The 115,343-nt window shown below is 40.1% G+C and carries 103 protein-coding genes, 1 other RNA gene, 13 pseudogenes and 1 riboswitch (2 of these 118 cut by a window edge); of the genes and pseudogenes, 87 read left to right on the top strand and 30 right to left on the bottom strand.

The genetic code is table 11. The features are described 5' to 3' along the window. Both AT689_RS00850 and AT689_RS00845 read left to right on the top strand, forming a co-directional pair. A protein-coding gene (locus AT689_RS00850) for an alginate lyase family protein (RefSeq protein WP_000657081.1) crosses the window boundary here: on the top strand, positions 1-1,105 show its 3' portion. Its footprint begins 797 nt before the window's first position; 1,105 of the gene's 1,902 nt are visible here — the last part of the coding sequence; its start codon lies beyond the left edge, outside the window; the stop codon is at positions 1,103-1,105. 59 nt (positions 1,106-1,164) lie between these two features. Next, on the top strand, positions 1,165-2,166 hold the full coding sequence (locus AT689_RS00845) for a LacI family DNA-binding transcriptional regulator (protein WP_000412452.1): 1,002 nt from the start codon (positions 1,165-1,167) through the stop codon (positions 2,164-2,166). Between the two features lie 109 nt (positions 2,167-2,275). On the opposite strand, the gene AT689_RS00840 is transcribed toward AT689_RS00845, so the two are convergent. Genes AT689_RS00840 through AT689_RS00825 form a run of 4 tightly spaced genes read right to left on the bottom strand, consistent with a single transcriptional unit; the run spans position 2,276 to position 3,627 of the window. After that, the gene (locus tag AT689_RS00840; protein WP_000838117.1) at positions 2,276-2,611 is read right to left on the bottom strand and encodes a hypothetical protein; all 336 of its coding nucleotides are present in this window, start codon (positions 2,609-2,611) and stop codon (positions 2,276-2,278) included. A gap of 10 nt (positions 2,612-2,621) precedes the next feature. Continuing rightward, positions 2,622-2,864: a hypothetical protein gene (locus AT689_RS00835; RefSeq protein ID WP_000711739.1), complete on the bottom strand. Its 243-nt coding sequence runs from the start codon at positions 2,862-2,864 to the stop codon at positions 2,622-2,624. Positions 2,865-2,874: 10 nt separating this feature from the next. Then, positions 2,875-3,417, bottom strand: a complete 543-nt coding sequence (locus tag AT689_RS00830) for a DUF3278 domain-containing protein (RefSeq protein ID WP_000712382.1) — start codon at positions 3,415-3,417, stop codon at positions 2,875-2,877. A gap of 15 nt (positions 3,418-3,432) precedes the next feature. Further along, positions 3,433-3,627: a helix-turn-helix transcriptional regulator gene (locus AT689_RS00825; RefSeq protein ID WP_001082474.1), complete on the bottom strand. Its 195-nt coding sequence runs from the start codon at positions 3,625-3,627 to the stop codon at positions 3,433-3,435. A 165-nt stretch (positions 3,628-3,792) separates the two neighbouring features. Between AT689_RS00825 and rsmH the strand changes: the two genes are divergently transcribed. The 6 genes and pseudogenes from rsmH to AT689_RS00795 form a co-directional block, all read left to right on the top strand. After that, complete coding sequence (rsmH, locus tag AT689_RS00820; RefSeq protein ID WP_000159408.1) at positions 3,793-4,743, top strand: 16S rRNA (cytosine(1402)-N(4))-methyltransferase RsmH; 951 nt, start codon at positions 3,793-3,795, stop codon at positions 4,741-4,743. An 11-nt stretch (positions 4,744-4,754) separates the two neighbouring features. Then, a complete protein-coding gene (gene ftsL / locus AT689_RS00815) occupies positions 4,755-5,072 on the top strand; it encodes a cell division protein FtsL (RefSeq protein WP_000818547.1) in 318 nt (105 codons plus the stop codon). Positions 5,073-5,075: 3 nt separating this feature from the next. Continuing rightward, on the top strand, positions 5,076-7,328 hold the full coding sequence (gene pbp2X / locus AT689_RS00810; RefSeq protein WP_000872269.1) for a penicillin-binding protein PBP2X: 2,253 nt from the start codon (positions 5,076-5,078) through the stop codon (positions 7,326-7,328). A 1-nt stretch (position 7,329) separates the two neighbouring features. Then, entirely contained in the window at positions 7,330-8,310 is a 981-nt protein-coding gene (mraY, locus tag AT689_RS00805) for a phospho-N-acetylmuramoyl-pentapeptide-transferase (protein WP_000470829.1), read from the top strand. Between the two features lie 608 nt (positions 8,311-8,918). Further along, the gene (locus AT689_RS00800; protein ID WP_001063454.1) at positions 8,919-11,024 is read left to right on the top strand and encodes an AAA family ATPase; all 2,106 of its coding nucleotides are present in this window, start codon (positions 8,919-8,921) and stop codon (positions 11,022-11,024) included. Between the two features lie 459 nt (positions 11,025-11,483). Beyond that, a pseudogene (locus AT689_RS00795) lies at positions 11,484-11,819 on the top strand (group II intron maturase-specific domain-containing protein); the annotation flags it as partial. A gap of 66 nt (positions 11,820-11,885) precedes the next feature. Here AT689_RS00795 and AT689_RS00790 read toward each other — a convergent pair. Both AT689_RS00790 and AT689_RS00785 read right to left on the bottom strand, forming a co-directional pair. Then, positions 11,886-12,368: an S-ribosylhomocysteine lyase gene (locus tag AT689_RS00790; protein ID WP_000032550.1), complete on the bottom strand. Its 483-nt coding sequence runs from the start codon at positions 12,366-12,368 to the stop codon at positions 11,886-11,888. 94 nt (positions 12,369-12,462) lie between these two features. Then, positions 12,463-13,947: a DUF1846 domain-containing protein gene (locus AT689_RS00785; RefSeq protein ID WP_000743576.1), complete on the bottom strand. Its 1,485-nt coding sequence runs from the start codon at positions 13,945-13,947 to the stop codon at positions 12,463-12,465. 152 nt (positions 13,948-14,099) lie between these two features. Here AT689_RS00785 and AT689_RS00780 point away from each other — a divergent pair, with 152 nt between their 5' ends. Both AT689_RS00780 and AT689_RS00775 read left to right on the top strand, forming a co-directional pair. Further along, a complete protein-coding gene (locus tag AT689_RS00780; protein WP_001156799.1) occupies positions 14,100-15,707 on the top strand; it encodes a glycoside hydrolase family 13 protein in 1,608 nt (535 codons plus the stop codon). 158 nt (positions 15,708-15,865) lie between these two features. Continuing rightward, positions 15,866-16,039 (top strand): hypothetical protein, encoded by a 174-nt coding sequence (locus AT689_RS00775; RefSeq protein WP_001022232.1) that lies wholly within the window; start codon positions 15,866-15,868, stop codon positions 16,037-16,039. On the opposite strand, the pseudogene AT689_RS11265 reads toward AT689_RS00775, so the two are convergent. From AT689_RS11265 to AT689_RS12310, 3 pseudogenes are all read right to left on the bottom strand, one after another. Beyond that, positions 16,032-16,175: pseudogene (locus AT689_RS11265) on the bottom strand (transposase); the annotation flags it as partial. The gene AT689_RS00775 and the pseudogene AT689_RS11265 sit on opposite strands and share 8 nt — an antisense overlap. 34 nt (positions 16,176-16,209) lie before the next feature. Next, positions 16,210-17,516 (bottom strand): annotated as a pseudogene (locus tag AT689_RS11260) (transposase). A gap of 125 nt (positions 17,517-17,641) precedes the next feature. Next, positions 17,642-18,353 (bottom strand): annotated as a pseudogene (locus tag AT689_RS12310) (IS630 transposase-related protein); the annotation flags it as partial. 252 nt (positions 18,354-18,605) lie between these two features. Here AT689_RS12310 and cpsA point away from each other — a divergent pair. From cpsA to AT689_RS00695, 12 genes are all read left to right on the top strand, one after another. After that, positions 18,606-20,051, top strand: coding sequence for an LCP family glycopolymer transferase CpsA (gene cpsA / locus AT689_RS00750; protein ID WP_000091069.1), 1,446 nt, complete (start codon positions 18,606-18,608; stop codon positions 20,049-20,051). 1 nt (position 20,052) lies between these two features. Next, positions 20,053-20,784 (top strand): capsular polysaccharide biosynthesis protein Cps4B, encoded by a 732-nt coding sequence (gene cps4B, locus AT689_RS00745; protein WP_000565348.1) that lies wholly within the window; start codon positions 20,053-20,055, stop codon positions 20,782-20,784. 8 nt (positions 20,785-20,792) lie between these two features. Next, entirely contained in the window at positions 20,793-21,485 is a 693-nt protein-coding gene (gene cpsC / locus AT689_RS00740; RefSeq protein WP_000664173.1) for a capsular polysaccharide biosynthesis protein CpsC, read from the top strand. 9 nt (positions 21,486-21,494) lie between these two features. Then, on the top strand, positions 21,495-22,160 hold the full coding sequence (gene cpsD, locus AT689_RS00735; protein ID WP_001142516.1) for a polysaccharide biosynthesis tyrosine autokinase CpsD: 666 nt from the start codon (positions 21,495-21,497) through the stop codon (positions 22,158-22,160). Between the two features lie 140 nt (positions 22,161-22,300). Next, positions 22,301-23,437, top strand: coding sequence for a glycosyltransferase family 4 protein (locus AT689_RS00730; protein WP_001053205.1), 1,137 nt, complete (start codon positions 22,301-22,303; stop codon positions 23,435-23,437). Then, positions 23,430-23,981 (top strand): acyltransferase, encoded by a 552-nt coding sequence (locus AT689_RS00725; protein ID WP_001079795.1) that lies wholly within the window; start codon positions 23,430-23,432, stop codon positions 23,979-23,981. The genes AT689_RS00730 and AT689_RS00725 overlap by 8 nt, the downstream gene beginning before the upstream one ends. Then, complete coding sequence (locus tag AT689_RS00720; RefSeq protein WP_000862350.1) at positions 23,978-25,132, top strand: glycosyltransferase; 1,155 nt, start codon at positions 23,978-23,980, stop codon at positions 25,130-25,132. The genes AT689_RS00725 and AT689_RS00720 overlap by 4 nt, the downstream gene beginning before the upstream one ends. 116 nt (positions 25,133-25,248) lie before the next feature. Continuing rightward, positions 25,249-26,553 (top strand): O-antigen polymerase, encoded by a 1,305-nt coding sequence (locus tag AT689_RS00715; RefSeq protein ID WP_000672721.1) that lies wholly within the window; start codon positions 25,249-25,251, stop codon positions 26,551-26,553. A 185-nt stretch (positions 26,554-26,738) separates the two neighbouring features. Continuing rightward, positions 26,739-27,908 carry an oligosaccharide flippase family protein gene (locus AT689_RS00710; RefSeq protein WP_001818726.1) on the top strand — a complete coding sequence of 390 codons (1,170 nt, stop codon included), beginning with the start codon at positions 26,739-26,741 and terminating at the stop codon, positions 27,906-27,908. Between the two features lie 67 nt (positions 27,909-27,975). Beyond that, the gene (gla, locus tag AT689_RS00705; RefSeq protein WP_001214397.1) at positions 27,976-29,046 is read left to right on the top strand and encodes a UDP-glucuronate 4-epimerase Gla; all 1,071 of its coding nucleotides are present in this window, start codon (positions 27,976-27,978) and stop codon (positions 29,044-29,046) included. A 28-nt stretch (positions 29,047-29,074) separates the two neighbouring features. After that, positions 29,075-30,307, top strand: a complete 1,233-nt coding sequence (locus AT689_RS00700) for a nucleotide sugar dehydrogenase (protein ID WP_000685088.1) — start codon at positions 29,075-29,077, stop codon at positions 30,305-30,307. 215 nt (positions 30,308-30,522) lie between these two features. Beyond that, complete coding sequence (locus tag AT689_RS00695) at positions 30,523-30,705, top strand: hypothetical protein (RefSeq protein WP_000268343.1); 183 nt, start codon at positions 30,523-30,525, stop codon at positions 30,703-30,705. Between the two features lie 287 nt (positions 30,706-30,992). On the opposite strand, the pseudogene AT689_RS11250 reads toward AT689_RS00695, so the two are convergent. Next, positions 30,993-32,299, bottom strand: a pseudogene (locus AT689_RS11250) (transposase). Positions 32,300-32,512: 213 nt separating this feature from the next. Between AT689_RS11250 and rfbA the strand changes: the two are divergent. From rfbA to AT689_RS00645, 7 genes and pseudogenes are all read left to right on the top strand, one after another. Next, positions 32,513-33,370: a glucose-1-phosphate thymidylyltransferase RfbA gene (rfbA, locus tag AT689_RS00680; protein WP_000676139.1), complete on the top strand. Its 858-nt coding sequence runs from the start codon at positions 32,513-32,515 to the stop codon at positions 33,368-33,370. Next, complete coding sequence (locus AT689_RS00675) at positions 33,371-33,967, top strand: dTDP-4-dehydrorhamnose 3,5-epimerase family protein (RefSeq protein WP_000131462.1); 597 nt, start codon at positions 33,371-33,373, stop codon at positions 33,965-33,967. Positions 33,968-33,976: 9 nt separating this feature from the next. Next, a complete protein-coding gene (rfbB, locus tag AT689_RS00670) occupies positions 33,977-35,026 on the top strand; it encodes a dTDP-glucose 4,6-dehydratase (protein ID WP_000141505.1) in 1,050 nt (349 codons plus the stop codon). A 65-nt stretch (positions 35,027-35,091) separates the two neighbouring features. After that, positions 35,092-35,942: pseudogene (rfbD, locus tag AT689_RS00665) on the top strand (dTDP-4-dehydrorhamnose reductase). Positions 35,943-36,038: 96 nt separating this feature from the next. After that, a pseudogene (locus AT689_RS13770) lies at positions 36,039-37,171 on the top strand (IS66 family transposase); the annotation flags it as partial. Positions 37,172-37,369: 198 nt separating this feature from the next. Further along, positions 37,370-39,352 carry a peptide ABC transporter substrate-binding protein gene (locus AT689_RS00650; RefSeq protein ID WP_000842588.1) on the top strand — a complete coding sequence of 661 codons (1,983 nt, stop codon included), beginning with the start codon at positions 37,370-37,372 and terminating at the stop codon, positions 39,350-39,352. Between the two features lie 300 nt (positions 39,353-39,652). After that, on the top strand, positions 39,653-44,956 hold the full coding sequence (locus tag AT689_RS00645) for a SpGH101 family endo-alpha-N-acetylgalactosaminidase (RefSeq protein ID WP_001032504.1): 5,304 nt from the start codon (positions 39,653-39,655) through the stop codon (positions 44,954-44,956). A gap of 166 nt (positions 44,957-45,122) precedes the next feature. On the opposite strand, the gene pbp1a is transcribed toward AT689_RS00645, so the two are convergent. Then, positions 45,123-47,282 carry a penicillin-binding protein PBP1A gene (pbp1a, locus tag AT689_RS00640; protein WP_001040015.1) on the bottom strand — a complete coding sequence of 720 codons (2,160 nt, stop codon included), beginning with the start codon at positions 47,280-47,282 and terminating at the stop codon, positions 45,123-45,125. Further along, positions 47,279-47,875 (bottom strand): Holliday junction resolvase RecU, encoded by a 597-nt coding sequence (gene recU / locus AT689_RS00635; protein WP_000248787.1) that lies wholly within the window; start codon positions 47,873-47,875, stop codon positions 47,279-47,281. The genes pbp1a and recU overlap by 4 nt, the downstream gene beginning before the upstream one ends. 65 nt (positions 47,876-47,940) lie before the next feature. Here recU and AT689_RS00630 point away from each other — a divergent pair, with 65 nt between their 5' ends. The 8 genes and pseudogenes from AT689_RS00630 to cbpC all read left to right on the top strand — a co-directional run bounded on the left by AT689_RS00630 (position 47,941) and on the right by cbpC (position 55,158). After that, positions 47,941-48,468, top strand: a complete 528-nt coding sequence (locus AT689_RS00630) for a DUF1273 domain-containing protein (protein WP_000179549.1) — start codon at positions 47,941-47,943, stop codon at positions 48,466-48,468. 69 nt (positions 48,469-48,537) lie between these two features. After that, positions 48,538-48,867 (top strand): cell division regulator GpsB, encoded by a 330-nt coding sequence (gene gpsB, locus AT689_RS00625; protein WP_000146522.1) that lies wholly within the window; start codon positions 48,538-48,540, stop codon positions 48,865-48,867. 20 nt (positions 48,868-48,887) lie between these two features. Next, positions 48,888-49,268, top strand: an RNA gene (rnpB, locus tag AT689_RS00620) — RNase P RNA component class B. An 84-nt stretch (positions 49,269-49,352) separates the two neighbouring features. Continuing rightward, positions 49,353-50,510, top strand: a complete 1,158-nt coding sequence (locus AT689_RS00615; RefSeq protein ID WP_000711387.1) for a THUMP domain-containing class I SAM-dependent RNA methyltransferase — start codon at positions 49,353-49,355, stop codon at positions 50,508-50,510. 12 nt (positions 50,511-50,522) lie between these two features. After that, positions 50,523-51,917, top strand: a complete 1,395-nt coding sequence (mapZ, locus tag AT689_RS00610; protein ID WP_000039300.1) for a cell division site-positioning protein MapZ — start codon at positions 50,523-50,525, stop codon at positions 51,915-51,917. Positions 51,918-51,992: 75 nt separating this feature from the next. Next, positions 51,993-53,417: an NADP-dependent phosphogluconate dehydrogenase gene (gndA, locus tag AT689_RS00605; RefSeq protein ID WP_000158788.1), complete on the top strand. Its 1,425-nt coding sequence runs from the start codon at positions 51,993-51,995 to the stop codon at positions 53,415-53,417. Between the two features lie 11 nt (positions 53,418-53,428). Then, the gene (locus tag AT689_RS00600; protein ID WP_000518012.1) at positions 53,429-54,118 is read left to right on the top strand and encodes a response regulator transcription factor; all 690 of its coding nucleotides are present in this window, start codon (positions 53,429-53,431) and stop codon (positions 54,116-54,118) included. Between the two features lie 97 nt (positions 54,119-54,215). Then, positions 54,216-55,158, top strand: a pseudogene (gene cbpC / locus AT689_RS00595) (choline-binding protein CbpC). Between the two features lie 117 nt (positions 55,159-55,275). Here the strand turns inward: cbpC and AT689_RS00590 are convergent. The 3 genes from AT689_RS00590 to AT689_RS12295 form a co-directional block, all read right to left on the bottom strand. Then, positions 55,276-56,508 (bottom strand): MFS transporter, encoded by a 1,233-nt coding sequence (locus AT689_RS00590; protein WP_000765695.1) that lies wholly within the window; start codon positions 56,506-56,508, stop codon positions 55,276-55,278. A 158-nt stretch (positions 56,509-56,666) separates the two neighbouring features. After that, entirely contained in the window at positions 56,667-57,137 is a 471-nt protein-coding gene (locus AT689_RS12300) for a lanthionine synthetase LanC family protein (RefSeq protein ID WP_001809487.1), read from the bottom strand. Continuing rightward, complete coding sequence (locus tag AT689_RS12295; RefSeq protein ID WP_001820155.1) at positions 57,037-57,375, bottom strand: lanthionine synthetase LanC family protein; 339 nt, start codon at positions 57,373-57,375, stop codon at positions 57,037-57,039. The genes AT689_RS12300 and AT689_RS12295 overlap by 101 nt, the downstream gene beginning before the upstream one ends. Before the next feature lie 662 nt (positions 57,376-58,037). Between AT689_RS12295 and AT689_RS13185 the strand changes: the two are divergent. From AT689_RS13185 to tig, 14 genes and pseudogenes are all read left to right on the top strand, one after another. After that, positions 58,038-58,205, top strand: a pseudogene (locus AT689_RS13185) (transposase); the annotation flags it as partial. 39 nt (positions 58,206-58,244) lie between these two features. Further along, positions 58,245-58,367 (top strand): annotated as a pseudogene (locus AT689_RS13180) (N-acetylmuramoyl-L-alanine amidase family protein); the annotation flags it as partial. A gap of 121 nt (positions 58,368-58,488) precedes the next feature. Next, positions 58,489-59,367: a mevalonate kinase gene (mvk, locus tag AT689_RS00575; protein WP_000163315.1), complete on the top strand. Its 879-nt coding sequence runs from the start codon at positions 58,489-58,491 to the stop codon at positions 59,365-59,367. Then, positions 59,349-60,302, top strand: coding sequence for a diphosphomevalonate decarboxylase (gene mvaD / locus AT689_RS00570; protein WP_000373458.1), 954 nt, complete (start codon positions 59,349-59,351; stop codon positions 60,300-60,302). The genes mvk and mvaD overlap by 19 nt, the downstream gene beginning before the upstream one ends. Next, positions 60,289-61,296, top strand: coding sequence for a phosphomevalonate kinase (locus AT689_RS00565; RefSeq protein WP_000562381.1), 1,008 nt, complete (start codon positions 60,289-60,291; stop codon positions 61,294-61,296). The genes mvaD and AT689_RS00565 overlap by 14 nt, the downstream gene beginning before the upstream one ends. Next, entirely contained in the window at positions 61,280-62,290 is a 1,011-nt protein-coding gene (gene fni, locus AT689_RS00560) for a type 2 isopentenyl-diphosphate Delta-isomerase (RefSeq protein ID WP_000210619.1), read from the top strand. Before AT689_RS00565 ends, fni begins: the two co-directional genes overlap by 17 nt. Before the next feature lie 77 nt (positions 62,291-62,367). Continuing rightward, positions 62,368-63,066, top strand: a complete 699-nt coding sequence (gene liaF / locus AT689_RS00555; protein ID WP_001224638.1) for a cell wall-active antibiotics response protein LiaF — start codon at positions 62,368-62,370, stop codon at positions 63,064-63,066. Then, entirely contained in the window at positions 63,063-64,058 is a 996-nt protein-coding gene (locus tag AT689_RS00550) for a sensor histidine kinase (protein WP_000743677.1), read from the top strand. The genes liaF and AT689_RS00550 overlap by 4 nt, the downstream gene beginning before the upstream one ends. Before the next feature lie 13 nt (positions 64,059-64,071). Beyond that, positions 64,072-64,704, top strand: coding sequence for a response regulator transcription factor (locus tag AT689_RS00545; RefSeq protein WP_000698443.1), 633 nt, complete (start codon positions 64,072-64,074; stop codon positions 64,702-64,704). A 62-nt stretch (positions 64,705-64,766) separates the two neighbouring features. Continuing rightward, a pseudogene (locus AT689_RS13175) lies at positions 64,767-65,473 on the top strand (DNA alkylation repair protein). A 149-nt stretch (positions 65,474-65,622) separates the two neighbouring features. Next, positions 65,623-65,862: a hypothetical protein gene (locus tag AT689_RS00525; protein WP_000754501.1), complete on the top strand. Its 240-nt coding sequence runs from the start codon at positions 65,623-65,625 to the stop codon at positions 65,860-65,862. A gap of 80 nt (positions 65,863-65,942) precedes the next feature. Further along, a pseudogene (gene cbpG, locus AT689_RS00520) lies at positions 65,943-66,532 on the top strand (choline-binding protein CbpG); the annotation flags it as partial. A gap of 355 nt (positions 66,533-66,887) precedes the next feature. Next, on the top strand, positions 66,888-67,226 hold the full coding sequence (locus tag AT689_RS00515) for a tyrosine-type recombinase/integrase (protein ID WP_001812733.1): 339 nt from the start codon (positions 66,888-66,890) through the stop codon (positions 67,224-67,226). Between the two features lie 160 nt (positions 67,227-67,386). Then, positions 67,387-68,670 carry a trigger factor gene (gene tig, locus AT689_RS00510; protein WP_000116461.1) on the top strand — a complete coding sequence of 428 codons (1,284 nt, stop codon included), beginning with the start codon at positions 67,387-67,389 and terminating at the stop codon, positions 68,668-68,670. 47 nt (positions 68,671-68,717) lie between these two features. On the opposite strand, the gene recD2 is transcribed toward tig, so the two are convergent. The 3 genes from recD2 to rnhC form a co-directional block, all read right to left on the bottom strand. Continuing rightward, positions 68,718-71,084 (bottom strand): SF1B family DNA helicase RecD2, encoded by a 2,367-nt coding sequence (recD2, locus tag AT689_RS00505; protein ID WP_000454478.1) that lies wholly within the window; start codon positions 71,082-71,084, stop codon positions 68,718-68,720. A 127-nt stretch (positions 71,085-71,211) separates the two neighbouring features. Then, positions 71,212-71,826 (bottom strand): signal peptidase I, encoded by a 615-nt coding sequence (lepB, locus tag AT689_RS00500; RefSeq protein WP_001083986.1) that lies wholly within the window; start codon positions 71,824-71,826, stop codon positions 71,212-71,214. Positions 71,827-71,829: 3 nt separating this feature from the next. After that, positions 71,830-72,711 carry a ribonuclease HIII gene (gene rnhC, locus AT689_RS00495; protein ID WP_000146855.1) on the bottom strand — a complete coding sequence of 294 codons (882 nt, stop codon included), beginning with the start codon at positions 72,709-72,711 and terminating at the stop codon, positions 71,830-71,832. An 86-nt stretch (positions 72,712-72,797) separates the two neighbouring features. Here rnhC and zapA point away from each other — a divergent pair, with 86 nt between their 5' ends. From zapA to AT689_RS00465, 6 genes are all read left to right on the top strand, one after another. Next, positions 72,798-73,100: a cell division protein ZapA gene (gene zapA / locus AT689_RS00490; protein WP_000002019.1), complete on the top strand. Its 303-nt coding sequence runs from the start codon at positions 72,798-72,800 to the stop codon at positions 73,098-73,100. After that, complete coding sequence (locus tag AT689_RS00485; protein WP_000622953.1) at positions 73,097-73,645, top strand: CvpA family protein; 549 nt, start codon at positions 73,097-73,099, stop codon at positions 73,643-73,645. The genes zapA and AT689_RS00485 overlap by 4 nt, the downstream gene beginning before the upstream one ends. 103 nt (positions 73,646-73,748) lie before the next feature. Then, positions 73,749-76,085, top strand: coding sequence for an endonuclease MutS2 (locus tag AT689_RS00480; protein ID WP_001035012.1), 2,337 nt, complete (start codon positions 73,749-73,751; stop codon positions 76,083-76,085). Positions 76,086-76,248: 163 nt separating this feature from the next. Continuing rightward, positions 76,249-76,337: riboswitch (glycine riboswitch) on the top strand. A 90-nt stretch (positions 76,338-76,427) separates the two neighbouring features. Continuing rightward, a complete protein-coding gene (locus AT689_RS00475) occupies positions 76,428-77,750 on the top strand; it encodes an alanine/glycine:cation symporter family protein (RefSeq protein WP_000891498.1) in 1,323 nt (440 codons plus the stop codon). Positions 77,751-77,967: 217 nt separating this feature from the next. Further along, positions 77,968-78,516, top strand: a complete 549-nt coding sequence (locus AT689_RS00470; RefSeq protein ID WP_000206761.1) for a carboxymuconolactone decarboxylase family protein — start codon at positions 77,968-77,970, stop codon at positions 78,514-78,516. A gap of 109 nt (positions 78,517-78,625) precedes the next feature. Next, positions 78,626-79,525, top strand: a complete 900-nt coding sequence (locus tag AT689_RS00465; RefSeq protein WP_000735957.1) for a TDT family transporter — start codon at positions 78,626-78,628, stop codon at positions 79,523-79,525. A 24-nt stretch (positions 79,526-79,549) separates the two neighbouring features. Here AT689_RS00465 and serS read toward each other — a convergent pair whose 3' ends face one another. The 3 genes from serS to AT689_RS00450 form a co-directional block, all read right to left on the bottom strand. Next, positions 79,550-80,824 (bottom strand): serine--tRNA ligase, encoded by a 1,275-nt coding sequence (serS, locus tag AT689_RS00460; protein WP_000884249.1) that lies wholly within the window; start codon positions 80,822-80,824, stop codon positions 79,550-79,552. A 213-nt stretch (positions 80,825-81,037) separates the two neighbouring features. Continuing rightward, positions 81,038-81,409 carry a DUF956 family protein gene (locus AT689_RS00455; protein WP_000079354.1) on the bottom strand — a complete coding sequence of 124 codons (372 nt, stop codon included), beginning with the start codon at positions 81,407-81,409 and terminating at the stop codon, positions 81,038-81,040. Between the two features lie 2 nt (positions 81,410-81,411). Then, positions 81,412-82,776, bottom strand: coding sequence for an aspartate kinase (locus AT689_RS00450; protein ID WP_000869675.1), 1,365 nt, complete (start codon positions 82,774-82,776; stop codon positions 81,412-81,414). Positions 82,777-83,100: 324 nt separating this feature from the next. On the opposite strand from AT689_RS00450, the gene AT689_RS00445 reads away from it, so the two are divergent. The 16 genes from AT689_RS00445 (at position 83,101) to AT689_RS11215 (ending at position 94,737) form a co-directional block, all read left to right on the top strand. Continuing rightward, complete coding sequence (locus AT689_RS00445; RefSeq protein ID WP_000400073.1) at positions 83,101-83,886, top strand: enoyl-CoA hydratase; 786 nt, start codon at positions 83,101-83,103, stop codon at positions 83,884-83,886. A 93-nt stretch (positions 83,887-83,979) separates the two neighbouring features. Continuing rightward, on the top strand, positions 83,980-84,414 hold the full coding sequence (gene fabT, locus AT689_RS00440) for a fatty acid biosynthesis transcriptional regulator FabT (protein WP_000386347.1): 435 nt from the start codon (positions 83,980-83,982) through the stop codon (positions 84,412-84,414). Further along, complete coding sequence (locus AT689_RS00435; protein WP_000852956.1) at positions 84,414-85,388, top strand: beta-ketoacyl-ACP synthase III; 975 nt, start codon at positions 84,414-84,416, stop codon at positions 85,386-85,388. Before fabT ends, AT689_RS00435 begins: the two co-directional genes overlap by 1 nt. 59 nt (positions 85,389-85,447) lie before the next feature. Beyond that, on the top strand, positions 85,448-85,672 hold the full coding sequence (locus tag AT689_RS00430; protein WP_000257841.1) for an acyl carrier protein: 225 nt from the start codon (positions 85,448-85,450) through the stop codon (positions 85,670-85,672). A gap of 118 nt (positions 85,673-85,790) precedes the next feature. After that, a complete protein-coding gene (gene fabK / locus AT689_RS00425; RefSeq protein WP_000857426.1) occupies positions 85,791-86,765 on the top strand; it encodes an enoyl-[acyl-carrier-protein] reductase FabK in 975 nt (324 codons plus the stop codon). After that, positions 86,758-87,678 (top strand): ACP S-malonyltransferase, encoded by a 921-nt coding sequence (gene fabD / locus AT689_RS00420; protein WP_000167622.1) that lies wholly within the window; start codon positions 86,758-86,760, stop codon positions 87,676-87,678. The genes fabK and fabD overlap by 8 nt, the downstream gene beginning before the upstream one ends. A 33-nt stretch (positions 87,679-87,711) precedes the next feature. Continuing rightward, a complete protein-coding gene (gene fabG, locus AT689_RS00415; RefSeq protein WP_000763053.1) occupies positions 87,712-88,443 on the top strand; it encodes a 3-oxoacyl-[acyl-carrier-protein] reductase in 732 nt (243 codons plus the stop codon). A gap of 21 nt (positions 88,444-88,464) precedes the next feature. Further along, positions 88,465-89,700 (top strand): beta-ketoacyl-ACP synthase II, encoded by a 1,236-nt coding sequence (gene fabF / locus AT689_RS00410; protein ID WP_000774063.1) that lies wholly within the window; start codon positions 88,465-88,467, stop codon positions 89,698-89,700. Between the two features lie 2 nt (positions 89,701-89,702). Continuing rightward, the gene (gene accB, locus AT689_RS00405; protein WP_001052243.1) at positions 89,703-90,188 is read left to right on the top strand and encodes an acetyl-CoA carboxylase biotin carboxyl carrier protein; all 486 of its coding nucleotides are present in this window, start codon (positions 89,703-89,705) and stop codon (positions 90,186-90,188) included. Beyond that, the gene (fabZ, locus tag AT689_RS00400) at positions 90,185-90,607 is read left to right on the top strand and encodes a 3-hydroxyacyl-ACP dehydratase FabZ (protein ID WP_000565514.1); all 423 of its coding nucleotides are present in this window, start codon (positions 90,185-90,187) and stop codon (positions 90,605-90,607) included. Before accB ends, fabZ begins: the two co-directional genes overlap by 4 nt. An 11-nt stretch (positions 90,608-90,618) precedes the next feature. Continuing rightward, complete coding sequence (accC, locus tag AT689_RS00395) at positions 90,619-91,986, top strand: acetyl-CoA carboxylase biotin carboxylase subunit (RefSeq protein WP_000488675.1); 1,368 nt, start codon at positions 90,619-90,621, stop codon at positions 91,984-91,986. 36 nt (positions 91,987-92,022) lie between these two features. Continuing rightward, positions 92,023-92,889: an acetyl-CoA carboxylase, carboxyltransferase subunit beta gene (accD, locus tag AT689_RS00390; protein ID WP_001173354.1), complete on the top strand. Its 867-nt coding sequence runs from the start codon at positions 92,023-92,025 to the stop codon at positions 92,887-92,889. Next, positions 92,886-93,653: an acetyl-CoA carboxylase carboxyl transferase subunit alpha gene (locus tag AT689_RS00385; protein WP_001017398.1), complete on the top strand. Its 768-nt coding sequence runs from the start codon at positions 92,886-92,888 to the stop codon at positions 93,651-93,653. The genes accD and AT689_RS00385 overlap by 4 nt, the downstream gene beginning before the upstream one ends. Positions 93,654-93,811: 158 nt before the next feature. Then, positions 93,812-93,997: a biofilm-regulating peptide BriC gene (gene briC / locus AT689_RS00380; protein ID WP_000148169.1), complete on the top strand. Its 186-nt coding sequence runs from the start codon at positions 93,812-93,814 to the stop codon at positions 93,995-93,997. A gap of 17 nt (positions 93,998-94,014) precedes the next feature. Then, complete coding sequence (locus tag AT689_RS00375) at positions 94,015-94,488, top strand: hypothetical protein (protein WP_001246429.1); 474 nt, start codon at positions 94,015-94,017, stop codon at positions 94,486-94,488. Between the two features lie 12 nt (positions 94,489-94,500). Next, entirely contained in the window at positions 94,501-94,737 is a 237-nt protein-coding gene (locus tag AT689_RS11215; protein ID WP_001810355.1) for a CPBP family intramembrane glutamic endopeptidase, read from the top strand. A 49-nt stretch (positions 94,738-94,786) separates the two neighbouring features. Here the strand turns inward: AT689_RS11215 and nusB are convergent, their stop codons facing one another. The 3 genes from nusB to efp are packed head-to-tail and all read right to left on the bottom strand — an operon-like array spanning position 94,787 to position 96,173. Beyond that, positions 94,787-95,209, bottom strand: a complete 423-nt coding sequence (gene nusB / locus AT689_RS00370; protein ID WP_000203654.1) for a transcription antitermination factor NusB — start codon at positions 95,207-95,209, stop codon at positions 94,787-94,789. Continuing rightward, a complete protein-coding gene (locus AT689_RS00365; protein ID WP_000510591.1) occupies positions 95,202-95,591 on the bottom strand; it encodes an Asp23/Gls24 family envelope stress response protein in 390 nt (129 codons plus the stop codon). Before AT689_RS00365 ends, nusB begins: the two co-directional genes overlap by 8 nt. 21 nt (positions 95,592-95,612) lie before the next feature. Then, on the bottom strand, positions 95,613-96,173 hold the full coding sequence (efp, locus tag AT689_RS00360) for an elongation factor P (protein ID WP_000568640.1): 561 nt from the start codon (positions 96,171-96,173) through the stop codon (positions 95,613-95,615). A 167-nt stretch (positions 96,174-96,340) separates the two neighbouring features. On the opposite strand from efp, the gene AT689_RS13170 reads away from it, so the two are divergent. Further along, positions 96,341-96,526 carry a hypothetical protein gene (locus tag AT689_RS13170; protein ID WP_000403098.1) on the top strand — a complete coding sequence of 62 codons (186 nt, stop codon included), beginning with the start codon at positions 96,341-96,343 and terminating at the stop codon, positions 96,524-96,526. A gap of 24 nt (positions 96,527-96,550) precedes the next feature. On the opposite strand, the gene AT689_RS00350 is transcribed toward AT689_RS13170, so the two are convergent. The 4 genes from AT689_RS00350 to gatC all read right to left on the bottom strand — a co-directional run bounded on the left by AT689_RS00350 (position 96,551) and on the right by gatC (position 100,928). Continuing rightward, a complete protein-coding gene (locus AT689_RS00350; RefSeq protein ID WP_000224423.1) occupies positions 96,551-97,594 on the bottom strand; it encodes a 2,3-butanediol dehydrogenase in 1,044 nt (347 codons plus the stop codon). 123 nt (positions 97,595-97,717) lie between these two features. Further along, positions 97,718-99,160 (bottom strand): Asp-tRNA(Asn)/Glu-tRNA(Gln) amidotransferase subunit GatB, encoded by a 1,443-nt coding sequence (gene gatB / locus AT689_RS00345; protein ID WP_001008677.1) that lies wholly within the window; start codon positions 99,158-99,160, stop codon positions 97,718-97,720. Next, entirely contained in the window at positions 99,160-100,626 is a 1,467-nt protein-coding gene (gene gatA / locus AT689_RS00340; RefSeq protein ID WP_000143740.1) for an Asp-tRNA(Asn)/Glu-tRNA(Gln) amidotransferase subunit GatA, read from the bottom strand. Before gatA ends, gatB begins: the two co-directional genes overlap by 1 nt. After that, positions 100,626-100,928 (bottom strand): Asp-tRNA(Asn)/Glu-tRNA(Gln) amidotransferase subunit GatC, encoded by a 303-nt coding sequence (gatC, locus tag AT689_RS00335; protein WP_000705433.1) that lies wholly within the window; start codon positions 100,926-100,928, stop codon positions 100,626-100,628. The genes gatA and gatC overlap by 1 nt, the downstream gene beginning before the upstream one ends. Positions 100,929-101,140: 212 nt before the next feature. On the opposite strand from gatC, the gene AT689_RS00330 reads away from it, so the two are divergent. The 12 genes and pseudogenes from AT689_RS00330 to AT689_RS00275 all read left to right on the top strand — a co-directional run bounded on the left by AT689_RS00330 (position 101,141) and on the right by AT689_RS00275 (position 112,716). Next, positions 101,141-102,685 (top strand): peptide chain release factor 3, encoded by a 1,545-nt coding sequence (locus tag AT689_RS00330; protein ID WP_001025408.1) that lies wholly within the window; start codon positions 101,141-101,143, stop codon positions 102,683-102,685. 316 nt (positions 102,686-103,001) lie between these two features. Continuing rightward, positions 103,002-103,436 (top strand): annotated as a pseudogene (locus AT689_RS00325) (glycosyltransferase); the annotation flags it as partial. Between the two features lie 118 nt (positions 103,437-103,554). Further along, a complete protein-coding gene (gene rpmB / locus AT689_RS00320; protein ID WP_001140948.1) occupies positions 103,555-103,743 on the top strand; it encodes a 50S ribosomal protein L28 in 189 nt (62 codons plus the stop codon). Between the two features lie 156 nt (positions 103,744-103,899). Continuing rightward, a complete protein-coding gene (locus AT689_RS00315) occupies positions 103,900-104,265 on the top strand; it encodes an Asp23/Gls24 family envelope stress response protein (protein ID WP_000216436.1) in 366 nt (121 codons plus the stop codon). 2 nt (positions 104,266-104,267) lie between these two features. Continuing rightward, positions 104,268-105,935 carry a DAK2 domain-containing protein gene (locus tag AT689_RS00310; protein ID WP_000036661.1) on the top strand — a complete coding sequence of 556 codons (1,668 nt, stop codon included), beginning with the start codon at positions 104,268-104,270 and terminating at the stop codon, positions 105,933-105,935. Between the two features lie 200 nt (positions 105,936-106,135). Beyond that, positions 106,136-107,836, top strand: coding sequence for an acetolactate synthase large subunit (locus AT689_RS00305; protein WP_000411763.1), 1,701 nt, complete (start codon positions 106,136-106,138; stop codon positions 107,834-107,836). Further along, positions 107,829-108,305, top strand: a complete 477-nt coding sequence (gene ilvN / locus AT689_RS00300; RefSeq protein WP_001253803.1) for an acetolactate synthase small subunit — start codon at positions 107,829-107,831, stop codon at positions 108,303-108,305. The genes AT689_RS00305 and ilvN overlap by 8 nt, the downstream gene beginning before the upstream one ends. A gap of 65 nt (positions 108,306-108,370) precedes the next feature. Further along, positions 108,371-109,393, top strand: a complete 1,023-nt coding sequence (ilvC, locus tag AT689_RS00295) for a ketol-acid reductoisomerase (RefSeq protein WP_000218054.1) — start codon at positions 108,371-108,373, stop codon at positions 109,391-109,393. A gap of 106 nt (positions 109,394-109,499) precedes the next feature. Next, positions 109,500-109,736, top strand: coding sequence for a hypothetical protein (locus AT689_RS00290; RefSeq protein ID WP_001846568.1), 237 nt, complete (start codon positions 109,500-109,502; stop codon positions 109,734-109,736). A gap of 237 nt (positions 109,737-109,973) precedes the next feature. Next, the gene (locus AT689_RS00285; protein WP_001027901.1) at positions 109,974-110,330 is read left to right on the top strand and encodes a hypothetical protein; all 357 of its coding nucleotides are present in this window, start codon (positions 109,974-109,976) and stop codon (positions 110,328-110,330) included. Positions 110,331-110,379: 49 nt separating this feature from the next. Further along, positions 110,380-111,630, top strand: coding sequence for a threonine ammonia-lyase IlvA (ilvA, locus tag AT689_RS00280; RefSeq protein ID WP_000952972.1), 1,251 nt, complete (start codon positions 110,380-110,382; stop codon positions 111,628-111,630). An 870-nt stretch (positions 111,631-112,500) separates the two neighbouring features. After that, positions 112,501-112,716 (top strand): capsule biosynthesis transcriptional regulator, encoded by a 216-nt coding sequence (locus AT689_RS00275; RefSeq protein ID WP_001130038.1) that lies wholly within the window; start codon positions 112,501-112,503, stop codon positions 112,714-112,716. A 108-nt stretch (positions 112,717-112,824) separates the two neighbouring features. Here the strand turns inward: AT689_RS00275 and AT689_RS00270 are convergent, their stop codons facing one another. Then, positions 112,825-113,565, bottom strand: coding sequence for an amino acid ABC transporter ATP-binding protein (locus tag AT689_RS00270; protein ID WP_000189477.1), 741 nt, complete (start codon positions 113,563-113,565; stop codon positions 112,825-112,827). Then, the gene (locus tag AT689_RS00265; protein WP_001227315.1) at positions 113,565-115,130 is read right to left on the bottom strand and encodes an ABC transporter substrate-binding protein/permease; all 1,566 of its coding nucleotides are present in this window, start codon (positions 115,128-115,130) and stop codon (positions 113,565-113,567) included. The genes AT689_RS00270 and AT689_RS00265 overlap by 1 nt, the downstream gene beginning before the upstream one ends. Positions 115,131-115,267: 137 nt before the next feature. Here AT689_RS00265 and AT689_RS00260 point away from each other — a divergent pair, with 137 nt between their 5' ends. Continuing rightward, on the top strand, positions 115,268-115,343 hold the 5' end (the start) of the coding sequence (locus AT689_RS00260) for a DUF2207 domain-containing protein (RefSeq protein WP_000750634.1). Its footprint extends 1,814 nt past the window's final position; only the first 76 of its 1,890 coding nucleotides appear in the window; the start codon lies at positions 115,268-115,270; its stop codon lies off the right edge, out of view.

Here is a 115,343-nt window from a genome sequence, read left to right as displayed (position 1 = left end):
GACCTATATTCAAATGATGACAGGCTTAGATGGACGAACTTTGGCTTTTGGTGATAGCGATTCTACAGAAACGACAGAAATGTTGAGCCTGTCTGCTGTGGTTTTGAACAAGGAAGACCTTCTTAACGGTCTGGATGTTAAAGTCGATTTGCTTAGCCTCTTGTTCCTGGGGCGAGAAAAGGTCAAGCGACTGCAGGAATTTGAAAGGAGAGCTTGGCAGCCTAAGTCCATGATCTTTGAAGACTCTGGACATGTCTGCATTAAGGATGAACATCGTTATCTATTTTTCAAAAATGGTCCGCTAGGAAGTGCCCATAGCCATAGTGACGAGAATAGTTTTTGCTTACAGTATCAAGACCAACCTATTTTCATAGATGCTGGGCGTTATTCTTATCGGGAGATATATGAACGTTATCTCTTAAAGAGTGCTTGGAGTCATTCGACCTGCATTGTAGATGGGAAAGCTCCGGAAAGAATCACAGGATCCTGGGAATATGAATACTATCCTCACTCCCTGTTTTGTCACCATAAAGAAAGGGAGGGAGTGCATTATATTGAGGGGGCTTATTGGTCAGCAGAACCTGATTTGCCTTATCTTCACAAGAGAAAAATCCTCATGTTGGTAGAGGATGTCTGGCTCTTGGTAGATGACATCAGGTGTCAAGGTCAGCATGAGGCGTTGACTCAGTTTATCCTTGACAAGGATGTGACCTATCAAGATGGGAAAATCAATCAGTTGAGACTATGGAGTGAAGTTGATTTTGATTTGGAAGATACCATCATTTCTCCTAAATACAATGAGCTTGAAAGAAGTAGCAAACTCACCAAGCGCCAATTCTTTGAGAATCAGATGCTGGATTATACCATCATTGCGCATGAGAGTTTTGAAATCATCCGTCATTCTGTCTACCAGACAGATGATCGTGAAGTGGAAAATGCTCTGGCTTTTGAAGTGAAAAATGACGAAACAGACAAGCTGATTCTGTTATTAAGCGAGGATATTGGTGTAGGTGAAAAATTGTGCCTCGTTGACGGAACAAAAATGCGTGGAAAATGTCTAGTATATGATAAAATAAATGAGAGAATGATTCGCTTGCAGTGCTAGAAATAGGCATTTTGAATAGTGAATATGTTATAATAAGTATTAGTAGGAGGTGTTTTAGATTGGAGAAGAAACTGACCATAAAAGACATTGCGGAAATGGCTCAGACCTCGAAAACAACCGTGTCATTTTACCTAAACGGGAAATATGAAAAAATGTCCCAAGAGACACGTGAAAAGATTGAAAAAGTTATTCATGAAACAAATTACAAACCGAGCATTGTTGCGCGTAGCTTAAACTCCAAACGAACAAAATTAATCGGTGTTTTGATCGGTGATATTACCAACAGTTTCTCAAACCAAATTGTTAAGGGGATTGAGGATATCGCCAGCCAGAATGGCTACCAGGTAATGATAGGAAATAGTAATTACAGCCAAGAGAGTGAGGACCGGTATATTGAAAGCATGCTTCTCTTGGGAGTAGACGGCTTTATTATTCAGCCGACCTCTAATTTCCGAAAATATTCTCGTATCATCGATGAGAAAAAGAAGAAAATGGTCTTTTTTGATAGTCAGCTCTATGAACACCGGACTAGCTGGGTTAAAACCAATAACTATGATGCCGTTTATGACATGACCCAGTCCTGTATCGAAAAAGGTTATGAGCATTTTCTCTTGATTACAGCGGATACGAGTCGTTTGAGTACTCGGATTGAGCGGGCAAGTGGTTTTGTGGATGCTTTAACAGATGCTAATATGCGTCACGCCAGTCTAACCATTGAAGATAAGCATACGAATTTGGAAGAAATTAAGGAATTTTTACAAAAAGAAATCGATCCCGATGAAAAAACTCTGGTATTTATCCCTAACTGTTGGGCCCTACCTCTAGTCTTTACCGTTATCAAAGAGTTGAATTATAACTTGCCACAAGTTGGGTTGATTGGTTTTGACAATACGGAGTGGACTTGCTTTTCTTCTCCAAGTGTTTCGACGCTGGTTCAGCCCTCCTTTGAGGAAGGACAACAGGCTACAAAGATTTTGATTGACCAGATTGAAGGCCGCAATCAAGAAGAAAGGCAACAAGTCTTGGATTGTAGTGTGAATTGGAAAGAGTCGACTTTCTAAAATGAAGGAAAATGACTTGCAATCTCTGTTAAGAAATAAAATAATCCCACCTAGAACAAGCTAGGTGGGATTATTTGCCTATGAAATGAGAAATTATGGGAGCAAGCTCCTAAATCAACTGTTTTTGATCTACTTCTTTAACTACTTGATAAAAGTTATAGAAGTAGGCCAAACTTGAAATGATGGTTACGACTAGGAATATTGAAAATTTCCATTGGACAGGGTTGGTTAAAAGTTGTGGAAAGGATATGAGGAGAAAGAAGAGGGCTGCGTTGAGGACAGGTATCCGTTTTGACTGTATTTTCTCAAGTCCTTTATTGAGCGCAGGAAGAAAGAGGAGTAGGAGTAGTAAAACTGTATGAGAAACAGCTCCTGAAATAAGGGCGAAGAAAAGGAAAATACTGATAAAAACATGAATGATCAGTAGTCTAGCTAGTGATTTCATAAGGCACCTCCTAATCCTGGTCTTTTTTAGCTCTTGCAATACGAAGTGAGTCGACAATATGTATCATCACTCCGAAAAAGAAAGCTCCCAGTATAGTTTTAAAAATATGTTTTGTATTTAGAAGAGAACTGATAAAATTTGGATTTTCACTTGTTAGGGTATCAATGAGTGGAATTATAAAAAATATCACTGTTCCATAAATCGAACCTGCTTTCAGACCAGGATAACGTAACTGTTTCTTTTCTTTTTTCATGAGTTTCCTCCTAATCCTCATCTTGATTTTTCTTAGTTTTTGCAATGCGACGGGAGATGAGGAACTGTATGCTCGCTCCGAAGAAAATAGAACCGAGAATACTTGATACACCATTTCTTATAGTGAGAAGAGAATGAAAATAGTCCTGACCTTCATCTATGAGTATACTGAGAAGAGGAGTTATAAAAAACATCCATAGACCAAAGAACAAACCTGCTTTCAGACCTGGGTAGTGTAGTTGCTTGCTTTCTTTCTCATTCAGCATATCTGGTTCAATGACTGTGATGCCTGTTTTTTTCATTTGGTAGGTGACATAGCCAGAAGCGATGAGGGCAATCACTAAAATCAGAGGAGGATAGATTAGAGCCACTTCTTGAGGGTATTTATAGGCCAGAAGGAGTGGAATAAGATTTCCGAAAATCATCAGATAAAAGAGGACGATAAAGACTTGGTTCCCAATACTATCGGCCTCACGCCGTTTGTATTCGTCAAGGGGACCAGAAATACCGTATGTGCGTTTGATCAGTTTTTCAGTGAAGGTTTCTTTTTTCATGAGTTTGCTCCTTTTTTAAAAATCTTCCTTCCAAAAGAGACTGTTGAGGTCAGTTTGGAGGCTGCGGGCGAGATTGAGACAGAGTTCCAGAGTTGGATTGTACTTGTCGTTTTCAATCATATTGATAGTCTGTCTCGAGACACCGATATCCTTGGCGAGCTCGAGCTGGGAAATGCCCAGTTCCTTGCGAAATTCTTTCACACGATTCATCTGGTCTCCTTTCTGATTTATGTCGTATATATTTGACTTTATTATAGTCTTTTAAACATAAAGTGTCAAGTATTTTTGACATATTTTTTGAAGAAATAGTAGTCTCCTTGTCCTATTTGTCTGACAAGTGCAAGCTGGTCGGATTTGTGGTAAAATAGATAAGATATGACAAAAGAATTTCATCATGTAACGGTCTTACTCCACGAAACGATTGATATGCTTGACGTAAAACCTGACGGTATCTACGTTGATGCGACTTTGGGTGGAGCAGGCCATAGCGAGTATTTATTAAGTAAATTAAGTGAAAAAGGCCATCTCTATGCCTTTGACCAGGATCAGAATGCCATTGACAATGCGCAAAAACGCTTGGCACCTTACATTGAGAAGGGAATGGTGACCTTTATCAAGGACAACTTCCGTCATTTACAGGCACGTTTGCGCGAAGCTGGTGTTCAGGAAATTGATGGAATTTGTTATGACTTGGGAGTGTCTAGTCCTCAATTAGACCAGCGTGAGCGTGGTTTTTCTTATAAAAAGGATGCGCCACTGGACATGCGGATGAATCAGGATGCTAGCCTGACAGCCTATGAAGTGGTGAACAATTATGACTATCATGACTTGGTTCGTATTTTCTTCAAGTATGGAGAGGACAAATTCTCTAAACAGATTGCGCGTAAGATTGAGCAAGCGCGTGAAGTGAAGCCGATTGAGACAACGACTGAGTTAGCAGAGATTATCAAGTTGGTCAAACCTGCCAAGGAACTCAAGAAGAAGGGGCATCCTGCTAAGCAGATTTTCCAGGCTATTCGAATTGAAGTCAATGATGAACTGGGGGCGGCAGATGAGTCCATCCAGCAGGCTATGGATATGTTGGCTCTGGATGGTAGAATTTCAGTGATTACCTTTCATTCCTTAGAAGACCGCTTGACCAAGCAATTGTTCAAGGAAGCTTCAACAGTTGAAGTTCCAAAAGGCTTGCCTTTCATCCCAGATGATCTCAAGCCCAAGATGGAATTGGTGTCCCGTAAGCCAATCTTGCCAAGTGCGGAAGAGTTAGAAGCCAATAACCGCTCGCACTCAGCCAAGTTGCGCGTGGCCAGAAAAATTCACAAGTAAGAGGGAAAAAGATGGCAGAAAAAATGGAAAAAACAGGTCAAATACTACAGATGCAACTTAAACGGTTTTCGCGTGTGGAAAAAGCTTTTTACTTTTCCATTGCTGTAACCACTCTTATTGTAGCGATTAGTATTATTTTTATGCAGACCAAGCTCTTGCAAGTGCAGAATGATTTGACAAAAATCAATGCGCAGATAGAGGAAAAGAAGACCGAATTGGACGATGCCAAGCAAGAGGTCAATGAACTATTACGTGCAGAACGTTTGAAAGAAATTGCCAATTCACACGATTTGCAATTAAACAATGAAAATATTAGAATAGCGGAGTAAGATATGAAGTGGACAAAAAGAGTAATCCGTTATGCGACCAAAAATCGGAAATCGCCGGCTGAAAACAGACGCAGAGTTGGAAAAAGTCTGAGTTTATTATCTGTCTTTGTTTTTGCCATTTTTTTAGTCAATTTTGCGGTCATTATTGGGACAGGCACTCGCTTTGGAACAGATTTAGCGAAGGAAGCTAAGAAGGTTCATCAAACCACCCGTACAGTTCCTGCCAAACGTGGGACTATTTATGACCGAAATGGAGTCCCGATTGCTGAGGATGCAACCTCCTATAATGTCTATGCGGTCATTGATGAGAACTATAAGTCAGCAACGGGTAAGATTCTTTACGTAGAAAAAACACAATTTAACAAGGTTGCAGAGGTCTTTCATAAGTATCTGGACATGGAAGAATCCTATGTAAGAGAGCAACTCTCGCAACCTAATCTCAAGCAAGTTTCCTTTGGAGCAAAGGGAAATGGGATTACCTATGCCAATATGATGTCTATCAAAAAAGAATTGGAAGCTGCAGAGGTCAAGGGGATTGATTTTACAACCAGTCCCAATCGTAGTTACCCAAACGGACAATTTGCTTCTAGTTTTATCGGTCTAGCTCAGCTCCATGAAAATGAAGATGGAAGCAAGAGCTTGCTGGGAACCTCTGGAATGGAGAGTTCCTTGAACAGTATTCTTGCAGGGACAGACGGCATTATTACCTATGAAAAGGATCGTCTGGGTAATATTGTACCCGGAACAGAACAAGTTTCCCAACGAACGATGGACGGTAAGGATGTTTATACAACCATTTCCAGCCCCCTCCAGTCCTTTATGGAAACCCAGATGGATGCTTTTCAAGAGAAGGTAAAAGGAAAGTACATGACAGCGACTTTGGTCAGTGCTAAAACAGGGGAAATTCTGGCAACAACGCAACGACCGACCTTTGATGCAGATACAAAAGAAGGCATTACAGAGGACTTTGTTTGGCGTGATATCCTTTACCAAAGTAACTATGAGCCAGGTTCCACTATGAAAGTGATGATGTTGGCTGCTGCTATTGATAATAATACCTTTCCAGGAGGAGAAGTCTTTAATAGTAGTGAGTTAAAAATTGCAGATGCCACGATTCGAGATTGGGACGTTAATGAAGGATTGACTGGTGGCAGAATGATGACTTTTTCTCAAGGTTTTGCACACTCAAGTAACGTTGGGATGACTCTCCTTGAGCAAAAGATGGGAGATGCTACCTGGCTTGATTATCTTAATCGTTTTAAATTTGGAGTTCCGACCCGTTTCGGTTTGACGGATGAGTATGCTGGTCAGCTTCCTGCGGATAATATTGTCAACATTGCGCAAAGCTCATTTGGACAAGGGATTTCAGTGACCCAGACACAAATGATTCGTGCCTTTACAGCTATTGCTAATGACGGTGTCATGCTGGAGCCTAAATTTATTAGTGCCATTTATGATCCAAATGATCAAACTGCTCGGAAATCTCAAAAAGAAATTGTGGGAAATCCTGTTTCTAAAGATGCAGCTAGTCTAACTCGGACTAACATGGTTTTGGTAGGGACGGATCCGGTTTATGGAACCATGTATAACCACAGCACAGGCAAGCCAACTGTAACTGTTCCTGGGCAAAATGTAGCCCTCAAGTCTGGTACGGCTCAGATTGCTGACGAGAAAAATGGTGGTTATCTAGTCGGGGTAACCGACTATATTTTCTCGGCTGTATCGATGAGTCCGGCTGAAAATCCTGATTTTATCTTGTATGTGACGGTCCAACAACCTGAACATTATTCAGGTATTCAGTTGGGAGAATTTGCCAATCCTATCTTGGAGCGGGCTTCAGCTATGAAAGACTCTCTCAATCTTCAAACAACAGCTAAAGCTTTGGAGCAAGTAAGTCAACAAAGTCCTTATCCTATGCCTAGTGTCAAGGATATTTCACCTGGTGATTTAGCAGAAGAATTGCGTCGCAATCTTGTACAACCCATCGTTGTGGGAACAGGAACGAAGATTAAAAACAGTTCTGCTGAAGAAGGGAAGAATCTTGCCCCGAACCAGCAAGTCCTTATCTTATCTGATAAAGCAGAGGAAGTTCCAGATATGTATGGTTGGACAAAGGAGACTGCTGAGACCTTTGCTAAGTGGCTCAATATAGAACTTGAATTTCAAGGTTCGGGCTCTACTGTGCAGAAGCAAGATGTTCGTGCTAACACAGCTATCAAGGACATTAAAAAAATTACATTAACTTTAGGAGACTAATATGTTTATTTCCATCAGTGCTGGAATTGTGACATTTTTACTAACTTTAGTAGGAATTCCGGCCTTTATCCAATTTTATAGAAAGGCGCAAATTACAGGCCAGCAGATGCATGAAGATGTCAAACAGCATCAGGCAAAAGCTGGGACTCCTACAATGGGAGGTTTGGTTTTCTTGATTACTTCTGTTTTGGTTGCTTTCTTTTTCGCCCTATTTAGTAGCCAATTCAGCAATAATGTGGGAATGATTTTGTTCATATTAGTCTTGTATGGCTTGGTCGGATTTTTAGATGACTTTCTCAAGGTCTTTCGTAAAATCAATGAGGGGCTTAATCCTAAGCAAAAATTAGCTCTTCAGCTTCTAGGTGGAATTATCTTCTATCTTTTCTATGAGCGTGGGGGCGATATCCTGTCTGTCTTTGGTTATCCAGTTCATTTGGGATTTTTCTATATTTTCTTCGCTCTTTTCTGGCTAGTCGGTTTTTCAAACGCAGTAAACTTGACAGACGGTGTTGACGGTTTAGCTAGTATTTCCGTTGTGATTAGTTTGTCTGCCTATGGAGTTATTGCCTATGTGCAAGGTCAGATGGATATTCTTCTAGTGATTCTTGCCATGATTGGTGGTTTGCTCGGTTTCTTCATCTTTAACCATAAGCCTGCCAAGGTCTTTATGGGTGATGTGGGAAGTTTGGCCCTAGGTGGGATGCTGGCAGCTATCTCTATGGCTCTCCACCAAGAATGGACTCTCTTGATTATCGGAATTGTATATGTTTTTGAAACAACTTCTGTTATGATGCAAGTCAGTTATTTCAAACTGACAGGTGGTAAACGTATTTTCCGTATGACGCCTGTACATCACCATTTTGAGCTTGGGGGATTGTCTGGTAAAGGAAATCCTTGGAGCGAGTGGAAGGTTGACTTCTTCTTTTGGGGAGTGGGACTTCTAGCAAGTCTCCTGACCCTAGCAATTTTGTATTTAATGTAAGAATGGCATCCTGATGTTTCAGGGTGTTTTTGTATTTAAATACACAATGAAAATCAAAGAACAAACTAGAAAGCTAACTTTAGGCTGCTCAAAATATAGTAGATTGAAACTAGAATAGTACACATCTACTTCTAAAATATTGTTAGAAATCGATTTGACTGTCCTGATCGATTTGTCCTGTTCTTATTTCATTTTAATATATAGTTTTGAGATGGTTGATAGAACTGACGAAGTCAGCTCAAAACATGGTTTTGAGGTTGTAGATAAGGAGAAGCTGATGTGGTTTGAAGAGGTTTTCGAAGAGTGTAAAAAAATATTGGTCAGTTAAAGCCAAAACTCTTGACCTTTTCTGACCAATGTAGTATATTATGAACGTAAGGTAAATGAAAGCCTTACTAGAACACTTATTTAAAGTAAAATAGAAAGAGGTGGGTCTATGTTTCATCTAGAAATCTTCAGAAGTAAAGATGGTCTACTCCTGCTTGAAAAAGAAAAACCAGAAATAGTACGTAGGGTAGCGGTTTAACTAGTCTAAATTTTTTAAAACAATGGTCAAAGATAGTCAATATCAGTAATCATAACTAAGTAAACAAAAAGAGGTAAAGAATATGAATAACAACTTTAATAATTTTAATAACATGGATGATTTATTTAACCAATTGATGGGTGGTATGCGAGGATATAGTTCTGAAAATCGCCGTTACTTAATTAATGGACGCGAAGTCACATCTGAGGAATTTGCTCACTATCGTGCGACTGGTCAATTACCAGGAAATGCAGAAACTGATGTGCAAATGCCACAACAGGCATCAGGTATGAAACAAGACGGTGTCCTTGCAAAACTAGGTCGAAACTTGACAGCAGAAGCGCGTGAGGGCAAGTTGGATCCTGTTATCGGACGAAACAAGGAAATTCAAGAAACATCTGAAATCCTCTCACGCCGCACCAAGAACAATCCTGTTTTGGTCGGAGATGCAGGTGTTGGTAAGACAGCAGTTGTCGAAGGTCTAGCGCAAGCCATTGTGAACGGAGATGTTCCTGCTGCTATCAAGAACAAGGAAATTATTTCTATTGATATCTCAGGTCTTGAGGCTGGTACTCAATACCGTGGTAGCTTTGAAGAAAATGTCCAAAACTTAGTCAATGAAGTGAAAGAAGCAGGGAATATTATCCTCTTCTTTGATGAAATTCACCAAATTCTTGGTGCTGGTAGCACTGGTGGAGACAGTGGTTCTAAAGGACTTGCGGATATTCTCAAGCCAGCTCTCTCTCGTGGAGAATTGACAGTGATTGGGGCAACAACTCAAGACGAATACCGTAACACCATCTTGAAGAATGCTGCTCTTGCTCGTCGTTTCAACGAAGTGAAGGTCAATGCTCCTTCAGCAGAGAATACTTTTAAAATTCTTCAAGGCATTCGTGACCTCTATCAACAACATCACAATGTCATCTTGCCAGACGAAGTCTTGAAAGCAGCGGTGGATTATTCTGTTCAATACATTCCTCAACGTAGCTTGCCAGATAAGGCTATTGACCTTGTCGATGTAACAGCTGCTCACTTGGCGGCTCAACATCCAGTAACAGATGTGCATGCTGTTGAACGAGAAATCGAAACGGAAAAAGACAAGCAAGAAAAAGCAGTTGAAGCAGAAGATTTTGAAGCAGCTCTAAACTATAAAACACGCATTGCAGAATTGGAAAAGAAAATCGAAAACCACACAGAAGATATGAAAGTGACTGCAAGTGTCAACGATGTGGCTGAATCTGTGGAACGAATGACAGGTATCCCAGTATCGCAAATGGGAGCTTCAGATATCGAACGTTTGAAAGATATGGCTCATCGCTTGCAAGACAAGGTGATTGGTCAAGATAAGGCCGTAGAAGCTGTAGCTCGTGCTATCCGTCGTAACCGTGCTGGTTTTGATGAAGGAAATCGCCCAATCGGCAGCTTCCTCTTTGTAGGGTCTACTGGGGTTGGTAAGACGGAGCTTGCTAAGCAATTGGCACTCGATATGTTTGGAACCCAGGATGCGATTATCCGTTTGGATATGTCTGAATACAGTGACCGCACAGCTGTTTCTAAGCTAATTGGTACAACAGCAGGCTATGTGGGTTATGATGACAATAGCAATACCTTAACAGAACGTGTTCGTCGCAATCCATACTCTATCATTCTCTTGGATGAAATTGAAAAGGCTGTTCCTCAAGTTATTACCCTTCTCCTCCAAGTTCTAGATGATGGTCGTTTGACAGATGGTCAAGGAAATACAGTAAACTTCAAGAACACTGTCATTATTGCGACCTCAAATGCTGGATTTGGCTATGAAGCCAACTTGACAGAAGATGCGGATAAACCAGAATTGATGGACCGTTTGAAACCCTTCTTCCGTCCAGAATTCCTCAACCGCTTTAATGCAGTCATCGAGTTCTCACAATTGACTAAGGAAGACCTTTCTAAGATTGTAGATTTGATGTTGGCTGAAGTTAACCAAACCTTGGCTAAGAAAGACATTGACTTGGTAGTCAGTCAAGCGGCTAAAGATTATATCACAGAAGAAGGTTACGACGAAGTCATGGGGGTTCGTCCTCTCCGTCGCGTGGTTGAACAAGAAATTCGTGATAAGGTGACAGACTTCCACTTGGATCATTTAGATGCTAAACATCTGGAAGCAGATATGAAAGATGGCGTTTTGGTTATTCGTGAGAAAGCCTAAGACAGAATTTTGAGGATAAAAAAGAAGGAGCCAGCTGAAAAAACTGGTTCCTTTTGAGGTACGACGGGCATGTCGTATAGTAGGTTGAAACTAGAATAGTACACATCTACTTCTAAAACATTGTTAGAAATCGATTTGACTGTCCTGAACGATTTGTCCTGTTCTTATTTCATTTTACTATATATCTGAATATCTGAGGTGTAAGTCCTCGGTGGGCACCCACTACCGGTGAACCCAATAGCGATTCCCAAGCCTGACTATCGTGAGGTAGTGGATTAAAACGGTCTGGGGATAGACCGTTTTAAGTCTGACGCTGGAAATAAGAATCGTCAGAGGAAGGGATAGCGAAATCGTGGCTTTACGAACAGGAACGTGATAGTAAGGCGTATATAGCGGATAAGGGGGTCTCAAACTCTAAAGTTCAAAAAGGTAGTCGTAACCTATATGCGTAAATCACGAGAGCAACTGAATTTATTCATTCGAGGATGGATAAACTATTTCTCATTGGGAAATATGAAAAGTATAGTCGCCAGCATAGATGAGCGCTTGCGTACTCGCCTACGAGTGATTATCTGGAAGCAATGGAAGAAGAAATCGAGACGATTATGGGGATTGCTTAAGTTAGGAGTTCCTAAATGGATAGCAGATAAGGTATCTGGCTGGGGCGACCATTATCAATTAGTAGCTCAGAAGTCGGTACTTAAACGTGCTATATCAAAACCAGTCCTTGAAAAACGTGGACTGGTTTCGTGTTTGGATTATTACCTTGAACGACATGCGTTAAAAGTTAGTTGAACCGCCGTATGCCGAACGGCACGTACGGTGGTGTGAGAGGGGCTAGAGATTATCCCCTACTCGATTTTAAATCACATGACGTTCAAAGGCATCATCTGAAATCCCTTGTTCCAAGATGAGTTTTGCCCATTCTTTAGCAGAGAAGAGGCTGTGGTCCTTGTAGTTTCCGCAAGATTCGATGGTTGTCCCTGGGACATCTTCCCAAGTAGTAGTTTCAGCGATTTCCTTGAGCGAATCCTTGATAACAGCTGCGATTTTAGCACTGGTGTGACGTCCCCACATAATCATGTGGAAGCCTGTGCGGCAACCAAATGGTGAACAGTCAATCATGCCGTCAATGCGGGTACGGATGAGTTTGGCTAAGAGGTGCTCGATAGTGTGAAGGCCGGCAGTAGGGATAGAGTCTTCGTTTGGTTGCACCAAGCGAATATCATAATTGGAGATGATGTCTCCTTTTGGTCCTGTTTCTTCCCCAATCAAGCGAACATAGGGTGCTTTGACAATGGTGTGGTCAAGTTCAAAACTTTCGACAATAACTTCTTTTGACATGGTAAATCCTTTCAGTTTTCTTCTCTCATTATATCATAAAGGTTGCTCCTGAGACAGAGAGAAAACCTCTCCGAGGCTGGAGAGGTTGAAATCTTTACTTACGATATAAGCGGTCGTATTGGTAGTATGGGTCAAAGGTTACGTTGATACCCAGTTTACGAAGGACATTCTTGTCTTCATCAGTCAAGATGATGGTTGAGTGGGCTTCGCTTCCTTTGAGGTTGCCGAGTTCTTCCATAGCGCGGGCAGCATCAGGATTTTCTGTAGCTGTGATAGCAAGTGCAATCAGGATTTCATTTGAATGAAGGCGTGGATTGCAGCTACCGAGATGATCGATTTTAAGACCTTGGATTGGCTTAACAACTTCAGGCTCGATTAGTTTTACTTCTTTAGCGATGTCAGCTGATTTTTTGATGGCGTTGATCAAGGCAGCGGCTGTAGGCCCAAAGAGTTCTGAGTTCTTACCAGTGACGATTTCCCCATTTGGCAATTCAAAGGCTAGGGCTGGTCCACCAGTTTCTTCTGCTTTTTGGCGCGCAACGACAGCAACCTTACGGTCTGCAGGTGAGATACCGAGGTCGTTCATGAGCAACTCAATTTTCTTGACGGCAGCTTCGCCAACTTTTTCAGCTTTGAAGTCAAGAACTGTTTGATAGTAACGGCGGATGATTTCTTGTTTAGAAGCTTCGACAGCAGCCTCGTCATCTGTAATAGCGAAACCAACCATGTTGACACCCATATCTGTCGGTGAAGCGTATGGTGATTTTCCGAGAATACGTTCCAACATGCGCTTGAGCACTGGGAAGATTTCGATATCACGGTTGTAGTTGACAGTGGTTTCTCCATAGGTTTGAAGATGGAAGGGGTCAATCATGTTGACATCATCAAGGTCAGCTGTGGCAGCTTCATAAGCCAAGTTAACTGGATGATGAAGGGGAAGATTCCAAACAGGGAAGGTTTCAAATTTAGCGTAGCCAGACTTGATGCCATTGATTTGGTCGTGGTACATATTGGACATACACGTTGCCAATTTTCCAGAACCGGGTCCAGGAGCGGTTACGACAATCAAGTTGCGACTGGTTTTGATGTAGTCGTTTTTGCCCATGCCTTCTGGGGAAATGATGTGATCCATATCCGTCGGATATCCTTTGATTGGATAATGAAGATAAGAATCAATTCCGTTTTTCTCAAGTTGGTTGAGGAAGGCATCTGCAGCGGGTTGGCCAGCGTATTGTGTAATGACAACGGAACCAACAAAAATCCCTAATTCATTGAATTTGTCAATCAAACGAAGAACTTCTTGGTCATAAGAAATGCCCAAGTCGCCACGTGCTTTGGAATGTTCAATGTTGCTAGCATTAATGGCAATCACAACCTCAACCTGCTCTTTCAATTCTTGCAAGAGCTTGATTTTGTTGTCAGGTTCATAACCAGGAAGGACACGAGCAGCGTGGAAATCTTCTAACATTTTACCGCCAAACTCTAAGTAGAGCTTGCCGTCAAATTGGTTAATGCGCTCCAAAATATGGTCGCGTTGTAAATTCAAATACTGTTCAGAACTAAAAGCTTGTTTTTTCATTTTTTTACCTCTGGACTCTATTATAATAAAAAATTGGAAGTTAGGAAACTACGGAGCTAAAAAAGAAATTAAAAAGATTAAGCAAACGCTTGCACAAAATTTTAAAAAGTGCTATCATAGACTATAGATTATGAAAATAATGAGGTAAACAGATGCAAGAAAAATGGTGGCATAATGCCGTAGTCTATCAAGTCTATCCAAAGAGTTTTATGGATAGTAATGGAGATGGAATTGGCGATTTGCCAGGAATTACCAGTAAGTTGGACTATCTAGCCAAGCTAGGAATCACAGCAATTTGGCTTTCTCCCGTTTATGACAGCCCTATGGATGATAATGGCTACGATATTGCTGATTATCAAGCGATTGCGGCTATTTTTGGAACCATGGAGGACATGGATCAGCTGATTGCAGAAGCTAAGAAGCGTGATATCCGTATCATCATGGACTTGGTGGTCAATCATACCTCGGATGAGCATGCCTGGTTTGTAGAGGCCTGTGAAAATCCTAATAGCCCTGAGCGAGACTACTATATCTGGCGGGATGAGCCTAACGATTTAGATTCTATCTTTAGTGGGTCTGCTTGGGAATACGATGAAAAGTCAGGTCAATACTATCTCCACTTTTTCAGCAAGAAACAGCCGGATCTCAACTGGGAAAATGAAAAACTTCGCCAGAAAATTTATGAGATGATGAACTTCTGGATTGATAAGGGTATTGGTGGTTTCCGTATGGATGTTATTGACATGATTGGCAAAATTCCTGACGAGAAGGTAGTCAATAATGGTCCTATGCTCCATCCCTATCTCAAGGAAATGAATCAGGCGACCTTTGGAGATAAGGATCTCTTGACAGTAGGGGAGACTTGGGGAGCAACGCCAGAGATTGCCAAGCTCTACTCTGATCCAAAGGGGCAAGAATTGTCTATGGTCTTCCAGTTTGAACATATCGGTCTTCAGTATCAGGAAGGTCAGCCTAAATGGCACTATCAAAAAGAGCTGAATATCGCTAAGTTAAAAGAAATCTTCAACAAATGGCAGACAGAGTTAGGAGTTGAGGACGGCTGGAATTCCCTCTTCTGGAACAACCATGACCTCCCTCGTATTGTCTCAATCTGGGGAAATGACCAAGAATACCGCGAAAAATCTGCCAAAGCCTTTGCAATCTTGCTTCATCTTATGAGAGGAACTCCTTATATCTACCAAGGTGAGGAGATTGGGATGACCAACTATCCGTTTGAAACACTGGATCAAGTAGAAGATATTGAATCTCTCAACTATGCGCGTGAGGCTCTTGAAAAAGGTGTTCCGATTGAAGAAATCATGGACAGTATCCGTGTTATTGGACGTGACAATGCCCGTACCCCTATGCAATGGGACGAGAGCAAAAACGCTGGTTTCTCAACAGGTCAACCTTGGTTGGCGGTTAATCCAAATTACGAGATGATCAATGTCCAAGAAGCGCTGGCAAATCCAGATTCTATTTTCTATACCTATCAGAAACTGGTCCAAATTCGCAAGGAGAATAGCTGGCTAGTTCGAGCTGACTTTGAATTGCTTGATACGGCTGATAAGGTCTTTGCTTATATACGTAAGGATGGCGACCGTCGCTTCCTAGTTGTGGCTAACTTGTCCAATGAAGAGCAAGACTTGACAGTAGAAGGAAAAGTCAAATCTGTCTTGATTGAAAACACCCTAGCTCAAGAAGTCTTTGAAAAACAAATCTTAGTTCCATGGGATGCTTTCTGTGTGGAATTACTATAAATATTTTTTGCAGAAAAATTTAAAATTGAAATCATATAAAAACAAGGGAGGACTGTATAAAAAGCAGAAATCCTTTGTTTTTTATAACCAAGGTTTATAAACTTTCATTCTCGAAATTCAATTAACTTTACAAATTCCCACTATTAAGGAGAAAGAAGATGAACATAAAGAAGCGTGTCCTTAGTGCAGGCCTGACTTTTGCATCTGTTTTGCTTTTAGCTGCTTGCGGCCAATCAGGTTCAGATACAAAAACTTACTCATCAACCTTTAGTGGAAATCCAACTACATTTAACTATCTATTAGACTATTACACTGATAATATAGTCAATTGAAACAAGAACAAGACAAAAGAGCCTCATAAAAGGTATTGCAACTTGGTAATACCTTTTTGAGGTGCTTTTTGATATGAGCCCATGTTTTCTCAATAGGATTGTACTCAGGTGAGTAGGGAGGAAGAGGTAAAAGCTTAGGCTCTTTGTCAACTGTAGTGGGTTGAAGTCAGCTAAGCTCGAGAAAGGACAAATTTCGTCCTTTCTTTTTTGATGTTCAGAGCGATGAAAATCCGTTTTTTGAAGTTTTCAAAGTTTCGAAAACCAAAGGCATTGCGCTTGATAAGTTTGATGAGATTATTGGTCGCTTCCAGTTTGGCGTTAGAATAGTGTAGTTGAAGGGCGTTGACAATCTTTTCTTTATCTTTGAGGAAGGTTTTAAAGACAGTCTGAAAAATAGGATGAACCTGCTTAAGATTGTCCTCAATAAGTCCGAAAAATTTCTCTGGTTCCTTATTCTGGAAATGAAAAAGCAAGAGCTGATAGAGTTGATAGTGGTGTTTCAAGTCTTCCGAATAACTCAAAAGCTTGTTTAAAATCTCTTTATTGGTTCAATGCATACGAAAAGTAGGACGATAAAAATGTTTATCACTCAGTTTACGACTATCCTATTGAATGAGTTTCCAGTAGCGCTTGATAGCCTTGTATTCATGGGATTTTCGATGAAACTGATTTATGATTTGAACACGCACACGACTCATAGCACGGCTAAGATGTTGTACAATGTGAAAGCGATCCAACACGATTTTAGCATTCGGGAGTGAAACAGTCTGGGAGACTGTTTCAGCCTGAGCCTAGAAATTTGAAAGCGAAACTGTTTAGCCAAGTCATAGTAAGGGCTAAACATATCCATAGTAATGATTTTGACGCGACATCGGACAACTCTATCGTAGCGAAGAAAGTGATTTCGAATGATAGCTTGTGTTCTACCCTCAAGAACAGTGATGATATTGAGATTGTTAAAATCTTGCGCAATGAAGCTCATCTTTCCCTTTGTAAAAGCATACTCATCCCAAGACATAATCTCAGGAAGACAAGAAAAATCATGTTTAAAGTGAAAATCATTGAGCTTACGAATAACAGTTGAAGTTGAGATGGAAAGCTGATGGGCAATATCAGTCATAGAAATCTTTTCAATTAACTTTTGAGCAATCTTTTGGTTGATGATACGAGGGATTTGGTGATTCTTCTTGACGATAGAAGTTTCAGCGACCATCATTTTTGAACAGTGATAGCACTTGAATCGACGCTTTCTAAGGAGAATTCTAGTAGGCATACCAGTCGTTTCAAGATAAGGGATCTTAGACGGTTTTTGAAAGTCATATTTCTTCATTAGACTTCCACAATCAGGGCAAGATGGAGCCTCATAATCCAGCTTAGCGATAATTTCTTTGTGGGTATCCATATTGATGATATCTAGAATCTTGATGTTTGGGTCTTTAATATCGAGCAGTTTTGTGATAAAATGTAATTGTTCCATATGAATCTTTCTAATGAGTTGTTTGGTCGCTTTTCATTATAGGTCATATGGGACTTTTTTTCTACAACAAAATAGGCTCCATAATATCTATAAGGGATTTACCCACTACAAATATTATAGAGCCAAAGTTTATACCCAAACTCCTCGCATAAAAGTTCTAACTTACCCATTCTATGGAATCTTGCATTATCCATAATAATAACCGATGGTGTGGTTAATGTTGGTAAGAGAAACTTCTGAAACCAAGCTTCAAAAAAGTCGCTCGTCATCGTCTCTTCGTAAGTCATTGGAGCGATTAACTCACCATTCATTTGTTAGACCTGCAACCAAAGAAATTCTCTGATATCTTCTTCCAGATACTTTGCCTCTTCTTAACTGACCTTTTAATGAGCGACCATATTCTCGATAAAAATAAGTATCGAATCCTGTTTCGTCAATCTAAACAGGTGCTAGGTGCTTTAAACTATTAAAATTCTTAAGAAATAAGGCTACTTTTTCTGGGTCTTGTTCATAGTAGGTGTGGTTCTTTTTTCGAGTGTAGCCCATAGCTTTGAGCGCATAGTGGATGGTAGTTGGATGACAGCCAAAGTCAGAAGCTATTTCAGTCAAATAAGCGTCTGGATTGTCAGTAAGATAGTTTTTAAGTCTATCTCTATCAACTTTTCTTGGTTTTGTTCCTTTTACTTGGTGGTTTAGCTCTCCTGTTTTCTCTTTTAGCTTTAACCAGCCATAAATGGTATTACGTGAGATTTGGAAAACGTGTGATGCTTCTGTTATACTACCTGTTCGCTCACAATAAGAGAGAACTTTTTTACGAAAATCTATTGAATATGCCATAAGAAGATTATACCACATTGTGTACTATATTATATTGAAACTAGAATAGTACACATCTGATTCTAAAACATTGTTAGAAATCGATTTGACTGTCCTGATTGATTTGTCCTATTCTTATTTCATTTTACTATATTTTTGGTTCGCGGGAAGTCTACTAAGATACTTAAAGATGCAGATAGTGAAAATAAAGGTGTAGACATTACCGTAAAAAAGTGATATAATTGTATGATGTTCAAGGTATAGGTGTTAATCATGAGTAGACGTTTTAAAAAATCACGTTCACAGAAAGTGAAGCGAAGTGTTAATATCGTTTTGCTGACTATTTATTTATTGTTAATTTGTTTTTTATTGTTCTTAATCTTTAAGTACAATATCCTTGCTTTTAGATATCTTAACCTAGTGGTAACTGCGTTAGTCCTACTAGTTGCCTTGGTAGGGCTACTCTTGATTATCTATAAAAAAGCTGAAAAGTTTACTATTTTTCTGTTGCTGTTCTCTATCCTTGTCAGCTCAGTGTCGCTCTTTGCAGTACAGCAGTTTGTTGGACTGACCAATCGTTTAAATGCGACTTCTAATTACTCAGAATATTCAATCAGTGTCGCTGTTTTAGCAGATAGTAAGATCGAAAATGTTACGCAACTGACGAGTGTGACAGCACCGACTGGGACTGATAATGAAAATATTCAAAAACTACTAGCTGATATCAAGTCAAGTCAGAATACCGATTTGACGGTCAACCAGAGTTCGTCTTACTTGGCAGCTTACAAGAGTTTGATTGCAGGGGAGACTAAGGCCATTGTCCTAAATAGTGTCTTTGAAAATATCATCGAGTCAGAGTATCCAGACTACGCATCGAAGATAAAAAAGATTTATACCAAGGGATTCACTAAAAAAGTAGAGGCTCCTAAGACGTCTAAGAATCAGTCTTTCAATATCTATGTTAGTGGAATTGACACCTATGGTCCTATTAGTTCGGTGTCGCGATCAGATGTCAATATCCTAATGACTGTCAATCGAGATACCAAGAAAATCCTCTTGACCACAACGCCACGTGATGCCTATGTACCAATCGCAGATAGTGGAAATAATCAAAAAGATAAATTAACCCATGCGGGCATTTATGGAGTTGATTCGTCCATTCACACCTTAGAAAATCTCTATGGAGTGGATATCAATTACTATGTGCGATTGAACTTCACTTCTTTCTTGAAAATGATTGACTTATTGGGAGGGGTAGATGTTCATAATGATCAAGAGTTTTCAGCTCTACATGGGAAGTTCCATTTCCCAGTAGGGAATGTCCATCTAGACTCTGAGCAAGCTTTAGGTTTTGTACGTGAACGCTACTCACTAACCGATGGAGACCGTGACCGTGGTCGCAACCAACAAAAGGTCATTGTAGCAATTATTCAGAAGTTAACTTCTACAGAGGTTTTGAAAAACTATAGTAGTATTCTTCAAGGATTGCAGGATTCTCTTCAAACAAATATACCGATTGAGACTATGATAGATTTAGTGAATACTCAGTTGGAAAGTGGAGGGAATTATAAAGTAAATTCTCAAGATTTAAAAGGGACAGGTCGGATGGATCTTCCTTCTTATGCAATGCCAGACAGTAACCTCTATGTGATGGAAATAGATGATAGTAGTTTAACTGTAGTTAAAGCAGCTATACAGGATGTGATGGAGGGTAGATAAAATGATAGACATCCATTCGCACATCGTCTTTGATGTAGATGATGGTCCCAAGTCAAGAGAGGAAAGCAAGGCTCTCTTGGCAGAATCCTACAGGCAGGGGGTGAGAACCATTGTCTCTACCTCTCACCGTCGCAAGGGCATGTTTGAAACTCCGGAAGAGAAGATAGCAGAAAACTTTCTTCAGGTTCGGGAAATTGCAAAAGAAGTAGCAGATGATTTAGTCATTGCTTATGGCGCAGAGATATACTATACTCTGGATGCTCTAGAAAAGCTAGAAAAAAAAGAAATTCCTACCCTTAATGATAGTCGTTATGCCTTGATTGAGTTTAGCATGCATACTTCCTATCGTCAGATTCATACGGGATTGAGCAATATTTTGATGTTGGGAATCACGCCAGTAATTGCTCATATTGAACGTTATGATGCTTTAGAGAATAACGAAAAACGTGTTCGTGAACTGATTGATATGGGGTGCTATACTCAGATAAATAGTTATCATGTTTCAAAACCTAAGTTCTTTGGTGAAAAATATAAATTCATGAAAAAGAGAGCTCGGTATTTTTTGGAACGTGATTTAGTTCATGTAGTTGCAAGTGACATGCACAATTTAGACAGTAGACCTCCATATATGCAACAGGCATATGATATCATTGCTAAGAAATATGGAGCGAAAAAAGCGAAAGAACTTTTTGTAGATAATCCCAGAAAAATTATAATGGATCAATTAATTTAGGAGAAAATATGAAGGAACAAAACACTTTGGAAATCGATGTATTGCAACTATTCAGAGCTTTATGGAAAAGAAAGTTGGTCATTTTATTAGTGGCAATTATAACTTCTTCAGTTGCTTTTGCCTACAGTACTTTTGTTATCAAACCTGAGTTTACTAGTACGACTCGGATTTATGTAGTTAACCGTAATCAGGGAGAGAAGCCTGGTTTAACCAATCAAGACTTGCAGGCAGGAGCATACTTGGTTAAAGACTATCGTGAAATTGTCCTATCGCAGGATGTTTTGGAGGAAGTTATTTCTGATTTGAAACTAGATTTGATGCCAAAAGGTTTGGCTAATAAAATTAAAGTAACAGTACCAGTTGATACCCGTATTGTCTCTGTTTCAGTTAGTGATCGAGTTCCTGAAGAGGCAAGCCGTATCGCTAACTCTTTAAGAGAAGTAGCTGCTCAAAAAATTATCAGTATTACTCGTGTTTCTGATGTGACAACACTGGAGGAGGCAAGACCGGCGATATCACCGTCTTCGCCAAATATTAAACGCAATACACTAATTGGTTTTTTGGCAGGGGTGATTGGAACTAGTGTTATAGTTCTTCTTCTTGAACTTTTGGACACTCGTGTGAAACGTCCGGAAGATATCGAAAATGCACTGCAGATGACACTTTTGGGAGTTGTACCAAACTTGGGTAAGTTGAAATAGGAGAGAGAGATGCCGACATTAGAAATAGCACAAAAAAAACTGGAGTTCATTAAGAAGGCAGAAGAATATTACAATACCTTGTGTACAAATATACAGTTGAGCGGAGATAAACTAAAAGTAATTTCCGTTACTTCTGTTAATCCGGGGGAAGGAAAAACAACTACTTCCGTAAATATAGCAATGTCATTTGCGCGTGCAGGCTATAAAACTCTTTTGTTCGATGGCGATATTCGAAATTCAGTTATGTCAGGATTTTTTAAATCTCGTGAAAAAATTACAGGGCTAACAGAATTTTTATCTGGGACAGCTGATTTATCTCACGGTTTATGTGATACAAATATTGAAAATTTATTTGTAGTTCAATCGGGATCTGTATCACCAAACCCTACAGCCTTGTTACAAAGTAAAAATTTTAATGATATGATTGAAACATTGCGTAAATATTTTGATTATATCATTGTTGATACACCACCTATTGGAATTGTTATTGATGCGGCAATTATCACTCAAAAGTGTGATGCGTCCATCTTGATAACAGCAACAGGTGAGGCGAATAAACGTGATGTCCAAAAAGCGAAACAACAATTAGAACAAACAGGGAAACTGTTCCTGGGAGTTGTTTTAAATAAATTGGATATCTCGGTTGATAAGTATGGAGTTTACGGTCGTAAATAGTTTGTAAGTTCTATATGTGTATAGAATTTTAAAGTGTCACAATTTGGAAACAATTACTTATAGAAAATTACTATTTTTAAAATGATAGTTGTAAAGGATAATGGAGTAGCGGTTAATTATATTTTAGGAAGATTATTTTGATGAATTTACAAAAGAAAAAAATTATGTTAATAACTAATCATGACGATGATATCTATTGTTTTCGAAAAGAAGTTATAGAGTCACTAGTTGAGTATGGGTATGAAGTGCTAGTGTCATGTCCTTATGGAGATAAGATAGAGTTGATGAAGTCTATTCAATTTGAGTATGAAGATATTACTATTGATAGAAGAGGAATAAACCCTTTAAAAGATATTCGTCTATTTCTTAGTTATATAAGATTATTGAGAAAATATAGACCGGATGTAGTCTTGACATATACCGTGAAACCAAATGTATATGCTAGCCTAGCTGCAACAATTTTAGGAATAAAATATATAAATAACGTAACAGGTTTAGGTAGTGTCTTAACAATGGGTTCTTGTGTAAGAAGCCTGGTGTTATTACTGTTTAGAATTTCTTTTAGGAAATCAAATTGTGTTTTTTTTCAAAATGAATATAATATGAAAATGTTAAAAACTCTTGGCTTGATTTTGGGTGACTCTAAGCTGATACCTGGGTCAGGAGTGAACATTGAAAAGTATCCTGTGCAACAGTATCCAAATGGTGGAAATGGAATTCAAGGAGAAACAATCGTTTTTAATTTTATTGGTAGGATATTAAAAGAAAAAGGTATAGATACTTATCTGGCTGCTGCCCAAATTATTAAGAGTCGATATCCCAAAACAGAGTTTAATATTATTGGCTTTATAGAACCGACAGAGAGTAATTATGAACTTAAAATTTGTGACTTAGAAAAAAAAGGAATCGTTTATTATTTGGGACAACAAAAAGATGTGATACCTCATATTACCCGTTCCCATGCAATTATCCATCCCAGTGTGTATGGTGAAGGAATGAGCAATGTATTACTAGAAAACGCTAGTTCAGGACGTGTTTTAATTACGACAGATAATCCAGGTTGCAAAGAAATTGTTAAAGATAGAGAGACAGGCTATATATTTCAAGGGGGAAATGTTGAGGAACTAGTCTCTATATTGGAAGTTTTTTTAGGTCTAGAAAATGAAAAACGAAAAGAGATGGGACTTCAAGGGAGAATGTATATAGAGCAATATTTTTCTCGTCAAATTATTATAGATGCTTATTTAGATAAAATAAAAGGAGCTTTAGATGAATAGGATTATAAAAAATATTGTTGGTTTACTTCGTGCAAATATTTGCTTGATATTATTAAAAGTGTGTCGAAACAAGGATCTTACTTTTCATTATTTTTTAAAATTTGGAAAGAATGTAACTGTCGAACAGGAATCTAATGCTAAATTAATCTTAGGAAAAAAGATTAGAGTAAACGCCGGGGGAGTATTGAAAGTTAGAAAAGGAGCAAAACTCAAGATTTCTGATGATGTATTTTTGAGTAATAATTGTATGATAGCTTGTCGTAAATACATAGATATTAAATCTGGAGTAAAATGTGGTCCTGGAGTACTTATATATGATCATGACTATGATGTTAGTGTTCCAGGTGGATTGAAAGCAAAAAAATTTAAGACGGCCCCAGTTATGATTGGAGAAAATGTTTGGATTGGAGCTAACAGCATTGTCTTGAAGGGAGTGAGTATTGGTGAGAATAGTGTGGTTGCAGCAGGAAGTGTTGTAACAAAGGATATTCCAGCTGATACTATATTTATTCAGAAACGTTTATCAAGGGAGATGAAATTATGAAAGTATTTATAGCGACTGAATTTAGATGTACAATCTATAAAAATGAAATATATTTAAAACCGAAAGCTTATTTTATTTATGAGCGCTATGCTAAAGCATTTGGAGAGATTGTACTATGTAGTCGTTATGAGAAGGTGGAATCATACCCTGAAGGATATCATAAAGCGAACTTTATTAATAAATTTATCCCTATAGAAGGTCTACATCAGGTTCTATTTGGTCAAAATAAAAATAAGATTATTGAAGGAATGATTGATAGCGACTTAATAGTTGTTCGTATTCCGTCTATAATTGGATCAAAAACTGCAGACTACGCATTGAAGATAGGTAAGCCGTATCTGACAGAAATAATGGGGGATGCTTGGGATTCTTACTGGTATCATAGTTTAAAGGGAAAATTATTAGCTCCATATATATACGCCAAAACTAAATCAATTGTAAAAAACGCTAATTATTGCATATACGTGACAGAAAAATATTTACAAGATAGATATCCTAATATTAAATCTAATATCGTTGCTTCAAATGTTAATATTACCTCTGTAGAGAATAGATCTTTGAAGAGCCGTCTTTATAAGTTGAAAAAATTTAATCCTCAAAAAATTTCAATAATGACAACAGCATCTGTGAATGTACGAGCCAAGGGCCATAGATTTGTATTGGAAGCAATGAAGAGATTAGAAATACAAGGTATTTTGTTGGATTATTATTTAGCAGGTGATGGTGATCAAAGTTTCTTAAAAAAGAAAGCAGAGGAATTGGGAGTAGCGAATAGAATCCATTTTTTAGGGGAATTGACTACATCACAAATTTATGAGTATTTGGATAAAGTTGATTTATATATACAACCAAGTTTACAAGAAGGGTTACCTCGTGCGGTAATTGAAGCTATGAGCCGTGCTTGCCCTTGTATAGGGTCTAATAAAGCAGGAATTCCAGAGTTGCTGGGGCCACATTGTCTATTTACTCCATCCTCTTCACAAGCGATTGCGGGATCTATTATAGATTTTATTAGTATGGATAAGGAAAAGATGGTGATAAAACAGTTTGAATTCTCAAAAAAATTTCTTTCGAGTGTATTAAATAAACGCAGAAGTGACTATTTTGCTCAAATTAGAAGAGAATTAAATAATTCTGATGGTTTAGATTAAAATGCGATGGAAAATCCGTTTCGATATATTAAATATGCTATAAAAACTGACTACATAGCCAATCAAATTTTTGAATACGCATTACGTTTAAATTATTAGTTAAAGGAAAAAAGTAAATGAAGTTTAGTCTACAATCAAATGATATAAAAAATAAAATAATACTTCTAGTAGGTGTAGTTTTTTCAGGGACTTTAATTTTATGCAGTGAAAATAATGATGTTACAATTCCATTATTTTCAATGATTTTTTTAAGTTTTATGGCAATGATAATTGTGAAATTTAATATTTTTCATCCCTATGTGTGGTATAGTAGCTTCTTTACTATTTATTCTATTTCTTACCCGCTACTCTATAGAATGGAGTATATAAACTATGGTTATACAAAAGATTTGATTTTCATGCAATGGCTGGCTTTGGCAACTTTGTTGTTAACTCTACCTTCTAAAGCCATTGTGTTAAGCGAAAGGAAAATAAACCTAAATAACAATAACTATTTATTATTTCTCAATAATATGAATACGTTTATCACAACAGTAGCAATTATATATCTATTAGGAAGTGGTTTTAGAAATAAAGGGGAAATATATTCAGGTGCCAATATTGTGATAATGTTAGTATTTTCTTTGGTTTATTTTATGATTCTCATTCATACATATCAGCTATTTATACAGTTGAGTACTAAAAAATGGAGACTACTAAATTGTAATACTAACACAGCGATAGTTATCTGTCTCTTCTCTATCGTTACAGGGGAAAGAGATTATATGTTTACTTTATTCATCCTTGATGTGATTATATTATTTTACTTTCACAAAATAAAACGTTTTTATCTTGTAATGTTAGTTCCGCTTGCGGCACTACTGATTCCGTTATCTGCAGTTTTTAAATATACTTTATTAAGTGGGCAAGTTTCATCTATAAATACAAATAATATTTGGTTTGATTTGCTAGATGGTGAGTTTGTATCAGCTAGTCGTAATTTACAGATTCTGATATTACATAATATGGGCAATTATTTCGAAGGTCGTTCTTTTTTTAATGACATAGTAAGAATTTTTTATAATACGGGGTATTCTAATCAAACTTGGTTTATGGACACCTTTTTTCCAAACGTACATTCAACCAAATATGGTTTTACTCTTGTGGGAGAGGGATATGTGAATGGAGGATACTTTGGAATTGTAATGATTTTTATGCTAACAGGCTTTTTGATGAGATTTCTTTATATAAACGCTCAAAGAAATATATACGGGATGCTGATATATCTGTATATGATACCTATTTTTATTTATTCTACTCGTGCTGATTTTGCTAACATATTATCTCCATTACTTAAATATGCTATATTGGGAACATTGGTTATTGTTTTTATCAATAGAATGGTGTTGATATCACCATTGGATGAAATGGGTGGTGAGTAGTTTATTTAAAAAGGTGGGGTATACTTTTTGATACTATAGTGGTTTGAAGTTGGAGTAGTACAATGCAGCTTCTAAAGAATTTTTATAAATTACTTTAAATTCCCTAATCGTTTTGTTCATATTCTATTTCAATATACTATAATTTTAAATTTACTGTTATAAAATTTAACATACGGAGAAAATAAGTGAGACTATCTAAGAAATATTGGTTTGCTTTAACGAGTAAATTTTTGTTAATCTTATTAACACTTTTATCCTCAATTATAATTAATAGGGGATTAGGTGTTGAAAAAAAAGGAGATTATGCCTATGTAATGAACTTAGTAGAAATTTTTTATATTTTAGGTGGAGTTGGTTTAGGTCAGGCTTACTCGACCTTTAAAAGGAATCATTCTAATGAGTATCAGAATAAATTTGTTTTTTTAACTTTTATTCAAGGATTATTGTTTGGAATAATAGGTTTAATAATAGTTTTAGCTGATGTTCCGATAGATTATGGTGGGGTAATAATAGTTTTGTCCAGTCTATCTATTATGAGAACAAATCTTACTATGATTGCAGTAATAGAAAATAGTATAAAGAGGAATAAGATTGTATTAGGAGTAAGCGTAGTATATTCCGTTATGCTAGTATTGTTGTTACTATTTCATTTAGTTTCTATAGAGATGGTATTTTTGGTATATGCTATTAATGAATTTTTACGTATCATTTTATTTTTATACTATTACAATATGTTCCCAGTTTTTGAACATATTAGTATTAAAGAATTTTTCACTATATATAAGTTTGGATTTCTTTCTATGATTCTTACTCTATTAATTACATTTAATTATAGTATTGATATCATAATGTTGAAGCAAATGTCTAGTAGTTATAATGTAGGTATATACAGTGTCGCAGTTACGTTTTCTAATATGTTTTTGATGGTTCCAGACTCATTTAAAGAGATTTTATTTGGTGATTCGGCTAAAAGAACTTTTGAGAAAAATAAAGCAATAAATGCAATAAAAGTATCATTTCTATTTATGATTTTATTAATTATTGGATTTCTTTCTTTTGGAGAATTTGCGATTACGCTCCTTTATGGTTCCAGTTATATAAAGGCATTTCCTATAACATTAGTCATTTTTTTAGGAAGCTTATCGATGATTTTCTTTAAAATTTTACAACCAATTTATATATCTCAGGGTAAACAGAGTGTAGCTATAAAAATTTTATCTGTGTCGGCTTTGATAAATATAAGTTTAAACTGGTACTTAATTCCTAACTACCAAATTACAGGAGCTGCGATAGCATCAGCAATCTCTTATACTGTATGTGGTTTGTTTTTTATTATAGATTATCTTAGAAATTGATTATAATAGTTGTTAAAGAATGTGTATTAGTGGATGAAAATATAAAAATAACAAGAGGTATTATGATATGAGAGGAAAAACAATTCTAATTACAGGAGTAGCTGGTTTTATTGGATCAAATCTGGTTAGGAAATTATTGGAATTAGAAGGAACGATGACAATCATTGGTTTGGACAATTTGAATGATTACTATGATATTGCACTTAAAGATTATCGATTGCTTCAACTTAATAAGCTAATTCAGGATTATCCAGAAAAAAACTGGATATTTATCAAGGGTGATATTGCAGATAAAATGCTTATTAATAAGATTTTTAAGAGTTATCATCCTCAGATTGTTGTTAATCTAGCTGCCCAGGCAGGAGTACGCTACTCCATTACAAATCCAGATGTATATATAGAAAGTAATATCGTTGGCTTTCATAATGTGTTGGAAGCTTGTCGTCATTCGTATGAGATATATGATGGTGGTGTGGAACACTTAGTTTATGCATCGTCCTCATCGGTATATGGTGGAAATAAAAAAATCCCGTTTGCAACAGAAGATAAGGTAGACAATCCTATTTCACTATATGCTGCGACTAAAAAAACAAATGAACTTCAAGCGTATGCTTATTCAAAGATTTACAATATTCCTTCGACAGGCTTACGCTTTTTTACAGTTTATGGTCCTGCTGGGCGCCCAGATATGGCCTATTTTGGATTTACAGATAAATTGCGAAGTGGTTCCGATATTGAGATTTATAATCATGGTAATTGTAAACGAGATTTTACTTATATAGATGATATCGTTGAGGGGATAGTAAGGGTCATGCAATCAGCTCCGAAGAAACTAGTGGGATCTGATAATTTACCGTTAGCCCCATATAAAGTGTACAATATTGGGAATAGTAAACCCGAAAATTTGTTAGATTTTGTGGATGTTCTTCAACAGGAGCTAATCAAGGCAGGAGTTTTGCCGGAAAATTATGATTTTGATAGTCATAAAAAATTAGTTCCTATGCAACCAGGCGATGTTCCTGTTACTTATGCAGATACAAGTGATTTAGAGAGAGATTTTGGTTTTAAACCAAAAACTTCTTTACGAGAAGGTTTGAGAAAGTTTGCAGAGTGGTATAAAGACTACTATAATGTATAACGAGAGTGTTTTGAGAAAGGAAAAAATTATGAAAATAGCAGTAGCAGGTACAGGATATGTTGGATTATCTATTGCAATCTTACTGGCTCAACATCATCAAGTTGTTGCCGTAGATATCATTCCTGAGAAAGTTGAGTTAATCAATAAAAAGAAGTCCCCTATCCAAGACGATTATATAGAAAAATATCTCGCGGAAAAAGAATTGAATCTCGTAGCTACATTGAATGCAGAGGAAGCATATGAGAATGCGGATTTTATAGTTATTGCGGCTCCAACTAATTATGATCCGAAAAAAAATTTTTTCGATACATCTTCAGTCGAGGCTGTCATTGAAGCAGTTATGAAATATAATCCTGATGCAATTATAATAATTAAAAGTACTGTTCCTGTTGGATATACAAAGTCAGTACGGAGGAAATTTCTTACAGACAATATTATGTTTAGTCCTGAGTTTTTACGGGAGTCAAAAGCGTTATATGATAACCTATATCCGAGTCGAATTATTATAGGTACAGATAAAGATGATAAAGATTTGGTAAAGTCTGCTGAAATTTTTGTAAAAATGCTTCAGGAAGGTGCAGTGAAAGAAAATATTGAAACATTGTATATGGATTTTACAGAAGCTGAAGCAGTAAAACTTTTTGCTAATACCTATCTTGCCCTCCGGGTTTCCTATTTTAACGAGTTAGATACTTATTCTGAGATGAAAGGACTAGATACTCAAGCGATTATTGATGGAGTTTGTTTAGATCCGAGAATAGGTTCTCACTACAATAATCCTTCTTTTGGTTATGGGGGTTACTGTCTTCCTAAAGATACCAAGCAACTTCTTGCAAATTATTCTGACGTTCCACAAGAAATGATAACAGCTATAGTACAAAGTAATCGGACAAGAAAAGATTATATTGCAGATCGTATTTTAGATCTTGCTGGATCTTATGTAGGCAATGATTTCTATAAACCAGATAAAGAAAAAGAGATTGTTGTAGGAATTTATCGTTTAACAATGAAAAGTAATTCAGATAATTTTAGACAATCTTCTATTCAAGGTATTATGAAGCGTTTGAAAGCAAAAGGTGTTACTATTATTATTTACGAACCAACTCTTGAAAGTGGTACTACTTTCTATGGTAGTCAAGTAGTTAATGATTTTGAAATATTTAAGAAATCTAGTCAAGTGATTGTTGCAAATCGTTTTGATGAGACTTTAGAAGATGTGAGGGGTAAAGTTTATACTAGGGATATTTTTAAGAGAGATTAAATCAATTTGTATATTTCTAGTCCCTAATAATCTATATCATTTGAATGATAGAATAGTTAAAAACTAGCTGGAGGATAGCGACAACTCATCTAAAACAATAAAGATATTTCTATATTCTCGCTCGCACTTAGTGAAGTAAATATACTTCTTTTGTCAGTAGAGATTGACTTAATAGGATATAGTTGCATATATTCCTTCGAAGTGAGGTGCTGATAATGGCAGTAATTTTTAAAAATGTGCTTATTGAAGAGAAGACTGAAGAAGAAAAACAACATATTCTATCTATTCTAAATGGTGAGTATGACTTATCTGATGATGTAAGTTGTAGATTACGACGACTGAATGAGGAAAGTAAACGCTTGGAAGTGTTTGTTAAGGAGACGAACTCACTTGTCTAGTTCGTATTCTGTTAATGAATTGAAATCAATAAGTATCTCATTGTCATTTTTTAACTATGAGGAAGTTAGAGATTTCTAATAGCTCTCCAGTTACTATGTAATTTAGCATTGAAAAACTAAGAAATGGTGAAATTATGCCTTTTACACAGTTATTTAAAACATCCTTAGGAATTGATTTTTAATTGTATGCAAACAAAGTAGAATTCGCTTATTTCATTTCATGCTAAATGTAATATGAAGTAAGTGAATTTTTAGGCTCTTTGTCAACTGTAGTGGGTTGAAGTCAGCTAAGCTCGAGAAAGGACAAATTTCGTCCTTTCTTTTTTGATGTTCAGAGCGATGAAAATCCGTTTTTTGAAGTTTTCAAAGTTTCGAAAACCAAAGGCATTGCGCTTGATAAGTTTGATGAGATTATTGGTCGCTTCCAGTTTGGCGTTAGAATAGTGTAGTTGAAGGGCGTTGACAATCTTTTCTTTATCTTTGAGGAAGGTTTTAAAGACAGTCTGAAAAATAGGATGAACCTGCTTAAGATTGTCCTCAATAAGTCCGAAAAATTTCTCTGGTTCCTTATTCTGGAAATGAAAAAGCAAGAGCTGATAGAGTTGATAGTGGTGTTTCAAGTCTTCCGAATAACTCAAAAGCTTGTTTAAAATCTCTTTATTGGTTCAATGCATACGAAAAGTAGGACGATAAAAATGTTTATCACTCAGTTTACGACTATCCTATTGAATGAGTTTCCAGTAGCGCTTGATAGCCTTGTATTCATGGGATTTTCGATGAAACTGATTTATGATTTGAACACGCACACGACTCATAGCACGGCTAAGATGTTGTACAATGTGAAAGCGATCCAACACGATTTTAGCATTCGGGAGTGAAACAGTCTGGGAGACTGTTTCAGCCTGAGCCTAGAAATTTGAAAGCGAAACTGTTTAGCCAAGTCATAGTAAGGGCTAAACATATCCATAGTAATGATTTTGACGCGACATCGGACAACTCTATCGTAGCGAAGAAAGTGATTTCGAATGATAGCTTGTGTTCTACCCTCAAGAACAGTGATGATATTGAGATTGTTAAAATCTTGCGCAATGAAGCTCATCTTTCCCTTTGTAAAAGCATACTCATCCCAAGACATAATCTCAGGAAGACAAGAAAAATCATGTTTAAAGTGAAAATCATTGAGCTTACGAATAACAGTTGAAGTTGAGATGGAAAGCTGATGGGCAATATCAGTCATAGAAATCTTTTCAATTAACTTTTGAGCAATCTTTTGGTTGATGATACGAGGGATTTGGTGATTCTTCTTGACGATAGAAGTTTCAGCGACCATCATTTTTGAACAGTGATAGCACTTGAATCGACGCTTTCTAAGGAGAATTCTAGTAGGCATACCAGTCGTTTCAAGATAAGGGATCTTAGACGGTTTTTGAAAGTCATATTTCTTCATTAGACTTCCACAATCAGGGCAAGATGGAGCCTCATAATCCAGCTTAGCGATAATTTCTTTGTGGGTATCCATATTGATGATATCTAGAATCTTGATGTTTGGGTCTTTAATATCGAGCAGTTTTGTGATAAAATGTAATTGTTCCATATGAATCTTTCTAATGAGTTGTTTGGTCGCTTTTCATTATAGGTCATATGGGACTTTTTTTCTACAACAAAATAGGCTCCATAATATCTATAGTGGATTTACCCACTACAAATATTATAGAGCCATATAAAACATGGGATGATTGTTTTCTTTTTAGAGCAGTACACAATTAATAGTAATTGACTCTAAAATAACAAAGAAAGGTACCCTACTATGAAAGGTATTATTCTAGCAGGTGGTTCGGGGACACGTTTATATCCTTTGACTCGCGCTGCGTCAAAACAACTTATGCCGGTTTATGATAAACCGATGATTTACTACCCACTTTCAACATTGATGTTGGCTGGGATTAGGGATATTTTGATTATTTCCACTCCACAGGATTTACATCGATTTCAAGAGCTTCTTCAAGACGGATCTGAGTTTGGGATCAAACTTTCTTATGCAGAGCAACCAAGTACAGATGGTTTGGCAATTGGGGAAGAGTTTATTTCTGACGATAGCGTTGCCTTGATTTTAGGCGACAATATCTACCATGGTCCTGGTCTGAGCACAATGCTTCAAAAAGCAGCCAAGAAAGAGAAAGGTGCGACTGTTTTTGGCTACCAAGTGAAGGATCCAGAGCGTTTTGGTGTGGTTGAGTTTGATACAGACATGAATGCTATTTCCATAGAAGAAAAACCGGAGTATCCTCGCTCCAACTATGCAGTGACAGGACTGTATTTCTATGATAACGATGTTGTCGAAATTGCCAAGAGTATTAAACCAAGCCCTCGTGGTGAACTGGAAATTACAGATGTAAACAAGGCTTACCTAGATCGTGGTGATTTGTCTGTTGAGCTTATGGGACGTGGCTTTGCTTGGCTGAATACTGGAACTCATGAAAGTTTACTAGAGGCTTCACAGTACATCGAAACAGTGCAACGGATGCAAAATGTTCAGGTAGCAAACTTAGAAGAAATTGCTTACCGTATGGGCTATATCAGTCGAGAAGATGTATTGGCCTTAGCCCAACCACTTAAGAAAAATGAATACGGACAGTATCTGCTCCGTTTGATTGGAGAAGCATAGATGACAGATAATTTTTTCGGTAAGACGCTTGCGGCACGCAAGGTTGAAGCTATTCCAGGCATGTTGGAGTTTGATATCCCCGTTCATGGAGATAATCGTGGCTGGTTTAAAGAAAATTTCCAAAAGGAAAAAGTGCTTCCACTTGGATTTCCAGAGTCTTTCTTTGCAGAAGGAAAATTGCAAAACAATGTATCCTTCTCACGTAAAAATGTCCTTCGAGGCCTCCACGCAGAGCCTTGGGATAAGTACATCTCTGTAGCAGATGGAGGGAAAGTTCTGGGTTCTTGGGTTGATCTACGCGAGGGTGAAACCTTTGGGAATACCTATCAGACAGTAATTGATGCAAGCAAGGGAATCTTTGTTCCTCGAGGCGTAGCTAATGGCTTCCAAGTTTTATCAGATACAGTGTCATATAGCTATCTGGTCAATGATTACTGGGCTCTTGAACTCAAACCCAAGTATGCCTTTGTGAACTACGCTGATCCAAGCCTTGGTATTGAATGGGAAAATCTGGAAGAAGCAGACGTATCTGAAGCAGACAAACATCATCCCCTACTTAAGGACGTGAAGCCTTTGAAAAAAGAAGATTTGGAATAAGGAAAGAATATGACTGAATACAAAAATATTATCGTGACAGGTGGAGCTGGCTTTATCGGTTCTAACTTTGTCCATTATGTTTACGAGAACTTTCCAGATGTTCACGTGACAGTCCTAGATAAGTTGACTTATGCTGGAAACCGCGCGAATATTGAGGAAATTTTAGGCAATCGTGTTGAGTTAGTTGTTGGTGACATTGCTGATGCGGAGTTGGTAGACAAGTTGGTTGCTCAAGCAGATGCTATCGTTCATTATGCAGCGGAAAGCCACAATGATAATTCGCTCAATGATCCATCGCCATTTATTCATACTAACTTCATTGGAATCTATACTCTTTTAGAAGCTGCTCGTAAGTATGATATTCGCTTCCACCATGTATCGACAGATGAAGTTTATGGGGATCTCCCTTTACGAGAAGATTTGCCAGGTCATGGTGAAGGACCAGGTGAGAAATTTACTGCTGAAACAAAATACAACCCAAGCTCTCCGTACTCATCAACCAAGGCCGCATCAGACTTGATTGTCAAAGCCTGGGTGCGTTCTTTTGGAGTCAAGGCAACGATTTCCAACTGTTCAAATAACTACGGTCCTTATCAACATATCGAAAAATTCATCCCACGTCAGATTACTAACATCCTAAGTGGAATTAAGCCAAAACTTTACGGTGAAGGTAAGAACGTTCGTGACTGGATTCATACCAATGACCATTCTTCAGGAGTTTGGACAATCTTGACAAAAGGGCAAATCGGTGAAACCTACTTGATTGGGGCTGATGGTGAGAAGAACAATAAGGAAGTTTTGGAACTTATCCTTAAGGAAATGGGACAAGCTACGGATGCCTATGATCATGTGACTGACCGTGCAGGACATGACCTTCGCTATGCGATTGATGCCAGCAAGCTCCGTGATGAGTTGGGGTGGAAACCTGAATTTACCAACTTTGAAGCTGGGCTCAAGGCAACAATCAAGTGGTATACAGATAACCAAGAATGGTGGAAAGCAGAAAAAGAAGCTGTTGAAGCCAATTATGCTAAGACTCAGGAGATTATTACAGTATAAAAAGCAGGAAATCGCTGCTTTTTATTGCTATATTGGGAAGAGTTACATATTAGAAAGGTCTAGAGATGATTTTAATTACAGGGGCAAATGGCCAATTAGGAACGGAACTTCGCTATTTATTGGATGAACGTAATGAAGAATACGTGGCAGTAGATGTGGCTGAGATGGACATTACCAATGAAGAAATGGTTGAGAAAGTTTTTGAAGAGGTGAAACCGACTTTAGTCTACCATTGTGCAGCCTACACCGCTGTTGATGCAGCAGAGGATGAAGGAAAAGAGTTGGACTTCGCCATCAATGTGATGGGGACAAAAAATGTCGCAAAAGCATCTGAAAAGCATGGTGCAACTCTAGTTTATATTTCTACGGACTAGGTCTTTGACGGTAAGAAACCAGTTGGACAAGAGTGGGAAGTTGATGACCGACCAGATCCACAGACAGAATATGGACGCACTAAGCGTATGGGGGAAGAGTTAGTTGAGAAGCATGTGTCTAATTTCTATATTATCCGTACTGCCTGGGTATTTGGAAATTATGGCAAAAACTTCGTTTTTACCATGCAAAATCTTGCGAAAACTCATAAGACTTTAACAGTTGTAAATGACCAGTACGGTCGTCCGACTTGGACTCGTACCTTGGCTGAATTCATGATCTACCTAGCTGAAAATCGTAAGGAATTTGGTTATTATCATTTGTCAAATGATGCGACAGAAGACACAACATGGTATGATTTTGCAGTTGAAATTTTGAAAGATACAGATGTCGAAGTCAAGCCAGTAGATCCAGTCAATTTCCAGCCAAAGCTCAACGTCCGCTAAACTCAACGATGAGCCTGGCCAAAGCCAAAGCTACTGGATTTGTTATTCCAACTTGGCAAGATGCATTGCAAGAATTTTACAAACAAGAAGTGAGATAAGTAGTAGAATGATTTTCTAGTCTAATAAAAGAGGCAGATAATGAACTCCAAAGGAGCTTAAGATGTACAATTATCTTGTTGTTGGTGCTGGTCTCTTTGGTGCATAGCTTTGGCTCAGTTTCTATTATCGCTCACACCATCCATCAGAAGTTTAATCTGAAGGTACCCAATTATCGCCAAGAAGAAGATTGGGCTAGGATGGGTTTACCAATCACACGTAAGGAAATCTCTAATTGGCATATCAAGGCAAGTCAATACTATTTAGAGTCCCTTTATAACCTTTTACGAGAAAAGTTGTTAGAACAACCTCTTCTTCATGCGGATGAAACCTCTTATCGGGTTCTAGAGAGTGATAGCCATCTGACCTACTATTGGACTTTTTTGTCTGGGAAAGCTGAGAATCAAGCAATCACGCTGTACCACCATGATCAGCGTCGGAGTGGTTTAGTAGTACAAGAATTCCTAGGAGATTATTCTGGCTATGTGCATTGTGATATGTTGCGGCAGTAACTTAGGACTTTAGTCCTCTAGTTCTGCCTATGCGATAGCAGTCCAAGGTTTAGGAGCAAGGCGACGCTAAGCTTGGTAAACTGCGAACCGCTAGAAGCTTATCGTCAACTGGAAGAAGCTGAACTTGTTGGATGTTGGGCACATGTGAGAAGGAAGTTTTTTGAAGCGCCCCCCAAGCAAACGGATAAATCATCCTTAGGAGCTAAAGGTTTAGCTTATTGTGATCAGTTATTTTCCTTGGAAAGAGACTGGGAGGCTTTGCCAGCTGATGAACGACTACAGAAACGTCAAGAACATCTCCAGCCCCTAATGGAAGACTTCTTTGCTTGGTGCCGGCGTCAGTCAGTTTTAGCAGGTTCAAAACTAGGAAGGGCAATTGAATACAGCCTCAAGTATGAAGAAACCTTTAAGACTATTTTGAAAGACGGACATCTGGTCCTTTCCAATAATCTAGCTGAATGCGCCATTAAATCATTGGTTATGGGACGGAGTAAAAGAGTCCAGTGGACTCTTTTAGCCTAAGCTCAGTTTAAAAAAGCGAGGGTGGTTATTTTCTCAAAGTTTTGAAGGAGCTAAAGCAAGAGCTATTATAATTAAATAGCGAGAAATATCTATCCTATCTTCTAGAATGTCTTCCAAACGAGGAAACTCTCGTAAACAAAGAGATTTTAGAGGCCTATTTACCGTGGACTAAAGTTGTACAAGAAAAGTGCAAATAAGAAATCTCCAGATTAGGAACTATCCGTGAGTTCTCTAGTCTGGAGATTTTTCAATAGACTTCGTTATTGGGCGGTTACGATATTCATATTTTTTGCAAAGATGTTGTTTGAAAAATAATTTTCAAAAATTCTGAAAATTCTGTTGACATCTTTCTGAAAAGAGTCTATAATGGAGAGAAAGTTTTAAAGGAGAAAATGATGAAAAGTTCAAAACTATTTGCCCTTGCGGGCGTGACATTATTGGCGGCGACTACTTTAGCTGCATGCTATGGATCAGGTTCAAGCACTAAAGGTGAGAAGACATTCTCATACATTTATGAGACAGACCCTGATAACCTCAACTATTTGACAACTGCTAAGGCTGCGACAGCAAATATTACCAGTAACGTGGTTGATGGTTTGCTAGAAAATGATCGCTACGGGAACTTTGTGCCGTCTATGGCTGAGGATTGGTCTGTATCCAAGGATGGATTGACTTACACTTATACTATCCGTAAGGATGCAAAATGGTATACTTCTGAAGGTGAAGAATACGCGGCAGTCAAAGCTCAAGACTTTGTAACAGGACTAAAATATGCTGCTGATAAAAAATCAGATGCTCTTTACCTTGTTCAAGAATCAATCAAAGGGTTGGATGCCTATGTAAAAGGGGAAATCAAAGATTTCTCACAAGTAGGAATTAAGGCTCTGGATGAACAGACAGTTCAGTACACTTTGAACAAACCAGAAAGCTTCTGGAATTCTAAGACAACCATGGGTGTGCTTGCGCCAGTTAATGAAGAGTTTTTGAATTCAAAAGGAGATGATTTTGCCAAAGCTACGGATCCAAGTAGTCTCTTGTATAACGGTCCTTATTTGTTGAAATCCATTGTGACCAAATCCTCTGTTGAATTTGCGAAAAATCCGAACTACTGGGATAAGGACAATGTGCATATTGACAAAGTTAAATTGTCATTCTGGGATGGTCAAGATACCAGCAAACCTGCAGAAAACTTTAAAGATGGTAGCCTTACAGCAGCTCGTCTCTATCCAACAAGTGCAAGTTTCGCAGAGCTTGAGAAGAGTATGAAGGACAATATTGTCTATACTCAACAAGACTCTATTACGTATCTAGTTGGTACAAATATTGACCGTCAGTCCTATAAATACACATCTAAGACCAGCGACGAACAAAAGGCATCGACTAAAAAGGCTCTCTTAAACAAGGATTTCCGTCAGGCTATTGCCTTTGGTTTTGATCGTACAGCCTATGCCTCTCAGTTGAATGGACAAACTGGAGCAAGCAAAATCTTACGTAATATCTTTGTTCCACCAACATTTGTTCAAGCAGATGGTAAAAACTTTGGCGATATGGTCAAAGAGAAATTGGTTACTTATGGGGATGAATGGAAGGATGTTAATCTTGCAGATTCTCAGGATGGTCTTTACAATCCAGAAAAAGCCAAGGCTGAATTTGCTAAAGCTAAATCAGCCTTACAAGCAGAAGGTGTGACATTCCCAATTCATTTGGATATGCCAGTTGACCAAACAGCAACTACAAAAGTTCAGCGCGTCCAATCTATGAAACAATCCTTGGAAGCAACTTTAGGAGCGGATAATGTAGTCATTGATATTCAACAACTACAAAAAGACGAAGTAAACAATATTACATATTTTGCTGAAAATGCTGCTGGCGAAGACTGGGATTTATCAGATAATGTCGGTTGGGGTCCAGACTTTACCGATCCATCAACCTACCTTGATATCATCAAACCATCTGTAGGAGAAAGTACTAAAACATATTTAGGGTTTGACTCAGGGGAAGATAATGTAGCTGCTAAAAAAGTAGGTCTATATGACTACGAAAAATTGGTTACTGAGGCTGGTGATGAGACTACAGATGTTGCTAAACGCTATGATAAATACGCTGCAGCCCAAGCTTGGTTGACAGATAGTGCTTTGATTATTCCAACTACATCTCGTACAGGGCGTCCAATCTTGTCTAAGATGGTGCCATTTACAATACCATTTGCATTGTCAGGAAATAAAGGTACAAGTGAACCAGTCTTGTATAAATACTTGGAACTTCAAGACAAGGCAGTCACTGTAGATGAATACCAAAAAGCTCAGGAAAAATGGATGAAAGAAAAAGAAGAGTCTAATAAAAAGGCTCAAGAAGATCTCGCAAAACATGTGAAATAACTGTTGCAAAATATAAGAAAGGATTTAGTATTTCCCTTGAATGCTGAATCCTTTTTTACATTTGTAAAGAAAGATTCTAAATGTACGGCCCCCCAAAAGTTGGAGCCTCTTTTTGTCAGAATAGAGAAAATTTTTGTTAATTTTACTTGTTTCCTATTGCTTTCTCAGCTATTATTTGTTATATTAAAAGTATAATTATTTTTTATTTATCAGGGTTAAGCATTGCACTTTCAGAGGAAGGAGTATTTTTTAAAAAGAAAATGTAAACGCTTGCTCAAAAATGAAAGGATTTAGAAGTTTATGAATAAAGGATTATTTGAAAAACGTTGTAAATATAGTATTCGGAAATTTTCATTAGGTGTTGCTTCTGTTATGATTGGAGCTGCATTCTTTGGGACAAGTCCGGTTCTTGCAGATAGCGTGCAGTCTGGTTCCACGGCGAACTTACCAGCTGATTTAGCTACTGCTCTTGCAACAGCAAAAGAGAATGATGGGCGTGATTTTGAAGCGCCTAAGGTGGGAGAAGACCAAGGTTCTCCAGAAGTTACAGATGGACCTAAGACAGAAGAAGAACTATTAGCACTTGAAAAAGAAAAACCGGCTGAAGAAAAACCAAAAGAGGATAAACCTGCAGCTGCTAAACCTGAAACACCTAAGACGGTAACCCCTGAATGGCAAACGGTAGAGAAAAAAGAACAACAGGGAACAGTCACTATCCGAGAAGAAAAAGGTGTCCGCTACAACCAACTATCCTCAACTGCTCAAAATGATAACGCAGGCAAACCAGCCCTGTTTGAAAAGAAGGGCTTGACCGTTGATGCCAATGGAAATGCAACTGTTGATTTAACCTTCAAAGAAGATTCTGAAAAGGGCAAATCACGCTTTGGTGTCTTCTTGAAATTTAAAGATACCAATAATAATGTTTTTGTCGGTTATGACAAGGATGGCTGGTTCTGGGAGTATAAATCTCCAACAACTAGCACTTGGTATAGAGGTAGTCGTGTTGCTGCTCCTGAAACAGGATCAACAAACCGTCTCTCTATCACTCTCAAGTCAGACGGTCAGCTAAATGCCAGCAATAACGATGTCAATCTCTTTGACACAGTGACTCTACCAGCTGCGGTCAATGACCATCTTAAAAATGAGAAGAAGATCCTTCTCAAGGCAGGAACTTATGGCAATGACCGTACGGTTGTCAGCGTTAAAACGGATAACCAAGAGGGGGTAAAAACAGAGGATACCCCTGCTGAAAAAGAAACAGGTCCTGAAGTTGATGATAGCAAGGTGACTTATGATACGATCCAGTCTAAGGTCCTCAAAGCAGTGATTGACCAAGCCTTCCCTCGTGTCAAGGAATACAGCTTGAACGGGCATACTTTGCCAGGACAGGTGCAACAGTTCAACCAAGTCTTTATCAATAACCACCGAATCACCCCTGAAGTCACTTATAAGAAAATCAATGAGACAACAGCAGAGTACTTGATGAAGCTTCGCGATGATGCTCACTTAATCAATGCGGAAATGACAGTACGCCTGCAAGTTGTGGACAATCAATTGCACTTTGATGTGACCAAGATTGTCAACCACAATCAAGTCACTCCAGGTCAAAAGATTGATGACGAAAGAAAACTACTTTCTTCTATTAGTTTCCTCGGCAATGCTTTAGTCTCTGTTTCTAGTGATCAAACTGGTGCTAAGTTTGATGGGGCAACCATGTCAAACAATACGCATGTCAGCGGAGATGATCATATCGATGTAACCAATCCAATGAAAGACCTAGCCAAGGGTTACATGTATGGATTTGTTTCTACAGATAAGCTTGCTGCTGGTGTTTGGAGTAACTCTCAAAACAGCTATGGTGGTGGTTCGAATGACTGGACTCGTTTGACAGCTTATAAAGAAACAGTCGGAAATGCCAACTATGTAGGAATCCACAGCTCTGAATGGCAATGGGAAAAAGCTTATAAGGGCATTGTTTTCCCAGAATACACGAAGGAACTTCCAAGGGCTAAGGTTGTTATCACTGAAGATGCCAATGCAGACAAGAAAGTCGATTGGCAGGATGGTGCCATTGCTTATCGTAGCATTATGAACAACCCTCAAGGTTGGGAAAAAGTTAAGGATATCACAGCTTACCGTATCGCGATGAACTTTGGTTCTCAAGCACAAAACCCATTCCTTATGACCTTGGATGGTATCAAGAAAATCAATCTCCACACAGATGGTCTTGGGCAAGGTGTTCTCCTTAAAGGATATGGTAGTGAAGGTCACGACTCTGGTCACTTGAACTATGCTGATATTGGTAAGCGTATCGGTGGTGTCGAAGACTTCAAGACCTTAATTGAGAAGGCTAAGAAATATGGAGCTCATCTAGGTATCCACGTTAACGCTTCAGAAACTTATCCTGAGTCTAAATACTTCAATGAAAAAATTCTCCGTAAGAATCCAGATGGAAGCTATAGCTATGGTTGGAACTGGCTAGATCAAGGTATCAACATTGATGCTGCCTATGACCTAGCTCATGGTCGTTTGGCACGTTGGGAAGATTTGAAGAAAAAACTTGGTGACGGTCTCGACTTTATCTATGTGGACGTTTGGGGTAATGGTCAATCAGGTGATAACGGTGCCTGGGCTACCCACGTTCTTGCTAAAGAAATTAACAAACAAGGCTGGCGCTTTGCGATCGAGTGGGGCCATGGTGGTGAGTACGACTCTACCTTCCATCACTGGGCAGCTGACTTGACCTACGGTGGCTACACCAATAAAGGTATTAACAGTGCCATCACCCGCTTTATCCGTAACCACCAAAAAGATGCTTGGGTTGGGGACTACAGAAGTTATGGTGGTGCAGCCAACTATCCACTGCTAGGTGGCTACAGCATGAAAGACTTTGAAGGCTGGCAAGGAAGAAGTGACTACAATGGCTACGTGACTAACCTCTTTGCTCATGACGTCATGACTAAGTACTTCCAACACTTCACTGTAAGTAAATGGGAAAATGGTACACCGGTGACTATGACCGATAACGGTAGCACCTATAAATGGACTCCAGAAATGCGAGTGGAATTGGTAGATACTGACAATAATAAAGTAGTTGTAACTCGTAAGTCAAATGATGTCAATAGCCCACAATATCGCGAACGTACAGTAACGCTCAACGGACGTGTCATCCAAGATGGTTCAGCTTACTTGACTCCTTGGAACTGGGATGCAAATGGTAAGAAACTTTCTACTGATAAGGAAAAAATGTACTACTTCAATACGCAGGTTGGTGCAACAACTTGGACCCTTCCAAGCGATTGGGCAAAGAGCAAGGTTTACCTTTACAAGCTAACTGACCAAGGTAAGACAGAAGAGCAAGAACTAACTGTAAAAGATGGTAAAATTACCCTAGATCTTCTAGCAAATCAACCATACGTACTTTACCGTTCAAAACAAACCAATCCTGAAATGTCATGGAGTGAAGGCATGCACATCTATGACCAAGGATTTAACAGTGGAACCTTGAAACACTGGACCATTTCAGGCGATGCTTCTAAGGCAGAAATTGTCAAGTCTCAAGGGGCAAACGATATGCTTCGTATTCAAGGAAACAAAGAAAAAGTTAGTCTCACTCAGAAATTAACTGGCTTGAAACCAAATACCAAGTATGCCGTTTATGTCGGTGTCGATAACCGTAGTAATGCCAAGGCAAGTATCACTGTGAATACTGGTGAAAAAGAAGTGACTACTTATACCAATAAGTCTCTCGCCCTCAACTATGTAAAAGCCTACGCCCACAATACACGTCGTAACAATGCTACAGTTGACGATAAAAGTTACTTCCAAAACATGTACGCCTTCTTTACAACTGGATCGGACGTCTCAAATGTTACTCTGACATTGAGTCGTGAAGCTGGTGATCAAGCAACTTACTTTGATGAAATTCGTACCTTTGAAAACAATTCAAGCATGTACGGAGACAAGCATGATACAGGTAAAGGCACCTTCAAGCAAGACTTTGAAAATGTTGCTCAGGGTATCTTCCCATTTGTAGTGGGTGGTGTTGAAGGTGTTGAAGATAACCGCACTCACTTGTCTGAAAAACACGATCCATATACACAACGTGGTTGGAATGGTAAGAAAGTCGATGATGTTATCGAAGGAAATTGGTCACTCAAGACAAATGGACTAGTGAGCCGTCGTAACTTGGTTTACCAAACCATCCCACAAAACTTCCGCTTTGAAGCTGGTAAGACCTACCGTGTAACCTTTGAATACGAAGCAGGATCAGACAATACATATGCTTTTGTAGTCGGTAAGGGAGAATTCCAGTCAGGTCGTCGTGGTACTCAAGCAAGCAACTTGGAAATGCATGAATTGCCAAATACTTGGACAGATTCTAAGAAAGCCAAGAAGGCAACCTTCCTCGTGACAGGTGCAGAAACAGGAGATACTTGGGTAGGTATCTACTCAACTGGAAATGCAAGTAATACTCGTGGTGATTCTGGTGGAAATGCCAACTTCCGTGGTTATAACGACTTCATGATGGATAATCTTCAAATCGAAGAAATTACCCTAACAGGTAAGATGTTGACAGAAAATGCTCTGAAGAACTACTTGCCAACGATTGCCATGACTAACTACACCAAAGAGTCTATGGATGCTTTGAAAGAGGCGGTCTTTAACCTCAGTCAGGCCGATGATGATATCAGTGTGGAAGAAGCGCGTGCAGAGATTGCCAAGATTGAAGCTTTGAAGAATGCTTTGGTTCAGAAGAAAACGGCTTTGGTAGCAGAAAACTTTGAAAGTTTGGATGCGCCAGCTCAACCAGGTGAAGGTCTTGAGAATGCCTTTGATGGCAATGTGTCTAGTCTATGGCATACATCTTGGAATGGTGGAGATGTAGGCAAGCCTGCAACCATGGTCTTGAAAGAACCAACTGAAATCACTGGACTTCGTTATGTTCCACGTGGATCAGGTTCAAATGGTAACTTGCGTGATGTGAAACTTGTTGTGACAGATGAGTCTGGCAAGGAGCATACCTTTACTGCAACTGATTGGCCAGATAACAATAAGCCAAAAGACATTGACTTTGGTAAGACAATTAAGGTTAAGAAAATTGTCCTTACAGGTACTAAGACTTACGGAGATGGTGGCGATAAATACCAATCTGCAGCGGAACTCATCTTTACTCGTCCACAGGTAGCAGAAACACCTCTTGACTTGTCAGGCTATGAAGCAGCTTTGGCTAAGGCTCAGAAATTAACAGACAAAGACAATCAAGAGGAAGTAGCTAGCCTTCAGGCAAGCATGAAATATGCGACGGACAACCATCTCTTGACGGAAAGAATGGTGGAATACTTTGCAGATTATCTCAACCAATTAAAAGATTCTGCTACGAAACCAGATGCTCCAACTGTAGAGAAACCTGAGTTTAAACTTAGCTCTTTAGCTTCCGAGCAAGGTAAGACGCCAGATTATAAGCAAGAAATAGCTAGACCAGAAACACCTGAACAAATCTTGCCAGCAACAGGTGAGAGTCAATCTGACACAGCCCTCATCCTAGCAAGTGTTAGTCTAGCCCTATCTGCTCTCTTTGTAGTAAAAACGAAGAAAGACTAGTATTTAGTAAAACCTCTTAACAAGATTACGGAAGCAGTCTCTATCTTTTCCAATGAGGTTTATAGTACAGAAAAAGCCTGAGAAGATGTCTTCTCAGGCTTTTGTTAAGCACATAAATACAATAGTGCTATGACAAAATCACCCAGAAAAATCTGGGTGATAAATGTTATGGTTGTGCTGGTTGAGGATTCTGATTTTGTTGCTCAGGGGTTGTATTTGATTGTTGCGTATTGTTGTTAGGATTGGTAGTCGTACTATTATTTGTGCTTGGAGTGGTTGAGCTAGACTGTGAAGTTGAACTATCTGATGATGAGCTTGAACTTTCAGTTGATGGGGGTTGTTGTGGAGCAGGTGAGTTCCACGTAGAACGAGCACCATTTTTAAATACGAATTCTCCATTTCTGTAGAGCCCCTCTGGTATATTCCAATCTTCTGGATTGCTTCCTTCAGACAGGTAGGTCATCATAGAGCGGTAAACTTTGGCAGCGACCGTAAGGCCATTGCCTACAAGTGGTGTCAGACGGTTAGAATAGCCTGTCCATACAGCCATTGAATATTTACGCGTATAGCCAGCAAATAGTTCATCAGGTGCTACAAATTGAGAGGTCTTGATGTGGTTTTCAATTTCCTCGTCTGTATAGTTAGAGGTTCCTGTTTTACCAGCCTGAGGGAGCCAAGCAAGATAGGCATTTCGTCCAGTTCCATAAGTCAAGACTGTTTTCATCATGTCGGTCATCATATAGGCTGTCGTTTCCTTCATGGCACGAGTTCCGACATTAGAGAACTCTTTTTCACTCCCATCACTAAAGACGACTTTATGGATATACATTGGTTTATAGTAAGTTCCACCATTTGCAAAGGCAGCGTAAGCAGCAGCCATCTTTTCACTACTTGCTCCATATTTTTTGTCTGATTCGGTTGTGTTACTTGAAATGGCATTTGAGTAGTGAATACTTGGGTAGTCGATTCCTAGACCATTTAGGAAAGTCTTGGCGCGGTTGAGTCCGACCTTGTTTAGAGTTTCCACGGCTGGGACGTTTCGCGATTGTTGCAGGGCGTATTGCAAGGTGATGTTGCCAAAGTAGCCCCTATCCCAGTTATAAACAGGAGTATTTGTCCCAGGGTAGTTATAGGGCTCATCGTGAACGATAGTAGCAGTTGAATCGTAGACACCGTACTCCAAGGCAGGAGCATAGTCTGTGATCGGTTTCATAGTTGATCCCCAGTCGCGGTTTGTTTCTACTGCTTGGTTAATTCCGAAGGAAACATTACTTGACTGATGGCGTGCTCCTAGCTGGGCAATGACTTTACCGTTAGAAACATCAACAATGGTAGAAGCGACTTGCAATTCATCGTCTGGATAGGCAACGTATTCGTCTGTATTGTAAATATCCCACAGATGTTTTTGAGCTTCTTGGTCTACATTTGTGTAGACATCCATCCCAGTTGTGAGTAGGTTATAGCCTGTTTCTTCTTCAACTTGATTGATGACTTCCTTGAGGTAATTATCCATGTAAGCAGGGTAATTACTTGCTGATTTGAGACTTTGTAGCCCATCAGTAATTGGTGTATTGACTGCTTTCTCATACTGTTCAGCAGAGATGTAGCCTTGATTTTTCATTTCAGATAAGACCAAGTTTCGGCGGTCTTGGGCTGCTTCTGGATGTGAATAGGGGTCATATTGGTTTGGTGCCTGAGGCATTCCAGCCAGCAAGGCTAACTGAGGTAAACTTAAATTATTGAGGTCTTTACCATAGTAGTTTTGAGCTGCTGTCTGCATTCCATAGTTCCCATTAGACATGTAGACCTTATTTATATAGTAGGTCAAGATTTCTTGCTTGGTTGCTTTTTGTTCTAACTGAATCGCTAACCAAGCTTCCTGAGCCTTACGAGAAATAGTCTGGTCGGAAGTCGAAGTTGAAAAGTAAGTCAACTTAATCAACTGTTGAGTGAGAGTTGATCCACCTTGGAGGGAATTGCTTTGCAGATTGCGCAAGAAAGCTCCCAGGATACGGATGGTATCAATCCCCCTGTGGTCGAAGAAGCGATGGTCTTCGATAGAAACGATTGCCTTAACCAAATCTGTGGGAATATCATTAGCTTGGGCATTGACGCGGCGTTCAGAACCCAAGTCAGCAATGAGTTGATTTTTATTGTCGTAGATTTTACTAGAAGTTGTTGCAACTAGTTTACTCTCGGATAGGCTAGGAGCCTTGCTAACGTAGTAGAAAAAAACTCCTCCGCCTAAGACAATGGCTGCGATAACCAAGCTTAAGAAGCTAATGCTCAGATACTTGATTAGGCGCAGAATCGTTGGTTTGTTCATCTTGTTTTACCACCTAATAAATGTTCTTTGATAACATTGAGATAAGGAATTTGAGGGAAGGCACCAGCCTTGATTTCATATCCATATTCTCGAATATATTCAAGTGGCATTGATTTTTGTCCCTTATCTTGATGATAGAAGCGAATCAAATCGAATGCCGGCAATAAGTAGGTTTCTTGCTGAGAAGAAAAGTGAAGAAGGACAAAGCAGATTCCTTGTTGGGCAAGGACTTGTTCCATATGCTGAATCTGATGTGGATGAAAATTTTTCATCGGAATCGCACGTTTTTGTTTTGTTTCCTTGACTTCAAAGTCGATGTAATATCCATTATAAACGCCAGAATAGTCCGTCGTTGAAGCTTGTCGAAAATAGGCTTCAACAATCTTGGCACGACTTCGTTGTGGATAGTCCACTTGTACGATTTGAATAGGAGTTGGTTTCTTATGTATAACAGCCAAGCCCTGAGACAAATAGTAGTCGTTGGTAGCATTGATCATCTTTTCAAAAGACATTCCTCGATTTGCGAAATTTTTGGGTTGAGAAAGAGATGTTTGTCTTTTTTGTGATGAAACTTTATGTGGATAGTTGACCATAATTCTCCTTATTGGTACAATAACATCACTTTATTATACCATAATTTGCACAGAAAGGGTTAAAAATGGCTACAGCTTTGGTTTTAGGCTATTCTGCTTTTGATTTGGGTTTATTTTCTGATAAGGATCCTCGTCTTAAATTGATTAAAAAAGCGATACGTAAAGATTTAGAGGCTATGGCAGCAGATGGGGTGTCTTGGCTTGTGTTTACAGGGAGTTTGGGTTTTGAATATTGGGTTTTAGAGGTTGCTCAGGAGATGAAAACTGAATACGGTTTCCAGTTGGCCACCATTTTTGCTTTTGAAACCCATGGGGAAAATTGGAATGAAGGCAATCAGATGAAACTGAGTCGCTTTAAGCAGGTAGACTTTGTCAAATATGCCTATCCTCGCTATGAACACAAGGGGCAGTTAAGAGATTACCAGCAGTTTTTGCTGGAAAACACGACTAGTTCCTATCTTTTTTATGATGAAGAAAATGAAACAAAACTAGCTTATTTTTACCAAAAGATGAAAAATCAAGAGGACTATTTTATAAAGAGATTAACATTTGATCAATTAAATGAACTTGCTGAAAATTTTTCCGAAAATTGAAGCTTTGACCTTGATTTTTGTTTGCCTTTTTTTATATAATAATACTAGCAAGCGAGAATGGAGAGAGACATGGCAAGTATTATTTTTTCAGCGAAAGATATTTTTGAACAAGAGTTTGGACGTGAAGTCCGTGGCTATAATAAAGTAGAAGTTGACGAGTTTTTAGACGATGTCATCAAGGACTATGAAACCTATGCTGCCTTGGTCAAGTCACTTCGTCAGGAAATTGCGGATTTGAAGGAAGAATTAACTCGTAAACCGAAACCTTCACCAGTTCAAGCAGAACCCCTTGAAGCGGCAATTACAAGTTCTATGACGAATTTTGATATTTTGAAACGCCTGAATAGATTGGAAAAAGAAGTTTTTGGTAAACAAATTTTAGATAACTCAGATTTTTAAGTAGTTATTTGAGATGTGCAATTTTTGGATAATCGCGTGAGGAGAATTGCTTCTCATGAGGAAAGTCCATGCTAGCACAGGCTGTGATGCCTGTAGTGTTTGTGCTAGGCGAAACCATAAGCCTAGGGACGAGAAATCGTTACGGCAGTTGAAATGGCTAAGTCCTTGGATAGGCCAGAGTAGGCTTGAAAGTGCCACAGTGACGGAGTCTTTCTGGAAACAGAGAGAGTGGAACGCGGTAAACCCCTCAAGCTAGCAACCCAAATTTTGGTCGGGGCATGGAGTACGCGGAAACGAACGTAGTATTCTGACTGCTATCAGCTAGAGCTGTTAGTGGTAGACAGATGATTATCGAAGGAAGTGGTCCTAGTCACTTCTGGAACAAAACATGGCTTATAGAAAATTGCATATAGGTTGGGGCTGAGAAATTTTCTCAACCTCATTTTTTAAAGTGGACATATAGAAAGGTCTTGCAAGACTGTAACATGAAAAAAGAATTTAATTTAATTGCAACTGTGGCAGCAGGGCTTGAGGCTGTCGTTGGTCGTGAAGTGCGAGAGTTGGGCTACGATTGTCAGGTTGAAAATGGACGTGTTCGTTTTCAAGGAGACGTGAGAGCTATTATCGAAACCAACCTTTGGCTTCGGGCAGCAGATCGTATCAAAATTATCGTAGGAACGTTCCCAGCTAAGACTTTTGAAGAGCTATTTCAGGGAGTTTTCGCTTTGGATTGGGAAAATTATTTACCACTTGGAGCTCGGTTCCCGATTTCAAAAGCTAAATGTGTTAAGTCCAAACTTCACAATGAGCCCAGTGTTCAGGCTATTTCTAAGAAAGCTGTTGTCAAGAAATTGCAGAAACACTATGCTCGCCCAGAAGGGGTTCCTCTGATGGAGAATGGCCCAGAGTTTAAGATTGAGGTCTCTATTCTCAAAGATGTGGCAACTGTCATGATTGATACGACCGGGTCTAGCCTCTTTAAACGTGGTTATCGTACCGAAAAAGGTGGCGCTCCTATCAAGGAAAATATGGCAGCAGCCATTTTACAACTTTCTAACTGGTATCCAGACAAGCCTTTGATTGATCCGACCTGTGGTTCGGGGACTTTCTGTATTGAGGCAGTTATGATTGCTAGAAAGATGGCGCCAGGTCTTCGTCGCTCTTTTGCATTTGAGGAATGGAACTGGATCAGCGATCGCTTGATTCAAGAAGTGCGCACAGAAGCGGCTAAAAAAGTAGACCGTGAGCTTGAGCTGGATATCATGGGCTGTGATATTGATGCTCGCATGGTGGAAATTGCTAAGGCCAATGCTCAGGTAGCTGGTGTTGCAGGAGACATTACTTTTAAGCAGATGCGCGTGCAGGATTTACGTTCCGATAAAATCAATGGAGTAATCATTTCCAATCCGCCTTATGGTGAACGTTTGTCAGATGATGCAGGGGTGACCAAGCTCTATGCTGAGATGGGGCAAGTATTTGCACCGCTGAAAACTTGGAGCAAATTTATCCTGACTAGTGATGAAGCTTTTGAAAGCAAGTATGGTAGCCAAGCAGATAAGAAGCGTAAGTTATACAACGGAACCTTTAAAGTGGATCTGTATCAATATTTTGGTCAGCGTGTCAAACGGCAAGAGGTAAAATAGAAAGGGATACTCATGAGTAAAAAAAGACGAAATCGTCAAAAAAAAGAAGGTCAAGAACCGCAATTTGATTTTGATGAAGCAAAAGAGCTAACAGTTGGTCAAGCTATTCGTAAAAATGAAGAAGTGGAAGCAGGAGTCTTGCCTGAGGATTCCATTTTGGACAAGTATGTTAAGCAACACAGAGATGAAATTGAGGCGGATAAGTTTGCGACTCGTCAATACAAAAAAGAGGAGTTCGTTGAAACTCAGAGTCTGGATGATTTAATTCAAGAGATGCGTGATGCTGTAGAGAAGTCAGAAGCTTCTTCGGAGGAAGTTCCATCTTCTGAAGACATCTTACTACCCTTGCCTCTGGACGATGAGGAGCAAGGCTTGGATCCTCTATTGCTAGATGATGAAAATCCAACAGAAATGACTGAAGAAGTGGAAGAGGAGCAAAACCTTTCTCGTCTGGATCAAGAGGACTCAGAAAAGAAAAGTAAAAAAGGCTTTATTTTGACCGTTTTGGCGCTTGTATCAGTAATTATTTGTGTCAGTGCTTATTATGTCTACCGTCAAGTGGCTCGTTCGACCAAGGAAATTGAAACTTCTCAATCAACTACAGCCAATCAATCGGATGTGGATGATTTTAATACACTTTATGACGCCTTTTACACAGATAGCAATAAAACGGCTTTGAAAAATAGCCAGTTTGATAAACTGAATCAACTCAAGACTTTACTTGATAAGCTGGAAGGTAGTCGTGAACATACGCTTGCCAAATCTAAATATGATAGTCTAGCAACGCAAATCAAGGCTATTCAAGATGTCAATGCTCAATTTGAGAAACCAGCTATTGTGGATGGTGTGTTGGATACCAATGCCAAAGCCAAATCGGATGCTAAATTTACAGATATTAAAACTGGAAATACGGAGCTTGATAAAGTGCTAGATAAGGCTATCAGTCTTGGTAAGAGCCAGCAAACAAGTACTTCTAGCTCAAGTTTAAGTCAAACTAGCAGCTCAAGTTCAAGTCAAGCAAGTTCAAATACGACTAGTGAGCCAAAACCAAGTAGTTCAAATGAGACTAGAAGTAGTCGCAGTGAAGTCAATATGGGTCTCTCGAGTGCAGGGGTTGCTGTTCAAAGAAGTGCCAGTCGTGTTGCCTATAATCAGTCTGCTATTGATGATAGTAATAACTCTGCCTGGGATTTTGCGGATGGTGTCTTGGAACAAATTCTAGCGACTTCACGTTCACGTGGCTATATCACTGGAGACCAATATATCCTTGAACGTGTCAATATCGTTAACGGCAATGGTTATTACAACCTCTATAAGCCAGATGGAACCTATCTCTTTACCCTTAACTGTAAGACAGGCTACTTTGTCGGAAATGGCGCTGGTCATGCGGATGACTTGGACTACTAAGCAGTCGTTACAAAATTCTTTCTTTTCAAAAGTAAAAATGATAAAATAAAACAAATGAAACAAGAGGAGTGTCAAATGACAAAAGCTAACTTTGGTGTCGTAGGTATGGCCGTAATGGGTCGTAACCTTGCCCTTAATATTGAATCACGTGGTTACACAGTTGCTATCTACAACCGTAGTAAAGAAAAAACGGAAGATGTGATTGCTTGCCATCCTGAAAAGAATTTTGTACCAAGCTATGACGTTGAAAGTTTTGTAAACTCAATCGAAAAACCTCGTCGTATCATGCTGATGGTTCAAGCTGGACCTGGTACAGATGCTACTATCCAAGCCCTTCTTCCACACCTTGACAAAGGTGATATCTTGATTGACGGTGGAAATACTTTCTACAAAGATACCATCCGTCGTAATGAAGAATTGGCAAACTCAGGTATCAACTTTATCGGTACTGGAGTTTCTGGTGGTGAAAAAGGTGCTCTTGAAGGTCCTTCTATCATGCCTGGTGGACAAAAAGAGGCCTACGAATTGGTTGCGGATGTTCTTGAAGAAATCTCAGCTAAAGCACCAGAAGATGGCAAACCATGTGTGACTTATATCGGTCCTGATGGAGCTGGTCACTATGTGAAAATGGTTCACAACGGTATCGAGTACGGTGATATGCAATTGATCGCAGAAAGTTATGACTTGATGCAACACTTGCTAGGTCTTTCTGCAGAGGATATGGCTGAAATCTTTACTGAGTGGAACAAGGGTGAATTGGATAGCTACTTGATCGAAATCACAGCTGATATCTTGAGCCGTAAAGACGATGAAGGCCAAGATGGACCAATCGTAGACTACATCCTTGATGCTGCAGGTAACAAGGGAACTGGTAAATGGACTAGCCAATCATCTCTTGACCTTGGTGTACCATTGTCACTGATTACTGAGTCAGTGTTTGCACGCTACATTTCAACTTACAAAGAAGAACGTGTATATGCTAGCAAGGTGCTTCCAAAACCAGCTGCCTTCAACTTTGAAGGAGACAAGGCTGAATTGATTGAAAAGATCCGTCAAGCCCTTTACTTCTCAAAAATCATTTCATACGCACAAGGATTTGCTCAATTGCGTGTAGCCTCTAAAGAAAACAACTGGAACTTGCCATTTGCAGATATCGCATCTATCTGGCGTGATGGCTGTATCATCCGTTCTCGTTTTTTGCAAAAGATTACAGATGCTTACAACCGCGATGCAGATCTTGCCAACCTTCTTTTGGACGAGTACTTCTTGGATGTTACTGCTAAGTACCAACAAGCAGTACGTGATATCGTAGCTCTTGCGGTTCAAGCAGGTGTGCCAGTGCCAACTTTCTCAGCAGCTATTACTTACTTTGATAGCTACCGTTCAGCTGACCTTCCAGCTAACTTGATCCAAGCACAACGTGACTACTTTGGTGCTCACACTTACCAACGTAAAGACAAAGAAGGAACCTTCCACTACTCTTGGTATGACGAAAAATAAGTAGGTCAGCCATGGGGAAACGGATTTTATTACTTGAGAAAGAACGAAATCTAGCTCATTTTTTAAGTTTGGAACTCCAGAAAGAGCAGTATCGGGTTGATCTGGTAGAGGAGGGGCAAAAAGCCCTCTCCATGGCTCTTCAGACAGACTATGATTTGATTTTATTGAACGTTAATCTGGGAGATATGATGGCTCAGGATTTTGCAGAAAAATTGAGCCGAACTAAACCTGCCTCAGTCATCATGATTTTAGATCATTGGGAAGACTTGCAAGAAGAGCTGGAAGTTGTTCAGCGTTTTGCAGTTTCATACATCTATAAGCCAGTCGTTATCGAAAATCTGGTAGCGCGTATTTCGGCGATCTTCCGAGGTCGGGACTTCATTGATCAACACTGCAGTCTGATGAAAGTTCCAAGGACCTACCGCAATCTTAGGATAGATGTTGAACATCACACGGTTTATCGTGGTGAAGAGATGATTGCTCTGACCCGCCGTGAGTATGACCTTTTGGCGACACTTATGGGAAGCAAGAAAGTATTGACTCGTGAGCAATTGTTGGAAAGTGTTTGGAAGTATGAAAGTGCGACCGAGACAAATATCGTAGATGTCTATATCCGCTATCTACGGAGCAAGCTTGATGTTAAAGGACAAAAAAGCAACATTAAAACCGTGCGTGGTGTTGGTTACACCATGCAAGAATAGAAAAGCAGTTGCAGTTGTGTAACTGCTTTTTTGAGGAGTTTTTATATATTGACATGCAGTCGGGTCTTTGCTACAATCGTTTTAGGAGGATATATAAATGAAACTTTTGAAAAAAATGATGCAAGTTCTACTAGCAGTCTTTTTCTTTGGTTTGCTAGCTACAAATACGGTATTTGCGAATACCACAGGTGGCCGATTTGTTGATAAGGATAATAGAAAATATTATGTAAAAGATGATCATAAAGCAATCTATTGGCATAAAATAGACGGTAAAACTTACTATTTTGGTGATATTGGAGAGATGGTTGTCGGTTGGCAATACTTAGAAATTCCTGGAACAGGTTATCGTGATGATTTATTTGATAATCGTCCAGTCTTCGAAATTGGCCTTCAGGAGAAGTGGTACTATTTTGGACAAGATGGTGCTTTGCTAGAACAAACAGATAAACAAGTACTAGAGGCAAAAACGTCTGAAAATACAGGAAAAGTATACGGTGAACAATATCCTCTATCTGCTGAAAAGAGAACTTATTATTTTGATAATAATTATGCTGTAAAGACAGGCTGGATTTATGAAGAGGGTCATTGGTATTATTTAAATAAGCTAGGAAATTTTGGCGATGATTCTTACAATCCACTACCAATTGGTGAAGTTGCTAAGGGTTGGACTCAAGATTTTCATGTTACTATTGACATTGATAGAAGCAAACCTGCTCCATGGTACTACCTAGATGCTTACAGATTGGCAAAAAGTAAACGGAAAATGGTATTATTTTGGCTCCTCTGGTTCTATGGCAACAGGTTGGAAATATGTACGAGGCAAATGGTATTACTTAGATAATAAAAATGGTGATATGAAGACTGGCTGGTATCAAGATGGTTCAACTTGGTACTACCTAAATACAAGTAATGGAGATATGAAGACAGGTTGGTTCCAGGTCAATGGCAACTGGTACTATGCTTATAGCTCAGGTGCTTTGGCAGTGAATACGACCGTAGATGGCTACTACGTCAACTATAATGGCGAATGGGTTCGGTAATGACAGGGCGCTTATAATTATATTAGAACACTCGCTTAATCAAAGAAGTGACTTTGTTGTACTTGACCTGACTATTGGGGAGATTAAAAGCATGTGAAATCTACACATGCTTTTTCGTTAGTTATGAGTGTTGAACTTGACTAACCATTGACAAAAGATAAGAGCAATTAAAATAAGATACAAAAATATCGATGCTAACTGCACCGAAACGCCCGATGCTATGGATAGGGCTAATAGGGAGAGCAGGGACGGGGCGAGAATGTCCACTGTGCTCAGAGCAGAGCCCACCGTCCCCATCTTGTCACTGGGGATATGGGCAAAGACAGCTGCTTGTAGGCGAGGGCTGAGAATGCCGATAATCGTAGAACTGATGAAACTGGTCATGAAAATTACGATATAGGCTTGACAAAGGATACTAGTTATTAGAGTCAATAGGGAAATCTCACAGAAAACCAAGAGGTGCGTGAAACGGATATTTTTAAATAGATTACTGCTGGTCATATTGCCAAGGATAGCTCCACAAGACATGATGATGGAGAGCAGGGCGAGGAGTTGCCCAATGCTCAGTTGTGCTAGTGTCTGTTGGATGAAGCGGAGGGCAATCAGCCGAGGGGACACATCCAAGATGGCAATCATACTGGTCGTCAGAAACAGTAGTATGACGGTATCTTTTAACCTCAGGAGCACAGCCAGCGACTGTTTAAGATGTTGAAAATATTTCTTAAAACTCAGTGCTGTATGTGACATTTCAATCCTTTTTTCAACCTCATACAAGGTATGTCTAATAACATACAGACCCAAAAAGGCAATGACAAAAGTCAGAGTGTTGATAAGGGAAATAGTTTGAATACTCATAACATTGATAAGGAATGCGCCAGCCAGATTGGCGACAATGTGGACAACCCTCATCAGAGACTGCCTGAACCCCATGGCATCATGCAGGTCGTTCTTAATTACACTGATGTAGAGGGCGTTCATCATGTAGGCAGACAGGTAGCTCAAGGTGTCAGAGATGAGGTTGATGATGACAATCATAATGACTGAAACTAATGAAAAGGGCGACAAGACGAGAAATACTGTCAAAATAGCGTAGAGCAGGATTTTGATTTTGGCAATCCAGAGTGCGTGTTTGACTCTATTTTCTTGAAAATCTCCTAGAATCCCGAGAAAGAGTTGCGATAGTAGGGGAACCATCTCTGAAATGGAAATCAGTAAAATCGCTAGCGGAGCGAAATTGTACTGAGCCACATAATTGATAATGGCGAGGTAGAAAATACTGTCGCCGAATGATGAAAAACAGCTGTTTAGCAGCAACTGTCTATATATGTTGTTTGTCCAAAATAATTTCATACTTTTCTCCTTATGTCTGCACATCGAATGGGAATTTATTATTTAATAGACACCAATATACCCCCTGCTTCCTATTCCGAAGTCAAACAAATCTGTTTTACCACTATCTCCTTGAAACATCAGTAAATCGTGATCATCTCGTTCAGAACATGCTAAAATTACCTGTTGGATTTTTTCATCAGTAATTTGTTTTGATTGTAGACAGTGGTTTGTAGTAAGCTAGTTATTCCGTGGCAATATCCTGTCATCATTTTTAGATGATGGTTAAAAACAAATTCTTGATATTTACTAATAATATCTTTGTTTCCGTCACAATCGTACATACAAAGATATAAGATTATTCCGGAAATTCCTTCGCACCAAGAAAGTTGTAAATTTCCTAAATTTTCAGTATTAGAAGTAACTTTTTCTAATAATTTTTTTAATTCAGCATGGAATGTATGGAGATCATTATAGAACATAGAAGGTTCTAAGACTTTAGAATAGGCAAATAAAGCATATGCAATTTCACAATATCCATGAGCAAAGCTATAGTCTAAAATGCTTTCTTTGGCTGTATCTCTTTGTAGGAAATAATGATAAATTTCCCCATATACTATTGTGGATGAAAGTTTTAAGAGTATTGTCATTGGTAAATTGATAGTATTTTATTAATGATAATAGGACACCAGATTTTCCCAATGCAAAGTCTATTTCCTCTAGAGTATCATAATTCTCTATTAATTTCTTAGCGGTGACGTTTGCTAATTGTAGATAGTATTGATTTTTACTGATAGAAAATAAATGTAGGAGTAACCATAGATAGCCTGCATCACCAAATAGCAGTGAGTATTGATATTCATATGTGTGTGTCGTTCTAATTGTCACTGCCTTCTTGATGATAGAGAGTATTTTAGAATCCAGTTCTGGGGGGTACAATTTATTTAGAGGAAACAGTAGTCCAGCTATTCCGTGTTGGAATGATAAATTACTTACGAAATTTCCAAATTCTGTTGAAGAAGTGATCCTTCCTTCAGAATTTACAGTTTTATCTAGTAAAAATCGTAGAACACTATTACATTCTGTTTTGTAATCATATTTATGTTCCTCTATTTTTTTTAATTTTGACTAAATTATTTGTTTGACTTAAATTTAGTAGACATTGTAACCAAAATAGTTGCTCATCTGTGAGCTGACCTTGAGTATGTGATAGTTCTAGTAATTGAATAGGATCCTTTAGTTAGATTCAATCAATCTATAACACAACAACATAATAACACTTTTAGGATAACTTATCAAATATTATAGTAAAATGAAATAATAACAGGACAAATCGATCAGGACAGTCAAATCGATTTCTAAAAATGTTTTAGAAGTAGAGGTGTACTATTCTAGTTTCAATCTACTATAGTATATATTTTTACATCTTGAATTGTCAAATTAAGTGCATAAGTTTCCCGTAGCATACTTCATAAGGCGTTTTCCACTTAAGAAATTTTCGTGGTCGATTATTTAGAACTTGTATTCACAAAAAATGTTAAACTAGAGTTATGACACGCAAAGCATATGATACTGATTTAAACGATCAAGAATGGGCTAAGATTGAACCCTATTTCTCCAAACACCGCACCTATAAATGGCCGAAACGAGTACTTGTTAATGAGACTTTGTACGTCACTAAAACAGGTTGTCAATGGCGCATGATCCCTCACGACTTTCCTCTTTACTTAACGGTATGGAGTTTCTTTCGTCGTTCTATGACGACAGGTTGGTTCCAGGTCAATGGCAGATGGTACTACGCTTATAGCTCAGGTGCCTTGGCAGTGAATACGACCGTAGATGGCTATTTTGTCAATTATAATGGCGAATGGGTTCAATAATGAAAGAAGCGATTGTGAATGGAAACAATCGCTTTTTTTGTGAAAATATAATAAAATAGATAGGAAAGAATTAATACTTGTATGAAAAATAAGACGTTTTTTCGTCTAGTAAAAGGAAAAAATGACAAAAAAAGTTGGTGTCGGTCAGGCACATAGTAAGATAATTTTAATAGGGGAACATGCGGTCGTTTACGGTTATCCTGCCATTTCCCTGCCTCTTTTGGAGGTGGAGGTGACCTGTAAGGTAGTTCCTGCAGAGAGTCCTTGGCGCCTTTATGAGGAGGATACCTTGTCCATGGCGGTTTATGCCTCACTGGAGTATTTGGATATCACAGAAGCCTGCATTCGTTGTGAGATTGACTCGGCTATCCCTGAGAAACGGGGGATGGGTTCGTCAGCGGCTATCAGCATAGCGGCCATTCGTGCGGTATTTGACTACTATCAGGCTGATCTGCCTCATGATGTACTAGAAATCTTGGTCAATCGAGCTGAAATGATTGCCCATATGAATCCTAGTGGTTTGGATGCTAAGACCTGTCTCAGTGACCAACCTATTCGCTTTATCAAGAACGTAGGATTTACAGAACTTGAGATGGATTTATCCGCCTATTTGGTGATTGCCGATACGGGTGTTTATGGTCATACTCGTGAAGCCATCCAAGTGGTTCAAAATAAGGGCAAGGATGCCCTACCGTTTTTGCATGCCTTGGGAGAATTAACCCAGCAAGCAGAAGTTGCGATTTCACAAAAAGATGCTGAAGGACTGGGACAAATCCTCAGTCAAGCGCATTTACATTTAAAAGAAATTGGAGTCAGTAGCCCTGAGGCAGACTTTTTGGTTGAAACGACTCTTAGCCATGGTGCTCTGGGTGCCAAGATGAGCGGTGGTGGGCTAGGAGGTTGTATCATAGCCTTGGTAACCAATTTGACACACGCACAAGAACTAGCAGAAAGATTAGAAGAGAAAGGAGCTGTTCAGACATGGATAGAGAGCCTGTAACAGTACGTTCCTACGCAAATATTGCTATTATCAAATATTGGGGAAAGAAAAAAGAAAAAGAGATGGTGCCTGCTACTAGCAGTATTTCTCTAACTTTGGAAAATATGTATACAGAGACGACCTTGTCGCCTTTACCAGCCAATGTAACAGCTGACGAATTTTACATCAATGGTCAGCTACAAAATGAGGTCGAGCATGCTAAGATGAGTAAGATTATTGACCGTTATCGTCCAGCTGGTGAGGGCTTTGTCCGTATCGATACTCAAAACAATATGCCTACTGCAGCGGGCCTGTCCTCAAGTTCTAGTGGTTTGTCCGCCCTGGTCAAGGCTTGTAATGCTTATTTCAAGCTTGGATTGGATAGAAGTCAGTTGGCACAGGAAGCCAAATTTGCCTCAGGCTCTTCTTCTCGGAGTTTTTATGGACCACTAGGAGCCTGGGATAAGGATAGTGGAGAAATTTACCCTGTAGAGACAGACTTGAAACTAGCTATGATTATGTTGGTGCTAGAGGACAAGAAAAAACCAATCTCTAGCCGTGACGGGATGAAACTTTGTGTGGAAACCTCGACGACTTTTGACGACTGGGTTCGTCAGTCTGAGAAGGACTATCAGGATATGCTGATTTATCTCAAGGAAAATGATTTTGCCAAGATTGGAGAATTAACGGAGAAAAATGCCCTGGCTATGCATGCTACGACAAAGACTGCTAGTCCAGCCTTTTCTTATCTGACGGATGCCTCTTATGAGGCTATGGACTTTGTCCGCCAGCTTCGTGAGAAAGGAGAGGCCTGCTACTTTACCATGGATGCTGGTCCCAATGTTAAGGTCTTCTGTCAGGAGAAAGACTTGGAGCATTTATCAGAAATTTTCGGTCAGCGTTATCGCTTGATTGTGTCAAAAACAAAGGATTTGAGTCAAGATGATTGCTGTTAAAACTTGCGGAAAACTCTATTTGGCAGGTGAATATGCTATTTTAGAGCCAGGGCAGTTAGCTTTGATAAAGGATATTCCCATCTATATGAGGGCTGAGATTGCTTTTTCTGATAGCTACCGTATCTATTCAGATATGTTTGATTTCGCAGTGGACTTAAGGCCCAATCCTGACTATAGCTTGATTCAAGAAACGATTGCTTTGATGGGAGACTTCCTCGCTGTTCGTGGTCAGAATTTAAGACCTTTTTCTCTAGAAATCTGTGGCAAAATGGAACGAGAAGGGAAAAAGTTTGGTCTAGGTTCTAGTGGCAGCGTCGTTGTCTTGGTTGTCAAGGCTTTACTGGCTCTCTATAATCTTTCGGTTGATCAGAATCTCTTGTTCAAGCTGACTAGCGCTGTCTTGCTCAAGCGAGGAGACAATGGTTCCATGGGCGACCTTGCCTGTATTGTGGCAGAGGATTTGGTTCTCTACCAGTCATTTGATCGCCAGAAGGTGGCTGCTTGGTTAGAAGAAGAAAACTTGGCGACAGTTCTGGAGCGTGATTGGGGATTTTTTATCTCACAAGTGAAACCAACTTTAGAATGTGATTTCTTAGTGGGATGGACCAAGGAAGTGGCTGTATCGAGTCACATGGTCCAGCAAATCAAGCAAAATATCAATCAAAATTTTTTAACTTCCTCAAAAGAAACGGTGGTTTCTTTGGTCGAAGCCTTGGAGCAGGGGAAAGCCGAAAAAGTTATCGAGCAAGTAGAAGTAGCCAGCAAGCTTTTAGAAGGCTTGAGTACAGATGTTTACACGCCTTTGCTTAGACAGTTGAAAGAAGCCAGTCAAGATTTGCAGACCGTTGCCAAGAGTAGTGGTGCTGGTGGTGGTGACTGTGGCATCGCCCTGAGTTTTGATGCGCAATCAACCGAAACCTTAAAAAATCGTTGGGCCGTTCTGGGGATTGAGCTCTTATATCAAGAAAGGATAGGACATGACGACAAATCGTAAGGACGAGCATATCCTCTATGCCCTTGAGCAGAAAAGTTCCTATAATAGCTTTGATGAGGTGGAGCTGATTCATTCTTCCTTGCCTCTTTACAATCTGGATGAAATCGATCTTTCGACAGAGTTTGCTGGTCGAAAGTGGGACTTTCCTTTTTATATCAATGCCATGACTGGTGGAAGTAATAAGGGAAGAGAAATCAATCAAAAGCTGGCTCAGGTGGCGGAATCCTGTGGTATTTTATTTGTAACGGGTTCTTATAGCGCAGCCCTCAAAAATCCAACGGATGATTCTTTTTCTGTCAAGTCTAGTCATCCCAATCTCCTCCTTGGAACCAATATTGGATTGGACAAGCCTGTCGAGTTAGGACTTCAGACTGTAGAAGAGATGAATCCTGTTCTATTGCAAGTGCATGTCAATGTCATGCAGGAATTACTCATGCCCGAGGGAGAAAGGAAGTTTAGAAGCTGGCAATCGCATCTAGCAGATTATAGCAAGCAAATTCCCGTTCCTATTGTCCTCAAGGAAGTGGGCTTTGGAATGGATGCCAAGACAATCGAAAGAGCCTATGAATTCGGTGTTCGTACAGTGGACCTATCGGGTCGTGGTGGCACCAGCTTTGCCTATATCGAAAACCGTCGTAGTGGCCAGCGTGATTACCTCAATCAATGGGGTCAGTCTACCATGCAGGCCCTTCTCAATGCCCAAGAATGGAAAGATAAGGTCGAACTCTTGGTTAGTGGAGGGGTTCGGAATCCGCTGGATATGATTAAGTGCTTGGTTTTTGGTGCTAAGGCTGTGGGATTGTCACGAACCGTTCTGGAATTGGTTGAAACCTACACAGTTGAAGAAGTGATTGGCATTGTTCAAGGCTGGAAAGCAGATCTACGCTTGATTATGTGTTCCCTTAACTGTGCCACCATAGCAGATCTACAAAAAGTAGACTATCTTCTTTATGGAAAATTAAAAGAAGCAAATGATCAGATGAAAAAGGCGTAACCAGCGCCTTTTTTTCCATCCTCAGACTGAGGTGACTTTTTTGAATTGTGATAAAATAGAAGGGAGAGGATGAACCTATGAGAAAATTTAAAATCTTTTTATTTATCGAAGCCTGTCTTCTGACAGGAGCTCTGATTTTGATGGTATCAGAGCATTTTTCGCGTTTTCTGCTGATACTATTCCTCTTTTTGCTTTTGATTCGCTACTACACTGGTAAAGAGGGAAATAATCTTCTTTTAGTAGCGGTAACCATTCTCTTCTTTTTCATCGTTATGCTCAATCCTTTTGTGATTCTAGCTATTTTTGTTGCGGTTATCTATAGCCTCTTTCTTCTTTACCCGATGATGAACCAGGAAAAAGAGCAGACCAATTTGGTTTTTGAAGAGATCGTGACGGTTAAGAAGGAGAAAAATCGTTGGTTTGGAAATCTTCATCATTTTTCAAGCTACCAGACTTGCCAATTCGATGATATCAATCTCTTTCGCTTCATGGGCAAGGACACTATTCATCTGGAGAGGGTCATCTTAACCAATCATGACAATGTCATTATCCTCAGAAAGATGGTAGGAACGACCAAAATCATCGTACCTGTAGATGTGGAAGTCAGTCTCAGCGTTAACTGTCTCTATGGGGATTTGACTTTTTTCAACCAGCCCAAGCGAGCCCTCCGCAATGAACACTATCATCAAGAAACAAAAGACTATCTCAAGAGTAACAAGAGTGTCAAGATTTTCTTGACCACTATGATTGGTGATGTGGAGGTGGTTAGAGGATGAAAAAACAAGCCTATGTCATTATTGCTCTCACCTCTTTCCTGTTTGTCTTTTTTTTCTCCCACAGCTTGCTGGAAATACTTGATTTTGACTGGTCTATCTTTTTGCACGATGTCGAAAAAACAGAAAAATTTGTCTTTTTATTGTTGGTTTTCAGCATGTCCATGACCTGTCTCTTAGCCCTGTTTTGGCGAGGGATCGAAGAGCTTTCTCTAAGAAAAATGCAGGCTAATCTCAAGCGTTTATTGGCAGGGCAAGAAGTAGTTCAGGTTGTAGATCCAGATTTGGATGCCAGTTTCAAGTCCTTATCAGGTAAACTTAACCTTTTGACAGAGGCTCTTCAAAAAGCTGAAAATCATAGCCTTGCTCAGGAAGAGGAAATCATCGAGAAGGAACGGAAGCGAATTGCTCGGGATTTGCACGATACAGTCAGTCAGGAGTTGTTTGCGGCCCACATGATTTTATCGGGTATCAGTCAGCAGGCTTTGAAATTGGATAGAGAAAAGATGCAGACCCAGTTGCAGAGTGTCACAGCTATTTTAGAAACTGCCCAGAAGGATTTGCGGGTTTTGCTCTTGCATTTGCGACCAGTTGAACTGGAGCAGAAGAGCTTGATAGAAGGGATTCAAATTCTCTTAAAAGAGCTTGAGGACAAGAGTGATCTTAGGGTTAGTCTCAAGCAGAATATGACGAAATTGCCTAAGAAAATCGAGGAGCATATCTTCCGTATCCTGCAAGAGTTGATTAGCAATACGCTCCGCCATGCCCAGGCATCTTGCCTAGATGTCTACCTCTATCAGACAGATGTTGAATTGCAACTGAAGGTGGTGGACAATGGGATTGGTTTCCAGTTAGGGAGCTTAGACGACTTGAGTTATGGACTGCGAAATATCAAGGAGCGGGTTGAAGATATGGCTGGAACAGTTCAACTCTTGACAGCTCCCAAGCAAGGGCTGGCGGTTGATATCCGTATTCCCCTGTTAGATAAGGAATGATAAAGGAGTAAAGATGAAAATTTTACTAGTAGATGACCATGAAATGGTCCGATTGGGCTTGAAAAGCTACTTTGACCTCCAAGACGATGTAGAAGTTGTGGGCGAGGCTACAAACGGGTCTCAAGGGATTGACTTGGCCTTGGAACTGCGTCCAGATGTCATTGTCATGGATATTGTCATGCCTGAGATGAATGGGATTGACGCGACCTTAGCAATCCTTAAAGAATGGCCTGAAGCCAAGATTTTGATTGTGACCTCTTATTTGGACAATGAAAAAATCATGCCAGTCTTAGATGCTGGTGCCAAAGGCTATATGCTCAAGACTTCTAGTGCAGATGAATTGCTTCATGCCGTCAGTAAGGTAGCTGCTGGCGAGCTGGCCATTGAGCAAGAGGTTAGCAAGAAGGTTGAATACCACCGCAATCATATGGAACTTCATGAAGAATTGACTGCGCGTGAGCGAGATGTTCTCCAACTCATCGCCAAGGGCTACGAAAATCAGCGCATCGCAGATGACCTCTTTATCTCTCTCAAGACGGTCAAGACCCACGTGTCCAACATTCTTGCCAAACTTGAAGTCAGCGATCGTACCCAGGCGGCTGTCTATGCCTTTCAGCACCATTTGGTGGGGCATGAGGAGTTTTAGATGAGTTTAGCAGATTTACTTGAGGAGCTAGAAGCAGCAAAAGACTCTAAAAAGCAAGGCCCATGGAAGCCTATATGCGCCATCAATTTTCTTTTCTAGGTATTGCGGTGCCTGAAAGAAATAAACTCTATAAAAATATTTTCCAGAAGCGAAAAAAACAAAGATTATCGATTGGGATTTTGCAGACACTTGCTGGGAAAAGGAGCCTAGAAAATACCAATATGTGGCTGCTAACTATTTGAAAGCAATGCAGTCTTATCTAAAGGAAACCGATTTGCCTAAGCTAGAGCAGTTAGTCGTGACAAAATCCTGGTGGGACACGGTAGATATCCTAGATCGAGTAGTAGGGAGTTTGATGTATGAACACCCTGAACTAGAAGAAATAATCTTAATACTCTTCGAAAATCTCTTCAAACCACGTCAGCTCTATCTGCAATCTCAAAACAGTGTTTTGAGCAATCTGCGGCTAGCTTCCTAGTTTGCTCTTTGATTTTCATTGAGTATAAAATGGAGCCTATTAGATAATATCTGGCTGAGACGTGTCGCTATTGACCACCAGTTGTTAAGAAAAGAGAAGACCAATACTCAATTAATGGAAAAGATTCTACTTCATAACTTGAACCAAACAGAATTTTTTATCAATAAAGCTATTGGCTGGACTCTGCGAGACTACTCCAAAACGAATCCCACTTGGGTAACATGCTTTATTGAGAAAAACAAGGAAAGAATGGCTGAACTTAGTATCAAAGAAGCAAGTAAGTACCTCTAGCGTGATTGAAAAGCGCAGTCATTAATTGAAAAGTTTACCTGTTTATGTGATAATGGAGGGTATTTAAAGAAGGTGGTAGATTTCTTGATTCTATAGTAGATTAAGAAATTTAGAATAGTACGCTATAATTACATTAGGAGGATACAATAATGAAGAAAACTGTTTATAAAAAATTGGGTATTTCAATTATTGCGAGTACTTTATTGGCTAGCCAGTTATCGACAGTATCTGCTTTGAGTGTTATTTCTAGTACAGGTGAAGAATATGAGGTAAGTGAGACACTAGAAAAAGGTCCAGAGTCTAATGATTCTTCATTATCTGAGATTTCACCAACGTATGGTTCATACTACCAAAAGCAATCAGAAGTATTATCGGTAATGATGATTTGATTAAAATTGATAATACTTTACAGTATCCGTATTCGACTTCAGCTATGGTTTTATCTAAGTATTATGGAGTAGCCGATGGAATGAATGTAGAAGGGAGGGGAAGTGCGAATTTTATTAAAGATAATGTGTTAATTACAGCGGCTCACAACTACTACAGACATGACTATGGGAAAGAAGCGGATGATATTTATGTTCTTCCGGCTGTTAGTTCAAGTCAAGAACTATTTGGAAAGATCAAAGTAAAGGAAGTTCGTTATTTGAAGGAATTTAGAAATTTAAATTCTAAGGATGCAAGGGAATATGACTTGGCTTTATTAATTCTAGAAGAGCCCATTGGTGCAAAATTAGGGACTTTGGGTCTTCCTACTAGTCAAAAAAATTTGACAGGAATAACTGTGACTATCACAGGCTATCCATCATATAATTTTAAAATTCATCAAATGTATACAGATAAAAACAAGTTTTAAGTGATGATGGCATGTTCTTGGATTACCAAGTTGATACTTTAGAGGGGTCTAGTGGATCTACAGTTTGTGATGCTAGTCACCGCGTAGTAGGAGTGCATACTTTAGGAGATGGAGCTAATCAAATTAACAGTGCAGTTAAATTAAATGAACGAAATTTGTCATTTATTTATTCGGTTCTTAAAGGTTACTCTCTTGAAGGATGGTGAATGGGTTAGGTAATGAAGGCTAATTGTAAACTGTGATGGATACTTAACTTTGTATAATAGGTGGATAAAAGTCTTTAAAATAGGAAAAAACGCATATTATTAGGTGTTTAAAAACCTTGATAATATGCGTTTTATAATGGAAAGATTTCTTCAATTTCGTCTTGTATAGTAGATTGAAACTATAATAGTACACCTCTACTTCTAAAACATTGTTAGAAATTGATTTGACTGTCCTGATCGATTTGTCCTGTTCTTATTTCGTTTTACTATAATGTAATCGTCCAATAACGAAGTATTTTTGGATAGTCCGAAAAGTTTAGCTTCATATAGAGTAATTGGTATTAGTGATAGAGTGTTAGAAATTTTAAAAGAATATCTTCTTTTAGAAGAAGGTGATTATATATTTACAAATAATGGTTCTCCCTTAATGATAACTTGTTTCAATTACTTTTTGAAAAACAGTTTTAGGAAAAGTGAAATTAAGAAAGATGATTTTGTATTGACTGCTCATGTTTTTAGATATTCGCATATAAGTTTGCTTGCTGAATTGGAAGTACCTATAACAGCGATAATGGATCGTGTAGATTATACTAATGAAACAAAGATTTTAAGTGTTTATACTCATGTTACTGAGAAGATGAAGTCAAATATAACTGAAAAATTAGATAAATTAGTTTTGGAAAATGACTAACCAAAAGATATCCAAAGTAGTCTAAAATTGTCTATACTTTATGAGTGTTTTAGTTAGGAAAAAGGCTTGTTGTCTATAATTGTCTGCATTAGTCTAGATTTTATTTATAGAAAATGTTATAATAGACTGTATTTAAAAAATTTTAAGGAGAAATGACAGAATGTCTGTATCATTTGAAAACAAAGAAACAAACCGTGGTGTCTTGACTTTCACTATCTCTCAAGACCAAATCAAACCAGAATTGGACCGTGTCTTCAAGTCAGTGAAGAAATCTCTTAATGTTCCAGGTTTCCGTAAAGGTCACCTTCCACGTCCTATCTTCGATAAAAAATTTGGTGAAGAATCACTTTACCAAGACGTTATGAACGCTCTTTTGCCAAACGCTTATGAAGCAGCTGTAAAAGAAGCTGGTCTTGAAGTGGTTGCCCAACCAAAAATTGACGTAATTTCAATGGAAAAAGGTCAAGACTGGGTTATCACTGCTGAAGTCGTTACAAAACCTGAAGTAAAATTGGGTGACTACAAAAACCTTGAAGTATCAGTTGATGTAGAAAAAGAAGTAACTGACGCTGATGTTGAAGAGCGTATCGAACGCGAACGCAACAACCTGGCTGAATTGGTTATCAAGGAAGCTGCTGCTGAAAACGGCGATACTGTTGTGATTGACTTCGTTGGTTCTATCGACGGTGTTGAATTTGACGGCGGAAAAGGTGAAAACTTCTCACTTGGACTTGGTTCAGGTCAATTCATCCCTGGTTTCGAAGACCAATTGGTAGGTCACTCAGCTGGCGAAACCGTTGATGTTATCGTAACATTCCCAGAAGACTACCAAGCAGAAGACCTTGCAGGTAAAGAAGCTAAATTCGTGACAACTATCCACGAAGTAAAAGCTAAAGAAGTTCCAGCTCTTGACGATGAACTTGCAAAAGACATTGATGAAGAAGTTGAAACACTTGCTGACTTGAAAGAAAAATACCGCAAAGAATTGGCTGCTGCTAAAGAAGAAGCTTACAAAGATGCAGTTGAAGGTGCAGCAATTGATACAGCTGTAGAAAATGCTGAAATCGTAGAACTTCCAGAAGAAATGATCCACGAAGAAGTTCACCGTTCAGTAAATGAATTCCTTGGGAACTTGCAACGTCAAGGGATCAACCCTGACATGTACTTCCAAATTACTGGAACTACTCAAGAAGACCTTCACAACCAATACCAAGCAGAAGCTGAGTCACGTACTAAGACTAACCTTGTTATCGAAGCAGTTGCCAAAGCTGAAGGATTTGATGCTTCAGAAGAAGAAATCCAAAAAGAAGTTGAGCAATTGGCAGCAGACTACAACATGGAAGTTGCACAAGTTCAAAACTTGCTTTCAGCTGACATGTTGAAACATGATATCACTATCAAAAAAGCTGTTGAATTGATTACAAGCACAGCAACAGTAAAATAATCTTAATAAACAGAAAACCCACCTGAATTGGTGGTTTTTCTGATGCACTATTTTCCAAAAATCTCTTTGAGGTCTGTGTCTGTAATCCCAATCATGGCTGGAATGCTGTCCCAGTTTTCTTCGGTTAGGATGTAGGATTGTTCAGAGGCACTTGATGTGACTGTTTCAGAGACAGCTTGTTGCTTTTCTTCAACATTCTCCAGTAGATCACTGAAGCGTTCAATCAGATAGGTTTTTCGGGCAGTTCCGATGTGTTGGGTAGCATAGTCGAAGGCTTGTAATTCGCCTAGTAAGATGAGTTTGCTTTTGGCACGTGTAATGGCTGTGTAGATGAGATTTCGCTCCAGCATACGTCGGCTAGCACTAGTAATCGGTAGGATGACAACTGGGAACTCACTTCCCTGAGACTTATGAATACTCATGGCATAGGCCAAGCGAATCTTGTACCATTCGTTACGGGGGTAAGAGACTTCATTACCATCAAAATCAATGACAATCTCGTCTTGTTTCGATTCGGTGTATTTACCAGGAATCAGGTCTGTGATAGCTCCTAAATCCCCATTAAAGACATTGATTTCAGCATCGTTAACCAAATGAATGACCTTGTCTCCCTTACGATAGTGGCACTGAGGAGCTTCAAAACTGAGTTGATCTTTTTGTGGGGGATTGAGCAGGTCTTGCATGAGCTGATTGATAGCATCAATCCCTGCCGTCCCTCGGTACATAGGAGCCAGAACTTGGATATCACGGGCAGGAATACCATTTCTGAGGGCGGCACCTAAGATTTTTTCAATGGTGGCAGGAATATGGCCACTAGCAATTTCAAAGTAGGAACGGTCAGCTTTTTTTTGGGTGAAATCAGCTGGCAAGATGCCCTGTCGAATCTGACTAGCTAGGGTGACGATGGTTGATTCTTTGCTTTGTCGATAAATTTTTTCCAAGCGAGTCTGAGGAATCAAAGGAATATGAAGCAGATCCGCTAGAACCTGTCCAGGACTGACAGAAGGTAGCTGATCACTGTCACCTACGATGAGGATCTTACTGTTAGAAGAGATATTGGAGAAGAGTTGATTGGCCAGCCAAGTATCTACCATAGAGAATTCATCCACGATGATAAAGTCAGCATCTAGGTAATCTTCCAGATGACTGGTATCATCGTCACCTGTCATTCCCAAGTGGCGGTGTATGGTCGCGCTAGGCAAACCTGTCAATTCATTCATGCGGCGAGCGGCTCGTCCAGTTGGAGCAGCAAGAAGAATGGGCAGATTGCTTTTCTTCCTGAAGTCAAGTCCTTCAAAAAGGGCATAAACAGCGATGATTCCATTGATAACAGTTGTCTTACCAGTACCAGGCCCACCTGTCAGGATAAAGACCTTGTTCTGGATAGCGTCACAAATAGCTTGTTTTTGAATGTTATCATACTCAATCCCCAGTTCTTGCTCGACAGTAGTGATATGCTTTTGAATAGTTTCTAAATCTTGGCTCTTCTGTTTTCCTTTTTCAAGGATACGAATCAAGTGACTGCGGATGCCTTCCTCAGCGAAAAAGAGGCTGTTGTCAAAGATCTTGGTATCAATCTGCTGAACCTTGTCTTCTTCGATCAGGTAGGAGAGCTCTTGGGCAACTTGGCTGGGGTCTAGTTCCACGGGACGGGAAGACTCAAGGAGAGTAAGGGTTTGTTCCAGCAAATCCCGTGCTTCAACATAGGTGTCCCCTGTTTCCATACAGGCCTGAAAAAGACTGTGAACTAGACCGGCGCGGAAGCGTTCAGGAGCCTGACTTTCGATGCCTAGTTCCTCAGCTAGTTGGTCAGCAATGGTAAAGCCCAAACCCTTGATATCCTCAACCAGCTGGTAGGGATAATTTTCAACCACATCAAGGGTTTCTTCCTTGTAAAAGTCTTGAATCTGAAAGGCTAGTTTGTTGGGAATGCCGTAGTTGGCTAGTTTGGCCAAAATCATCTCCGTTCCGTAGTTGAGACGGAGAGTGGAGACGAAAGCCTCGCGATTTTTGGCAGAGAGTCCTGCGATGCCTTCTAACTTTTCTGGGTGTTGCAAAATTTCGTCAATGGTATTTTCGCCATAGGTATCCACGATTTTCTGAGCTGTCTTGAGACCAATCCCCTTGAAATGGCTACTTGAAAAGTACTTGACCAAGCCCTTACTAGTTGGTTTTGCGCGATCATAACGACTGATTTGCAGTTGTTCTCCATACTTGGAGTGCTGGACAATTTGCCCCCAAAAAGTATAGTCTTCGCCCTCAATTACATCAGCCATGGTTCCTGTGACAATGATTTCAAAATCATCAAAATCCTCTGCGTCCGTATCGTCGATTTCTAGGAGGAGGATGCGATAAAAATTGCTGGGATTTTCAAAAATAATCCGTTCAATAGTTCCTGAAAAATAAACTTCCATAAAATTCCTTTGCATGAATAGGTGAGAGTTGAGGTGTTTCTGTTCTGGTAAGTTTAGATAGTTACCAATCATTTTCTCACGATAGAAGAAGAGGCTGAGATTGGTGATTCTCGGCCTCTTAGGTTTCTTAAAATGTTCCGATACGGGTGATTGGCCAGAAGCGGAATTTAGCTTCCCCTGTGATATCTTTTGCTTTGAAGGTACCTACGTGGCGGCTGTCGCTCGAAACCAAGCGGTCATCTCCGAGGAGAAGGTATTCTCCTTCTGGAACAGTAAAGCTAAAGTTGGTGTTGTAGTTGACATCAACTGTGAAGGCTTGGGCTTTTTGAGCGATACTTCTAAAGAAAGTTCCTTTATTTCCTTCAAAGCCCTTGCCTGAGTAAGTGCTTTGGAGTTTGTCATCCTTGAAGCGTTTGATATAGTCTGCTAGATAAGGCTCGTCCGTTTCTTTGTCATTGATGTAGAGTTTATCATTTTCGTAACGAATGGTGTCGCCAGGCATTCCAATCACGCGCTTGACGATGTCCTTATTGCCATCTTCCTCATGGGCCACCACGATATCAAAACGGTCAATAGGAAGGTGTTTTACAACGAAGAGAATTTCGCCATCCGCTAGGGTCGGATCCATGGAATGTCCTTCTACGCGAACATTGCTCCAAAAAAAGATACGACTTAAAGCTAGTAATGACAGAATTAGGAGGAACAGTCCCCACTCTTTTAAGAAATTTTTAAATGAATTCATAACTTACCTTTCTAAGCGTTTTTTCGCTTTTTCAGTGTTTTTAAAGTGCAATTTGGCGCAGAAGTTGAGTCCCTGCATACCATAGGCTTGCAAAATCTGGCTAGCCACCTTGTCAGAAGCCGTTCCAGCTCCACTTGGAAGCTGATAACCCAGTTCTCGTCCCAGATTTTCAAGATTTTCCAGAAAGAGATCACGCGCAATGACAGAAGAAACTGCGACAGACAAGTATTTGCCCTCAGCCTTTTCTTCTAAGCTGATAGGATTACTGAAACGATTGGCCTCTTGTGCCAAGTACTTGTCATAATTTTTAGCACTGGTAAAGGCATCAATCACAATTTTCTCAGGCTGAACACCTTTTTGAAGGAGGAGATAGATAGCCTGATTATGGAGGGCAACCTTAACCGAAACAGCATTGTAGCGGTCTCCGATGACCTCGTTGTACTTGCTGGGTGAGAGAAGGAGTGCCTGGTGCTGGATTTTTTCCTTGAGAATAGGAGCAATCTGACGGATCTTTTGGTCGGTCAGAGTCTTAGAATCCCCCACACCGAGTTTTCGTAAAAAGTCGTGCTGGTCAGGTGTGACAAAGGCAGCCACAACTGCAAGCCCACCAAAGTAGGAACCATTTCCCACCTCATCTGTCCCAATTAAAGGAAGATTTTGTCCGCTGGTTTGCTCTACAGCTTGATAGCCAAAGAAACTGGCGTATTTTTCAGCCCCTTCACCCTGAAGCAAGATTTTTCCAGAAGTATAGATAGAAACCGTTGCTTGAGGTAGTTTCAAAAAGTAGCGGATATAGGGATTCTTGCTAGGAGCCAGACTGGTTTGATAGTGTTCAAGAAAAGCCTGAATATCCTTTTCGCTTGGTGTGAGTGTGATACTTGCCATAGTTTCTATTGTACCACAAAAGCAGTAAAATTTGTAAAAACTGACAAAATTAGCGAATTTTGGTATAATATCGTGAGGTGAATTTTATGGCAAATCTAAATCGATTCAAATTTACATTCGGGAAAAAATCGTTAACCTTGACAAGCGAACATGATAACCTTTTTATGGAGGAAATCGCTAAGGTTGCGACAGAAAAATACCAAGCAATTAAAGAACAAATGCCTAGCGCAGATGATGAAACAATCGCTCTTTTGTTGGCAGTCAACTGTTTATCAACTCAGCTCAGCCGTGAGATTGAATTTGACGATAAGGAGCAAGAGCTAGAAGAACTCCGTCACAAGCTTGTGACTTGTAAGCAAGAACAGAGCAAGATTGAGGATTCCTTATGATTTCATTCCTTCTTCTATTGGTCTTGGTTTGGGGATTTTATATCGGCTATCGGAGAGGCCTGCTCTTACAGGTTTATTACCTGATTTCAGCCATGGCATCGGCTTTTATGGCTGGCCAGTTTTATAAGGGGCTTGGAGAGCAATTCCATTTATTGCTCCCTTATGCAAATTCGCAGGAAGGTCAGGGGACTTTCTTTTTCCCATCGGATCAACTCTTTCAGCTGGATAAGGTCTTTTATGCAGGTATCGGCTACTTGCTTGTATTTGGGATTGTCTATAGCATTGGTCGTTTGCTTGGTCTTCTCTTACACTTGATTCCTAGCAAAAAACTGGGTGGTAAGTTGTTCCAAGTTTCAGCAGGTATCTTGTCTATGTTGGTGACCTTATTTGTCTTGCAAATGGCCTTGACAATCTTGGCGACCATCCCCATGGCAGTTATACAAAATCCTCTTGAAAAGAGTATCGTCGCAAAACACATCATCCAGAGCATACCGATAACAACCAGTTGGCTCAAACAAATCTGGGTGACAAATTTAATCGGATAAAAAGGGCAGGAGTTTTCCTAGCCCTTTGTTTACAGATTTGACTCGAATCTATCAGAATGTAAAAAGCTACCACACCTAGACATTCAAAGACAAGGAAATAAAGATGAATAAGAAAATATTAGAAACATTAGAGTTCGATAAGGTCAAGGCCTTGTTTGAGCCTCATTTGTTGACCGAGCAGGGCTTGGAGCAATTGAGACAGCTGGCTCCGACTGCCAAAGCAGATAAAATCAAACAGGCTTTTGCTGAGATGAAAGAAATGCAGGCTCTTTTCGTCGAGCAACCGCATTTTACTATTCTCTCAACTAAGGAAATTGCAGGAGTCTGCAAGAGGTTGGAGATGGGAGCGGATCTCAATATCGAGGAGTTCCTACTCTTGAAACGCGTGCTTCTTGCCAGCCGAGAACTTCAAAGTTTTTACGCCAATCTGGAAAATGTCAGCTTGGAAGAATTAGCCCTTTGGTTTGAGAAATTACATGATTTTCCGCAATTACAAGGAAATCTTCAGGCCTTTAATGATGCGGGTTTCATTGAAAATTTTGCCAGTGAAGAATTGGCGCGAATCCGTCGAAAAATACATGATAGCGAGAGTCAGGTACGCGATGTTTTACAAGACTTGCTCAAGCAAAAAGCGCAGATGTTGACGGAAGGAATTGTTGCTAGCAGAAATGGCCGTCAGGTTTTACCAGTCAAAAACACCTACCGCAATAAGATTGCAGGTGTCGTTCATGATATTTCTGCTAGTGGAAACACCGTCTATATCGAACCACGTGAGGTAGTCAAACTGAGCGAAGAAATTGCTAGTCTGCGAGCAGATGAGCGCTATGAAATGCTTCGCATTCTCCAAGAAATTTCTGAGCGTGTCCGCCCTCATGCGGCTGAGATTGCTAATGACGCTTGGATTATCGGTCATCTGGACTTGATTCGTGCCAAGGTTCGATTTATCCAAGAAGGACAAGCAGTCGTGCCTCAGCTGTCAGAAAATCAAGAGATTCAACTGCTCCATGTCTGCCATCCTTTGGTCAAAAATGCCGTCGCAAATGATGTCTATTTTGGTCAAGATTTAACAGCTATTGTCATTACAGGTCCCAATACAGGTGGGAAGACCATCATGCTCAAAACTCTGGGCTTGACACAGGTCATGGCCCAGTCAGGATTGCCGATTTTAGCAGACAAGGGAAGTCGTGTTGGTATTTTTGAAGAAATCTTTGCTGATATTGGAGATGAGCAGTCTATTGAGCAGAGCTTGTCTACCTTCTCTAGCCATATGACCAATATCGTGGATATTCTTGGCAAGGTCAACCAACATTCACTCTTACTTTTGGATGAGTTGGGGGCTGGTACTGATCCCCAAGAGGGAGCAGCCCTTGCCATGGCTATTCTGGAGGACCTTCGCCTGCGTCAAATCAAGACCATGGCGACGACCCACTATCCAGAACTCAAGGCCTACGGTATTGAGACAGCCTTTGTGCAAAATGCCAGTATGGAGTTTGATACTGCAACTCTTCGCCCGACCTATCGCTTTATGCAGGGTGTTCCTGGCCGAAGTAATGCCTTTGAAATTGCCAAACGTCTAGGCCTATCTGAAGTTATCGTAGGAGATGCCAGTCAGCAGATCGATCAGGACAATGACGTCAATCGTATCATTGAGCAATTAGAAGAGCAGACGCTGGAAAGCCGCAAACGCTTGGACAATATCCGTGAGGTGGAGCAAGAAAATCTCAAGATGAACCGTGTGCTAAAAAAACTCTACAACGAGCTTAATCGTGAAAAGGAAACCGAGCTTAACAAGGCGCGTGAACAGGCTGCTGAGATTGTGGATATGGCCCTAAGTGAAAGTGACCAGATTCTCAAAAATCTCCACAGTAAATCCCAACTCAAGCCCCACGAAATCATTGAAGCCAAAGCCAAGTTGAAAAAATTGGCTCCTGAAAAAGTGGACTTGTCTAAAAACAAGGTCCTTCAAAAGGCCAAGAAAAAACGAGCTCCAAAGGTGGGAGATGATATCGTGGTTCTCAGTTATGGTCAGCGTGGTACCTTGACCAGTCAACTCAAGGACGGCCGCTGGGAAGCCCAAGTTGGCTTGATTAAGATGACCTTGGAAGAGAAAGAGTTTGATCTTGTTCAAGCCCAGCAAGAAAAACGAGTCAAGAAGAAACAGGTCAATGTTGTGAAACGAACTTCTGGGCGAGGACCTCAAGCTAGACTGGATCTTCGAGGCAAGCGCTATGAAGAAGCCATGAATGAGCTAGATACCTTCATCGACCAAGCCTTGCTTAACAATATGGCTCAAGTTGATATCATCCATGGTATCGGAACAGGAGTCATCCGTGAAGGAGTTACCAAATACTTGCAAAGAAACAAACATGTCAAGAGTTTCGGCTATGCCCCACAAAATGCTGGAGGCAGTGGTGCGACTATTGTCACTTTTAAAGGATAGCAGTATTCTGGACTTTATAAAGTAAAAACTGTTGAACTAATTTTTACTAATAAACACATTGACAAAAGCCAACATTTTTTGTAAAATTAGAATCAATTAAATACCAACACCGAATGAAGTTTAATAGAAGTGGGGAATCGTTTGATTTTCCATGACTGTAAATGGACGGAACTCTGGAGAGACCGTAAAGGCACCGAAGGGGCAAGGCAGGCAACTGCTCAAACTCTCAGGTAAAAGGACAGAGCTAGGATAGACCGCTTTTTAGCATTTATCTAAGCATTCCAGAGTACATGTATCTTGCATGTGCTCTTTCTTTTGGGGTTGAAACGATAGGAGAAGGAAATGTTAGAATTGCTTAAATCAATCGATGCTTTTGCTTGGGGACCGCCCCTCTTGATTTTATTGGTCGGAACAGGGATTTACCTAACCATGCGGCTAGGACTCTTGCAGGTTTTGCGTCTGCCCAAGGCCTTTCAGCTTATTTTTATCCAGGATAAGGGACATGGTGATGTATCCAGTTTTACAGCTCTGTGTACAGCCTTGGCATCAACTGTTGGAACAGGAAATATCATAGGAGTTGCGACGGCTATCAAGGTTGGTGGACCAGGAGCTCTATTTTGGATGTGGATGGCGGTTTTCTTTGGAATGGCTACCAAGTATGCGGAAGGACTCTTGGCCATCAAATACCGCACCAAGGACGACCATGGTGCAGTAGCGGGAGGTCCCATGCATTATATCCTTCTAGGGATGGGAGAAAAGTGGCGACCACTTGCTGTTTTGTTTGCAGTAGCAGGAGTATTGGTTGCTCTCTTGGGAATCGGAACCTTCACCCAAGTCAACTCGATTACAGAATCTATCCAAAATACAACGACGATTTCGCCAGCCATCACAGCTCTCGTCTTGTCTGTCTTTGTAGCGATTGCAGTCTTTGGTGGGCTCAAGTCTATTTCTAAGGTTTCAACTACTGTTGTTCCTTTTATGGCCATCATTTATATCTTAGGAACTCTTACAGTTATTTTCTTTAATATCGGAAAAATCCCTGGCACAATCGCTTTAGTCTTTACCTCAGCTTTTAGTCCCCTTGCTGCGGTAGGTGGATTTGCTGGTGCTAGCGTTCGGATGGCTATTCAAAATGGTGTGGCGCGTGGTGTGTTTTCAAACGAATCTGGTCTGGGTTCTGCTCCTATTGCAGCTGCAGCTGCCAAGACAAATGAACCAGTAGAGCAAGGTTTGATTTCCATGACAGGAACCTTTATTGATACCCTCATCATTTGTACTCTAACTGGTTTGACCATCTTGGTAACTGGAGTTTGGAGTGGTGACTTGAATGGGGTTGCCTTGACTCAGTCAGCTTTCTCAACAGTCTTTTCACACTTTGGGCCTGCCCTCTTGACCATCTTCCTTGTACTTTTTGCCTTTACAACGATTCTAGGTTGGAACTATTACGGAGAACGCTGTTTTGAGTTCCTCTTTGGGGTTCGCTTTATCTGGCTCTACCGTGTGGTTTTTGTGCTCATGGTCTTGTTAGGAGGATTTATCGAGTTGGATATGGTCTGGATTATCGCAGATATCGTTAACGCCTTGATGGCTCTGCCAAACTTGATTGCCCTCTTGGTCTTGTCGCAAGTCGTTATTGCTGAAACTAAAAAGTATTTTGACAAATAATGGAATCACACAGCTCGTGTGATTTTTTTGCCTATAAATAATTTTTATCAGCCTGATATATAATATATATTATGCAAGTGATTGGAAGTGTGATAAACTAATATAACAACGAAAATCTTATGAGAGAATAAAGCTTTATCTTAGATAAACTTAGGAATCAGGATTTTATAAGATTTTCCAATAATATTAGTGTCAATAATAAGAAAAGAGGTATCTTATGACAACATTTACTATCCATACAGTAGAGTCAGCACCAGCAGAAGTGAAAGAAATTCTTGAAACAGTAGAAAAAGACAACAATGGCTATATTCCCAACCTAATCGGTCTCTTGGCCAATGCCCCGACTGTTTTAGAAGCCTACCAAATTGTCTCATCTATCCACCGTCGCAACAGCCTGACACCCGTTGAGCGTGAAGTGGTGCAAATCACGGCAGCCGTGACCAATGGTTGTGCCTTCTGTGTCGCAGGTCACACAGCCTTTTCCATCAAACAAATCCAGATGAATGATGACTTGATTCAAGCTCTTCGCAATCGTACTCCAATTGAAACAGATCCTAAATTGGATACCCTAGCTAAGTTTACCTTGGCAGTTATCAATACCAAGGGTCGTGTAGGAGATGAAGCCTTGTCTGAGTTTTTAGAAGCTGGCTACACTCAACAAAATGCCTTGGATGTGGTTTTTGGTGTCAGCCTAGCAATCCTCTGTAACTATGCCAACAACTTAGCTAATACACCAATTAATCCAGAATTGCAACCTTATGCCTAATTCATATCTGAGTAAAATGAAGTCTGAAATAATCGGACTTCGTTTTTTTAAATCATCATTTAAGCGCTTTTATGTTATACTGAAACTAACATGATTATTGGAGGTTAGGATGAAAAAACTCCCCTTAGTATTTTCAGGTTGTTTGCTAGGTTTGGCAGGAGCTGGAAATCTTATTTTAGATACGTTGCCGGTTCTATCCCATCTTTTTAGTCTGACTGGTTTGGTTTTATGGATTTACTTTCTAATTCTGCATCTCTTTAATTGGAAAGAAACCAAGCAAGAATTGACCAAGCCCCCTCTTTTGTCAGGAATGGCAACCTTTCCTATGGCTGGGATGATTTTATCGACCTATGTCTTTCGCGTATTCTCTTATCTTCCTTTGGTAGCACAAGGGATTTGGTGGTTTTCATTTCTCTTGGATTTGACCTTGATTGCTGGTTTTACCATCAAGTTTGCTTGTCCAGGGCGGAGGGTTCATGCCACTCCAAGTTGGACGGTTCTCTATGTGGGGATAGCAGTGGCTGCCTTGACCTATCCTCTGGTAGGTATTATCGAAATTGCCTATGCGACCTTGAGTTTTGGTTTTCTCTTGACCTTCTATCTCTATCCCCTTATTTATAGCGATTTAAAGAAACATCCACTCCCACTAGCCTTGCTTGGACAAGAAGGAATCTACTGTGCTCCTTTCTCTCTACTCTTGGCTTCTCTAGTTCGAGTAGGAGGAACCAGCCTGCCGAATTGGGTCTTGATTGTCATGATTTTGGCTTCTCAATCCTTCTTTTTCTTTGTTTTAACTCGTCTGCCCAACATTTTAAAACAAGGTTTTCAACCAGCCTTCTCAGCCCTCACCTTCCCAACCATTATCACAGCGACCTCGCTCAAGATGGCTCAGGGAATTTTGAAACTTCCATTTCTGGATTACCTGGTATTGGCTGAAACCATTATATGCCTAACTATTTTATTCTTTGTACTAGGTGCTTATCTGATTTGGTTACGAAAAAAGGTCTAGCTAGAAATAGCTAAACCTTATTTTTTATGGTTTGATGACTTCAGCTCCACCCATGTATGGACGAAGTGCTTCTGGGATGGTCACAGAACCATCTTCATTTTGGTAATTTTCAAGAATTGCAGCCACTGTACGTCCAACTGCAAGTCCAGAACCGTTCAAGGTATGAAGGAGTTTCACCTTGCCATCTGCTTCATCACGGTAACGGATTTGGGCACGACGGGCTTGGAAATCTTCTGTGTTTGAACAGCTTGAGATTTCACGGTAATTGTTTTGTGCTGGAATCCACACTTCCAAGTCGTAAGTCTTCGCAGCTGAGAAGCCCATATCTCCAGTAGAGAGAGCAACGACACGGTATGGAAGGTTGAGTTTTTGAAGAATGTTTTCAGCGTTGGCTGTCATTTTTTCCAATTCTTCGTAAGATTCTTCTGGTTTGGCAAATTTGACCATTTCAACCTTGTGGAATTGGTGCAAACGGATCAAGCCACGCGTATCACGACCGGCAGAACCAGCCTCAGAACGGAATGACGGACTCATAGCAGTGAAGTAGATTGGAAGATCTTTGCCGTCTAAGATTTCATCACGGTAGTAGTTTGCCAGAGGAACTTCAGCAGTTGGAATCAAGACAAAGTTGGTATCGCTGAGTTCAAAAGTATCTTCCTTAAATTTTGGATACTGACCAGTACCAAACATAGAATCATGGTTGACTATGTAAGGTGTGATGACTTCAGTATAGCCTTCTTTTCCATGTTCATCCAACATAAAGTTGTAGATAGCACGTTCCAAACGAGCACCGAGGCCTTTATAGAAGAGGAAGCGAGCGCCTGTTACCTTACCACCGCGTTCCCAGTCAAGGATACCAAGGTCTTCACCGAGATCCCAGTGAGCTTTAGGTTCGAAGTCAAACTCGCGTGGAGTACCCCAACGGCGAACTTCCACATTGTCGTCTTCGTCAGCCCCAACAGGAACGCTGTCAGCTGGGATATTTGGAAGAGTCGTTGTAAATTCTGTCAATTTAGCATCGATTTCTGCCAATTCAGCATCCAAGGCTTTAACCTCAGCAGATAGATTTTGCATGGCAGCAATCTTGTCATCTGTATTTTCCTTGTTGCGCTTAGCTTGGGCAATCTCAGCAGAAACTGTGTTACGTTCTGCTTTGAGAGTTTCAACCTTGACCAAGATGTTACGACGTTTAGCATCGATTTCTTTCATTTCATTCAAGACAGCAGCATCTACACCACGTGTAGCTAATTTTTCTGCGACAGCTTCAAAATCTGTACGAATACGTTTGATATCTAACATAAGAACTCCTTTATGAAAAAAGCACACCTGACAAAACGTTGGAGTGGCAGGGCCACGGTTCCATCCAACTTCACAGGTGTGCACTTGATTGTGTATGTAATTGTTACTAACGGTAGAATTTCACCTATCCCTCCTATCTGCTCGCAGCACCCGCAGACTTTCTGAAAGAAGAAGATAACCTACTTATCCGTTGCTATGATTATACTAAAGTTTCTATTTTTTTGCAAATAGATTTTTAAATTTTTGGCTAATTGTCTGAATCAGGGTCGGAAGTTTGACGACCTTGTCATTGCCCAATTTGTCGCGTGCAATTTTGAGAATGGCACCTGAGTCTTTTGAAGCAAAGAGGAATTTTCCTTTGTCTGTAAAGACTTCGAAGTGGCGGCTGATTTTGCATCCAGTGACATTGGCTCCAATCTGATTGATATGGCTCCAAGGAATCTGGATAAATTGTTCGACATTGACATCTGGGTAAAATTCCAAAGCCTGATCTCCGACAAGGAATTTCCCAACTTTCCCAGCGATAGAGAGGTAGGAAGTGCCTGTCGTACTGAGGAGTACTGTTTTGTTAAGTGATTGGGCCATGCTTAGTCTTCCTTACTTTCTCCAAAAAAGGCATTGTAGAGGGCTTTAATTGCTGCTTTCTCTTGGTCTTTATTGACAACAAACATAATAGAAACTTCACTAGAACCTTGAGACATCATCTGGATGTTGATTTTGTTTTCAGATAGAGCGCGTGTCGCAGTAGCAGTCACTCCGATGTGGCTCTTCATTTTTTCACCAACAATCATAATGATAGAAAGGTCGTGTTCGATTTCTGCATGATCTACTTTAGCCTTTTGAACCAACTGACGCAGGATTTCTTCTTCCTTGATGGGAGTTAGTTGGCGAGAACGGAGAATGATAGAAAGATCGTCGATACCTGTTGGCATATGTTCCCAACCGATGTTAAGTTCTTCCAGGATTTGCAGAACCTTGCGGCCAAATCCAACCTCACGGTTCATGAGGTATTTCGACATGTTAATGCTGACAAAGCCTGAGTCACCAGCAATTCCCACAACTGGAAATTCATCATTACTGTGTTTTAGAACGATACGAGTACCTGGATGGTCAGGGTTGTTGGTATTCTTGATAACCAGAGGAATTTTTCCACGGTAGGCAGGAAGAAGAGCCTCGTCATGAAGGACTGAGAAGCCTGCATAGGCCAACTCGCGCATTTCACGGTAGGTCAACTCAGGAATCGAGTGTGGTTGGTGGATAATACCAGGGTGGGCTGCAAAGATACCATCAACGTCCGTAAAGTTTTCATAGAGGTCAGCTTTGACACCAGCAGCAATGATAGAACCTGTAATATCAGAACCTCCACGTGAGAAAGTACAGATTTGATTTTCCTTAGTGACACCAAAGAAACCAGGAATGACAAGGACTTCATTGGTGTTTGTCAATTCTTCAATCTTGTCATAACTTGATGGAATGATGCGAGCGTGACCAGGTTCACTTGTGACCACAATCCCAGCTTCTCTAGGGTGCATATAGCGTGCATCGATACCATTTTGGTTAAAGTAGGCAGCAATCAATTTGGCATTGTTATTTTCACCGGCTGCTAGGAAAGTATCGTAGAGAAATTCATTTTCTTCAATAGGAAGAGTGGCCAAGGCGTGAATGCTTTTAGAAATTTTTTCTAGCACAGCTGGTTTTAGTCCCAATTCACTAACCATAGCAGCATAGCGGTCGATAATCCAGCTTTGGCTCTTGCTAATATCGTTACCCGCAACATAGTCGCGGTAGTATTTAATCAGGGCATCCGTAACCTTAGTATCTTCAGCATTGCGTTTACCAGGCGCAGAAACGACTACAAAACGACGCTCTGAATCGCTTTTGACGATGTTTAAAACTTTTTCTAATTGACTAGCAGAGGCAAGAGAACTACCTCCAAATTTAACAACTTTCATAAGAACTCCTAAAGTAAGTATTTTATACGATTATAGCAGAAAGAAAGGCTTTTTTCAATGAAGAAAATAAGATGCTTTCTAGCCTAAAGCGAGCCTTTCTTATCGGCTGAGACACTTTCAGTCGATTTTTTCTTGCTTTCTGCTCCTAAAAAAGATATACTTTGACAGTGAAATAATTTAACACTCAATGAAAATCAAAGAGCAAACTAGGAAGCTAGCCGCAGACTGCTCAAAATACTGTTTTGAGGTTACAGATGGAAGCTGACGCGGTTTGAAGAGATTTTCGAAGAGTATAAACTGCTTATAAAATAAAAAGGAGCCCTGATGGAACACATTATTTATCAGCTTGAAGAGGACTTGGCAATCCTTACCTTGAACCGTCCTGAGGTCGCAAATGGTTTTCATATTCCCATGTGTGAGGAGATTTTAGAAGCTCTGACTTTGGCAGAAGAAAATCCAGCTGTGCATTTTATCTTAATCAATGCCAATGGAAAGGTCTTCTCAGTTGGGGGAGATTTGGTAGAGATGAAGCGGGCAGTGGATGAGGATGATATTCCATCATTGACAAAAATCGCAGAGTTGGTCAATACGATTTCTTATAAAATCAAGCAAATAGCCAAACCTGTTTTAATGGAAGTTGACGGTGCTGTTGCAGGTGCCGCAGCGAATATGGCTGTTGCGGCAGATTTCTGTTTGGCGACGGATAAGGCTAAGTTTATCCAAGCCTTTGTTGGTGTTGGTTTGGCTCCAGATGCAGGGGGAATTCATCTCTTGAGCCGCAGTATCGGTGTGACGCGTGCTGCTCAATTAGCTATGACAGGAGAGGCTTTAACGGCAGAAAAAGCCCTAGAATGGGGGTTGGTTTACCGCGTTTCTGAAGCTGAAAAACTTGAAAAGACGAGAGAACAGCTTCTTAAAAAATTAAGACGTGCTTCAAGTAATTCCTATGCTGCCATTAAGAAGTTGGTTTGGGAGAGCCAGTTTAAAGACTGGCAGGGTTACGCTACTTTAGAACTGAACCTACAGAAATCCTTAGCTCAAACAGAGGATTTCAAAGAAGGAGTGCGAGCTCATTCGGAGAGAAGAAGACCTAAATTTACAGGAAAATAAAAAATACTTGCATCATTCTTTGAATTTTGATATAATTCTTTCTGTCAAATGTTTTGATTGTAAAAGTTTTTTGAAGAAGGAGGGATATGAAAAATGGACTACCAACGAATCAATGAATATTTAACATCTATATTTAACAATGTCCTTGTAATTGAGGAAGTGAACTTGAGAGGTAGTCGTTTTAAGGATATCTCCATCAAAGAAATGCATACGATTGATGTCATCGGTAAGGCTCCAGATGTGACTCCAAGTCAAGTGTCAAAAGAGTTGATGGTAACTCTTGGAACTGTTACGACAAGTTTGAACAATTTAGAGCGTAAGGGCTACATTGAGCGAGTTCGGTCAGAACAGGATCGTCGTGTGGTGCATCTGCATTTGACAAAGAAGGGTCGCTTGATTCATAGACTGCATAAACGCTTCCACAAGGCCATGGTAGAAAAAATTATTGATGGCATGAGCGAGGAAGAAATTGCTGTCATGGGTAAAGGCTTGACTAATCTTTACCAATTTTTGGAGGATTTGAAATAATGGCTTTTGCAAAAATAAGTCAGGTTGCTCATTATGTGCCAGAGCAAGTGGTTACAAATCACGACTTGGCTCAGATTATGGATACCAATGATGAGTGGATTTCAAGTCGAACGGGAATACGACAAAGGCATATTTCAAGAACAGAATCTACCAGTGATTTGGCTACAGAGGTTGCTAAGAAACTGATGGCAAAAGCTGGAATAACAGGAAAAGAACTGGATTTTATCATCCTAGCTACCATTACTCCAGATTCGATGATGCCCTCTACAGCTGCTCGTGTTCAAGCTAATATTGGCGCTAATAAAGCCTTTGCTTTTGACTTAACCGCGGCTTGCAGTGGATTTGTATTTGCTCTTTCAACTGCTGAAAAGTTTATCGCTTCTGGTCGCTTTCAAAAAGGCTTGGTGATTGGTAGTGAAACCCTCTCTAAGGCAGTCGATTGGTCGGATCGATCAACAGCTGTGTTGTTTGGAGATGGTGCTGGTGGTGTCTTGTTAGAAGCTAGCGAGCAAGAGCATTTCTTAGCTGAGAGTCTCAATAGCGATGGAAGTCGCAGCGAGTGTTTAACTTATGGGCATTCAGGTTTGCATTCTCCATTTTCAGATCAAGAAAGTGCAGATTCGTTTTTGAAGATGGATGGACGCACAGTCTTTGATTTTGCCATTCGAGATGTAGCCAAGTCTATCAAGCAGACTATTGATGAATCTCCTATAGAGGTGACAGACTTGGATTATCTGCTACTTCATCAAGCCAATGACCGTATTTTGGATAAGATGGCTAGAAAAATTGGTGTTGACCGAGCCAAACTTCCAGCCAATATGATGGAATATGGCAATACCAGTGCAGCCAGTATCCCGATTTTACTTTCAGAGTGTGTAGAACAAGGTCTCATCCCTTTAGATGGTAGCCAGACTGTTCTTCTATCAGGCTTCGGTGGAGGCTTGACCTGGGGCACGCTCATTCTTACAATTTAGGTAATCATGTGGTGAACACATTGTTATAAAAAAACTATTTATTTTAAAGGAGTCCTATCATGGCAGTATTTGAAAAAGTACAAGAAATTATCGTTGAAGAACTTGGAAAAGACGCATCAGAAGTAACACTTGAATCAACTTTTGATGATTTGGACGCAGATTCATTGGACTTGTTCCAAGTAATCTCAGAAATCGAAGATGCTTTTGATATCCAAATCGAAGCAGAAAATGACTTGAAAACAGTTGGTGACTTGGTTGCTTACGTTGAAGAGCAAGCAAAATAAGCAGAATATTAGTAGAAGGAGTAGGGAGAAACCCACTCCCTCTTGTTTAGGTAATAGTTTGACTGTCAAATTATGGTGAAATCGAACTATTACGTAAGCAAGGAAGGTTGGAGGCACTATGAAAACGCGTATTACAGAATTATTGAAGATTGACTATCCTATTTTCCAAGGAGGGATGGCCTGGGTTGCTGATGGTGATTTGGCAGGGGCTGTTTCCAAGGCTGGAGGATTAGGAATTATCGGTGGGGGAAATGCCCCGAAAGAAGTTGTCAAGGCCAATATTGATAAAATCAAATCATTGACTGATAAACCCTTTGGGGTCAACATCATGCTCTTATCTCCCTTTGTGGAAGATATCGTGGATCTCGTTATTGAAGAAGGTGTTAAAGTTGTCACAACAGGAGCAGGAAATCCAAGCAAGTATATGGAACGTTTCCATGAAGCTGGGATAATCGTTATTCCTGTTGTTCCTAGTGTCGCTTTAGCTAAACGCATGGAAAAAATCGGTGCAGACGCTGTTATTGCAGAAGGAATGGAAGCTGGGGGGCATATCGGTAAATTAACAACCATGACCTTGGTGCGACAGGTAGCCACAGCTATATCTATTCCTGTTATTGCTGCAGGAGGAATTGCGGATGGTGAAGGTGCTGCGGCTGGCTTTATGCTAGGTGCAGAGGCTGTACAGGTGGGGACACGGTTTGTAGTTGCAAAAGAGTCGAATGCCCATCCAAACTACAAGGAGAAAATTTTAAAAGCAAGGGATATTGATACTACGATTTCAGCTCAGCACTTTGGTCATGCTGTTCGTGCTATTAAAAATCAGTTGACTAGAGATTTTGAACTGGCTGAAAAAGATGCCTTTAAGCAGGAAGATCCTGATTTAGAAATCTTTGAACAAATGGGAGCAGGTGCCCTAGCCAAAGCAGTTGTTCACGGTGATGTGGATGGTGGCTCTGTCATGGCAGGTCAAATCGCAGGGCTTGTTTCTAAAGAAGAAACAGCTGAAGAAATCCTAAAAGATTTGTATTACGGAGCCGCTAAGAAAATTCAAGAAGAAGCCTCTCGCTGGGCAGGAGTTGTAAGAAATGACTAAAACAGCCTTTTTATTTGCTGGTCAAGGTGCCCAGTATCTAGGGATGGGACGGGATTTCTATGATCAGTATCCGATTGTCAAAGAAACGATTGATCGAGCGAGTCAGGTGCTCGGTTATGATTTACGTTATCTCATCGATACGGAAGAAGACAAACTCAATCAGACCCGCTATACGCAACCAGCCATTCTAGCGACTTCGGTTGCTATCTACCGTTTATTGCAAGAAAAGGGCTATCAGCCTGATATGGTTGCTGGTTTGTCTCTTGGAGAATACTCTGCCTTGGTGGCAAGCGGCGCCTTGGATTTTGAAGATGCGGTTGCCTTGGTAGCTAAGCGTGGAGCCTATATGGAAGAAGCGGCTCCTGCTGACTCTGGCAAGATGGTAGCAGTTCTCAATACGCCAGTAGAGGTCATTGAAGAAGCCTGTCAAAAAGCTTCTGAACTTGGAGTGGTTACTCCAGCCAACTATAACACACCTGCACAAATCGTCATTGCTGGAGAAGTGGTTGCAGTTGATCGAGCGGTTGAACTTTTGCAAGAAGCAGGTGCCAAACGCTTGATTCCTCTTAAGGTGTCAGGTCCCTTTCACACCGCTCTCCTTGAGCCTGCTAGCCAGAAACTAGCTGAAACTCTAGCTCAGGTAAGTTTTTCAGATTTTACTTGTCCCCTAGTCGGCAATACAGAAGCTGCTGTGATGCAAAAAGAGGACATTGCTCAGCTCTTGACGCGTCAGGTCAAGGAACCCGTTCGTTTCTATGAAAGTATTGGGGTCATGCAAGAAGCAGGCATAAGCAACTTTATCGAGATTGGACCGGGGAAAGTCTTGTCAGGTTTTGTTAAAAAAATTGATCAAACTGCTCACTTAGCTCATGTGGAAGATCAAGCGAGTTTAGTAGCACTTTTAGAAAAATAGACTAAAATAAGTAGAAGTTTTGAAAGGAAAAAAATGAAACTAGAACATAAAAATATCTTTATTACAGGTTCGAGTCGTGGAATTGGTCTTGCCATCGCCCACAAGTTTGCTCAAGCAGGAGCCAACATTGTCTTAAACAGTCGTGGGGCAATCTCAGAAGAATTGCTCGCTGAGTTTTCAAACTATGGTATCAAGGTGGTTCCCATTTCAGGAGATGTATCAGATTTTGCAGACGCTAAGCGTATGATTGATCAAGCTATTGCAGAACTGGGTTCAGTAGATGTTTTGGTCAACAATGCAGGGATTACCCAAGATACTCTTATGCTCAAGATGACAGAAGCAGATTTTGAAAAAGTGCTCAAGGTCAATCTGACTGGTGCCTTTAATATGACACAATCAGTCTTGAAACCGATGATGAAAGCCAGAGAAGGTGCTATCATTAATATGTCTAGTGTTGTTGGTTTGATGGGGAATATTGGTCAAGCTAATTATGCTGCTTCTAAGGCTGGCTTGATTGGCTTTACCAAGTCTGTGGCACGCGAGGTCGCTAGTCGGAATATACGAGTCAATGTGATTGCTCCAGGAATGATTGAGTCTGATATGACAGCTATCTTATCAGATAAGATTAAGGAAGCTACACTAGCTCAGATTCCGATGAAAGAATTTGGGCAGGCAGAGCAGGTTGCAGATTTGACAGTATTTTTAGCAGGCCAAGATTATCTAACTGGTCAAGTGGTTGCCATTGATGGTGGCTTAAGTATGTAGCGAAAGCTAGAGGTGAAAAGAATGAAACTAAATCGAGTAGTGGTAACAGGTTATGGAGTAACATCTCCAATCGGAAATACACCAGAAGAATTTTGGAATAGTTTAGCAACTGGGAAAATCGGCATTGGTGGCATTACAAAATTTGATCATAGTGACTTTGATGTGCATAATGCGGCAGAAATCCAAGATTTTCCGTTCGATAAATACTTTGTAAAAAAAGATACCAACCGTTTTGATAACTATTCTTTATATGCCTTGTATGCAGCCCAAGAGGCTGTAAATCATGCCAATCTTGATGTAGAGGCTCTTAATAGGGATCGTTTTGGTGTTATCGTTGCATCTGGTATTGGTGGAATCAAGGAAATTGAAGATCAGGTACTTCGCCTTCATGAAAAAGGACCCAAACGTGTCAAACCAATGACTCTTCCAAAAGCTTTACCAAATATGGCTTCTGGGAATGTAGCCATGCGTTTTGGTGCAAACGGTGTTTGTAAATCTATCAATACTGCCTGCTCTTCATCAAATGATGCGATTGGGGATGCCTTCCGCTCCATTAAGTTTGGTTTCCAAGATGTGATGTTGGTGGGAGGAACAGAAGCTTCTATCACACCTTTTGCCATCGCTGGTTTCCAAGCCTTAACAGCTCTCTCTACTACAGAGGATCCAACTCGTGCTTCGATCCCATTTGATAAGGATCGCAATGGGTTTGTTATGGGTGAAGGTTCAGGGATGTTGGTTCTAGAAAGTCTTGAACACGCTGAAAAACGTGGAGCTACTATCCTGGCTGAAGTGGTTGGTTACGGAAATACTTGTGATGCCTACCACATGACTTCTCCACATCCAGAAGGTCAGGGAGCTATCAAGGCCATCAAACTAGCCTTGGAAGAAGCTGAGATTTCTCCAGAGCAAGTAGCCTATGTCAATGCTCACGGAACGTCAACTCCTGCCAATGAAAAAGGAGAAAGTGGTGCTATCGTAGCTGTTCTTGGTAAGGAAGTACCTGTATCATCAACCAAGTCTTTTACAGGACATTTGCTGGGGGCTGCGGGTGCAGTAGAAGCTATCGTCACCATCGAAGCTATGCGTCATAACTTTGTACCAATGACAGCTGGGACAAGTGAAGTATCAGATTATATCGAAGCTAATGTCGTTTATGGACAAGGCTTGGAGAAAGAAATTCCATACGCTATTTCAAATACTTTTGGTTTTGGAGGCCACAATGCAGTTCTTGCTTTCAAACGTTGGGAGAATAGATAAGTATGAATTTAAACGATATTAAAGACTTGATGACTCAATTTGACCAGTCAAGTTTGAGAGAATTTTCTTATAAAAATGGGACGGATGAGTTGCAGTTTAGCAAGAATGAAGCGAGACCTGTGCCTGAAGTTGCAACTCAAGTCGCTCCAGCACCCGTTCTAGCAACACCGAGTCCAGTAGCTCCTACATCTGCTCCAGCAGAGACTGTAGCAGAAGAAGTTCCAGCTCCAGCTGAAGCAAGTGTGGCTAGTGAGGGAAATCTTGTAGAGAGTCCACTTGTTGGAGTGGTTTACTTGGCTGCTGGACCAGATAAACCTGCCTTCGTTACAGTTGGTGATAGTGTCAAAAAAGGTCAAACATTGGTAATTATCGAAGCCATGAAAGTCATGAATGAAATCCCAGCTCCTAAGGATGGTGTGGTAACGGAAATTCTCGTCTCTAACGAAGAAATGGTTGAGTTTGGTAAAGGATTGGTACGTATCAAATGATCGATATTCAAGGAATCAAAGAAGCTCTTCCCCACCGTTATCCTATGCTTCTAGTGGACCGTGTCTTGGAAGTGAGCGAGGATACCATTGTTGCTATCAAAAATGTGACCATTAACGAACCTTTCTTTAACGGCCACTTTCCTCAATACCCAGTTATGCCAGGTGTTCTGATTATGGAAGCCTTGGCGCAAACTGCTGGTGTGTTGGAGTTATCAAAACCTGAAAATAAAGGAAAACTGGTCTTTTACGCTGGTATGGACAAGGTTAAGTTCAAGAAGCAAGTTGTACCAGGCGACCAATTGGTTATGACAGCGACTTTTGTAAAACGTCGTGGCACCATAGCTGTGGTTGAAGCAAAGGCTGAAGTGGATGGCAAGCTTGCAGCCAGTGGTATCCTTACTTTTGCAATTGGGAACTAAGGAGGTTCTCCATGTTTCGAAAAATTTTAATTGCCAATCGTGGTGAAATTGCGGTTCGTATTATCCGTGCGGCACGTGAATTGGGGATTGCGACGGTAGCGGTTTATTCAACTGCTGATAAGGAAGCTCTTCATACGCTTTTGGCAGATGAAGCAGTTTGTATTGGTCCTGGCAAGGCAACAGAGTCTTATCTCAATATTAATGCAGTTCTATCAGCTGCAGTCTTGACTGAGGCAGAAGCTATTCACCCTGGTTTTGGATTTCTCAGTGAAAATTCCAAATTTGCGACCATGTGTGAAGAAGTAGGTATCAAGTTTATCGGTCCATCTGGTCATGTTATGGATATGATGGGGGATAAGATCAATGCGCGTGCTCAGATGATTAAAGCAGGTGTGCCTGTTATACCAGGTTCAGATGGAGAAGTGCATAACTCTGAAGAAGCTTTGATTGTTGCTGAAAAAATTGGCTATCCTGTTATGCTCAAGGCTTCAGCAGGTGGAGGTGGTAAAGGGATTCGTAAGGTTGAAAAACCAGATGACCTCGTTTCTGCCTTTGAAACTGCCTCTAGTGAGGCCAAGGCCAATTATGGCAATGGTGCCATGTACATAGAACGGGTTATCTATCCAGCTCGGCACATTGAGGTTCAAATCCTAGGTGATGAGCATGGACATGTGATTCACTTGGGTGAACGGGATTGTTCTCTTCAAAGGAATAACCAAAAGGTTTTGGAAGAAAGTCCCTCGATTGCAATCGGAAAAACGCTGCGTCATGAAATAGGTGCTGCTGCTGTTCGAGCGGCAGAGTTTGTTGGCTATGAGAATGCAGGAACCATTGAATTTCTTCTTGATGAAGCAAGTAGCAATTTCTATTTCATGGAGATGAATACTCGTGTTCAGGTAGAACATCCAGTAACAGAGTTTGTTTCAGGTGTTGATATCGTTAAGGAACAGATTTGCATTGCGGCAGGTCAGCCTTTGTCTGTTAAGCAAGAAGATATTGTCCTACGCGGTCATGCCATCGAGTGTCGTATCAATGCAGAAAACCCAGCCTTTAACTTTGCTCCAAGTCCAGGTAAGATTACTAATCTCTATCTGCCAAGTGGTGGAGTTGGCTTGCGCGTGGATTCAGCAGTTTATCCAGGTTATACCATTCCGCCTTATTATGATAGTATGATTGCCAAAATCATAGTACACGGCGAAAATCGTTTTGACGCCTTGATGAAAATGCAACGTGCCCTCTATGAATTAGAGATTGAAGGAGTGCAGACCAATGCAGATTTCCAGCTTGACCTCATTTCAGATCGCAATGTCATTGCTGGGGATTATGATACTTCCTTCTTGATGGAAACCTTCTTACCTAAATATCAAGAAAAAGAATAAAATGACTTTAAGAGTTTAAACCGAAAAGGGGAATCAATGGCTCTATTTAGTAAAAAAGATAAGTATATTCGAATCAATCCCAATCGTTCGGTTAGGGAAAAACCTCAAGCTAAGCCAGAGGTTCCAGATGAATTATTTTCCCAGTGTCCAGGCTGTAAGCATACCATCTATCAGAAGGATCTGGGAAGTGAACGTATCTGTCCGCACTGTAGCTATACCTTTCGTATTTCTGCCCAAGAACGCTTGGCTTTGACGATTGATATGGGAACCTTCAAAGAATTGTTTACAGGGATTGAAAGCAAGGATCCCTTGCATTTCCCTGGTTACCAAAAGAAACTGGCATCTATGCGTGAAAAAACAGGTCTGCATGAAGCCGTTGTGACAGGAACTGCTCTTATTAAAGGTCAGACTGTGGCTCTTGGGATTATGGATTCTAACTTTATCATGGCTTCTATGGGTACGGTTGTAGGTGAAAAAATCACTCGTTTGTTTGAGTATGCGACTGTCGAAAAATTGCCAGTTGTCCTATTCACAGCCTCTGGTGGAGCCCGTATGCAGGAAGGAATCATGAGTCTCATGCAGATGGCTAAGATCTCTGCGGCGGTTAAACGCCATTCAAATGTTGGTCTCTTTTACCTGACCATTTTGACAGATCCAACGACTGGTGGTGTGACAGCTTCTTTCGCTATGGAAGGCGATATCATTCTGGCTGAACCACAGAGCTTGGTTGGTTTTGCTGGGCGTCGTGTGATTGAAAATACGGTTCGTGAAAGCTTGCCTGAGGATTTCCAAAAGGCAGAATTCCTATTAGAACATGGCTTTGTGGATGCTATTGTCAAAAGAAGAGACTTACCAGATACGATTGCTAGCCTAGTCAGATTGCATGGAGGGAGTCCTAGATGAATATTGCAAAAATAGTCAGAGAAGCGCGTGAGCAGAGTCGCTTGACAACCTTGGACTTTGCGACAGGCATTTTTGATGAATTTATCCAATTACATGGTGACCGTTCTTTTCGTGATGATGGTGCAGTTGTTGGTGGTATTGGTTGGCTTGGAGATCAAGCTGTAACAGTGGTTGGTATCCAAAAAGGCAAGAGTTTGCAAGACAACCTCAAACGGAATTTTGGCCAACCACATCCAGAAGGCTACCGAAAGGCACTGCGGTTGATGAAACAGGCTGAGAAATTTGGCCGTCCAGTTGTGACCTTTATCAATACAGCAGGTGCTTATCCTGGTGTCGGAGCGGAAGAACGTGGTCAAGGGGAAGCTATCGCTCGCAATCTCATGGAAATGAGTGACCTGAAAGTTCCTATTATCGCCATTATTATCGGTGAAGGTGGTTCAGGCGGGGCTCTGGCTCTAGCTGTCGCGGACCGTGTCTGGATGCTGGAAAATTCTATCTATGCCATTCTCAGTCCAGAAGGCTTTGCTTCCATTTTATGGAAGGACGGTACTCGCGCTATGGAAGCAGCAGAACTGATGAAAATCACTTCGCATGAACTGTTAGAAATGGACGTGGTAGATAAGGTGATTTCTGAAATAGGACTTTCTAGTAAAGAACTGATTAAGAGTGTCAAAAAAGAACTCCAAACAGAGCTGGCTAGACTTTCACAAAAACCGCTAGAAGAGTTGCTGGAAGAACGCTATCAACGATTTAGAAAATACTAAGAATGACTAAATGAGACTAGAAAGGTCTCATTTTTTATGGAAAAATGTAATTCAGGTCGAAAAATTGCCAGTTGAGGAGATGGGCTATAAAATAGACAAAAAAAGAAATATACTATAAATGTGAGCCTACAACAATCTATTTTAAGAAGGTACTTGCAATGACAGGTACAAATACATTTACAGTTCTTTCAACTGAGGACTTGGAGCAAACTTCAGGTGGTCTTGCTGTTTGGGAAGATGGATATAGTAGATGGTTATATTATAGAGAATTTGCTCCCTATATGAGGCAAGGGGCACTTAATTCTTATATAGATGCTTGGAAGTACGGCTTCCGAGCAGGGTAATCTTTCAAAAAAGTACGATGAGAAACACAAAAAAACTAAGACAATTTGGAATATTTTTGCTTATTATTTTACTATCTACCTATTTACCACAAACAATTGGATTGTATGTGACGATCATTTTAGGGTTAGGAGCTGATGTCTATTCTCTTATTTTAACAATGGGATTAGTGGGAAGTTTCCTTCTATTAATTTGGAGGTTAAAAAAGAAAAAGATGCTCTTTATCTTTGAGAAAAAGAGCTGGAACTGGTCATTTGTCTTCTACTTATTTGCAACTTATGTGGTTTATCAGATTCTCGGTAATTTTTGGGCACGCTATGCTCATTTGATTAATCATAGGAATATTCATGATGAGTATTTTACCGTGCTTTTTTCAAATGGACAACCAACCTTTTTATCGACTATCTTATCTTTTGTCCTGCCTGTAATCATCGGTCCTGTTTTTGAGGAGACTCTTGATAGAGGGTATTTTATGAATACCTTCTTTCCCTAGTCCAAGTACTATTTGGATGTTATCCTATCTGCTATCATCTTTGGGATTAGCCATTTGATACTATCTCACAGAGATCCAATTAGTTTATTATATTATAGTCTGATTGGTTTCTTTTTTGCCCTTGTTTATCGTTCTACCGACAATCTGAGATTAACGATTCTCTGCCATAGTTTTTTTAACTTTCTCAATCATGCAAAACCTATCTGGATTTTTGTTTACAATTATATCTATTATCATTTTTTTAGATAGTGGGAGGCAAAGAAAAAAGTGTTTGATATCTATCAAACACTTTTTCTTTTTATTGTTCTTCTGTTACAAACTGGCTGAGCAGTCCATTGATAAAACGGGCAGATTTTTGATCGGAGAAGTCCTTTGCAAGCTCGATAGCTTCATTAACAGCAACCAGCTGAGGAGTGTCAAATGAAGTGATTTCAAAGACTCCCAAGCGAAGGAGGTTTCTCTCCACGAGCGTTAAGCGTTCAATGGTCCAACCTGCTTTTAAATGCTGAGTGATTTGCTTATCTAGTTCTTCCTTTTTAGCTTGAACACCAGAAACGAGGTCTATCAAAAAGGCTGGAAGTTGTACATCCGTATCTTCACGATCATGAGTATAGGCGAAACGACAAGCAGTTTCGACATCCGTACCGAACTCAAGGCTCATGAGAGCTTGAAAAGCGCATTTACGGAGTTGGCGTCTAGATTCTAATAGTGGACTAGTCATTGAGGAAGTCCTCGTCAAATAGATCTTTCAATTCTGGTTTTGGTGTTTTATCTGGGACGATACCTGCAACGTGAATATTGATAGCAGCGAGTTCTACATCAGCCATATTACGGACGGCATCTTTGACAGCTTTCTGGATAGCAACCGCTACCTTAGGAACTTTTACTCCGTACTCAAGGTAGAGATAGATATCTGCTGTGAGTTCTTCGTCCACGTTTTTAAGATAAATGCCACGGCCGAGTGAAAGTTTTGAAAGGGTATCAGACACTGATCTGTTTGAAAAAGAGTGAACACCCTCTACCTTTGCAGTAGCGATAGCAATGATTTTTTCAAGTACACGTGGGGCGATAACGATTTCGCCAAGTTGTTCTTCAATTCCCATAGAATGACCTCTTTCTAGAGATTAGGCACGAGAAACGTAAGTTCCTTCTGCAGTGTTGATAACGAGTTTTTGTCCTGCTTCGATGAAGTCTGGAACGTTTACGACAAGTCCAGTTTCCATCGTTGCTGGTTTACCAGAACCTGTAACAGTAGCACCTTTGATAGATGGTTGAGTTTCAGCAACTGTCAACTCAACAGTAGTAGGAACGGTGACACCGATCACTTCAGTTCCGTAGAATTGGATTTTCACATCAGAGTTTTCAAGGATGTAAAGCAATTCGTTTTCAACATTGACTACAGGGATTTCGTACTGGTCGTAAGTTTCTGTATTCATGAAGTATGCTGTGTCATCCATTTTGTACAAGTATTGAGCTGGGACAGTCTCGATAATAGCTTGTTCAAATTTTTCCTCTGGACGGTAGCTTGTGTCAAATGTAGAACCAGTACGGACATCACGCAATTTCATACGCATGATCGTGTTTCCTTTACCTGGTTTGTGGTGACTAGCTTCCAAAACGCGAATCAATTTGCCGTCAGCTGTTTCAAAGGTCATACCAGCTTTTAATTTACTTGCTTCAATCATGTTTTTACCTCTTTAACAAATATTATTACTCTTCATTTTACCATAAAATACTCTGGAAATAAAGCCAAAATAGTTATTGGGAGTTGGTAGGAGCGAAAAAGAATATTGGCTAGTCAGGTGGAGTGGTTAATGTTAAAGAGTATCCACTATATTTCTTCTCATACTCAATGGAAATCAAAGAGCAAACTAGGAAGCTAGCCGCAGGCTGCTCAAAACACTGTTTTGAGGTTGTGGATAGAACTGACGAAGTCAGTAACCATATATACGGTAATGTGACGCTGACGTGGTTTGAAGAGATTTTCGAAGAGTATTATATTTCAAAAGGCCGAAGTAAGTTTACTCCGACCTGTTAGTATTGTCTTAAAAAGATTGATTTTTTATTCTGGTTCTACCAAAATTTTAATTTGTGACTTATCTTGAGTTAATTCGATAAAGCCTTCTTCGACGATATTTTCCAATTTAATTTTCTTAGTAACTAATTTTTCAGCAGAGAAGTAGCCTTGTTCCATCAATTCTAATACTTTAGGGAAGATATGACGATAAGCGATGATTCCTTTTAGTGTCTTTTCTTGGATTGCAAATTCATTCGGATTAATATTTGCTTCTCGTTCCCAGATAGAGACCACCATGCACTCACCTGCTTTATGTACGGCAGCTAAGGCTTGTCCTAAAACTACTGGCACACCCGTTACTTCATAAGAAACATCTACACCACCGTTTGTTAAACGATGAATAGCTTCAACAGCTGTTTCACCTTCTTCCGGACGGACAACGATAGCTCCTAACTCTTCAGCTTTTGCTTGACGTTCAGGTGATAGTTCAACAGCATAAATCTTAGAAGCACCAGCTGCACGAAGAGCTTCTACAATTAATAGACCAATCGGGCCTAAACCAAAGACAACAGCTGTATCGCCAGCCTTCAAAGAAGATTGACGAACAGCATAGACTGCAACAGCAGCGGGTTCAGTAAGAGCAGCTTGCTCATAGCTCAAGCTATCTGGAATGACATGTACTAAGTCACCGTCTAAAACACAATATTTGGCAAATCCACCGTCTGCAGCCAAACCGACAAAATTAAGGTTTGGATCCAAATTATAATCACCAACTAAGTTATTTTTAGCTAGAATTGGTTCCACAGCAACACGATCACCAACTTTAACACGGGTAACATCGCTTCCGACTTCTATGATTTCACCAGAAAATTCATGTCCCAGTGTTACCGGTGCTTTTTGACCAGAATAGACGTGCTCATCTGTTGGGATAAAGATAGGTCCATCTAAAAATTCATGGAGGTCAGTACCACAAATTCCTGTGAACTTAACTGCAACTTTTACTTGGTGCGGAAGTACTTCAGGAACTTCTATTTCTTGAATACGAACATCTTTCGCTGCATGCCAGCGAGCTGCCTTCATTGTAGCCATATAAATAACTCCTTATTGTTGCGATTTTTAGTTTTCTTGTTTGGAAACTTTACACGCAATATTGTAAACGTTTTCTTTCTATTTGTCAAGAAAAAACCAACCTTAGGGCTGGTTTTGTTCTGTCTAGTTTTCTTTCAACTTCGCCAATTCCTGTGCAAGTAGTTTAAGGGCAACTTGTGGGTTGGCTTGGCCTTTGGTTGCCTTCATAAGGAATCCTGTAAAGGCCTTGTCGGCGTTACGTTTGCCTGACTTGAAGTCGGCAACAGCAGCTTCGTTATCGGCAAAGACTTGGTGGATGATTGGGATCAAGATAGCTGGATCTGAAATTTGAACCATACCTGCTTTTTCCACGTATTCACGCGCGCCACCGCCATTTTTAGCTAGATGGACAAAGACTTTCTTGGCAATCTTAGATGAAATAGTACCGTCTTCGATGATGGTAATCATTTCAACCAAGTTTTCTGGTGTCAATTCGATTTGTTCCAGTGTTTTACCTTCAGCATTCAAGAACTGAGCGACTTCCCCTTGGAGCCAGTTAGAGACTTGTTTGGCATCACCACCTAGGGCAACAGCTTTTTCAAAGAAGTCAGAAGTGACTTTATTAGCAGTCAACTGACTAGCATCGTAGTCTGATAAACCAAGGTCAGATACATAACGCGCACGACGTTCTTTTGGAAACTCTGGCAACTCAGTCCGCATTTCCTCAATCCACTCGTCAGAAATTTCAAAGAGGGGTAGGTCTGGTTCTGGGAAGTAGCGGTAGTCAGCAGCCCCTTCCTTGACACGCATGAGGATGGTTGTTTTGTTAGCTTCATCGTAACGGCGTGTTTCTTGGCGGATTTGACCACCTGAGCGAAGAATTTCAGCCTGGCGTTGGACTTCGTATTCAAGACCTTTACGAACGTTTGAGAAGGAGTTGAGGTTCTTCAATTCAGTCTTGGTACCGAATTTTTCTTGACCATAAGGGCGAAGGGAGATGTTGGCATCCACACGCATAGAACCTTCTTCCATCTTAACGTCAGAAATGCCAGCGTACTGGATAACTTCCTTGAGGGCTGTCAGATAAGCATAGGCCTCCTCTGGCGAACGCATATCTGCCTCAGATACAATCTCAATCAAGGGAACCCCTTGGCGGTTGAGGTCAACATAAGAGTAGCCATCTGTACCATGGATGTTTTTACCAGCGTCTTCCTCTAGGTGGGCACGTTCGATACCGATTTTCTTGGTCGTACCGTCTTCTAGTTTGACTTCAATCCAGCCATTATATCCGATTGGTTCATCAAATTGAGAAATTTGGTAGGCTTTGGGGTTATCAGGATAGAAGTAGTTCTTGCGGTCAAAGTGCATCTTTTTGTGGATGTCCATGTTGAGGGCAAGAGCAGCCTTGATACCGGCATCAACAACCCCTTTATTGAGAACTGGTAGAACTCCTGGGAAAGACCAGTCAATCACGTTAGTGTTGGCATTTTGGTCATTTCCAAAGTGGGCAGAAGTAGGTGAGAAGATTTTTGAATTGGTGTTGAGCTCTACGTGGACTTCAAGTCCGATGACTGTTTCAAAGTTCATTAGTTGTCACCTCCAAAAATCACGGGTTGTTGTTTGTGGTAGTCTGTTGTTGCTTCAAAAGCAGCAGCAGCTTGGTAAATGGTTTCCTCAGAGTACTTGGGACCAATCAATTGGAGTCCGACAGGTAGACCTTGAGAGAATCCAGCAGGAATCGAAATTCCAGGCAGTCCTGCCAAGTTTACAGGTATGGTCAATAGGTCGGCTAAGTACATGGCAACTGGGTCATGGTTGAGAGAATCCAAGTCATAGGCAACACTTGGAGCAGTTGGACCCAAAATCAAATCGTAATCCGCGAAGACTTTTTCGAAATCTTGAATGATAAGTGTACGGACCTGTCCAGCCTTCTTATAGTAGGCATCGTAGTAACCTGATGAAAGACTGAAAGTACCCAGCATGATACGGCGCTTCACTTCTTCACCAAAACCTTGGCTTCGGCTGTTTACATAGATTTCATCAAGGTTGGTTGCATCTTCTGCGCGATAGCCGTAACGGATACCGTCGAAGCGTTGCAAGTTTGATGAAGCTTCTGATGAAGCGATGATGTAGTATACGGCAACTCCGTATTTAGAGTGAGGAAGGCTGACTTCTTCGACAATAGCACCCAATTTTTCAAAGTGTTTAGCGGCATTTAGAATGGTTTCCTTAACCTCTGGGTTAATTCCTTCACCGAGGTATTCCTTAGGCAAAGCGATTTTCATACCCTTGATGTCTTGGCCGATTTTTGAAGTAAAGTCGGCGATGCGGACAGGAGCAGAAGTAGAGTCTTTAGCATCTTCGCTGGCAATAGCGTTGAGCAAGAGGGCATTTTCCTTAACAGTAGGAGCAAAAGGTCCAATCTGGTCTAATGAGCTACCAAAGGCAATGAGACCGAAACGTGAAACTGTTCCGTAGGTTGGTTTGAGACCAACGATTCCGTTGAAGGCAGCAGGTTGGCGGATGGAACCACCAGTATCAGAACCAAGTGACAAGCGAACTTGTCCTGAGGCTACAGCTGCGGCAGAACCACTTGATGACCCACCAGGAACCTTGCTGTGGTCCCAAGCGTTTTTAGTTGCTCCGTAGTGTGAAGTTTCACCTGAACCACCCATAGCAAATTCGTCCATGTTGGTCTTTCCAACGACAATCATGCCTTTGGTTTTTGCATTGGCAACAGCTGTCGCATCAAAGATTGGCTCATAGTTGTAGAGCATTTTTGAGGCAGCAGTTGTGAGAATACCGTCTGTAGAGATGTTATCCTTAACAGCAAGTGGAATTCCTGAAAGGACATTGTCAGCATCAATTCCAGCTTCATCAATGGCTTTAGCTTGAACAAGAGCTTGCTCCTCAGCGATGGTGACAAATGAATTGAGGGCTTCCTCACGAGACTTGATATTTTCAAGTGTTGCTTGGGTCAATTCTGTTGCAGAAATTTCCTTAGAGACAAGGAGATTGTGCAACTCTTCAATAGTTTTATTGTTAAAAGTCATTAGGCATCTCCTCCATCGTCTAGGATAGCTGGCACCTTGATATAGTAGTTGTCTTGTTCAGGTACGTTTTTAAACAAGCGATCACGGTCTGTTCCTTCTTCGGCCACATCAGGGCGGAGTACAGTCTTGCGGTCAGCCATAGTCGTAGTAGGTGCGACACCAGTTGTGTCAACTTCGCCCAGCAATTCAACCATGTCAACAATCTTAGACAAGGTGGTCGCAAAGGCAGCAGTTTCTTTTTCAGAGAATCTTAATTTTGAAAGATTGGCAACGTGTGTTACCTCTTCTTGCGTAATTTTCATCTTGCATCCTTTCGTGAAATGATGATTTTTAGTCTGTTCTATTTTACCATATTTTCCTATAAATAAGGGAGGGGGAAGTGAAAAGAAATAGAAATTGAAAAAAATGCTAAAATCCGATATAATGGAGTGTCGAAAGGAATGGTAAAATCCAATGTAAAAATCATTCTCAGCTATTGAAACAAGAAAAATAGAGAATCAAAGAAAGAGAACTTATGAATATTCAAGAAGAAATTAAGAAACGTCGTACCTTTGCCATTATCTCCCACCCGGACGCGGGGAAAACAACCATCACTGAGCAGTTACTCTACTTTGGGGGTGAGATTCGTGATGCTGGTACGGTAAAAGGGAAGAAAACAGGGACTTTTGCTAAATCTGACTGGATGGATATCGAGAAGCAACGTGGGATTTCTGTTACTTCATCTGTTATGCAATTTGACTACGACGGCAAGCGCGTGAATATCTTAGACACGCCAGGGCACGAGGACTTCTCAGAAGATACCTATCGTACCTTGATGGCGGTGGATGCTGCGGTCATGGTCGTGGACTCTGCCAAGGGGATCGAGGCTCAAACAAAGAAATTGTTTGAGGTTGTGAAACATCGTGGCATTCCAGTCTTTACCTTTATGAACAAGTTGGATCGTGACGGTCGTGAGCCTTTGGATCTCTTGCAAGAATTGGAAGAAATCTTGGGCATTGCTAGCTACCCTATGAACTGGCCTATCGGGATGGGGAAAGCCTTTGAGGGCTTGTATGACCTCTATAACCAACGTTTAGAGCTTTACAAAGGGGATGAGCGTTTTGCTAGCCTAGAAGATGGAGACAAACTTTTTGGTAGCAATCCTTTCTACGAGCAAGTCAAGGATGACATTGAGCTTTTAAATGAAGCTGGGAATGAGTTTTCAGAGGAAGCTATTCTGGCTGGAGAATTGACGCCTGTCTTTTTCGGTTCAGCCCTGACAAACTTTGGTGTGCAGACCTTCCTTGAAATCTTCCTCAAGTTTGCTCCAGAACCACATGGTCACAAGAAAACAGACGGTGAAATTGTGGATCCTTATGACAAGGATTTCTCAGGCTTTGTCTTTAAAATCCAAGCCAACATGGATCCTCGTCACCGTGACCGTATTGCCTTTGTCCGTATCGTATCAGGCGAATTTGAGCGTGGCATGAGTGTCAATCTCCCTCGTACTGGTAAGGGTGCCAAACTATCTAATGTTACCCAGTTTATGGCGGAGAGTCGTGAGAATGTGACCAATGCCGTGGCAGGTGATATTATCGGGGTTTACGATACCGGTACTTATCAGGTTGGGGATACCTTGACGGTTGGAAAAAACAAGTTTGAATTTGAACCACTGCCAACCTTTACTCCTGAAATTTTCATGAAAGTTTCTGCTAAGAATGTTATGAAGCAAAAATCCTTCCACAAGGGGATTGAGCAATTGGTGCAAGAAGGAGCCGTTCAGCTTTATAAGAATTACCAAACAGGTGAGTACATGCTAGGCGCTGTAGGTCAACTCCAGTTTGAAGTCTTTAAACACCGCATGGAAAGCGAGTACAATGCGGAAGTAGTTATGAACCCAATGGGTAAAAAGACCGTTCGTTGGATCAAGCCTGAGGACTTGGATGAACGGATGTCGTCAAGTCGCAATATCTTAGCCAAAGACCGTTTTGACCAACCAGTCTTTCTCTTTGAAAATGACTTTGCCCTCCGCTGGTTTGCGGACAAGTATCCAGACGTAGAGTTAGAGGAGAAGATGTGACTCAGTACCAACAATTGGAACTAAAGTTCCAAATTGTTGGACGCTAGTCGCTATTTGGCGAACTAGCTAACTGCCTCACTAACTACGTTTGGCAAATGAAATCGATTTGTAAAACTCCGTGTCGTAATGTAAAAATTGTAAACCGTAATGGGACTTCATCTAAAATCTCCACTGGTATGGTTTTACGAACGAATAGGCGAAAATAATGGTTACGTAGAAACATATGATGGGAATAATATGATGGGAATAAAAAGAAATAAGATAAAGAGTGAAAGAAGAGAAAAAAGCGATTGTCTTAGGTGCAGATAATGCTTATATGGATAAAGTTGAAACAACAATAAAATCTCTTTGTGTTCATCATTATAATCTTAAGTTTTATGTTTTTAATGATGACCTTCCGCGAGAATGGTTCCAATTGATGGAAAAAAGACTAGAGACTTTGAATAGTGAGATTGTGAATGTTCAGATTGACAGTAGTATTCTGAAAGGTTATCGTCTCCCCTTTGAGGGACTTTCATATGCGGCTTTTTTTAGGTATTTTATTCCAAAGTATGTAAGCGAGTCTCGTGTACTGTATTTGGATTCAGATATTGTTGTAAGAAAATCGATAGATGAGCTGTGGGATTTGGACTTGACGGCTATACCCTTAGCTGCAGTTAGAGATGATTTTTATACACATAATTTTAATTCTGGTGTTCTGTTAATCAACAATGGCATGTGGAGAGCAGAAAATGTCACGCAAGACCTGATTTAAGACACAAATAAAAAATCTTCCAATTCCCTTGCAAAAAACAAGAAAGTGTGATAACATAGTACGGTATGTGGTGCTAGCACATCCGCTATATTAGATCTAATAGGAGGAAAACACAATGGCTAAAGTATGTTACTTTACAGGTCGTAAGACTGTATCAGGAAACAACCGTTCACACGCGATGAACCAAACAAAACGTGCCGTAAAACCAAACCTTCAAAAAGTTACTGTTCTTATCGATGGTAAACCTAAAAAAGTTTGGGCTTCAGCTCGTGCTTTGAAATCAGGTAAAGTTGAACGCGTTTAATAATAAAAGCAAAGGAGACCTTAGGGTCTTTTTTCTTTTATTGTGGGTATAACATCGTTTGAAAAATAGAGTAAATATCCGCTGATACATCATTCTGCTTTTACACTTGGGCTGAAATATGATAAAATAGAGTATCAACTAGTTGAGGTAAAAAGGATGACTGTAAAAATTAATACAAAAGATGGTCAAATCGAACTAACAGATGAAGTGATTGCAACCGTCGTAGGTGGAGCAGCAACTGAGATTTTTGGTGTGGTCGGTATGGCTAGTAAAAATGCCCTCAAAGATAATTTCCAAGCCCTGCTAGGTAAGGAAAATTATTCTAAAGGTGTCGTCGTAAAGGCAGCCGAAGATGGCAGTATTGCAGTTGATGTATATACCGTGTTAAGCTACGGAACAAAGATTAGTGAAGTGTCAAAAAACATTCAAGAGCGTGTTGCCTTTAGCTTGGAAAACCAGCTTGGAATTACTGCTCAGACTGTAAATGTCTACATTCAAAATATCAAAGTTGTAGGAGAATAACCGTGTCAAAAATTACTACTAGCTTATTTCAAGAAATGGTGCAGGCTGCATCAACTCGCTTGAATAAGCAAGCTGAATATGTCAATTCATTAAACGTCTTTCCAGTCCCAGATGGAGATACTGGGACAAATATGGGAATGACCATTGAAAATGGTGCTAAAGAAGTTGCAGACAAGCCAGCTTCTACAGTTGGAGAAGTAGCGAGCATTCTTGCCAAAGGGCTTTTGATGGGTGCGCGTGGGAACTCAGGAGTGATTACGTCTCAGCTTTTCCGTGGATTTTCCCAAGCTATCAAGGATAAAGACGAGTTAACAGGTCAAGACTTGGCTCTGGCCTTCCAATCAGGTGTGGAAGTTGCCTATAAGGCAGTGATGAAACCTGTTGAAGGAACGATTTTAACAGTTTCTCGTGGAGCTGCTATCGGTGCTAAGAAAAAAGCTGAGCAAACAGATGACGCTGTTGAAGTCATGCGCGCAGCCTTGGAAGGTGCTAAAACAGCTCTAGCTAAAACACCAGACATGCTTCCAGTATTGAAAGAAGTTGGCGTTGTGGACTCAGGTGGTCAAGGATTGGTCTTCATCTACGAAGGTTTCCTTTCAGCCCTTACTGGCGAATATATTGCATCTGAGGACTTTGTAGCGACTCCTGCCAACATGAGTGAGATGATCAATGTAGAGCATCATAAGTCTGTAGCTGGTCACGTAGCGACTGAGGACATCACGTTTGGTTACTGTACTGAAATCATGGTAGCTCTTAAGCAAGGTCCAACCTATGCTAAAGATTTTGACTACGATGAATTCCGTAACTACTTGGATGAGCTTGGGGATTCTCTCCTCGTTGTTAACGATGATGAAATTGTCAAAGTCCATGTTCATACAGAAGATCCAGGACTTGTTATGCAAGAAGGTCTCAAATATGGTAGCTTGGTCAAGGTAAAAGTTGACAATATGCGTAACCAACACGAAGCACAGGTTGAGAAAGAAGCTACTCAAGTTATCAAGTCGGCTGAAGAAAAAGAGTATGCTTTGATTGCTGTGGTGGCTGGTAAAGGTCTAGCAGATATCTTCTGTTCTCAAGGCGTGGATTATGTTATCGAAGGCGGTCAAACCATGAACCCTTCAACAGAAGACTTTATCAAGGCTGTTGAACAGGTCAATGCCCGTAACATCATCTTCTTGCCAAACAACAAGAACATCTTCATGGCAGCTCAATCTGCGGCAGAAGTTTTGGAGCAACCAGCAGTAGTGGTAGAGGCTCGCACTCTTCCTCAAGGTATGACAAGTCTTCTTGCCTTTGATCCAAGCAAGTCCATTGAAGAAAACCAAGAGCGTATGACAGCTGCTCTTAGCGATGTTGTTAGCGGAAGCGTCACAACAGCCGTGCGTGATACAACGATCGATGGCTTAGAAATCCATGAAAACGATAATCTAGGTATGGTGGATGGAAAAATTCTTGTGTCAAACCCTGATATGCACCAAACATTGACTGAAACCTTGAAACATATGTTGGATGAAGACAGTGAAATCGTAACCTTCTATGTCGGTGAAGACGGAAGCGAAGAACTTGCCAATGAAATCGCTCAAGAAATCGTAGAAGAATTCGAAGACGTTGAAGTCGAGATTCACCAAGGTCAACAACCTGTTTACCCATACCTATTTAGTGTGGAATAAGATTAATGAAGGACTGAGAAATCAGTTCTTTTTTCTTTTTTAGTAAATGAAATCGGTATCTTTTTAATAAAAACAAAAATAACATTCATAAATAAACGTTAAAATAGAAAATTCAGAAAATTTCTTCTTTTATCTTGAAAAATTTTGAAAAAATGGTATGATAGTAACAAGTTATTTTTAAGAGGAAAGAAAGGGGAATAATGGAGAAAATCAGTTTAGAATCTCCTAAGACGGGGTCGGACCTAGTTTTGGAAACACTTCGTGATTTAGGAGTTGATACCATCTTTGGTTATCCTGGTGGTGCGGTTTTGCCTTTTTATGATGCGATATATAATTTTAAAGGCATTCGCCACATTCTAGGGCGCCATGAGCAAGGTTGTTTGCATGAAGCTGAAGGTTATGCCAAATCAACTGGAAAGTTGGGTGTTGCCGTCGTCACTAGTGGACCAGGAGCAACAAATGCCATTACAGGGATTGCGGATGCCATGAGCGATAGCGTTCCCCTTTTGGTCTTTACAGGTCAGGTGGCGCGAGCAGGGATTGGGAAGGATGCCTTTCAGGAGGCAGACATCGTGGGAATTACCATGCCAATCACTAAGTACAATTACCAAGTTCGTGAGACAGCTGATATTCCGCGTATCATTACGGAAGCTGTCCATATCGCAACTACAGGCCGTCCAGGGCCAGTTGTAATTGACCTACCAAAAGACATATCTGCTTTAGAAACAGACTTCATTTATTCACCAGAAGTGAATTTACCAAGTTATCAGCCGACTCTTGAGCCGAATGATATGCAAATCAAGAAAATCTTGAAGCAATTGTCCAAGGCTAAAAAGCCAGTCTTGTTAGCTGGTGGTGGAATTAGTTATGCTGAGGCTGCTACGGAACTAAATGAATTTGCAGAACGCTATCAAATTCCAGTGGTAACCAGTCTTTTGGGACAAGGAACGATTGCAACGAGTCACCCACTCTTTCTTGGAATGGGAGGCATGCACGGGTCATTCGCAGCAAATATTGCCATGACGGAAGCGGACTTTATGATTAGTATTGGTTCTCGTTTCGATGACCGTTTGACGGGGAATCCTAAGACTTTCGCTAAGAATGCTAAGGTTGCCCACATTGATATTGACCCAGCTGAGATTGGCAAGATTATCAGTGCAGACATTCCTGTAGTTGGAGATGCTAAGAAGGCCTTGCAAATGTTGCTAGCAGAACCAACAGTTCACAACAATACTGAAAAGTGGATTGAGAAAGTCACTAAAGACAAGAATCGTGTTCGTTCTTATGACAAGAAAGAGCGTGTGGTTCAACCGCAAGCAGTTATTGAACGAATTGGTGAATTGACGAATGGAGATGCCATTGTGGTAACAGACGTTGGTCAACACCAAATGTGGACAGCTCAGTATTATCCCTACCAAAATGAGCGTCAGTTAGTGACTTCAGGTGGTTTGGGAACAATGGGCTTTGGAATTCCAGCAGCAATCGGTGCTAAAATTGCTAACCCAGATAAGGAAGTAGTCTTGTTTGTTGGGGATGGTGGTTTCCAAATGACCAACCAGGAGTTGGCTATTTTGAATATTTACAAGGTGCCAATCAAGGTGGTTATGCTGAACAATCATTCACTTGGAATGGTTCGCCAGTGGCAGGAATCCTTCTATGAAGGCAGAACATCAGAGTCGGTCTTTGATACCCTTCCTGATTTCCAATTGATGGCGCAGGCTTATGGTATTAAAAACTATAAGTTTGACAATCCTGAGACCTTGGCTCAAGACCTTGAAGTCATCACTGAGGATGTTCCTATGCTAATTGAGGTAGATATTTCTCGTAAGGAACAGGTGTTACCAATGGTACCGGCTGGTAAGAGTAATCATGAGATGTTGGGGGTGAAGTTCCATGCGTAGAATGTTAACAGCAAAACTACAAAATCGTTCAGGAGTACTCAATCGCTTTACAGGTGTCCTATCTCGTCGTCAGGTTAATATTGAAAGCATCTCTGTTGGAGCAACAGAAGATCCGAATGTATCGCGTATCACTATTATTATTGATGTTGCTTCTCATGATGAAGTGGAGCAAATCATCAAACAGCTCAATCGTCAGATTGATGTGATTCGCATTCGAGATATTACAGACAAGCCTCATTTGGAGCGCGAGGTGATTTTGGTTAAGATGTCAGCGCCAGCTGAGAAGAGAGCTGAGATTTTAGCGATTATTCAACCTTTCCGTGCAACAGTGGTAGACGTAGCGCCAAGCTCGATTACCATTCAGATGACGGGAAATGCAGAAAAGAGCGAAGCCCTATTGCGAGTCATTCGCCCATACGGTATTCGCAATATTGCTCGAACGGGTGCAACTGGATTTACCCGCGATTAAAAATCCAACTTAAATTTATTAAACCAGCCTAAAAGGCAATAAATAATAGAAAAGAGAGAAAAGCTATGACAGTTCAAATGGAATATGAAAAAGATGTTAAAGTAGCAGCACTTGACGGTAAAAAAATCGCCGTTATCGGTTATGGTTCACAAGGGCATGCGCATGCTCAAAACTTGCGTGATTCCGGTCGTGACGTTATTATCGGTGTACGTCCAGGTAAATCTTTTGATAAAGCAAAAGAAGATGGATTTGATACTTACACAGTAGCAGAAGCTACTAAGTTGGCTGATGTTATCATGATCTTGGCGCCAGACGAAATTCAACAAGAATTGTACGAAGCAGAAATCGCTCCAAACTTGGAAGCTGGAAACGCAGTTGGATTTGCCCATGGTTTCAACATCCACTTTGAATTTATCAAAGTTCCTGCGGATGTAGATGTCTTCATGTGTGCTCCTAAAGGACCAGGACACTTGGTACGTCGTACTTACGAAGAAGGATTTGGTGTTCCAGCTCTTTATGCAGTATACCAAGATGCAACAGGAAATGCTAAAAACATTGCTATGGACTGGTGTAAAGGTGTTGGAGCGGCTCGTGTAGGTCTTCTTGAAACAACTTACAAAGAAGAAACTGAAGAAGATTTGTTTGGTGAACAAGCTGTACTTTGTGGTGGTTTGACTGCCCTTATCGAAGCAGGTTTCGAAGTCTTGACAGAAGCAGGTTACGCTCCAGAATTGGCTTACTTTGAAGTTCTTCACGAAATGAAATTGATCGTTGACTTGATCTACGAAGGTGGATTCAAGAAAATGCGTCAGTCTATTTCAAACACTGCTGAATACGGTGACTATGTATCAGGTCCACGTGTAATCACTGAACAAGTTAAAGAAAATATGAAGGCTGTCTTGGCAGACATCCAAAATGGTAAGTTTGCAAATGACTTTGTAAATGACTATAAAGCTGGACGTCCAAAATTGACTGCTTACCGTGAACAAGCAGCTAACCTTGAAATTGAAAAAGTTGGTGCAGAATTGCGTAAAGCAATGCCATTCGTTGGTAAAAACGACGATGATGCATTCAAAATCTATAACTAATTAGAAATATATAGCGCTGGAGATGATTTTATGAAAAAGATTATGAGAAAAATTGCATCGTTATTATTGGTTCTAGTTGTATAATGTAATTACACCGTCGGTAATAGTGCTAGCAGACCAAAATAAAGCAGATTGGTCGTATGATGAAAATGCTGTAATTAACATTTATGATGATGCTAATTTTGAAGATGGTAGGTTGCATATGACCTTTGAACAATTCTTCAAATTGGCACAAATAGCTAGAGAAGAAGGTCTTGAAATTCATTCTCCGTTTGAGAGAGCTGATGCGACTAAATCTGCTCGTTATATAGCGAAATGGATTTTGAGAAATAAAAAACATTAACAAATATAGTTGGTAAATCATTAGGACCTAAATCAGCTGTTAGATTCGGAGAAGCTTTATCCTATATTGAAGGTCCTCTTCGCAGAATAAATGAGACGATAGATGGCGATTTATATCAAATAGAGCAAATTATTGCATCTGGATTGAAAGAATCGGGTTTAAATGACTGGACTGCGAAAACTTTAGCTTCAGCTATTCGTGGGATATTAGATGTACTTATTTAGGGGTTGAAATCATATGAATATTACCAATTTGTTTTCTATCAAGACAGGATGTGATGAAACTGATAGGCAACTGCAAAAACTATTTTTTCAGTTGGATTTACAATTGGGAGAATTGACAGATCAACTAAGAAAATTAGATTCTAATTTTGTTCCTCGTAGTCAATTTGTAGACACGTTGGATTTGAATGATGTAGAATATAAAGAAATTTTAAACTATTTTATCTTCCATCGTAATGATAGTGAAGAAAGTTTGGTAGAATGGTTATATGATTGGATTTCCACAAATCGTTATGAACTTCCTAAAGAGTTTTCGATTCGTATGGCTCATAAATACCATGAAAGTGTTACTGAAGTTTTCGGAGATGAATAACTAAAAAACAGTCATTAGTGACTGTTTTTTATAGAAAAAGAGGTTTTATATGTTAAGTTCAAAAGATATAATCAAGGCTCACAAGGTCTTGAACGGTGTGGTTGTGAATACTCCACTGGATTACGATCATTATTTATCGGAGAAGTATGGTGCTAAGATTTATTTGAAAAAAGAAAATGCCCAGCGTGTTCGCTCCTTTAAAATTCGTGGTGCCTATTATGCCATTTCCCAGCTCAGCAAGGAAGAACGTGAACGTGGGGTAGTCTGCGCTTCTGCGGGAAATCATGCGCAGGGAGTAGCCTATACTTGTAATGAAATGAAAATTCCTGCTACTATCTTTATGCCCATTACTACGCCACAACAAAAGATTGGTCAGGTTCGCTTTTTTGGTGGGGATTTTGTAACTATTAAACTAGTTGGAGATACCTTTGATGCCTCAGCCAAAGCAGCTCAAGAATTTACAGTCTCTGAAAATCGTACCTTTATTGATCCTTTTGATGATGCTCATGTTCAAGCAGGTCAAGGAACAGTTGCTTATGAGATTTTAGAAGAAGCTCGAAAAGAATCGATTGATTTTGATGCTGTCTTGGTTCCTGTTGGTGGTGGCGGTCTCATTGCCGGGGTTTCTACCTATATCAAGGAAACAAGTCCAGAGATTGAGGTTATCGGAGTAGAGGCGAATGGAGCGCGTTCCATGAAAGCTGCCTTTGAGGCTGGAGGTCCAGTCAAACTCAAGGAAATTGATAAATTTGCTGATGGGATTGCTGTGCAAAAGGTAGGTCAGTTGACCTATGAAGCAACTCGTCAACATATTAAAACTTTGGTAGGTGTCGATGAGGGATTGATTTCTGAAACCTTGATTGACCTTTACTCTAAGCAAGGGATAGTCGCAGAACCTGCTGGAGCGGCTAGTATCGCCTCTTTAGAGGTTTTAGCTGAATATATTAAGGGGAAAACCATTTGTTGTATCATTTCTGGAGGAAATAATGATATCAACCGTATGCCAGAAATGGAAGAGCGTGCCTTGATTTATGATGGTATCAAACATTACTTTGTGGTCAATTTCCCACAACGTCCAGGAGCTTTGCGTGAGTTTGTAAATGATATCCTGGGGCCAAATGATGATATCACACGTTTTGAGTATATCAAACGAGCTAGCAAGGGAACAGGCCCAGTATTAATTGGGATCGCTTTAGCAGATAAGCATGATTATGCAGGTTTGATTCGTAGAATGGAAGGTTTTGATCCAGCTTATATTAACTTAAATGGTAATGAAACGCTTTATAATATGCTTGTCTGAGGACTAATAAAAAAATATCATATTATTTGTACAACTGATGTATATGTGCTATAATGAAGATGAAGAAAGGGGACGATTCCTATGGTTTTAGAAAACTTATCGTGCAATTCTTACTTCTGTTCATTATAGCACTTATGATGTTTGGCTCAGATTTCCATCCTTCATTTTGATTTCCTATCTATTGACAAGCATAGTCACACTGTCTTTAATACTCTTCGAAAATCTCTTCAAACCACGTTAGCTCTATCTGCAACCTCAAAACAGTGTTTTGAGCAACTTGCGGCTAGCTTCCTAGTTTGCTCTTTGATTTTCATTGAGTATAAGGTATGATTTGATTTCTTTTTGTTGACAAATATACCATATTAAAAAGATATATAAGTAATTAACTGAGCTTATCTGTCTTGTCATCTCTATTAAGGATGGTTTAGATAATCGGGTGTCTGCTTCTAGGCTAGCACCTCAATATCCAAAGGAGTGATGAATTTGAAGGACATAAGGAATACCTATCTCTCAGATGATTTATTGAGGAAGAAAGATAGGAGTTTTTGAGCTAGTGAAGGCTTGGATTTCTAAAGGTTAGAACTATCATCTTCAGTTCTTAAATCGAAGAAATAAGCTATCTTACGGAAATAGAGAAGCATTTTTTAAGAACTTGAATAATTTCGCACCTTAAGAGGGTAATAATACAGTATTTTTATTAGCAAATATTTATGGTGTAGAGGCTAGCAAAACCTATATATTATCGGATTTAAAAAGGAAGTAAGAAAATTCTGAACTAATTATTTTCGTTGAATATATGTTTTTTTTATTGACAAAAGTAGTAAAAACGTATACAATTAAATATTATAAAGAAGAAAATAGGAGAAAAACATGGCTAAGTCAAACTTTGAAAAAGTAGAATCAGTTGTTGGCTGGGTTCGTGATAAGAAAATCACAGGCTACCGTATCTCTAAAGAAACGAATGCGCGTGAAATGTCTATCATTGCTCTGGCGCAGGGTCGTGCAAAAGTAAAAAATATTTCATTTGAAACAGCCCTAGGCCTAATTGATTTCTATGAAAAAAATTATGAAAAATTTGAAGATTAATCTTTGGATAACGGCGGATTCTTGACCTTCAAGTAGTAGAGATAGAGAATCTGCCTTTTCATTTTGAGGACAGCAAAAAGACTGCACGGTTGATGCAGCCTTTTCTTTTTATTTGAGATAGCGTTGAAGGAACTCTTTTGTTCGGTCTTCTTTAGGATTGGTGAAGAGGTCTTCTGGTTTACCTTCTTCAGCGATCACGCCCTTATCCATAAAGATAACACGGTGAGAGACATCACGGGCAAATTCCATTTCATGGGTTACGACAATCATGGTCAAGCCTTCCTGAGCCAGGTCCTGCATGATTTTGAGGACTTCTCCAACCATTTCTGGATCGAGAGCTGATGTTGGTTCATCAAAGAGAATAGCGTCCGGATTCATGGAGAGGGCACGAGCGATGGCCACACGTTGTTTTTGACCACCTGAGAGTTGTTTTGGTTTGGCTTGCCAGTAGCGTTCTCCCATGCCGACCTTTTCCAGGTTTTCTTTGGCAATCTTTTCAGCTTCTGTGCGTTCGCGTTTTAGGACAGTTGTCTGAGCGACGATTGTGTTTTCAAGAACATTGAGATTTTCAAAGAGGTTAAAGGATTGGAAAACCATCCCCAACTTTTCACGGTATTGCGTGAGGTCATAGCCTTTTTCGAGGACGTTTTGTCCATGATAAAGGATTTGTCCATCAGTTGGTGTTTCAAGTAGGTTAATGGAGCGTAGGAAGGTCGATTTTCCGCTTCCAGAGCTTCCGATGATAGAGATGACCTCTCCCTTGTGGACAGTGAGTGAAATGTCTTTTAGCACTTCGTTTTGTCCATAGGATTTTTTGAGGTGTTTAATTTCAAGGATTGCTTGTGTCATTATTTCAAATCCTCCGTTTGCATTTGGTTAGCACCTGTAGTGTAGGTATCCATGTCCATTCTGCGCTCGATAAAGCGTAGGATACGTGTTACGGTGAAGGTGAGGACAAAGTAAATCACGGCGATGATTGTAAATGTCTGGAAGTATTGATAGGTTTGTGTTGCCACGGTATTTCCTGAGAAATAAAGTTCGACAACAGAGATAACGTTCAATACAGATGTATCTTTGATATTGATGACAAATTCATTACCAGTTGCAGGTAGGATGTTACGGACTACCTGAGGTAGGACAATCTTACGCATGGTCTGGTTATGGGTCATACCAAGAGCAGTCGCAGCTTCAAATTGTCCCTTGTCAACTGCTAGGATACCACCACGGACGATTTCAGTCATGTAGGCACCGGTATTGATTGAAACGATGAAGATAGCAGCCAGTGTACGGTCAAGGTTGATCCCGAAAGCTTGGGCAGTTCCATAGTAGATAACCATCGATTGAACAATCATTGGCGTACCACGGAAAATTTCAATGTAGACATTGAGAACCCAGCCGACTAGTTTTTGTAGGCCGTAAATGACTTTGTTTTCAGAGAGAGGAGCAGTACGGAAGACACCAATGGCAAGTCCAATAATGAGACCTATGATGGTTCCGACGATAGAGATTAAAAGAGTGATACCAGCACCACGCAAGAGTTGTTGCCAGTTTTCAGAAAGAATTTTAGCAACTTGGCTAAAGAAACTACTGCTAGTCTCTTCAGTTGTTGTAGCTTCGGCAGGTTGTTCCTTGATCATACGATCCATCAAGGCAACTTGGTCATCTTTTGAAATGGTTTCAATGCTGGCATTGATTTGGCTAATACGATTGTCATTTTTACGAAGCCCGATAGCGATAGCTGTATCTTCTTCCCCAGTTTTGAAACCAGGTTCTACTTGAATCATCTTGAACTTAGAGTTCGCAGCTTCAGCAGTCAGTGCTTCTGGACGTTCAGAAACATAAGCATCAATGACACCAGCCTCAAGAGCTTGTCGCATTTGAGCGAAGTCTCCCATGGCTGTTTCTTTTTTAGCACCTGGGATTTGTGCAATCAAGTTATAAAGGTAGACCCCTTGTTGAGAAGTGATTTTTGCACCGTTAAAGTCATCCAAAGATTTAGCACTTGCGTAGGCAGAATCTTTTTTGACAAGCAAAACTGGTTCGCTAGTATAGTAACTGCTCGAAAAGGCAATTTCTTGTTTGCGTTCTGCAGTTGGACTCATACCTGCGATAATCATGTCAATCTTACCAGAAGTAAGGGCAGGGACTAGACCTTCCCACTTGGTTTTAACAACCAAAGGTTCTTTACCTAAGTCCTTAGCGATTTTCTTGGCGATTTGAACATCGTATCCGTTGGCATACTGATTGGTCCCATCGATTTTGACAGCTCCGTTGCTATCATCATCCTGGGTCCAGTTAAAGGGAGCATATGCTGCTTCCATACCGATGCGTAAATATTCATCGGCTTGAGCAACATTGACAAGTCCTAGCATCAGCAAGAGACTTGTGAAAATAGATAAGTATATTTTTCTCATGATTTCTCCTATTCTGATCTATTAAAAAATAACTGTCTCCTATTTTATCGAAAAATGCGTAATTTTTCAACATAAGTAAGCCTTTACTTACGAAAAAATGCTATAATGATAAGAAAGATAAAAAGGGGGCTTAGTTGATGAAAAAAACTTTTTTCTTACTGGTGTTAGGCTTGTTTTGCCTTCTTCCACTCTCTGTTTTTGCCATTGATTTCA

This window comes from Streptococcus pneumoniae, from assembly GCF_001457635.1.
Classification (GTDB): Bacteria; Bacillota; Bacilli; order Lactobacillales; family Streptococcaceae; genus Streptococcus; species Streptococcus pneumoniae.
The sequence above is the reverse complement of the archived record's forward strand: the minus strand, read 5'-3'. Positions and strand labels throughout refer to the sequence as shown.

Excerpts from the sequence above, each read along its gene's own strand:
- AT689_RS00840 (WP_000838117.1), bottom strand. The coding sequence starts at position 2,611 with ATGAAATCACTAGCTAGACTACTGATCATTCATGTTTTTATCAGTATT.
- AT689_RS00835 (WP_000711739.1), bottom strand. The coding sequence starts at position 2,864 with ATGAAAAAAGAAAAGAAACAGTTACGTTATCCTGGTCTGAAAGCAGGT.
- AT689_RS00830 (WP_000712382.1), bottom strand. The coding sequence starts at position 3,417 with ATGAAAAAAGAAACCTTCACTGAAAAACTGATCAAACGCACATACGGT.
- AT689_RS00825 (WP_001082474.1), bottom strand. The coding sequence starts at position 3,627 with ATGAATCGTGTGAAAGAATTTCGCAAGGAACTGGGCATTTCCCAGCTC.
- rsmH (WP_000159408.1), top strand. The coding sequence starts at position 3,793 with ATGACAAAAGAATTTCATCATGTAACGGTCTTACTCCACGAAACGATT.
- ftsL (WP_000818547.1), top strand. The coding sequence starts at position 4,755 with ATGGCAGAAAAAATGGAAAAAACAGGTCAAATACTACAGATGCAACTT.
- pbp2X (WP_000872269.1), top strand. The coding sequence starts at position 5,076 with ATGAAGTGGACAAAAAGAGTAATCCGTTATGCGACCAAAAATCGGAAA.
- mraY (WP_000470829.1), top strand. The coding sequence starts at position 7,330 with ATGTTTATTTCCATCAGTGCTGGAATTGTGACATTTTTACTAACTTTA.
- AT689_RS00800 (WP_001063454.1), top strand. The coding sequence starts at position 8,919 with ATGAATAACAACTTTAATAATTTTAATAACATGGATGATTTATTTAAC.
- AT689_RS00790 (WP_000032550.1), bottom strand. The coding sequence starts at position 12,368 with ATGTCAAAAGAAGTTATTGTCGAAAGTTTTGAACTTGACCACACCATT.
- AT689_RS00785 (WP_000743576.1), bottom strand. The coding sequence starts at position 13,947 with ATGAAAAAACAAGCTTTTAGTTCTGAACAGTATTTGAATTTACAACGC.
- AT689_RS00780 (WP_001156799.1), top strand. The coding sequence starts at position 14,100 with ATGCAAGAAAAATGGTGGCATAATGCCGTAGTCTATCAAGTCTATCCA.
- AT689_RS00775 (WP_001022232.1), top strand. The coding sequence starts at position 15,866 with ATGAACATAAAGAAGCGTGTCCTTAGTGCAGGCCTGACTTTTGCATCT.
- cpsA (WP_000091069.1), top strand. The coding sequence starts at position 18,606 with ATGAGTAGACGTTTTAAAAAATCACGTTCACAGAAAGTGAAGCGAAGT.
- cps4B (WP_000565348.1), top strand. The coding sequence starts at position 20,053 with ATGATAGACATCCATTCGCACATCGTCTTTGATGTAGATGATGGTCCC.
- cpsC (WP_000664173.1), top strand. The coding sequence starts at position 20,793 with ATGAAGGAACAAAACACTTTGGAAATCGATGTATTGCAACTATTCAGA.
- cpsD (WP_001142516.1), top strand. The coding sequence starts at position 21,495 with ATGCCGACATTAGAAATAGCACAAAAAAAACTGGAGTTCATTAAGAAG.
- AT689_RS00730 (WP_001053205.1), top strand. The coding sequence starts at position 22,301 with ATGAATTTACAAAAGAAAAAAATTATGTTAATAACTAATCATGACGAT.
- AT689_RS00725 (WP_001079795.1), top strand. The coding sequence starts at position 23,430 with ATGAATAGGATTATAAAAAATATTGTTGGTTTACTTCGTGCAAATATT.
- AT689_RS00720 (WP_000862350.1), top strand. The coding sequence starts at position 23,978 with ATGAAAGTATTTATAGCGACTGAATTTAGATGTACAATCTATAAAAAT.
- AT689_RS00715 (WP_000672721.1), top strand. The coding sequence starts at position 25,249 with ATGAAGTTTAGTCTACAATCAAATGATATAAAAAATAAAATAATACTT.
- gla (WP_001214397.1), top strand. The coding sequence starts at position 27,976 with ATGAGAGGAAAAACAATTCTAATTACAGGAGTAGCTGGTTTTATTGGA.
- AT689_RS00700 (WP_000685088.1), top strand. The coding sequence starts at position 29,075 with ATGAAAATAGCAGTAGCAGGTACAGGATATGTTGGATTATCTATTGCA.
- AT689_RS00695 (WP_000268343.1), top strand. The coding sequence starts at position 30,523 with ATGGCAGTAATTTTTAAAAATGTGCTTATTGAAGAGAAGACTGAAGAA.
- rfbA (WP_000676139.1), top strand. The coding sequence starts at position 32,513 with ATGAAAGGTATTATTCTAGCAGGTGGTTCGGGGACACGTTTATATCCT.
- AT689_RS00675 (WP_000131462.1), top strand. The coding sequence starts at position 33,371 with ATGACAGATAATTTTTTCGGTAAGACGCTTGCGGCACGCAAGGTTGAA.
- rfbB (WP_000141505.1), top strand. The coding sequence starts at position 33,977 with ATGACTGAATACAAAAATATTATCGTGACAGGTGGAGCTGGCTTTATC.
- AT689_RS00650 (WP_000842588.1), top strand. The coding sequence starts at position 37,370 with ATGAAAAGTTCAAAACTATTTGCCCTTGCGGGCGTGACATTATTGGCG.
- AT689_RS00645 (WP_001032504.1), top strand. The coding sequence starts at position 39,653 with ATGAATAAAGGATTATTTGAAAAACGTTGTAAATATAGTATTCGGAAA.
- pbp1a (WP_001040015.1), bottom strand. The coding sequence starts at position 47,282 with ATGAACAAACCAACGATTCTGCGCCTAATCAAGTATCTGAGCATTAGC.
- recU (WP_000248787.1), bottom strand. The coding sequence starts at position 47,875 with ATGGTCAACTATCCACATAAAGTTTCATCACAAAAAAGACAAACATCT.
- AT689_RS00630 (WP_000179549.1), top strand. The coding sequence starts at position 47,941 with ATGGCTACAGCTTTGGTTTTAGGCTATTCTGCTTTTGATTTGGGTTTA.
- gpsB (WP_000146522.1), top strand. The coding sequence starts at position 48,538 with ATGGCAAGTATTATTTTTTCAGCGAAAGATATTTTTGAACAAGAGTTT.
- AT689_RS00615 (WP_000711387.1), top strand. The coding sequence starts at position 49,353 with ATGAAAAAAGAATTTAATTTAATTGCAACTGTGGCAGCAGGGCTTGAG.
- mapZ (WP_000039300.1), top strand. The coding sequence starts at position 50,523 with ATGAGTAAAAAAAGACGAAATCGTCAAAAAAAAGAAGGTCAAGAACCG.
- gndA (WP_000158788.1), top strand. The coding sequence starts at position 51,993 with ATGACAAAAGCTAACTTTGGTGTCGTAGGTATGGCCGTAATGGGTCGT.
- AT689_RS00600 (WP_000518012.1), top strand. The coding sequence starts at position 53,429 with ATGGGGAAACGGATTTTATTACTTGAGAAAGAACGAAATCTAGCTCAT.
- AT689_RS00590 (WP_000765695.1), bottom strand. The coding sequence starts at position 56,508 with ATGAAATTATTTTGGACAAACAACATATATAGACAGTTGCTGCTAAAC.
- AT689_RS12300 (WP_001809487.1), bottom strand. The coding sequence starts at position 57,137 with ATGACAATACTCTTAAAACTTTCATCCACAATAGTATATGGGGAAATT.
- mvk (WP_000163315.1), top strand. The coding sequence starts at position 58,489 with ATGACAAAAAAAGTTGGTGTCGGTCAGGCACATAGTAAGATAATTTTA.
- mvaD (WP_000373458.1), top strand. The coding sequence starts at position 59,349 with ATGGATAGAGAGCCTGTAACAGTACGTTCCTACGCAAATATTGCTATT.
- AT689_RS00565 (WP_000562381.1), top strand. The coding sequence starts at position 60,289 with ATGATTGCTGTTAAAACTTGCGGAAAACTCTATTTGGCAGGTGAATAT.
- fni (WP_000210619.1), top strand. The coding sequence starts at position 61,280 with ATGACGACAAATCGTAAGGACGAGCATATCCTCTATGCCCTTGAGCAG.
- liaF (WP_001224638.1), top strand. The coding sequence starts at position 62,368 with ATGAGAAAATTTAAAATCTTTTTATTTATCGAAGCCTGTCTTCTGACA.
- AT689_RS00550 (WP_000743677.1), top strand. The coding sequence starts at position 63,063 with ATGAAAAAACAAGCCTATGTCATTATTGCTCTCACCTCTTTCCTGTTT.
- AT689_RS00545 (WP_000698443.1), top strand. The coding sequence starts at position 64,072 with ATGAAAATTTTACTAGTAGATGACCATGAAATGGTCCGATTGGGCTTG.
- AT689_RS00525 (WP_000754501.1), top strand. The coding sequence starts at position 65,623 with ATGAAGAAAACTGTTTATAAAAAATTGGGTATTTCAATTATTGCGAGT.
- tig (WP_000116461.1), top strand. The coding sequence starts at position 67,387 with ATGTCTGTATCATTTGAAAACAAAGAAACAAACCGTGGTGTCTTGACT.
- recD2 (WP_000454478.1), bottom strand. The coding sequence starts at position 71,084 with ATGGAAGTTTATTTTTCAGGAACTATTGAACGGATTATTTTTGAAAAT.
- lepB (WP_001083986.1), bottom strand. The coding sequence starts at position 71,826 with ATGAATTCATTTAAAAATTTCTTAAAAGAGTGGGGACTGTTCCTCCTA.
- rnhC (WP_000146855.1), bottom strand. The coding sequence starts at position 72,711 with ATGGCAAGTATCACACTCACACCAAGCGAAAAGGATATTCAGGCTTTT.
- zapA (WP_000002019.1), top strand. The coding sequence starts at position 72,798 with ATGGCAAATCTAAATCGATTCAAATTTACATTCGGGAAAAAATCGTTA.
- AT689_RS00485 (WP_000622953.1), top strand. The coding sequence starts at position 73,097 with ATGATTTCATTCCTTCTTCTATTGGTCTTGGTTTGGGGATTTTATATC.
- AT689_RS00480 (WP_001035012.1), top strand. The coding sequence starts at position 73,749 with ATGAATAAGAAAATATTAGAAACATTAGAGTTCGATAAGGTCAAGGCC.
- AT689_RS00475 (WP_000891498.1), top strand. The coding sequence starts at position 76,428 with ATGTTAGAATTGCTTAAATCAATCGATGCTTTTGCTTGGGGACCGCCC.
- AT689_RS00470 (WP_000206761.1), top strand. The coding sequence starts at position 77,968 with ATGACAACATTTACTATCCATACAGTAGAGTCAGCACCAGCAGAAGTG.
- AT689_RS00465 (WP_000735957.1), top strand. The coding sequence starts at position 78,626 with ATGAAAAAACTCCCCTTAGTATTTTCAGGTTGTTTGCTAGGTTTGGCA.
- serS (WP_000884249.1), bottom strand. The coding sequence starts at position 80,824 with ATGTTAGATATCAAACGTATTCGTACAGATTTTGAAGCTGTCGCAGAA.
- AT689_RS00455 (WP_000079354.1), bottom strand. The coding sequence starts at position 81,409 with ATGGCCCAATCACTTAACAAAACAGTACTCCTCAGTACGACAGGCACT.
- AT689_RS00450 (WP_000869675.1), bottom strand. The coding sequence starts at position 82,776 with ATGAAAGTTGTTAAATTTGGAGGTAGTTCTCTTGCCTCTGCTAGTCAA.
- AT689_RS00445 (WP_000400073.1), top strand. The coding sequence starts at position 83,101 with ATGGAACACATTATTTATCAGCTTGAAGAGGACTTGGCAATCCTTACC.
- fabT (WP_000386347.1), top strand. The coding sequence starts at position 83,980 with ATGGACTACCAACGAATCAATGAATATTTAACATCTATATTTAACAAT.
- AT689_RS00435 (WP_000852956.1), top strand. The coding sequence starts at position 84,414 with ATGGCTTTTGCAAAAATAAGTCAGGTTGCTCATTATGTGCCAGAGCAA.
- AT689_RS00430 (WP_000257841.1), top strand. The coding sequence starts at position 85,448 with ATGGCAGTATTTGAAAAAGTACAAGAAATTATCGTTGAAGAACTTGGA.
- fabK (WP_000857426.1), top strand. The coding sequence starts at position 85,791 with ATGAAAACGCGTATTACAGAATTATTGAAGATTGACTATCCTATTTTC.
- fabD (WP_000167622.1), top strand. The coding sequence starts at position 86,758 with ATGACTAAAACAGCCTTTTTATTTGCTGGTCAAGGTGCCCAGTATCTA.
- fabG (WP_000763053.1), top strand. The coding sequence starts at position 87,712 with ATGAAACTAGAACATAAAAATATCTTTATTACAGGTTCGAGTCGTGGA.
- fabF (WP_000774063.1), top strand. The coding sequence starts at position 88,465 with ATGAAACTAAATCGAGTAGTGGTAACAGGTTATGGAGTAACATCTCCA.
- accB (WP_001052243.1), top strand. The coding sequence starts at position 89,703 with ATGAATTTAAACGATATTAAAGACTTGATGACTCAATTTGACCAGTCA.
- fabZ (WP_000565514.1), top strand. The coding sequence starts at position 90,185 with ATGATCGATATTCAAGGAATCAAAGAAGCTCTTCCCCACCGTTATCCT.
- accC (WP_000488675.1), top strand. The coding sequence starts at position 90,619 with ATGTTTCGAAAAATTTTAATTGCCAATCGTGGTGAAATTGCGGTTCGT.
- accD (WP_001173354.1), top strand. The coding sequence starts at position 92,023 with ATGGCTCTATTTAGTAAAAAAGATAAGTATATTCGAATCAATCCCAAT.
- AT689_RS00385 (WP_001017398.1), top strand. The coding sequence starts at position 92,886 with ATGAATATTGCAAAAATAGTCAGAGAAGCGCGTGAGCAGAGTCGCTTG.
- briC (WP_000148169.1), top strand. The coding sequence starts at position 93,812 with ATGACAGGTACAAATACATTTACAGTTCTTTCAACTGAGGACTTGGAG.
- AT689_RS00375 (WP_001246429.1), top strand. The coding sequence starts at position 94,015 with ATGAGAAACACAAAAAAACTAAGACAATTTGGAATATTTTTGCTTATT.
- nusB (WP_000203654.1), bottom strand. The coding sequence starts at position 95,209 with ATGACTAGTCCACTATTAGAATCTAGACGCCAACTCCGTAAATGCGCT.
- AT689_RS00365 (WP_000510591.1), bottom strand. The coding sequence starts at position 95,591 with ATGGGAATTGAAGAACAACTTGGCGAAATCGTTATCGCCCCACGTGTA.
- efp (WP_000568640.1), bottom strand. The coding sequence starts at position 96,173 with ATGATTGAAGCAAGTAAATTAAAAGCTGGTATGACCTTTGAAACAGCT.
- AT689_RS13170 (WP_000403098.1), top strand. The coding sequence starts at position 96,341 with ATGGAAATCAAAGAGCAAACTAGGAAGCTAGCCGCAGGCTGCTCAAAA.
- AT689_RS00350 (WP_000224423.1), bottom strand. The coding sequence starts at position 97,594 with ATGGCTACAATGAAGGCAGCTCGCTGGCATGCAGCGAAAGATGTTCGT.
- gatB (WP_001008677.1), bottom strand. The coding sequence starts at position 99,160 with ATGAACTTTGAAACAGTCATCGGACTTGAAGTCCACGTAGAGCTCAAC.
- gatA (WP_000143740.1), bottom strand. The coding sequence starts at position 100,626 with ATGACTTTTAACAATAAAACTATTGAAGAGTTGCACAATCTCCTTGTC.
- gatC (WP_000705433.1), bottom strand. The coding sequence starts at position 100,928 with ATGAAAATTACGCAAGAAGAGGTAACACACGTTGCCAATCTTTCAAAA.
- AT689_RS00330 (WP_001025408.1), top strand. The coding sequence starts at position 101,141 with ATGAATATTCAAGAAGAAATTAAGAAACGTCGTACCTTTGCCATTATC.
- rpmB (WP_001140948.1), top strand. The coding sequence starts at position 103,555 with ATGGCTAAAGTATGTTACTTTACAGGTCGTAAGACTGTATCAGGAAAC.
- AT689_RS00315 (WP_000216436.1), top strand. The coding sequence starts at position 103,900 with ATGACTGTAAAAATTAATACAAAAGATGGTCAAATCGAACTAACAGAT.
- AT689_RS00305 (WP_000411763.1), top strand. The coding sequence starts at position 106,136 with ATGGAGAAAATCAGTTTAGAATCTCCTAAGACGGGGTCGGACCTAGTT.
- ilvN (WP_001253803.1), top strand. The coding sequence starts at position 107,829 with ATGCGTAGAATGTTAACAGCAAAACTACAAAATCGTTCAGGAGTACTC.
- ilvC (WP_000218054.1), top strand. The coding sequence starts at position 108,371 with ATGACAGTTCAAATGGAATATGAAAAAGATGTTAAAGTAGCAGCACTT.
- AT689_RS00285 (WP_001027901.1), top strand. The coding sequence starts at position 109,974 with ATGAATATTACCAATTTGTTTTCTATCAAGACAGGATGTGATGAAACT.
- ilvA (WP_000952972.1), top strand. The coding sequence starts at position 110,380 with ATGTTAAGTTCAAAAGATATAATCAAGGCTCACAAGGTCTTGAACGGT.
- AT689_RS00275 (WP_001130038.1), top strand. The coding sequence starts at position 112,501 with ATGGCTAAGTCAAACTTTGAAAAAGTAGAATCAGTTGTTGGCTGGGTT.
- AT689_RS00270 (WP_000189477.1), bottom strand. The coding sequence starts at position 113,565 with ATGACACAAGCAATCCTTGAAATTAAACACCTCAAAAAATCCTATGGA.
- AT689_RS00265 (WP_001227315.1), bottom strand. The coding sequence starts at position 115,130 with ATGAGAAAAATATACTTATCTATTTTCACAAGTCTCTTGCTGATGCTA.